At 72.5% G+C, this 99960-nt stretch carries 87 protein-coding genes and 1 riboswitch; of the genes, 70 read left to right on the forward strand and 17 right to left on the reverse strand.

Features of this window, described 5'->3' with window-relative positions; translation table 11 throughout:
* Nucleotides 1-85: 85 nt before the first annotated feature.
* From rsmD to mutM, 7 genes are all read left to right on the forward strand, one after another.
* Nucleotides 86-670, forward strand: coding sequence for a 16S rRNA (guanine(966)-N(2))-methyltransferase RsmD (gene rsmD / locus ACFYZY_RS04050; RefSeq protein WP_388689220.1), 585 nt, complete (start codon nucleotides 86-88; stop codon nucleotides 668-670).
* Between the two features lie 26 nt (nucleotides 671-696).
* Nucleotides 697-1176 (forward strand): pantetheine-phosphate adenylyltransferase, encoded by a 480-nt coding sequence (gene coaD / locus ACFYZY_RS04055; RefSeq protein WP_388689375.1) that lies wholly within the window; start codon nucleotides 697-699, stop codon nucleotides 1174-1176.
* 111 nt (nucleotides 1177-1287) lie between these two features.
* Entirely contained in the window at nucleotides 1288-2355 is a 1068-nt protein-coding gene (locus tag ACFYZY_RS04060) for an ATP synthase F0 subunit B (protein WP_388689222.1), read from the forward strand.
* Between the two features lie 137 nt (nucleotides 2356-2492).
* Nucleotides 2493-3146, forward strand: a complete 654-nt coding sequence (locus ACFYZY_RS04065; protein ID WP_388689377.1) for a YceD family protein — start codon at nucleotides 2493-2495, stop codon at nucleotides 3144-3146.
* A 2-nt stretch (nucleotides 3147-3148) separates the two neighbouring features.
* Entirely contained in the window at nucleotides 3149-3322 is a 174-nt protein-coding gene (gene rpmF, locus ACFYZY_RS04070; protein ID WP_015036448.1) for a 50S ribosomal protein L32, read from the forward strand.
* Nucleotides 3323-3342: 20 nt separating this feature from the next.
* Complete coding sequence (gene rnc, locus ACFYZY_RS04075; RefSeq protein ID WP_388689224.1) at nucleotides 3343-4149, forward strand: ribonuclease III; 807 nt, start codon at nucleotides 3343-3345, stop codon at nucleotides 4147-4149.
* A 150-nt stretch (nucleotides 4150-4299) separates the two neighbouring features.
* Nucleotides 4300-5187: a bifunctional DNA-formamidopyrimidine glycosylase/DNA-(apurinic or apyrimidinic site) lyase gene (gene mutM, locus ACFYZY_RS04080; protein WP_388689226.1), complete on the forward strand. Its 888-nt coding sequence runs from the start codon at nucleotides 4300-4302 to the stop codon at nucleotides 5185-5187.
* 77 nt (nucleotides 5188-5264) lie between these two features.
* Here mutM and ACFYZY_RS04085 read toward each other — a convergent pair whose 3' ends face one another.
* On the reverse strand, nucleotides 5265-5957 hold the full coding sequence (locus tag ACFYZY_RS04085; RefSeq protein ID WP_388689227.1) for an HAD family hydrolase: 693 nt from the start codon (nucleotides 5955-5957) through the stop codon (nucleotides 5265-5267).
* Nucleotides 5958-6214: 257 nt separating this feature from the next.
* A complete protein-coding gene (locus ACFYZY_RS04090) occupies nucleotides 6215-7213 on the reverse strand; it encodes a CAP domain-containing protein (protein WP_388689229.1) in 999 nt (332 codons plus the stop codon).
* A 169-nt stretch (nucleotides 7214-7382) separates the two neighbouring features.
* On the opposite strand from ACFYZY_RS04090, the gene ACFYZY_RS04095 reads away from it, so the two are divergent.
* From ACFYZY_RS04095 to ftsY, 5 genes are all read left to right on the forward strand, one after another.
* Nucleotides 7383-7664, forward strand: coding sequence for an acylphosphatase (locus ACFYZY_RS04095; RefSeq protein WP_388689231.1), 282 nt, complete (start codon nucleotides 7383-7385; stop codon nucleotides 7662-7664).
* A gap of 388 nt (nucleotides 7665-8052) precedes the next feature.
* A complete protein-coding gene (locus ACFYZY_RS04100) occupies nucleotides 8053-8271 on the forward strand; it encodes a hypothetical protein (RefSeq protein WP_388689233.1) in 219 nt (72 codons plus the stop codon).
* 225 nt (nucleotides 8272-8496) lie between these two features.
* The gene (gene smc / locus ACFYZY_RS04105; RefSeq protein ID WP_388689235.1) at nucleotides 8497-12072 is read left to right on the forward strand and encodes a chromosome segregation protein SMC; all 3576 of its coding nucleotides are present in this window, start codon (nucleotides 8497-8499) and stop codon (nucleotides 12070-12072) included.
* Between the two features lie 179 nt (nucleotides 12073-12251).
* Nucleotides 12252-13685: a sugar porter family MFS transporter gene (locus ACFYZY_RS04110; protein WP_388689237.1), complete on the forward strand. Its 1434-nt coding sequence runs from the start codon at nucleotides 12252-12254 to the stop codon at nucleotides 13683-13685.
* Between the two features lie 193 nt (nucleotides 13686-13878).
* Entirely contained in the window at nucleotides 13879-15105 is a 1227-nt protein-coding gene (gene ftsY / locus ACFYZY_RS04115) for a signal recognition particle-docking protein FtsY (protein WP_388689238.1), read from the forward strand.
* 78 nt (nucleotides 15106-15183) lie between these two features.
* Here the strand turns inward: ftsY and ACFYZY_RS04120 are convergent, their stop codons facing one another.
* Complete coding sequence (locus ACFYZY_RS04120) at nucleotides 15184-15837, reverse strand: bifunctional DNA primase/polymerase (protein WP_388689240.1); 654 nt, start codon at nucleotides 15835-15837, stop codon at nucleotides 15184-15186.
* 424 nt (nucleotides 15838-16261) lie between these two features.
* Here ACFYZY_RS04120 and ACFYZY_RS04125 point away from each other — a divergent pair, with 424 nt between their 5' ends.
* From ACFYZY_RS04125 to ftsH, 6 genes are all read left to right on the forward strand, one after another.
* Complete coding sequence (locus ACFYZY_RS04125) at nucleotides 16262-17731, forward strand: hypothetical protein (protein ID WP_388689242.1); 1470 nt, start codon at nucleotides 16262-16264, stop codon at nucleotides 17729-17731.
* 357 nt (nucleotides 17732-18088) lie between these two features.
* The gene (locus ACFYZY_RS04130; protein WP_388689244.1) at nucleotides 18089-19435 is read left to right on the forward strand and encodes an ammonium transporter; all 1347 of its coding nucleotides are present in this window, start codon (nucleotides 18089-18091) and stop codon (nucleotides 19433-19435) included.
* Nucleotides 19432-19770, forward strand: coding sequence for a P-II family nitrogen regulator (locus tag ACFYZY_RS04135; RefSeq protein WP_388689246.1), 339 nt, complete (start codon nucleotides 19432-19434; stop codon nucleotides 19768-19770). Before ACFYZY_RS04130 ends, ACFYZY_RS04135 begins: the two co-directional genes overlap by 4 nt.
* Before the next feature lie 21 nt (nucleotides 19771-19791).
* Entirely contained in the window at nucleotides 19792-22269 is a 2478-nt protein-coding gene (locus ACFYZY_RS04140; RefSeq protein ID WP_388689248.1) for a [protein-PII] uridylyltransferase, read from the forward strand.
* A gap of 147 nt (nucleotides 22270-22416) precedes the next feature.
* Entirely contained in the window at nucleotides 22417-23970 is a 1554-nt protein-coding gene (gene ffh / locus ACFYZY_RS04145; RefSeq protein ID WP_388689249.1) for a signal recognition particle protein, read from the forward strand.
* Nucleotides 23971-24139: 169 nt separating this feature from the next.
* Complete coding sequence (ftsH, locus tag ACFYZY_RS04150) at nucleotides 24140-26098, forward strand: ATP-dependent zinc metalloprotease FtsH (RefSeq protein ID WP_388689250.1); 1959 nt, start codon at nucleotides 24140-24142, stop codon at nucleotides 26096-26098.
* 97 nt (nucleotides 26099-26195) lie between these two features.
* Here ftsH and ACFYZY_RS04155 read toward each other — a convergent pair whose 3' ends face one another.
* A complete protein-coding gene (locus ACFYZY_RS04155) occupies nucleotides 26196-26921 on the reverse strand; it encodes a class I SAM-dependent methyltransferase (RefSeq protein WP_388689251.1) in 726 nt (241 codons plus the stop codon).
* Between the two features lie 371 nt (nucleotides 26922-27292).
* On the opposite strand from ACFYZY_RS04155, the gene ACFYZY_RS04160 reads away from it, so the two are divergent.
* From ACFYZY_RS04160 to ACFYZY_RS04240, 17 genes are all read left to right on the forward strand, one after another.
* Entirely contained in the window at nucleotides 27293-27886 is a 594-nt protein-coding gene (locus tag ACFYZY_RS04160; RefSeq protein WP_388689253.1) for a hypothetical protein, read from the forward strand.
* Nucleotides 27887-28040: 154 nt separating this feature from the next.
* Nucleotides 28041-28484 carry a 30S ribosomal protein S16 gene (rpsP, locus tag ACFYZY_RS04165; RefSeq protein ID WP_053644511.1) on the forward strand — a complete coding sequence of 148 codons (444 nt, stop codon included), beginning with the start codon at nucleotides 28041-28043 and terminating at the stop codon, nucleotides 28482-28484.
* 2 nt (nucleotides 28485-28486) lie between these two features.
* Nucleotides 28487-28726, forward strand: coding sequence for an RNA-binding protein (locus tag ACFYZY_RS04170; RefSeq protein WP_388689255.1), 240 nt, complete (start codon nucleotides 28487-28489; stop codon nucleotides 28724-28726).
* Nucleotides 28727-28834: 108 nt separating this feature from the next.
* Nucleotides 28835-29404 carry a ribosome maturation factor RimM gene (rimM, locus tag ACFYZY_RS04175; RefSeq protein WP_388689257.1) on the forward strand — a complete coding sequence of 190 codons (570 nt, stop codon included), beginning with the start codon at nucleotides 28835-28837 and terminating at the stop codon, nucleotides 29402-29404.
* The gene (trmD, locus tag ACFYZY_RS04180) at nucleotides 29401-30222 is read left to right on the forward strand and encodes a tRNA (guanosine(37)-N1)-methyltransferase TrmD (RefSeq protein ID WP_388689259.1); all 822 of its coding nucleotides are present in this window, start codon (nucleotides 29401-29403) and stop codon (nucleotides 30220-30222) included. Before rimM ends, trmD begins: the two co-directional genes overlap by 4 nt.
* A 129-nt stretch (nucleotides 30223-30351) precedes the next feature.
* Nucleotides 30352-30702 (forward strand): 50S ribosomal protein L19, encoded by a 351-nt coding sequence (gene rplS, locus ACFYZY_RS04185; RefSeq protein WP_043229374.1) that lies wholly within the window; start codon nucleotides 30352-30354, stop codon nucleotides 30700-30702.
* A gap of 69 nt (nucleotides 30703-30771) precedes the next feature.
* A complete protein-coding gene (gene lepB / locus ACFYZY_RS04190) occupies nucleotides 30772-31668 on the forward strand; it encodes a signal peptidase I (RefSeq protein ID WP_388689260.1) in 897 nt (298 codons plus the stop codon).
* Nucleotides 31661-32644, forward strand: coding sequence for a signal peptidase I (gene lepB, locus ACFYZY_RS04195; RefSeq protein WP_388689262.1), 984 nt, complete (start codon nucleotides 31661-31663; stop codon nucleotides 32642-32644). The genes lepB (ACFYZY_RS04190) and lepB (ACFYZY_RS04195) overlap by 8 nt, the downstream gene beginning before the upstream one ends.
* Complete coding sequence (gene lepB / locus ACFYZY_RS04200) at nucleotides 32613-33557, forward strand: signal peptidase I (protein ID WP_388689379.1); 945 nt, start codon at nucleotides 32613-32615, stop codon at nucleotides 33555-33557. Before lepB (ACFYZY_RS04195) ends, lepB (ACFYZY_RS04200) begins: the two co-directional genes overlap by 32 nt.
* 53 nt (nucleotides 33558-33610) lie before the next feature.
* The gene (gene lepB / locus ACFYZY_RS04205; RefSeq protein WP_388689264.1) at nucleotides 33611-34375 is read left to right on the forward strand and encodes a signal peptidase I; all 765 of its coding nucleotides are present in this window, start codon (nucleotides 33611-33613) and stop codon (nucleotides 34373-34375) included.
* A 149-nt stretch (nucleotides 34376-34524) separates the two neighbouring features.
* On the forward strand, nucleotides 34525-35025 hold the full coding sequence (locus tag ACFYZY_RS04210) for an NUDIX hydrolase (protein ID WP_388689265.1): 501 nt from the start codon (nucleotides 34525-34527) through the stop codon (nucleotides 35023-35025).
* Between the two features lie 29 nt (nucleotides 35026-35054).
* Nucleotides 35055-35363, forward strand: coding sequence for a DUF2469 domain-containing protein (locus tag ACFYZY_RS04215; RefSeq protein ID WP_005311352.1), 309 nt, complete (start codon nucleotides 35055-35057; stop codon nucleotides 35361-35363).
* A gap of 107 nt (nucleotides 35364-35470) precedes the next feature.
* On the forward strand, nucleotides 35471-35854 hold the full coding sequence (locus tag ACFYZY_RS04220) for a YraN family protein (RefSeq protein ID WP_388689267.1): 384 nt from the start codon (nucleotides 35471-35473) through the stop codon (nucleotides 35852-35854).
* Nucleotides 35854-37467, forward strand: a complete 1614-nt coding sequence (locus ACFYZY_RS04225) for a YifB family Mg chelatase-like AAA ATPase (RefSeq protein ID WP_388689269.1) — start codon at nucleotides 35854-35856, stop codon at nucleotides 37465-37467. Before ACFYZY_RS04220 ends, ACFYZY_RS04225 begins: the two co-directional genes overlap by 1 nt.
* Nucleotides 37464-38681, forward strand: a complete 1218-nt coding sequence (dprA, locus tag ACFYZY_RS04230; protein WP_388689270.1) for a DNA-processing protein DprA — start codon at nucleotides 37464-37466, stop codon at nucleotides 38679-38681. The genes ACFYZY_RS04225 and dprA overlap by 4 nt, the downstream gene beginning before the upstream one ends.
* Nucleotides 38682-38920: 239 nt before the next feature.
* Complete coding sequence (whiG, locus tag ACFYZY_RS04235) at nucleotides 38921-39757, forward strand: RNA polymerase sigma factor WhiG (RefSeq protein ID WP_388689272.1); 837 nt, start codon at nucleotides 38921-38923, stop codon at nucleotides 39755-39757.
* Nucleotides 39758-39809: 52 nt separating this feature from the next.
* The gene (locus ACFYZY_RS04240; RefSeq protein ID WP_388689381.1) at nucleotides 39810-40376 is read left to right on the forward strand and encodes a TetR/AcrR family transcriptional regulator; all 567 of its coding nucleotides are present in this window, start codon (nucleotides 39810-39812) and stop codon (nucleotides 40374-40376) included.
* Nucleotides 40377-40531: 155 nt separating this feature from the next.
* Here ACFYZY_RS04240 and ACFYZY_RS04245 read toward each other — a convergent pair whose 3' ends face one another.
* A complete protein-coding gene (locus ACFYZY_RS04245; protein WP_388689274.1) occupies nucleotides 40532-40975 on the reverse strand; it encodes a murein hydrolase activator EnvC family protein in 444 nt (147 codons plus the stop codon).
* A 255-nt stretch (nucleotides 40976-41230) separates the two neighbouring features.
* On the opposite strand from ACFYZY_RS04245, the gene rpsB reads away from it, so the two are divergent.
* The 10 genes from rpsB (at nucleotide 41231) to ACFYZY_RS04295 (ending at nucleotide 51803) form a co-directional block, all read left to right on the forward strand.
* On the forward strand, nucleotides 41231-42154 hold the full coding sequence (gene rpsB / locus ACFYZY_RS04250) for a 30S ribosomal protein S2 (RefSeq protein ID WP_388689275.1): 924 nt from the start codon (nucleotides 41231-41233) through the stop codon (nucleotides 42152-42154).
* Nucleotides 42155-42262: 108 nt separating this feature from the next.
* On the forward strand, nucleotides 42263-43099 hold the full coding sequence (tsf, locus tag ACFYZY_RS04255; protein ID WP_388689277.1) for a translation elongation factor Ts: 837 nt from the start codon (nucleotides 42263-42265) through the stop codon (nucleotides 43097-43099).
* A gap of 164 nt (nucleotides 43100-43263) precedes the next feature.
* Nucleotides 43264-44028 carry a UMP kinase gene (pyrH, locus tag ACFYZY_RS04260; protein ID WP_388689278.1) on the forward strand — a complete coding sequence of 255 codons (765 nt, stop codon included), beginning with the start codon at nucleotides 43264-43266 and terminating at the stop codon, nucleotides 44026-44028.
* 94 nt (nucleotides 44029-44122) lie between these two features.
* Nucleotides 44123-44680 carry a ribosome recycling factor gene (frr, locus tag ACFYZY_RS04265; protein ID WP_053646719.1) on the forward strand — a complete coding sequence of 186 codons (558 nt, stop codon included), beginning with the start codon at nucleotides 44123-44125 and terminating at the stop codon, nucleotides 44678-44680.
* Nucleotides 44680-45795, forward strand: a complete 1116-nt coding sequence (locus tag ACFYZY_RS04270) for a phosphatidate cytidylyltransferase (protein WP_388689280.1) — start codon at nucleotides 44680-44682, stop codon at nucleotides 45793-45795. Before frr ends, ACFYZY_RS04270 begins: the two co-directional genes overlap by 1 nt.
* Before the next feature lie 115 nt (nucleotides 45796-45910).
* Entirely contained in the window at nucleotides 45911-47017 is a 1107-nt protein-coding gene (gene rlmN, locus ACFYZY_RS04275) for a 23S rRNA (adenine(2503)-C(2))-methyltransferase RlmN (protein WP_015036491.1), read from the forward strand.
* A 49-nt stretch (nucleotides 47018-47066) separates the two neighbouring features.
* Nucleotides 47067-47176: riboswitch (TPP riboswitch) on the forward strand.
* 83 nt (nucleotides 47177-47259) lie between these two features.
* Nucleotides 47260-48351 (forward strand): thiamine ABC transporter substrate binding subunit, encoded by a 1092-nt coding sequence (locus ACFYZY_RS04280; protein ID WP_388689281.1) that lies wholly within the window; start codon nucleotides 47260-47262, stop codon nucleotides 48349-48351.
* A 56-nt stretch (nucleotides 48352-48407) separates the two neighbouring features.
* Nucleotides 48408-50021, forward strand: coding sequence for an ABC transporter permease (locus ACFYZY_RS04285; protein WP_388689383.1), 1614 nt, complete (start codon nucleotides 48408-48410; stop codon nucleotides 50019-50021).
* Complete coding sequence (locus ACFYZY_RS04290; RefSeq protein ID WP_388689283.1) at nucleotides 50021-51052, forward strand: ABC transporter ATP-binding protein; 1032 nt, start codon at nucleotides 50021-50023, stop codon at nucleotides 51050-51052. Before ACFYZY_RS04285 ends, ACFYZY_RS04290 begins: the two co-directional genes overlap by 1 nt.
* Nucleotides 51053-51155: 103 nt before the next feature.
* On the forward strand, nucleotides 51156-51803 hold the full coding sequence (locus ACFYZY_RS04295; protein WP_388689284.1) for a dihydrofolate reductase family protein: 648 nt from the start codon (nucleotides 51156-51158) through the stop codon (nucleotides 51801-51803).
* A 39-nt stretch (nucleotides 51804-51842) separates the two neighbouring features.
* Here ACFYZY_RS04295 and ACFYZY_RS04300 read toward each other — a convergent pair whose 3' ends face one another.
* The 4 genes from ACFYZY_RS04300 to ACFYZY_RS04315 form a co-directional block, all read right to left on the reverse strand.
* Complete coding sequence (locus tag ACFYZY_RS04300) at nucleotides 51843-52994, reverse strand: hypothetical protein (RefSeq protein WP_388689286.1); 1152 nt, start codon at nucleotides 52992-52994, stop codon at nucleotides 51843-51845.
* The gene (locus ACFYZY_RS04305) at nucleotides 52976-53704 is read right to left on the reverse strand and encodes an ABC transporter ATP-binding protein (RefSeq protein ID WP_388689287.1); all 729 of its coding nucleotides are present in this window, start codon (nucleotides 53702-53704) and stop codon (nucleotides 52976-52978) included. The genes ACFYZY_RS04300 and ACFYZY_RS04305 overlap by 19 nt, the downstream gene beginning before the upstream one ends.
* 232 nt (nucleotides 53705-53936) lie before the next feature.
* Nucleotides 53937-55316 carry an aspartate aminotransferase family protein gene (locus ACFYZY_RS04310; protein WP_388689288.1) on the reverse strand — a complete coding sequence of 460 codons (1380 nt, stop codon included), beginning with the start codon at nucleotides 55314-55316 and terminating at the stop codon, nucleotides 53937-53939.
* Nucleotides 55301-55792 (reverse strand): Lrp/AsnC family transcriptional regulator, encoded by a 492-nt coding sequence (locus tag ACFYZY_RS04315; protein ID WP_388689290.1) that lies wholly within the window; start codon nucleotides 55790-55792, stop codon nucleotides 55301-55303. Before ACFYZY_RS04315 ends, ACFYZY_RS04310 begins: the two co-directional genes overlap by 16 nt.
* A 206-nt stretch (nucleotides 55793-55998) precedes the next feature.
* Between ACFYZY_RS04315 and ACFYZY_RS04320 the strand changes: the two genes are divergently transcribed.
* Nucleotides 55999-57435 (forward strand): gamma-aminobutyraldehyde dehydrogenase, encoded by a 1437-nt coding sequence (locus ACFYZY_RS04320; RefSeq protein ID WP_388689291.1) that lies wholly within the window; start codon nucleotides 55999-56001, stop codon nucleotides 57433-57435.
* 117 nt (nucleotides 57436-57552) lie between these two features.
* On the forward strand, nucleotides 57553-58743 hold the full coding sequence (locus ACFYZY_RS04325; protein WP_388689292.1) for a spermidine/putrescine ABC transporter substrate-binding protein: 1191 nt from the start codon (nucleotides 57553-57555) through the stop codon (nucleotides 58741-58743).
* Nucleotides 58744-59229: 486 nt separating this feature from the next.
* On the opposite strand, the gene ACFYZY_RS04330 is transcribed toward ACFYZY_RS04325, so the two are convergent.
* Both ACFYZY_RS04330 and ACFYZY_RS04335 read right to left on the reverse strand, forming a co-directional pair.
* Nucleotides 59230-59709: an Imm1 family immunity protein gene (locus ACFYZY_RS04330; protein ID WP_388689385.1), complete on the reverse strand. Its 480-nt coding sequence runs from the start codon at nucleotides 59707-59709 to the stop codon at nucleotides 59230-59232.
* A gap of 2 nt (nucleotides 59710-59711) precedes the next feature.
* A complete protein-coding gene (locus tag ACFYZY_RS04335) occupies nucleotides 59712-63788 on the reverse strand; it encodes a DddA-like double-stranded DNA deaminase toxin (RefSeq protein ID WP_388689293.1) in 4077 nt (1358 codons plus the stop codon).
* Between the two features lie 560 nt (nucleotides 63789-64348).
* Here ACFYZY_RS04335 and ACFYZY_RS04340 point away from each other — a divergent pair.
* The 3 genes from ACFYZY_RS04340 to ACFYZY_RS04350 all read left to right on the forward strand — a co-directional run bounded on the left by ACFYZY_RS04340 (nucleotide 64349) and on the right by ACFYZY_RS04350 (nucleotide 67354).
* Nucleotides 64349-64855: a hypothetical protein gene (locus tag ACFYZY_RS04340; protein ID WP_388689294.1), complete on the forward strand. Its 507-nt coding sequence runs from the start codon at nucleotides 64349-64351 to the stop codon at nucleotides 64853-64855.
* A gap of 113 nt (nucleotides 64856-64968) precedes the next feature.
* Nucleotides 64969-66480: an FG-GAP-like repeat-containing protein gene (locus ACFYZY_RS04345; RefSeq protein WP_388689296.1), complete on the forward strand. Its 1512-nt coding sequence runs from the start codon at nucleotides 64969-64971 to the stop codon at nucleotides 66478-66480.
* Between the two features lie 328 nt (nucleotides 66481-66808).
* Complete coding sequence (locus ACFYZY_RS04350) at nucleotides 66809-67354, forward strand: hypothetical protein (RefSeq protein WP_388689297.1); 546 nt, start codon at nucleotides 66809-66811, stop codon at nucleotides 67352-67354.
* 339 nt (nucleotides 67355-67693) lie between these two features.
* On the opposite strand, the gene ACFYZY_RS04355 is transcribed toward ACFYZY_RS04350, so the two are convergent.
* The 3 genes from ACFYZY_RS04355 to ACFYZY_RS04365 all read right to left on the reverse strand — a co-directional run bounded on the left by ACFYZY_RS04355 (nucleotide 67694) and on the right by ACFYZY_RS04365 (nucleotide 70282).
* Nucleotides 67694-68479 (reverse strand): SAM-dependent methyltransferase, encoded by a 786-nt coding sequence (locus tag ACFYZY_RS04355; protein WP_388689387.1) that lies wholly within the window; start codon nucleotides 68477-68479, stop codon nucleotides 67694-67696.
* Nucleotides 68480-68499: 20 nt separating this feature from the next.
* Nucleotides 68500-69189 carry a glycerophosphodiester phosphodiesterase gene (locus tag ACFYZY_RS04360; protein ID WP_388689299.1) on the reverse strand — a complete coding sequence of 230 codons (690 nt, stop codon included), beginning with the start codon at nucleotides 69187-69189 and terminating at the stop codon, nucleotides 68500-68502.
* A 61-nt stretch (nucleotides 69190-69250) separates the two neighbouring features.
* The gene (locus ACFYZY_RS04365) at nucleotides 69251-70282 is read right to left on the reverse strand and encodes an adenosine deaminase (RefSeq protein ID WP_388689300.1); all 1032 of its coding nucleotides are present in this window, start codon (nucleotides 70280-70282) and stop codon (nucleotides 69251-69253) included.
* A 75-nt stretch (nucleotides 70283-70357) separates the two neighbouring features.
* Between ACFYZY_RS04365 and ACFYZY_RS04370 the strand changes: the two genes are divergently transcribed.
* A complete protein-coding gene (locus tag ACFYZY_RS04370) occupies nucleotides 70358-71071 on the forward strand; it encodes a DUF4190 domain-containing protein (protein ID WP_388689302.1) in 714 nt (237 codons plus the stop codon).
* A 116-nt stretch (nucleotides 71072-71187) separates the two neighbouring features.
* Here the strand turns inward: ACFYZY_RS04370 and ACFYZY_RS04375 are convergent, their stop codons facing one another.
* Nucleotides 71188-71736 carry an NADAR family protein gene (locus tag ACFYZY_RS04375; protein ID WP_388689303.1) on the reverse strand — a complete coding sequence of 183 codons (549 nt, stop codon included), beginning with the start codon at nucleotides 71734-71736 and terminating at the stop codon, nucleotides 71188-71190.
* A gap of 175 nt (nucleotides 71737-71911) precedes the next feature.
* Between ACFYZY_RS04375 and ACFYZY_RS04380 the strand changes: the two genes are divergently transcribed.
* From ACFYZY_RS04380 to ACFYZY_RS04415, 8 genes are all read left to right on the forward strand, one after another.
* Nucleotides 71912-73429 carry a gamma-aminobutyraldehyde dehydrogenase gene (locus tag ACFYZY_RS04380; protein WP_388689304.1) on the forward strand — a complete coding sequence of 506 codons (1518 nt, stop codon included), beginning with the start codon at nucleotides 71912-71914 and terminating at the stop codon, nucleotides 73427-73429.
* Nucleotides 73430-73502: 73 nt separating this feature from the next.
* Nucleotides 73503-74750, forward strand: coding sequence for a PotD/PotF family extracellular solute-binding protein (locus ACFYZY_RS04385; protein ID WP_388689306.1), 1248 nt, complete (start codon nucleotides 73503-73505; stop codon nucleotides 74748-74750).
* 42 nt (nucleotides 74751-74792) lie between these two features.
* Nucleotides 74793-75968 carry an ABC transporter ATP-binding protein gene (locus tag ACFYZY_RS04390; RefSeq protein WP_388689308.1) on the forward strand — a complete coding sequence of 392 codons (1176 nt, stop codon included), beginning with the start codon at nucleotides 74793-74795 and terminating at the stop codon, nucleotides 75966-75968.
* Complete coding sequence (locus ACFYZY_RS04395; protein WP_388689310.1) at nucleotides 75965-76897, forward strand: ABC transporter permease; 933 nt, start codon at nucleotides 75965-75967, stop codon at nucleotides 76895-76897. The genes ACFYZY_RS04390 and ACFYZY_RS04395 overlap by 4 nt, the downstream gene beginning before the upstream one ends.
* Entirely contained in the window at nucleotides 76897-77694 is a 798-nt protein-coding gene (locus ACFYZY_RS04400; RefSeq protein WP_388689312.1) for an ABC transporter permease, read from the forward strand. Before ACFYZY_RS04395 ends, ACFYZY_RS04400 begins: the two co-directional genes overlap by 1 nt.
* Before the next feature lie 36 nt (nucleotides 77695-77730).
* Complete coding sequence (locus tag ACFYZY_RS04405; protein WP_388689314.1) at nucleotides 77731-79149, forward strand: NAD(P)/FAD-dependent oxidoreductase; 1419 nt, start codon at nucleotides 77731-77733, stop codon at nucleotides 79147-79149.
* A gap of 115 nt (nucleotides 79150-79264) precedes the next feature.
* The gene (locus ACFYZY_RS04410) at nucleotides 79265-79774 is read left to right on the forward strand and encodes a hypothetical protein (RefSeq protein WP_388689316.1); all 510 of its coding nucleotides are present in this window, start codon (nucleotides 79265-79267) and stop codon (nucleotides 79772-79774) included.
* Nucleotides 79775-79867: 93 nt separating this feature from the next.
* Entirely contained in the window at nucleotides 79868-81643 is a 1776-nt protein-coding gene (locus ACFYZY_RS04415; protein WP_388689389.1) for a chitinase, read from the forward strand.
* Between the two features lie 37 nt (nucleotides 81644-81680).
* Here the strand turns inward: ACFYZY_RS04415 and ACFYZY_RS04420 are convergent, their stop codons facing one another.
* Both ACFYZY_RS04420 and gabT read right to left on the reverse strand, forming a co-directional pair.
* Nucleotides 81681-82214, reverse strand: a complete 534-nt coding sequence (locus tag ACFYZY_RS04420; RefSeq protein WP_388689318.1) for a phosphatase PAP2 family protein — start codon at nucleotides 82212-82214, stop codon at nucleotides 81681-81683.
* A 336-nt stretch (nucleotides 82215-82550) separates the two neighbouring features.
* Nucleotides 82551-83885, reverse strand: coding sequence for a 4-aminobutyrate--2-oxoglutarate transaminase (gabT, locus tag ACFYZY_RS04425; RefSeq protein WP_388689320.1), 1335 nt, complete (start codon nucleotides 83883-83885; stop codon nucleotides 82551-82553).
* Between the two features lie 528 nt (nucleotides 83886-84413).
* Between gabT and ACFYZY_RS04430 the strand changes: the two genes are divergently transcribed.
* The 11 genes from ACFYZY_RS04430 to ACFYZY_RS04480 all read left to right on the forward strand — a co-directional run bounded on the left by ACFYZY_RS04430 (nucleotide 84414) and on the right by ACFYZY_RS04480 (nucleotide 99802).
* Nucleotides 84414-86588 carry an ATP/GTP-binding protein gene (locus ACFYZY_RS04430; RefSeq protein ID WP_388689322.1) on the forward strand — a complete coding sequence of 725 codons (2175 nt, stop codon included), beginning with the start codon at nucleotides 84414-84416 and terminating at the stop codon, nucleotides 86586-86588.
* 83 nt (nucleotides 86589-86671) lie between these two features.
* Nucleotides 86672-88225: a PucR family transcriptional regulator gene (locus ACFYZY_RS04435; protein ID WP_388689324.1), complete on the forward strand. Its 1554-nt coding sequence runs from the start codon at nucleotides 86672-86674 to the stop codon at nucleotides 88223-88225.
* A 301-nt stretch (nucleotides 88226-88526) separates the two neighbouring features.
* The gene (locus tag ACFYZY_RS04440; protein WP_388689326.1) at nucleotides 88527-89486 is read left to right on the forward strand and encodes an EamA family transporter; all 960 of its coding nucleotides are present in this window, start codon (nucleotides 88527-88529) and stop codon (nucleotides 89484-89486) included.
* 172 nt (nucleotides 89487-89658) lie between these two features.
* On the forward strand, nucleotides 89659-91104 hold the full coding sequence (locus ACFYZY_RS04445; RefSeq protein ID WP_388689328.1) for an aldehyde dehydrogenase family protein: 1446 nt from the start codon (nucleotides 89659-89661) through the stop codon (nucleotides 91102-91104).
* 203 nt (nucleotides 91105-91307) lie between these two features.
* Nucleotides 91308-92543 (forward strand): 3-phosphoshikimate 1-carboxyvinyltransferase, encoded by a 1236-nt coding sequence (gene aroA / locus ACFYZY_RS04450; RefSeq protein ID WP_388689330.1) that lies wholly within the window; start codon nucleotides 91308-91310, stop codon nucleotides 92541-92543.
* Between the two features lie 34 nt (nucleotides 92544-92577).
* Nucleotides 92578-93828 (forward strand): 1-deoxy-D-xylulose-5-phosphate reductoisomerase, encoded by a 1251-nt coding sequence (dxr, locus tag ACFYZY_RS04455; protein ID WP_388689332.1) that lies wholly within the window; start codon nucleotides 92578-92580, stop codon nucleotides 93826-93828.
* Complete coding sequence (locus tag ACFYZY_RS04460) at nucleotides 93825-95135, forward strand: M50 family metallopeptidase (protein ID WP_388689334.1); 1311 nt, start codon at nucleotides 93825-93827, stop codon at nucleotides 95133-95135. Before dxr ends, ACFYZY_RS04460 begins: the two co-directional genes overlap by 4 nt.
* A 103-nt stretch (nucleotides 95136-95238) precedes the next feature.
* Nucleotides 95239-96396: a flavodoxin-dependent (E)-4-hydroxy-3-methylbut-2-enyl-diphosphate synthase gene (gene ispG, locus ACFYZY_RS04465; protein ID WP_388689336.1), complete on the forward strand. Its 1158-nt coding sequence runs from the start codon at nucleotides 95239-95241 to the stop codon at nucleotides 96394-96396.
* Nucleotides 96397-96546: 150 nt separating this feature from the next.
* On the forward strand, nucleotides 96547-97389 hold the full coding sequence (locus ACFYZY_RS04470) for a GNAT family N-acetyltransferase (protein WP_388689338.1): 843 nt from the start codon (nucleotides 96547-96549) through the stop codon (nucleotides 97387-97389).
* 55 nt (nucleotides 97390-97444) lie between these two features.
* Nucleotides 97445-97993, forward strand: a complete 549-nt coding sequence (locus ACFYZY_RS04475) for a GNAT family N-acetyltransferase (RefSeq protein ID WP_388689340.1) — start codon at nucleotides 97445-97447, stop codon at nucleotides 97991-97993.
* 108 nt (nucleotides 97994-98101) lie between these two features.
* Nucleotides 98102-99802, forward strand: coding sequence for a proline--tRNA ligase (locus ACFYZY_RS04480; RefSeq protein ID WP_388689342.1), 1701 nt, complete (start codon nucleotides 98102-98104; stop codon nucleotides 99800-99802).
* The last annotated feature ends 158 nt before the right edge of the window (nucleotides 99803-99960 follow it).

The following is a 99960-nucleotide window of genomic DNA, read 5'->3' on the forward strand; positions in this document are numbered from 1 at the left end:
GGCCCCCCCGCGCCCGTATATGTCGGTGGTGGGGGGGGGGCCCCCCCCCCCCCCCCACCACCAGCTAGGGACAGCAAGGACACCGATGACCCGCGTGATCGCCGGTACGGCCGGCGGGCGGCGCCTGGCCGTACCGCCCGGAAACGGCACCCGCCCCACCTCCGACCGGGCGCGCGAGGGCCTCTTCTCGACCTGGGAGGCGTTCCTCGGCACCCTCGGCGGGGCCAGGGTCGCCGACCTGTACGCGGGTTCCGGGGCCGTCGGCCTGGAGGCGCTCTCCCGGGGCGCCGCCCACGCCCTCCTCGTCGAGGCCGACCCCCGCGCCGCGAAGACGATCCGGGACAACATCCGCTCGATCGGCCTGGCCGGCGCCGAGCTCCGCACCGGCAGGGCCGAGCAGATCGTGACCGGACCCGCCCCCGCCGATCCGTACGACCTGGTCTTCCTCGACCCGCCGTACGCCGTCGAGGACGCCGCTCTCCGCGAGATCCTCCTCACACTGCGCTCGGGGGGCTGGTTGCGCGAAGATGCCCTCGTCACCGTGGAGCGCAGTACCAGGGGCGGGGAATTCGGCTGGCCGGCCGGTTTCGAGCCACTGCGGGCCCGTCGTTACGGCGAGGGAACGTTTTGGTACGGTCGCGCCGCCTCTACGTGCGAAGACGCACGATGACCGGACCGGAGAGCGAGGGACCCACGTTGCGCCGCGCCGTCTGTCCGGGGTCGTTCGACCCCATCACCAACGGACATCTCGACATCATCGCCCGTGCCTCCAAGCTGTACGACGTCGTACACGTGGCCGTGATGATCAACCAGTCGAAGAAAGGTCTCTTCACGGTCGACGAGCGGATCGAGCTGATCCGCGAGGTCACCGCCGACCTCGGCAACGTCGTGGTCGAGTCCTTCCGCGGCCTGCTCGTCGACTTCTGCAAGCAGCGCGACATCCCCGCCATCGTCAAGGGGCTGCGCGCGGTCAGCGACTTCGACTACGAGCTGCAGATGGCCCAGATGAACAACGGGCTCTCGGGCGTGGAGACCCTGTTCGTCCCCACCAACCCGACGTACAGCTTCCTCTCCTCCTCCCTGGTCAAGGAGGTCGCGGCCTGGGGCGGCGACGTCTCCCACCTGGTCCCGCCGCTGGTCCTCGGCCGGCTGACCGAGCGGCTGGGGGAGAAGTGACGCGCGGCCACCGCCGCTGACGCTCCGTCACCCGGTGTCGGACGGGCGCCGACTGGCCGTACAGTCGGACCCGTCCGTCTCCAACCGGCTGTAGAGAGTGGCGAGCACCAGGTGGACGTGCAGAAGAAGCTCGATGAGATCGTGGCGACCGTACGGAGCGCCCGCTCCATGCCCATGTCGGCGTCCTGCGTGGTCAACCGCGCCGAGCTGCTCGCCCTTCTCGAAGAGGTGCGGGAGGCCCTGCCCGGCTCCCTGGCCCAGGCCCGGGAGCTGATCGGCGACCGGGAGCAGATGGTCGAGCAGGCCCGCCGCGAGGCCGAGCGGATCATCGAGGCCGCCCACGCCGAACGCGGCTCGATCGTCTCCGACACCCAGGTCGCCCGGGAGTCGCAGGAGGAGGCCGACCGGATCCTCTCCGAGGCCCGCCGCGAGGCCGAGGAGATCCGGGCCGAGGCCGACGACTACGTCGACTCCAAGCTCGCCAACTTCGAGGTCGTCCTCAACAAGACCATCGGCTCCGTCGAGCGGGGCCGCGAGAAGCTCCTCGGCTGCGGCCCGGGGGCCGGCCCGGACGGGTACGCCGACCAGGACGCCCCCGAGTACGGCGCCGACCCGCGGACGCCGGACCGGCGGACGGCCGAGGCCGACGAGTTCATCACCGCCAAGCTGGGCGCCTTCGAGGCGGTCCTCGGCAAGACCCTGGAGGCCGTCGGGCGGGGCCGGCAGAAGCTGCACGGCCGGATCGCCACCGACGACCTCGGCGAGCACATGGCCGCCCAGGACGGGCTCTCCGGCGCGGTGCACACCAGCGACGCCGACTACCTGGCCGGGCTCGCGGAGCTCTCCGACCCCGTGCCGGCACAGCCCCCGGCGCAGCAGCAGCCGCAGCCCGACCCCTACGGGTACCCGCAGCAGCCGCAGCACCAGCCGGACGCCTACGCGGCCTACCAGCAGCCCCAGCAGCCCCCGCAGCCCGACCCGTACGCGTACCAGCAGCCGCAGCAGGCCGACCCGTACGGGTACCAGCAGCAGGACCCCTACGCGTACCAGCAGCCCGCCCCGCCGGCCCACGATCCCCAGCGGGACGCCTCCCTCGAAGAGACGAGCTTCTTCGACACGAGCATGATCGACCTGGAGCAGCTGCGCCGGTACGAGCAGCAGTACGAACAGGGCCGGTAAGGTCCGGACGGCCCGGATTGGGCCCTGGGCGAAGCGTCCAGTATCCTGGCTCTTCGGTCGCGCGTATCCCGCGATCCCCGCTGCCCACGGTCGGCAGCCTCCCCACGACGCAGAACGAATCGAAAGCAGGAAGAGCCCTGAGTACGCGCCTCGACCACCGCGACCCCCTCGTGTTCGACACGCACGAGCTGGGGCGGCGTCCTGGTGCCCTGCAGCGGATCTCGCGATCGGTCGAGGCCCCCGCGGCCCTGGGCGTCGAAGGAGTGATCGGAGTGCCCGAGGGCTCTCCGGTCGACATCGATCTCCGTCTTGAGTCGGTCATGGAAGGGGTGCTCGTCACAGGCACCGCCCGTGCATCGGCCGAGGGGGAGTGCGTAAGGTGTCTGGAGCCCGTCGAGCTGGAGCTCGACGTGGACTTCCAGGAGATGTTCTCGTACCCCGACTCCGACGACCGGGGCCGCTCCAAGGCGGCCGCGGACGACGAGGCCGAGGAAGACGAGGACGTGATCCCCCTCGAGGACGGCATGTTCGACCTCGAGCCCGTGCTGCGTGATGCGGTGGTGCTCGCACTGCCGATGCAGCCGGTGTGCCGGGAGGACTGTGCGGGTCTGTGTTCCGAGTGCGGGACCAACCTGAACGAGAACCCGGACCACCACCACGACGCCGTCGACATCCGTTGGGCGGCACTGCAGGGACTCGCCGGTTCGCTGGGAACCGATGAGAAGGACAACATGAGCGGCAAAGCCTCTGACGGGGACGTCCGAAGCGCCGCCGAGAAGCAGGAGAAGTAGCCGTGGCTGTTCCGAAGCGGAAGATGTCGCGCAGCAACACGCGCCACCGCCGGTCGCAGTGGAAGGCTGCGGTCCCCACCCTGGTTTCGTGTGAGCGTTGCCAGGAGCCGAAGCTGCAGCACATCGCGTGCCCGAGCTGCGGCACCTACAACAAGCGCCAGGTCCTCTCGGTCTGATTGGGCTGGTGAGAGGCGCAATGTCTGAGTCCCGCAAGACGGACGACACGACGGACCATGCCTCGTCCCACACGCTTCTGGAAGGGCGGCTCGGCTATCGGCTCGAGTCCGCCCTTCTGGTGCGTGCGCTGACCCACCGTTCGTACGCGTACGAGAACGGCGGTCTGCCCACCAACGAGCGGCTGGAGTTCCTCGGGGACTCCGTGCTCGGCCTGGTGGTCACCGACACGCTGTACCGCACCCACCCCGACCTGCCGGAAGGCCAGCTGGCCAAACTGCGGGCCGCGGTGGTCAACTCTCGTGCGCTGGCGGACGTGGGGCGCGGCCTCGAACTCGGCTCCTTCGTCCGGCTCGGCCGGGGCGAAGAGGGCACGGGCGGCCGGGACAAGGCGTCCATCCTCGCCGACACCCTCGAAGCGGTGATCGGCGCGGTCTATCTCGACCAGGGCCTCGAAGCGGCGTCCGAGCTGGTGCACCGGCTCTTCGACCCGCTGATCGAGAAGTCCTCGAACCTCGGTGCCGGACTGGACTGGAAGACCAGCCTCCAGGAGCTCACCGCGGCCGAGGGCCTGGGCGTCCCGGAGTACCTCGTCTCCGAGGAGGGCCCGGACCACGAGAAGACCTTCACCGCTGCCGCCCGCGTCGGTGGTGTCTCGTACGGCACCGGCACCGGCCGCAGCAAGAAGGAAGCGGAACAGCAGGCGGCGGAATCCGCGTGGCGCGCGATCCGCGCGGCCGCGGACGAGCGCGTGGCGGCGGCGAAGGCCGCGGCCGGGGCGGGAGCGGTCGCCGACTCCTCTCCTGCCGGGGACCGGGCTCCGGCCTGATCCCGTCGCACCCTTCGCTTCCCCGCTTTCCGGGAACCCCGCCCACGGGCGGGGTTCCCGTCTTTTCCCGTGCCGTCCGCACGGCAGTAGGGTTGACCCGGCCGTCGACGGAACAGCGAGGGAACGGCCGAGAAGCCCGGAGGAGCACCCGTGCCCGAACTGCCCGAGGTCGAGGTCGTACGGCGCGGTCTGGAGCGCTGGATCGCCGGACGGACCGTGGCCGGGGTCGAGGTCCTGCACCCCCGGGCCGTACGCCGCCACGTGGCGGGCGGCGAGGACTTCGCGGCCCGGCTCGAAGGGCAGCGGTTCGAGGGCGCGCGGCGGCGCGGCAAGTACCTCTGGCTGCCGCTGGCCGGCACCGGCACGGCCGTCCTCGGCCACCTGGGCATGAGCGGTCAGCTGCTCGTCCGGCCGCACGACGCCGCCGACGAGAAGCACCTGCGGATCCGCGTCCGCTTCGCGCCGTCGGACGGCGACTCCGTCTCCGGGACGACCGGCACCGAACTCCGCTTCGTCGACCAGCGCACCTTCGGCGGCCTCTCCCTCCACGACCAGAGCCCCGACGGGCTCCCCGACGTCATCGCGCACATCGCCCGCGACCCGCTGGACCCGGCGTTCGACGACGCCGCCTTCCAGAGCGCCCTGCGCCTGCGCCGTACGACGATCAAGCGGGCGCTCCTGGACCAGTCGCTGATCAGCGGCGTCGGCAACATCTACGCGGACGAGGCGCTCTGGCGCGCCCGGCTGCACTACGACCGGCCGACCGCCACCCTGACCCGGCCGCGCTCGGCCGAACTCCTCGGGCACGTCCGCGACGTGATGAACGCGGCGCTCGCCGTCGGCGGCACCAGTTTCGACAGCCTGTACGTCAACGTCAACGGCGAGTCCGGCTACTTCGACCGCTCGCTCGACGCCTACGGACGCGAGGACGAACCCTGCCGACGCTGCGGCACCCCGATGCGGCGACGGCCCTGGATGAACAGGTCCAGCTACTTCTGTCCGCGCTGCCAGCGCCCGCCGCGCGTGCTCACGGCCTGACCCGGGCGCTCCCCGCCGCGTGCTCGCGGCGGGGCCGTGACGGTGCCGCGTTCCGGGGCCGCGCCGCCGCCCGCCGGCTACTCCGCCGTCAGCGCGTCGGCGACGGTCCCCATGTCCGCCACGACGGTGTCGGCCCCCGCCTCGGTGAAGAGTTCCGCCTCGCGGGGCCCGTCGGCGTAGCCGATCGCCGTCGTGCCCGCCCGGTGGGCGGCCCGGACGGCGTCGGGCGAGCCGCCGATCAGGACGCAGTTGGTGACGTCCATGTGCGTCTCCTCGGCCGCGGTGATGAGCGGGAACGGGTTGGGCCGCATCAGGTGGGGCTTCCCGGCCGGGCGGCCGACGACCGCGGTGACGTACTCCTCCAGGCCGTGCGCCTCCAGGAAGCGCCGGACGCACTCGGCCGAGTTGTCGCTCACCACCGCGACCGCGCGGCCCGAGGAGTTCGCCGCCCGGAGGGCCGCCACCGCCCCCGGTTTCGGCGGTCCGGCCACCACGACGGCCTCGGTCTCCGCCGCCGTCAGGGCCGCCTCCACCTCCTGGCCCGGCCCGTCGTCCGTCTCGTACGCGATGCGCAGGACCTCGAACGGGTCGCCGGTCCCGGCGGCCCTCGCGCCCGCCTCCGCGTCCCCGGCCGCGACGAGCGCGGCGAGCCGTCCGGCGACCTCGGGGGAGGGGAGCCCGGCGAACACGTCGCACAGGGGCCCGTCGAAGTCGAGGAAGAGCACGCGCGCGTTGGCCAGGAGTTCGATGAGTCGGTCGTCGTGCGTCAAGGTCGCAGTCCTTTCGGGGTGTCTCCCGGGCGCCGTGTTCCGGCTCGGCCCGCCCCGGGCGACGGCTTTGTCGTGCCGGATCGGCTGCTACCCGCAGAACGCCGCCTTATGGGCGCCCGCGCCCGGCGCGCGGAACGCCGGAGGTGTCTCCGCACCGCCGCGGGCCGCGTCCCGGACGCGGCGCGGGCCGCCCCGGAGGCCGTTCACGGCCCGGGACGGCCCGCGCCGGGACCGGGGAGACCCGGTCCGCGGAACGCTCAGTAGCCGAAGTCCTCGGTCCACCAGGGGCCGCCGTCACCGAAGTGGACGCCGACGCCCATGGCCTTGAAGTCGCAGTTCAGGATGTTGGCGCGGTGACCGTCGCTGTTCATCCAGGACTCCATCACCGCCGCCGCGTCCACCTGGCCGCGGGCGATGTTCTCGCCGGCCAGGGTCGAGACACCCGCCTTCTGCGCCCGCGCCCACGGGGTGTCCCCGTCCGGGTCCGTGTGGTCGAAGAAGCCGCGGGCGGCCATGTCCGCGCTGAACGCGCCCGCCAGCGACGCGAGCCGCGCGTCCGCGCGCACCGGGACGCAGCCCACCCGGGCGCGCTCGGCGTTGACCAGACGCAGGACCTCCGCCTCGGCCGCGTCGGCCCGGCCGGCGGTGGAGGCCGTCCGCAGCGGTGACTCGGCGGTCGGGTCCGGCTTCGGCGCGGGTGCCTTCGTGGAGGGAGCGGCCTTCGGCGCGGGCTTCGCGCCCGCCGTCCGCGCGGGCTTCGGCTTCACGGGCTTCGGCTCTGCGGTCTTCGGCTTCGCGGTCGCGGTCTTCGGCGCGGGCGCCGGGGCCGAGGTCCTGGCCGGTTCGGGGGAGGTCGTGGCCGGAGCCGGTTTCCCGGACGGGGTGGCCGACGGGGTCGCGGGGGAGGCGGACGTACCGCTCGTGCCCGTTCCCGTCCGCGCGCCCGGACGCGCGGACGGGGATCCGTCCGTGCCGGCCGGGGTCTCGGTGGCCCCGCCCTGCGTCGTCAGCTGCGGGGCCTGCCGGGACCGCGCCTGGTGCTCGGCCGCCGTCCCGGGGCCGCCGACCGTGAACGTGTCCCCACCGGGCAGGAGGCCCGAGGCGACGGCGACGGCACCGACCGCGACCGCCGCGGAGGCGCCGAGCAGACCGGTGCGCACGGACCGCCCCCGGCGGGCACCCCGGTGCCGGCGGTCCGCACCGGCCGACAGGTCCTCCGCGGCGGGTGCGGCGCCGGAGCGACGGTGGCGTCCCATCTCCTCTGCCCTCCTGCTGGTCTTTGCTGATCTTTGCTGCCGGTACCGTGGTGGTCCGGCGCCCGAACGGCGCGCCCCCGAACGGGTGAGGCGCGTTCGTCGGGACTGTACGCGATGGGACGCCGGGGGCGATGTGCTGATCCGGTGCGCTCCCCGCTACCGTGCAGCCATGAGCGACGACGTACGGATGACCGCCTGGGTGCGCGGCCGGGTACAGGGAGTGGGCTTCCGCTGGTTCACCAGGGCAAACGCACTGGAGATCGGCGGCCTGGTGGGCTTCGCCCTCAACCTCGACGACGGCCGGGTCCAGATCGTGGCCGAGGGGCCGCGTGAGAATTGCCACCGTCTGCTCGACTGGCTCCACTCCGACGACACACCCGGGCGCGTGGACGGTGTCACCGAGATCTGGGACACCCCGCGCGGGGGTTACGACGGCTTCGCCATCCGCTGACGATCACTCTCCGGCACCGCCTCCCGTGACCGGGAGGAGCCTCGGACGGACGTGCGGTAACAGGTGCGCGAAGGGGAAAGGGCCTGGTGGTTGCCAAGGAGGGCCGACCGTGGAAGGCTGCCGGAAGAGAATGATCGCGACGCCCAGGGGCGCCGGGTCGAGAGGCACCGCCGCTCCCGCAGCGGCCGTGAACTCCCCGGTCGTCCCCCGGCAGGGGCGTGATCGTGTTGACCGTCAAACTTTTTGGTGAGACTCTGGAAGCCCCGCGCACCTTGGCTGTTCGGCAGTGGAACCGGCACGACACGCAGTACTGCCGTACACCGCGGGTGCGAATCCCTCACGACCCACACCGCTTCGGTCGGTCACTCATTGTGGAGGACCATCCATCATGGCAAAGGCGCTTCTCGGATACGTCGGCGGCTCCGACCCGCGACTCCTCGCCGAGATGCGACGGCTTCAGCAGCGCGTCCAGGACCTCGAGTCCGAGCTGGTACGAATCCAGTCGGAGAACGACGCGCTCGCCTCTGCCGCCGCTCAGCACCAGGGAGAGTCGCTGCTGGACAGCATCGACCTCGACGTACCCCAGGCGGAGCCTGCGCTCACCTGACGGCCCAGCCCCGAGGGGCCAGGTGGCAACCGCTCGGACCGGCACCACCGGCCACGACAGAGCCGGCCGCGAAGCACGACACGCGTCGGCCGGCCACACAAGGGACGCTCCGGCGTCCCTTCTTGTTTTCACCGGCCCCTTCCCCCGCGTCCGCCCCCACCTCACCCGGGGATCTGCCCCGCCCGTTCACGGGCGAAACGCGCGGGCCCCGGTAGAGTCCCCGACGTGCACCTCAAGGCCCTGACGCTCCGCGGATTCAAGTCCTTCGCCTCGGCCACCACACTGAGGTTCGAGCCAGGGATCACCTGCGTCGTGGGCCCCAACGGTTCCGGCAAGTCCAATGTCGTGGACGCCCTCTCCTGGGTGATGGGAGAGCAGGGCGCCAAGTCGCTGCGCGGCGGCAAGATGGAGGACGTCATCTTCGCCGGCACGACCGGGCGCCCCCCGCTGGGCCGCGCCGAGGTCTCGCTGACCATCGACAACTCCGACGGCGCCCTGCCCATCGACTACACCGAGGTCACCCTCGCCCGGATCATGTTCCGCGGCGGCAGCAGCGAGTACCGGATCAACGGCGACCCCTGCCGGCTGCTCGACTTCCAGGAGCTGCTCTCCGACTCCGGCATCGGGCGGGAGATGCACGTCATCGTCGGACAGGGGCAGCTCGACTCCGTGCTGCACGCCGACCCGATGGGGCGCCGCGCCTTCATCGAGGAGGCCGCGGGCGTCCTCAAGCACCGCAAGCGGAAAGAGAAGGCGCTGCGGAAGCTGGACGCGATGCAGGCCAACCTCGCGCGCGTGCAGGACCTCACCGACGAACTGCGCCGCCGGCTCAAGCCGCTCGGCCGGCAGGCCGCCGTCGCCCGCCGGGCCGCCGTCATCCAGGCCGACCTGCGCGACGCGCGCCTGCGCCTCCTCGCCGACGACCTCGTGCGGCTCCGGGCCGCCCTCGCCGCCGAGGTCGCCGACGAGACGGCACTGCTCGCGCGCAAGGAGGCCACCGAGAACGAACTGCGCGCCGCCCTCGCGGAGGAGGCAGGCCTGGAGGCGGAGGTCCGCGCCCTCGTGCCCCGCCTGGAGCGCGCCCAGCAGAGCCGGTACGACCTCTCCCGGCTCGCCGAACGCGTCCGCGGCACCGTCTCCCTCGCCGACGCGCGCGTGAAGAGCGCCACCGCGCCCGCCGAGGAACGGCGCGGCCGGGACCCCGAGGACCTGGAGCGCGAGGCGGCCCGCGTCCGCGAGGAGGAGGCCGGACTCGAAGCGGCCCTGGAGGAGGCCGAACACGCCCTGGAGGACGCCGTCGCCCGCCGCGCCGGCCTCGAACGGGAGCTGGCGGACGAGGAGCGCCGCCTCAAGGACGCGGCCCGCGCCCTCGCCGACCGGCGCGAGGGCCTCGCCCGGCTCCAGGGCCGGGTCGACGCGGCCCGCTCGCGCGCCGCCGCCGCACGGGCCGAGATCGACCGGCTCGCCGCCGCCCGGGACGAGGCCGCGGACCGGGCCGCCGCCGCCCGGGAGGAGTACGAAAAGCTCAGGACCGAGGTCGCCGGACTCGACGCGGAGGACACCGAGCACGCCGAGCGGTACGAGGCCGCCCGCCGCGAACTGGCCGACGCCGAGGCCGCGCTGGGGACCGCCCGGGAAGCCTCCGCCGCCGCCGAACACCGCCGCGCCGCGACCCGGGCCCGCCACGACACCCTCGCCCTCGGACTGCGCCGCAAGGACGGCACGGGCGCCCTCCTCGCCGCCGGAATCGCCGGAATCCTCGGCCCGGCGGCCGACCTCCTCACCGTCGCCCCGGGGTACGAGGTCCCCGTCGCCGCCGCCCTCGGCGCCGCCGCCGACGCGGTCGCCGCCGGGCCCGCCGCCGCCGCCGAAGCCCTCCGCCTGCTGCGCAAGCAGGACGCGGGCCGCGCCGCCCTGCTCCTGACCGGGGTACGGGACCCGGAACCCGGGCCGGACCCCGCGCCCGGAGGACGTCCGTACGCCGCCGACCTGGTCCGGGGGCCCGCCGACCTCATGGGCGCCGTCCGCCGGCTGCTCGCCGGGGTCGTCGTCGTGGGCGACCTGGACGAGGCCGCCGAACTGGTCAGGACCCGGCCCGGACTGACCGCCGTCACCGCCGAGGGGGACCTGCTCGGGGCGCACTTCGCGCACGGCGGCTCCGCCGGTGCCCCCAGCCTCCTCGAAGTACAGGCGTCGGTGGCCGAGGCCGCCGCCGAACTCGACGCGCTGGGCGCGCGGTGCGAGGAGCTGGCGGCCGCGCGGCGGGAGGCCGACGAACGGCGCCGGGCCGCCGCCGCGCTCGTCGAGGAGCTCGACGCCCGCCGCCGCACCGCCGAGCGCGAGAAGTCCGGCGTCGCCCAGCGGCTCGGACGGCTCGCCGGACAGGCCGGGGGAGCGGCGGAGGAGGCCGAACGGGCCGCGACGGCGGCCGCCCGCGCCCAGGAGGCGCTGGAGAAGGCCACCGCCGACGCCGAGGAGCTGGCCGAACGGCTGCTGGTGGCCGAGGAGACGGCCGGGGAGGACGGGGACGAGGAGCCGGACACCTCCGTGCGCGACCGGCTCGCGGTGGACGGTTCCCTCGCGCGCCAGGCCGAGATGGAGGCGCGGCTCCAGGTCCGCACCCACGAGGAGCGGGTCAGGGGGCTCGCCGGACGGGCCGACTCCCTCGACCGGGCCGCCCGCGCCGAACGGGAGGCACGCGCGCGTGCCGAGCGGCACCGCGCCCGGCTCCACCACGAGGCACGGGTCGCGGGCGCGGTCGCCGCCGGGGCCCGGACGCTCCTGGCCCACGTCGAGGTCTCGCTCGCCCGCGCCGAACGGGAACGGGAGGCCGCCGAAGCGGCCAGGGCCGACCGGGAACGGGGGCTCGCGGCGGCCCGCGCCCGGGGCCGGGAGCTCAAGGCCGACCTGGACCGGCTGACCGACTCCGTCCACCGGGGCGAGGTCCTCGGCGCCGAGAAGCGGCTGCGGATCGAGCAGCTCGAGGCCAGGGCCCTGGAGGAGTTCGGCGTGGAGGCGGCCGTCCTGGTCGCCGAGTACGGCCCCGACCAGCCCGTCCCGCCGTCGCCCGCCGCCGAGGGGGAGGAGGACGATCCGGCCGCCCGGCCGCGGCCGTTCGTCCGTTCGGAGCAGGAGAAGCGGCTGAAGGCGGCCGAACGGGCGTACCACCAGCTCGGCAAGGTGAATCCGCTGGCCCTGGAGGAGTTCGCGGCCCTGGAGGAGCGGCACGGGTTCCTCTCGGAGCAGCTGGAGGACCTGAGGAAGACCCGGACCGACCTGCTTCAGGTCGTGAAGGAGGTGGACCTGCGCGTCGAGCAGGTCTTCACCGAGGCGTACCGGGACACGGCCCGCGAGTTCGAGGGCGTCTTCTCGCGGCTCTTCCCGGGCGGCGAGGGCCGGCTGGTCCTCACGGACCCGGACTCCATGCTCACCACCGGCGTCGAGGTGGAGGCCCGCCCGCCGGGCAAGAGGGTCAAGCGGCTCTCGCTGCTCTCGGGCGGCGAGCGCTCCCTGACGGCCGTGGCGCTGCTCGTCTCCATCTTCAAGGCCCGGCCCAGTCCGTTCTACGTCATGGACGAGGTGGAGGCGGCGCTCGACGACACCAACCTCCAGCGGCTGATCGGGCTCATGCGGGAGCTCCAGGAGACCTCGCAGCTGATCGTGATCACCCATCAGAAGCGGACGATGGAGATCGCGGACGCGCTGTACGGCGTTTCCATGCAGGGCGACGGGGTATCCAAGGTCATCAGCCAGAGGCTGCGTCAGGGATCCACTCAGGGATCGCCTTCAAGACCTGAATAGAAGAGCCACTGCTTCGGCTCCTCGCTTCACGAGAGGGGATTTTTGACTTCAAAAGTTGAATGCATAGTCTCTGCAACATTGCTTCCCCCTTCCGGTGGTGGCCCCCGTGAAGCTGTGCCCCACTGGAAGGGCTTGTCCCCTCTGCCCCGACGACGCTGCCGGAGCCCCCAGGAGCCCATGTGACCAGCACCGATCCGGCGCACACGCCGCCGTCCTCCGAAGGCCGGGCCGCCCATCCGGACCACCTCGGACACGTCATCTTCATCACGGCCTCCGCCGCCATGGGCGGCTTCCTCTTCGGATACGACAGCTCCGTCATCAACGGCGCCGTCGAGGCGATCCGCCACCGCTACGACATCGGCTCCGGCACCCTGGCCCAGGTCATCGCCATCGCCCTCATCGGCTGCGCCATCGGCGCCGCCACCGCGGGCCGGATCGCGGACCGCATCGGCCGCATCCGCTGCATGCGGATCGCCGCCGCCCTCTTCACCGTCAGCGCCGTCGGCTCGGCACTGCCCTTCGCCCTCTGGGACCTGGCCTTCTGGCGGATCATCGGCGGCTTCGCCATCGGCATGGCCTCCGTCATCGGCCCCGCCTACATCGCGGAGGTCGCCCCCGCCGCCTACCGCGGCCGCCTCGGCTCCTTCCAGCAGGCCGCCATCGTCATCGGCATCGCCGTCTCCCAGCTGGTCAACTACGGCATCCTCCAGCTCGCCGACGGCGACCAGCGCGGCAAGATCGGCGGCCTGGAGGCGTGGCAGTGGATGCTCGGCGTGATGGTCGTCCCCGCGCTCCTCTACGGCCTGCTCTCCTTCGCGATTCCCGAGTCCCCCCGCTTCCTCATCTCCGTCGGCAGGACCGACAAGGCCAAGGAGGTCCTCTCCGAGGTCGAGGGCGAGGACGTGGACCTGGACCACCGCGTGGCCGAGATCCAGCAGGCCATGCGCCGCGAACACAAGTCCACCTTCTGGGACCTGTTCGTCCCCGGCAGCCGCTCCAGGCTGCTGCCCATCGTCTGGGTCGGCATCGGCCTCTCGGTCTTCCAGCAGCTCGTCGGCATCAACGTCGCGTTCTACTACTCCGCGACCCTCTGGCAGTCCGTCGGCATCGACCCGTCCAGCTCGTTCCTCTACTCGTTCACCACGTCGATCATCAACATCATCGGCACCGTGATCGCGATGGTCCTGGTCGACCGGGTCGGCCGCCGGCCCCTCGCCCTCGTCGGCTCCGCCGGCATGGCGATCGCCCTCGCCTTCGAGGCGTGGGCCTTCTCCGCCGACCTCGTCGACGGCAAGCTCCCCACCACCCAGGGCGTCGTGGCCCTCGTCGCCGCCCACGTCTTCGTGCTCTTCTTCGCCCTCTCGTGGGGCGTGGTGGTCTGGGTCTTCCTCGGCGAGATGTTCCCCAACCGCATCCGCGCCGCCGCTCTCGGCGTCGCCGCCTCCGCGCAGTGGATCGCCAACTGGGCCATCACCGCCAGCTTCCCGTCCCTCGCGGACTGGAACCTCTCCGGCACCTACATCATCTACGCCGTCTTCGCCGTGCTCTCGATCCCCTTCGTGCTCCGGTACGTCAAGGAGACCAAGGGCAAGGCGCTGGAGGAGATGGGCTGACCCCCGCCGCCCCGCTCCTCGCCCACGGAGACTGCCCCGGCCCCGGCAGCGTCCCCGCGCCCGGACCGGAGCGGTCGCCCGCCCCGGCGCCGGCCGGCCGCACCGCCGAACGGCGGACCGCCCCGGCACCCGGGAGCGCGCCCCGCCGGGAGGACGGGGGACGCGCACGCGGTGACGCCATACTGGACCCGTTATGGAACTCATCCTTGCTGTAGTCATCGCTCTGGTCGTCGCGGTCGCCGTGACGAGCGGGCTCGTGATCAGCGGCCGCAAGAAGAAGCAGCTGCCGCCCGCCGAGCCGCCGTCCACCCCGCCGACCATCACCGCTCCGCCCGCCGAGCCGCGCGTCGGCGAGGAGGCGGAGACGCCGCGGGAAGAACCACGCCGCACGGTCGAGGAGGTCCCCCTCCCCACGGCCGAGGAGGCCACCGGGACGCCGACCGCCGTCGAGGACCCCGTCGTCGCCGAACCCCCGGCCCCCGAGATCGAGGTCCCCGAACCCACCGCCGGCCGTCTCGTACGGCTCCGGGCCCGTCTCGCCCGCTCCCAGAACTCGCTGGGCAAGGGGCTGCTCACGCTCCTGTCCCGCGAGCACCTCGACGAGGACACCTGGGAGGAGATCGAGGAGACCCTCCTCACCGCCGACGTCGGCGTCGCCCCCACCCAGGAACTGGTCGAGCGGCTGCGCGAGCGGGTCCGGGTGCTCGGCACCCGCACCCCCGAGGAGCTGCGCGGCCTGCTCCGCGAGGAGCTGATCGCCCTCCTCGGCCCCGACCTCGACCGCGCGGTCAGGACCGAGAGCCCCACGGACGTCCCCGGCGTCGTGATGGTCGTCGGCGTCAACGGCACCGGCAAGACCACCACCACCGGCAAGCTGGCCCGCGTCCTCGTCGCCGACGGCAAGTCCGTCGTCCTCGGCGCGGCCGACACCTTCCGCGCCGCCGCCGCCGACCAGCTCCAGACCTGGGGCGAGCGCGTCGGCGCCCGCACCGTCCGGGGCCCGGAGGGCGGCGACCCGGCGTCGATCGCCTTCGACGCGGTCAAGGAGGGCATCGCGGAGAAGGCCGACGTCGTCCTCATCGACACCGCCGGCCGACTCCACACCAAGACCGGCCTCATGGACGAGCTGGGCAAGGTCAAGCGCGTCGTGGAGAAGCACGGCCCGCTGGACGAGGTCCTGCTCGTCCTCGACGCCACCACCGGCCAGAACGGCCTGATCCAGGCCCGCGTCTTCGCCGAGGTCGTCGACATCACCGGCATCGTCCTGACCAAGCTCGACGGCACCGCCAAGGGCGGCATCGTCGTCGCCGTCCAGCGCGAGCTGGGCGTCCCCGTGAAGCTGATCGGCCTGGGCGAGGGCCCGGACGACCTGGCCCCCTTCGAGCCGGGCGCCTTCGTGGACGCCCTGATCGGCGACTGAGACCACCGCCCGCGCACACGCGTGAAGGGCCCCCGCCACTCCCGTGGCCGGGGCCCTCCGCGTACGTACCGCCGGACGTCAGAAGCGCGTGCGGTGGCAGATGTACGCCAGGGTGCCGAGCAGCAGCCGCGCCTGCGGCGGCGCGTCCGCCGTGTCGAGCGTCGGGGGCCGCAGCCAGCGGACCGGTCCGAGGCCCCCCAGGTCGGACGGGGGAGCGGTGACGTGCGCACCGGGCCCCAGCCCGCGCAGGTCCAGGCCGGCGTCGTCCCAGCCCATCCGGTACAGCAGCCGCGGCAGTTCGGCCGCGGCCCCCGGCGCGACGAAGAACCGCGCCCGCCCCGTCGGCGTCACGCACACCGGGCCCAGCGGCAGCCCCATGCGCTCCAGCCGGACCAGGGCCCGCCGGCCCGCCGCCTCCGCCACCTCGATCACGTCGAAGGCGCGGCCCACCGGCAGCAGCAGCGCCGCGCCCGGGTACTCCGACCACGCCTTCACGGCGTCGTCCAGGGCGGCGCCCGCCGGAACCGGTTCCGCGAAGGAGAGGGGGTGCGCCCCGGGGGCCGCGCACGCCGGGTCCCCGCAGGAGCACCGGCCGGACACGGCCCGCGCGCCCGGGACCACGTCCCAGCCCCACAGCCCCGTGTACTCCGCCACCGCTGTGCACTCCGTGGTGCGTACGCGGCGGCGTGCGCCGGACCGCATCTCACGAATGCCGCCGATCGTGAAACCCATGTCCCCTCCAACGGGTCGAGCGCGCCGGTGGTTACGACCCGGAGTGCCCCCGTCACCGTTCGTCACGCCCGGCGCCGGGGTGGCGCGCTGCCGTACGAGGGGTGGTGCGGACCGGAACACGCGCCTCCGCGCGCATCCGTCCGGCGACTCGGGTCGTCGCACGTCAAGTGAAGCGCGTTCCACGGAAAGCGAGTTCATCCGAAGGGGTGGCGAATGGTGGCGTTTCTTGAATTCCCCTCGTAGAGGGGCGATCGTGGGGTTACTTTCGGTACTCGAAACCGCAGGGGCGCGGCGCACGCGTGAGTATGCCGGAGGCAACCCGGTTTTCCGTTCGAAGGAGGGCGAACGCCGGACGGGAGCCGTGGGAGACGGCATCCTGTCAGGGGTTCGCACGACAGACGATCAGGTGGATGGGGGCGTTCCAGTGGGCGGCAACGGCGCAGACGGTACGACTGCCGGGAAGCGCCCGAACGAGCGACTGGGCTCGTGGTTCGTGCGCAGCGGCTGGTCCAAGGGGGAGCTGGCGCGCCAGGTGAACCGCAGGGCGCGCCAGATGGGCGCGCACCACATCTCCACCGACACCTCGCGCGTGCGCCGCTGGCTCGACGGAGAGCAGCCCCGCGAACCCATCCCGCGCATCCTCTCCGAACTCTTCTCCGAGCGGTTCGGCTCCGTCGTCGCCGTCGAGGACCTCGGCCTGCGCACGGCCCACCAGGCGCCCTCCGTCGCCGGCGTCGACCTCCCCTGGGCGGGCCCCCAGACCGTCGCCCTGCTCAGCGAGTTCTCCCGCAGCGACCTCATGCTCGCCCGCCGGGGCTTCCTCGGCTCCTCGCTCTCCCTCGCCGCCGGACCCGCCCTCGTCGAGCCGATGCAGCGCTGGCTCGTCCCCACCCCCGCCGGCGAGCGGCCCGCCGCCCCCGCCGACGCCCACCGCCCCCACCGGCTCTCCGAGGTCGAGCTCAACCTCCTGGAGTCCACCACCTCGATGTTCCGCAAGTGGGACGCCCAGTGCGGCGGCGGACTGCGCCGCAAGGCCGTCGTCGGACAGCTCCACGAGGTCACCGACCTCCTCCAGGAGCACCACCCCGCCGCCGTCTCCAAGCGCCTCTTCACCTGCGCCGCCGAACTCGCCGAACTCGCGGGCTGGATGAGCTACGACGTCGGCCTCCAGCCCACCGCCCAGAAGTACTTCGTGCTCGCCCTGCACGCGGCCAAGGAGGCCGGGGACAAGCCCCTCGGCTCGTACATCCTCTCCTCCATGAGCCGCCAGATGATCCACCTCGGCCGGCCCGACGACGCCCTCGAACTCATCCACCTCGCCCAGTACGGCAGCCGGGACTGCGCCACCGCCCGCACCCAGGCCATGCTGTATGCGATGGAGGCCCGCGCCTACGCCAACATGGGCCAGCCCTCCAAGTGCAAGCGGGCCGTCCGGATGGCCGAGGACACCTTCGCCGACGCCGGTCTCGACGGCGAGCCCGAGCCCGACTGGATCCGCTTCTTCTCCGAGGCCGAGCTCAACGGCGAGAACTCCCACTCCTACCGGGACCTCGCCTATGTCGCCGGACGCTCGCCGACGTACGCCTCGCTCGCCGAACCCCTCATGGAGCGGGCCGTCGACCTCTTCGGGAAGGACGCCGACCACCAGCGGTCGTACGCCCTCAACCTGATCGGCCTGGCCACCGTCCACCTCCTCAAGCGCGAGCCCGAGCAGTCCGTCGTCCTCGCCGAGAAGGCCCTGGGCGTCGCCCGCAGCATCCGATCCGAGCGGGTCAACACCCGGCTCCGCAAGACCGTCGACCACGCCGCCCGCCACTACAGCGACATCGCCGAGGTCGTCCAGCTCACCGACCGGCTCACCCAGCTCCTGCCCGAGGCCGCCGAAGCGGTCTGACCCCTCCGCCGGGCCCCGCGGGGCCCGCACCGACCCCGGCCGCGCCGGGCGTCCCGTACCACCCGACTCGGCTCCCCCGCCGCAAGGTCACACGGACGCCCGACGCGGCCGGTCCGCGTCCCCGGGCCTTCCGGCCGCCCGTGTGCCGCCGCGCGCGGAGAGTACACCGTGCCCCGCCCGTGACCCGCGTGTTCACGTTCGCGTAACACGGCCCACGCCTTCGTCACCGCCCCGAAACACCGGGCGGCACCGGCGGAAACCGTGCCGGGGGAATCTCTGGCTCATCACCGGCCCCCCACGGAGCCGGCCACTCCCCGGCCCCGCCCCGCACAGGCCGCATCCGACGAGGAGACGCCGATGGCACCAGCCGTCACGACCCTGGCCGCAGACGCTCCCGAGCTGTCCGCCGCCAACACCGGGTTCATGCTCATCTGCTCCGCCCTGGTCATGCTGATGACCCCGGCACTCGCCTTCTTCTACGGAGGCATGGTCCGCGTCAAGTCCACCCTCAACATGCTGATGATGAGCTTCGTCAGCCTCGGGATCGTCACGATCCTGTGGGTGCTCTACGGCTTCAGCCTCGCCTTCGGCACCGACAAGGGCTCGATCGTCGGCTGGTCCTCCGACTACGCCGGCCTCAGCGGCATCGGCATCACCGAACTGTGGGACGGCTACACCATCCCCGTCTACGTCTTCGCCGTCTTCCAGCTCATGTTCGCGGTCATCACCCCCGCCCTCATCAGCGGCGCCCTCGCCGACCGCGTCAAGTTCACCGCCTGGATCCTCTTCGTCACCCTCTGGGCCACGGTCGTGTACTTCCCCGTCGCCCACTGGGTCTGGGGCTCCGGCGGCTGGCTCTTCGAGATGGGCGTCATCGACTTCGCCGGCGGCACCGCCGTCCACATCAACGCCGGCGCCGCCGCCCTCGGCGTCATCCTCGTCATCGGCAAGCGGGCCGGCTTCAAGAAGGACCCGATGCGCCCGCACAGCCTCCCGCTGGTCATGCTCGGCGCCGGACTCCTCTGGTTCGGCTGGTTCGGCTTCAACGCCGGCTCCTGGCTCGGCAACGACGACGGCGTCGGCGCCGTGATGTTCGTCAACACCCAGGTCGCCACCGCCGCCGCCATGCTCGCCTGGCTCGCGTACGAGAAGGTCCGCCACGGCTCCTTCACCACCCTCGGCGCCGCCTCCGGAGCCGTCGCCGGACTCGTCGCCATCACCCCCTCCGGCGGCGCCGTCAGCCCCCTCGGCGCGATCGCGGTCGGCGCCGTCGCCGGCCTGCTGTGCGCCATGGCCGTCGGCCTCAAGTACAGGTTCGGCTACGACGACTCCCTCGACGTCGTCGGCGTCCACCTCGTCGGCGGTGTCGTCGGCTCCCTCCTCGTCGGCCTCTTCGCCACCGGCGGCGTCCAGTCCGACGCCAAGGGCCTCTTCTACGGCGGCGGCCCCGAACAGCTGGGCAAGCAGGCGATCGGCGTCCTCGCGGTCCTCGCCTACTCCCTGATCGTCTCCGCGCTCCTCGCCCTGGCCATCGACAGGACCATGGGCATGCGGGTCGCCGAGGACGTCGAGGTCTCCGGCATCGATCAGGTCGAGCACGCCGAGACCGCCTACGACTTCAGCGGCGCCGGCGGCGGCACCTCCTCCCGCTCCGCCGCCCCGGCCGCCCCGACCGTCCCGCAGAACAAGAAGGTGGACGCATGAAGCTCATCACCGCGGTCGTGAAGCCGCACCGGCTCGACGAGATCAAGGAGGCCCTCCAGGCGTTCGGCGTCCACGGCCTCACCGTCACCGAAGCCAGCGGCTACGGCCGCCAGCGCGGCCACACCGAGGTCTACCGGGGCGCCGAGTACACCGTCGACCTCGTCCCCAAGATCCGCGTCGAGGTCCTGGTGGAGGACGAGGACGCCGAACAGCTCATCGAGGTCGTCGTCAAGGCCGCCCGGACCGGCAAGATCGGGGACGGCAAGGTGTGGAGCGTGCCGGTCGAGACCGCCGTACGGGTCCGCACCGGCGAACGCGGCCCGGACGCGCTGTAGGCACACATGAGGAGCCGCCGGATGACGAGCCCCGGAACCAGCGAACGGAACGAGAACCCGGCACCCGGCGGTCACGCGGCGGCCCGGCTGCTCCTCCTCCGGGAGGAGGGGCGGTCCGGGCCGCCGCGCCGCGCCGCCCTCGCCCGCCTCACCGACGACTGGCTCACCGGTCTCTTCGCCGCCGCCGCGCCGCCCCCCGGCACCGCCCTCGTCGCCGTCGGCGGCTACGGCCGCTCCGAACTCTCCCCCCGCAGCGACCTCGACCTCCTCCTGCTCCACGACGGCAGCGCCCGCGGCGCCGAGATCGCCGCCCTCGCCGACCGGATCTGGTACCCGGTGTGGGACGCCGGCCTCGCCCTCGACCACTCCGTCCGCACCCCCGCCGAAGCCCGCGCCACCGCCGCCGGGGACCTCAGGGTCCACCTCGGCCTCCTCGACGCCCGGCCCCTCGCCGGAGACGCCGGACTCGCCACCGCCCTGCGCGCCACCGCCCTCGCCGACTGGCGCCGCCGGGCACCCGAGCGCCTTCCCGGACTCGGCGCCCTCTGCCGCGAACGCGCCGAACGCGCGGGGGAGCTGCGGTTCCTCCTCGAACCCGACCTCAAGGAGGCCCGCGGCGGACTGCGCGACGCCCAGGCCCTCCGGGCCGTCGCCGCCTCCTGGATCGCCGACGCCCCCCGCGCGGGACTCGACCGCGCCCGCCGGTGCCTCCTCGACGTCCGCGACGCCCTCCACCTGACCACCGGCCGCGCCACCGACCGGCTCGCCCTCCAGGAACAGGACGCCGTCGCCGCCGCGCTCGGCCTCCCCGACGCCGACGCCCTGCTCCGCGAGGTGTACGAGGCCGCCCGGACCCTCTCGTACGCCGCCGACGTCACCTGGCGCGAGGTCGACCGCGTCCTCGGGGCCCGCTCGGCACGGCCCCGGCTCCGGTCCCTCCTGGGCGGCCGGCCGGTGACCGGACGGGCGGGCGGCGGGAAGCCGCCGATCGAACGCACCCCGCTCGCCGAGGGCGTCGTGGAGATGGACGGCGAGGTCGTCCTCGCCCATACCGCCAAACCCGAACGCGACCCCGTCCTCACCCTGCGCGCCGCCGCCGCGGCCGCCCAGTCCGGACTCCCGCTCTCCCCGCACGCCGTGCGCCGGCTCGCCGCCACCGCCAAGCCCCTCCCGGTGCCCTGGCCCGCCGAGGCACGCGAGGAGCTCGTCACCCTCCTCGGCGCCGGAGCGGCCACCGTCCCCGTCTGGGAGGCCCTGGAGGCCGAGGGGATCGTCACCCGGCTCCTCCCCGGCTGGGAACGCGTCCGCTGCCGGCCCCAGCGCAACCCCGTCCACACCTGGACCGTCGACCGCCACCTCGTGGAGACCGCCGTACGGGCCGCCGCGCTCACCCGCCGCGTCGGCCGCCCCGACCTCCTCCTCGTCGCCGCCCTCCTCCACGACATCGGCAAGGGCGGGCCCGGCGACCACTCCGTCGCCGGCGAGGCCGTCGCCCGCGACCTCGCCGCCCGCATCGGCTTCGACCGCACCGACACCGCCACCGTCGCCACCGCCGTCCGCCACCACCTGCTCCTCGTCGAGACCGCCACCCGGCGCGACCTCGACGACCCCGCCACCGTCCAGACCGTCGCCACCGCCGTCGGCACCCTCGGCACCCTGGAGCTCCTGCACGCCCTCACCGAGGCCGACGCCCTCGCCACCGGCCCCGCCGCCTGGTCCTCCTGGCGCGCCTCGCTCGTCGCCGACCTGGTCGAACGGGTCGCGGGCGTCCTCGCCGGGGAACCCCCGCCCGACCCCGGGACCGCCGCGCCCGACGCCGCGCAGGAACGCCTCGCCGTCGAGGCCCTGCGCACCGGCGGACCCGTCCTCACCCTCCGCACCCGGGCCGAGGGGCGGACGGAGGGCGACGCGGACGGCACGGCCCCCGAGCCCGTCGGCGTCGAACTCGCCATCGCCCTGCCCGACCGGCCCGGCGTCCTGCCCGCCGTCGCCGGCGTCCTCGCCCTGCACCGCCTCACCGTCCGTGCCGCCGACCTGCGGGCCGTGGACCTCCCCGCCGGGCTCGGCTCCGGCTCCGTCCTCCTCCTCGACTGGCGCGTCGCCGCCGAGTACGGCTCCCTGCCCGAGGCCGCCCGGCTCCGCGCCGACCTCGTCCGCGCCCTCGACGGCTCCCTCGACATCCCCGCCCGCCTCGCCGAACGCGAGGCGGCCCACCCCCGGCGCCGGGGCCTCACCGCCCCGCCGCCCCGCGTCACCGTCGCCGCCGCCGGCTCCCGCCTCGCCACCGTCATCGAGGTCCGCGCCCAGGACGCCCCCGGCCTCCTCCACCGCATCGGCCGCGCCCTGGAGGGAGCGGCGGTACGGGTCAGGAGCGCCCACGTCTCCACCCTGGGCGCCAACGCCGTCGACACCCTGTACGTGACCCGGCCGGACGGCTCCCCGCTGCCCCCGGGGGAGGCGGCGGACCTGGCGAGGACGCTGGAGGCGGCGCTGGGATGACCCGGGTGCGCACCGGCCGCCGGGCGCGGGGCGCTTCCCGCGCGTGCGGGGACCACGGACTCCCGGCGGGCGGGGAGGATTCCCCGGCCGGGCCGGATACCCTGGAGGGCGATTCCCCGCCCCCGACCTCAAGGACCGACGAGCGCCGTGTTCGATACTCTCTCCGACCGCCTGAGCGCGACCTTCAAAAACCTCCGGGGCAAGGGTCGCCTTTCCGAGCAGGACATCGACAGCGCGGCCCGGGAAATCCGTATCGCCCTCCTCGAGGCCGACGTCGCCCTGCCGGTCGTGCGCGAGTTCATCCGGAACGTCAAGGAGCGGTCCCTCGGGGCCGAGGTCTCCAAGGCGCTGAACCCGAGCCAGCAGGTCGTCAAGATCGTCAACGACGAGCTGGTCTCGATCCTCGGCGGCGAGACCCGCCGCCTCCGGTTCGCCAAGTCCGGCCCGACCGTGATCATGCTCGCCGGTCTCCAGGGCGCCGGCAAGACCACCCTCGCCGGAAAGCTCGGCCTCTGGCTCAAGGGCCAGGGCCACTCCCCGCTGCTCGTCGCCTGCGACCTCCAGCGCCCCAACGCCGTCAACCAGCTCTCCGTCGTCGCCGACCGCGCGGGCGTCGCCTTCTACGGCCCCCAGCCGGGCAACGGCGTCGGCGACCCGGTCCAGGTCGCCAAGGACTCGATCGAGCACGCGCGCACCAAGCTCTACGACGTCGTCATCGTCGACACCGCCGGCCGCCTCGGCATCGACCAGGAACTGATGCGGCAGGCCGCGGACATCAGGGACGCGGTCTCCCCCGACGAGATCCTCTTCGTCGTCGACGCCATGATCGGCCAGGACGCGGTCAACACCGCCGAGGCGTTCCGCGACGGCGTCGGCTTCGACGGCGTCGTGCTCTCCAAGCTCGACGGCGACGCCCGCGGTGGTGCCGCGCTCTCCATCGCGCACGTCACCGGCAAGCAGATCATGTTCGCCTCCAACGGCGAGAAGCTGGACGACTTCGACGCGTTCCACCCGGACCGCATGGCGTCCCGCATCCTCGGCATGGGCGACATGCTCTCCCTCATCGAGAAGGCCCAGCAGACCTTCGACGAGGAAGAGGCCGCCAAGATGGCCTCGAAGCTCGCGTCGAAGAAGGGCCAGGAGTTCACGCTCGACGACTTCCTGGCCCAGATGGAGCAGGTCCGCAAGATGGGCAGCATCAGCAAGCTGCTCGGGATGCTGCCCGGCATGGCCCAGATGAAGGAGCAGATCAACAACATCGACGAGAAGGACGTCGACCGCACGGCCGCCATCATCAAGTCGATGACCCCGGCCGAGCGCCAGGACCCGACCCTCATCAACGGCTCCCGCCGCGCCCGCATCGCCAAGGGCTCCGGCGTCGAGGTCAGCGCGGTCAAGGGCCTGGTCGAGCGGTTCTTCGAGGCCCGCAAGATGATGTCCCGCATGGCCCAGGGCGGCGGCCTGCCGGGCATGCCCGGCATCCCCGGCATGGGCGGCGGCCCCGGCCGCCAGAAGAAGCAGGTCAAGCAGGCCAAGGGCAAGCGCAAGAGCGGCAACCCGATGAAGCGGAAGGCCGAGGAGCAGGCCGCCGCCGAGCGCCGCGAGCAGGCCCAGCAGGGCGGCGCCTTCGGTCTGCCCGGGGCGGGCCAGAGCCCGAAGGACTTCGAGCTGCCGGACGAGTTCAAGAAGTTCATGGGCTGACGTCCCGCAGGGGCGGTACGGCTCGTAGGACTCGTACGGCTCGTACGAGGAGGGGCCCGGGGCGGTGCGACACCGCCCCGGGCCCCTCCTCATCCCTCTGGACCGCCCGCGATGCCCGGTTCCTCCCGCTCTCCCATACTGGGGCCACCGCCACCCGGAGGAGAGTCACGTGGCCGACCCCGCACCCCCGCGCGACCGGACCGACCAGCCCTGGCGCTCGGAGGGGGCCCCGCCGCCCCCGTCGCCGAAGAAGCGGATGCCGGGCGGCTGGGGCGGACTGATCCTCACCGCGCTCGTCGTGTACCTGCTGACCAACATCGTCCTGTCGTTCTTCAACGACGGCGACGGGCCGACGATCTCGTACACCGAGTTCGACAAGCAGGTCGCCGCCGGGAACGTCACCAAGATCTACTCCAAGGGCGACGCGATCCAGGGGCAGCTCAAGAACAAGCGGCCCGTCCCCGACGGCAAGGGCGACTACACCACGTTCACCACCCAGCGGCCCGCCTTCGCCGACGACGACCTGTGGGCGCAGCTGACCGGGCGGAACGTCGTCGTCACCGCCGAACCGGTCGTCCAGGAGCGCAGCTTCCTCGCCAACCTCCTCCTCTCGCTCGCCCCGATGCTGCTGCTCGTCCTGCTCTGGGTGTTCATCGCCCGCCGGATGAGCGCGGGCATGGGCGGCGCCGGCGGCATGCTGGGCCGCAAACAGCCGCCCAAGCCGGTGGAGCTGGAGACCGGCAAGCGCACCACCTTCGCCGACGTCGCCGGCATCGACGAGGTCGAGGGCGAGCTCAACGACGTCGTCGACTTCCTCAAGAACCCGGACGCCTACCGGGCCATGGGCGCCAAGATGCCCCGCGGCGTCCTCCTCGCCGGACCCCCCGGTACGGGCAAGACCCTCCTCGCGCGGGCCGTCGCGGGCGAGGCCGGGGTGCCGTTCTTCTCGGCCTCCGCCTCCGGTTTCATCGAGATGATCGTGGGCGTGGGCGCCTCCCGGGTGCGGGAGCTGTTCGCCGAGGCCCGCAAGGTCGCCCCGGCGATCGTCTTCATCGACGAGATCGACACCATCGGCCGGGCCCGGGGCGGCGGCTCCGGGATGGGCGGCCACGACGAGCGCGAGCAGACCCTCAACCAGATCCTCACGGAGATGGACGGCTTCACCGGATCCGAGGGGGTCGTCGTCCTCGCCGCCACCAACCGCGCCGACGTCCTGGACCCCGCCCTCACCCGGCCCGGCCGCTTCGACCGGATCGTCCACGTCAACCCGCCGGACCGGGGCGGCCGCGCGGCCATCCTCCGCATCCACACCCGGCAGATCCCGCTCGCCGGGGACGTCGATCTGGAGCAGGTGGCCCGTACGACCCCCGGCATGACCGGCGCCGAACTCGCCAACCTCGCCAACGAGGCCGCGCTCCTGGCCGTCAAGCGCGGCCAGAAGGCCGTCACGCGGTCCGACCTGTCCGACGCCCTGGAGAAGGTCCAGCTCGGCGCGGAGCGGCCCCTGGTGATGCCGGAGGAGGAGCGGCGGCGGACCGCGTACCACGAGAGCGGCCACGCGCTGCTCGGCATGCTCCAGCCCGGCGCCGACCCGGTCCGCAAGATCACCATCGTGCCGCGCGGCCGGGCGCTGGGCGTCACGCTGTCCACCCCCGACGCCGACAAGTACGCCTACACCGAGGAGTACCTGCGCGGCCGGATCATCGGCGCCCTCGGCGGGATGGCGGCCGAGCAGGTCGTCTTCGGGACGATCACCACCGGCGCCGAGAGCGACCTGGAGCAGGTCACCGGCATCGCCCGGGGCATGGCGGGCCGCTGGGGCATGAGCGAGCGGGTCGGCCGCCTCACCGCCGTCCCGGGCGACGCCCAGCAGCCGTACGGCCTGTCGGCGGCCCCCGCGACCCTCGACACCGTCGACCGGGAGATGCGCCGGATCGTCGACGAGTGCTACGAGGCCGCCCTGCGGCAGCTCGGCGACCACCGGGACAAGCTGGACGCCCTGGCCGAGGCCCTCCTGGCGAACGAGACCCTGGAGGAGGACGCGGCCTACCGCGCGGCGGGCATCGCCCGCCCGGCCCCGGGCCCCGAGCCGGGCGTGGGCCCGAACCCCGAGCCGCCGGGGACGTGACGGGGGAGCGCGGGCGGTACGGGTGCCGGCGGCCGGGAAGTGCCGAGGCCCCGCAGCGCGGGCGGCCGGGGGAGCGGGCGGCACGGGTGTCGACCGGTCAGGGAGTGCGGGCGACCACGTACCGGAAGACGTTCGGCATCCACACCGTCCCGTCCGGGCGGACGTACGGGGCGAGCGCCTCCTCGACCTCCTTCTCCACCTGCGGGAGGTCCGTCGCGCGGACCGCCTCGTCGAAGGCGCCCGTCGAAAGGAGTCCCCGCACCGCGCTGCCCTCGTCCGCGTACCCGAAGGGGCAGGCGACCCGGCCCGCACCCTCCCGCCGCAGCCCCGCCCCGGCCACCAGCGCGTCCAGGTCCGGCTCCGGCCCCGGGCGGCGGTCCGAGAGCCGGGCCGCGACCCGCAGCACCGGTTCCGTGGCGCACCGCTCCGGCGGCCCCCATCCGGCGACGACGACCGCCGTGCCGGAAGGGGCCGTACGGGTGAGCGCCGGCAGCTCCGGAAGAAGGGCGTCCGTCATGTGGAAGGCCGTGATCACGTCGTACGGGGCGTACTCCGGCGGTCCGTGCGTGACCGCGACGCCCTCCGGAAGCCGCTCCCGGGCCAGCTCCGCGCGCGCGTGGTCCCGGTCCGCGCCGGCCACCCGCGCGCCCCGCGCGGCCGCCATGAGGAGGGCCAGGCCCGAGCCGCAGCCGAGGCCGAGGACCCGGGTGTCCGGGCCCACGCCGAGACGGTCGTACACCGCCTCGTACAGCGGGACGAGCATCCGCTCCTGGATCTCGGCCCAGTCGCGCGCGGGGTGGTGCGGAACGAGCGTGGGTGTCATGAAAAGCGCCCCAATCCGTGGTCGGACGACGGCCCCCGTAGTCAGGGAACTCCCCTTCCGGGGCCGCGTCCAGTGGTCGGGCCGCACCGATTCGCCCGGGGGAGGGGCGGTGTGCGCCCGCGCGCGCGGACCCTGTAATGTCCCCGCAACACTCCACGGCCGCCCCGACCCCCGGCGGGTGCGCGCACCCGGTCCACGCGCCGGGGCGTATGCGCCGCTACGTACGGGCATGGGGCCGCCCGGGCGGCTTCTCCGCAGATCGGCGTACTGGCCCTCGTCCGGACGCATCGGAGCCAACTGACGGGTAAGTGCAAAATATTTGGGATGCCCCGGAATGGAACCCGGGAGCGCTCCGGCTCGTTGTACCCGACGTGAGCACGACACCACCTGTTCTCGCCGCAGAGCTGGCACAGGCGTGGGCCGACATTCAGCGGCACCACCCCGAGCTGCCCGACCTTGCCGCGCCCGAATCCCTCATCGGAGAGTCCTCGTCCGCCTGCGGCGCCGAACTCTCCTTCGAACGACTCCTCCACGAGGCGGTCCACGGCATCGCCGCGGCCCGGGGGGTCCGCGACACCTCCCGCGCCGGCCGGTACCACAACCGCCGCTTCCTCGCGATCGCCGAGGAGATGGGTCTCGACCACTCCGAGGAGCCGCACGCCAGCAGCGGCTTCTCCCTGGTCACGCTCAACGCGGAGGCCAGGCGGCGGTACCGCCCCACCATCGAACGGCTCCAGCGCGCCCTCAAGGCCCACACGGTCGCCACCGCCGCCGACACCAAGCGCTCCTTCCGCGGACCGGCCGCCCGGCACGGTTCCTCGGGCGGCGGCGTCCGGGTCAAGGCCGTCTGCGACTGCGGGCGCAACGTGCGCGTGGTCCCCTCGGTGCTCGCCCAGGCCCCGATCGTCTGCGGCGGCTGCGGCAAACCCTTCCGCATCCCGGAGACGGTGGGCGCCGCCAACTGAGGCCCCGGCGTGTGGCACAATGGCTAGCTGTACTCGACAGTCGCACAGGACCCCTCTCTCCTCCGGCTGACGCGTCCATCGGGCATCCGAGTACCGCAACCCCACGTGGCATCTCAAGTGCCCAACCACGTCAAGACCAGGAGACACCACTCCAGTGGCAGTCAAGATCAAGCTCAAGCGCCTCGGCAAGATCCGCCAGCCGCACTACCGCATCGTCGTCGCCGACTCCCGCACCCGTCGTGACGGTCGCGCGATCGAGGAGATCGGCCTCTACCACCCGACGTACAACCCGTCGCGTATCGAGGTCGACTCCGAGCGTGCGCAGTACTGGCTGTCCGTCGGCGCCCAGCCGACCGAGCCGGTCCTCGCCATCCTGAAGCTCACCGGCGACTGGCAGAAGCACAAGGGCCTCCCGGCCCCCGAGAAGGCCCTGCTCGTCCCGGCCACCAAGGAGGCGAAGCGCGCCTCGTTCGACGAGTTCGCGAAGACCCTCGAGAGCGGCGACGACAAGGGTGAGGCCATCACCCCCAAGGCCAAGAAGGCCGACAAGAAGGCTGACGAGGCCGAGGCCGCGTCCACCGAGTCGACCGAGGCCTGATCATGCTCGAGGAGGCTCTCGAGCACCTCGTGAAAGGCATCGTCGACAACCCCGACGAGGTGCAGGTCGCCTCGCGCGACCTGCGCCGGGGCCGCGTGCTGGAGGTCCGGGTCCACCCCGAGGACCTCGGCAAGGTGATCGGCCGCAACGGCCGCACCGCGCGTGCGCTGCGCACCGTCGTGGGCGCCATCGGCGGCCGCGGCATCCGCGTCGACCTCGTCGACGTGGACCAGGTCCGCTGAGCGGACCGACAGCATCGTCTTGAGCAGTGCCGGCACGGGCCGGGGAGGGCTTACGGGCCCGCCCCGGCCCGTTGTCGTACGAGCCGTGTGACAGGAGAGTGGCAAGCAGTGCAGTTGGTAGTCGGGCGGATCGGTCGCGCCCACGGCATCAAGGGCGAGGTCACCGTCGAGGTGCGGACGGACGAGCCCGAGCTCAGGCTCGGCCCCGGTGCCGTACTGCTCACCGACCCCGCCCCCACCGGACCGCTGACCATCGAGAGCGGCCGGGTCCACAGCGGCAGGCTGTTGCTGCGCTTCGAGGGCGTCCGCGACCGCAACGCCGCCGAGGCCCTGCGCAACACCCTCCTCATCGCCGAGGTCGACCCCGAGGAGGTGCCCGAGGAGGAGGACGAGTACTACGACCACCAGCTGATCGACCTCGACGTCGTCCTCACCGACGGCACCGAGATCGGCCGGATCACCGAGATCTCCCACCTGCCGTCCCAGGACCTCTTCATCGTCGAACGCCCCGACGGCACCGAGCTGATGATCCCCTTCGTCACCGAGATCGTCACCGAGATCGACCTGGAGGACCAGCGGGCCGTGATCGATCCGCCGCCCGGCCTGATCGACGACCGTGCCGAGATCGCCTCCGCCCGCGAGGAGTCGGACGACGAGTCCCGCGAGGAGGACGCGTGAGGCTCGACGTCGTCACGATCTTCCCCGAGTACCTCGAACCGCTGAACGTCTCCCTCGTCGGCAAGGCGCGCGCGCGCGGACAGCTCGACGTCCACGTCCACGACCTGCGCGACTGGACGTACGACCGGCACAACACCGTCGACGACACCCCGTACGGCGGCGGCCCCGGCATGGTCATGAAGACCGGCCCCTGGGGCGACGCGCTCGACCAGACGCTCGCCGACGGGTACGAGGGCGGCGCCCACGGGCCGGTCCTCGTCGTCCCCACCCCCAGCGGCCGGTCCTTCACCCAGGAACTCGCCGTCGAACTCTCCGAACGGCCCTGGCTGATCTTCACCCCGGCCCGCTACGAGGGCATCGACCGCCGCGTCGTGGACGAGTACGCGGCCCGGATGCCGGTCTACGAGGTCTCCATCGGCGACTACGTCCTCGCCGGCGGCGAGGCGGCGGTCCTCGTCGTCACCGAGGCCGTCGCCCGCCTCCTGCCCGGCGTCCTCGGCAACGCCGAGTCCCACCGGGACGACTCCTTCGCCCCCGGGGCCATGGCCAACCTCCTGGAGGGCCCCGTCTACACCAAGCCCCCCGAGTGGCGCGGCCGGGGCATCCCCGACGTCCTCCTCAGCGGCCACCACGGGAAGATCGCCCGCTGGCGGCGCGACGAGGCGTTCCGGCGCACCGCCGCCCACCGGCCCGACCTCATCGAGCGCTGCGATCCCGCCGCCTTCGACAAGAAGGACCGGGAGGTCCTCTCGATGATGGGATGGGCCCCCGGGCCCGACGGCCGATTTTGGCGCAGGGTCGAGGACGTGGAAGAATAGGCCGCTGCCGTCCGTCCGGCGCGCGCCCCTGCCACAGGGGGAACGACGCCGCCAGGAGCGAACGGCCTCTGCGACCACCTTCGAACGTACCGCTGATGACCTGTGGCATCAGCGAGGAAAGAGACCTCCATGGCCTCCCTGCTCGACCAGGTCAACGCGGCTTCCCTCCGCTCCGACCTCCCCGCCTTCCGTCCCGGCGACACGGTGAACGTCCACGTGCGCGTCATCGAGGGCAACCGCTCCCGCATCCAGCAGTTCAAGGGCGTCGTCATCCGCCGCCAGGGTTCGGGCGTCAGCGAGACCTTCACGGTCCGCAAGGTCTCGTTCTCCGTCGGCGTCGAGCGCACCTTCCCGGTCAACAGCCCGATCTTCGAGAAGATCGAGGTCGTGACCCGCGGTGACGTCCGTCGCGCCAAGCTCTACTACCTCCGCGAGCTGCGCGGCAAGGCCGCCAAGATCAAGGAGAAGCGCGACCGCTGAGCCCCGGCTCCCGGAACGCGCGACGCTTCCGGTTCCCCGCAGGAGCGGGCCGGATAGGCTTTGCCGGCGATGGACACCGAAGCACAGCACACGGAGCGCGACCCCTCCTCCCGCACGGAATCCCGTACGCACCCCCGTACGGACTCCGGCACGGAGGAGGAGTCGCGCTCCGTACGCGTTTCCGAGGACCCCCGGCCCGGACCGCCGCACCGGACCGCGCCCTCCTGGCGCCGCACCGTCCTCACGGGCGGCGCCTGCGTGCTCTTCCTGCTGCTCCTGAGCCACTTCGTGCTGCAGCCGTTCCTCATCCCCAGCCGCTCCATGGAGCCCACGCTCCGGGTCGGCGACCGGATCCTCGTGAACAAACTGGCCTACCGCTCCGGTGACGGGCCGCGCCGCGGCGACGTCGTCGTCTTCGACGGCACCGGCTCCTTCGTACGGGAGGAGCCCCGGAACAACCCCGTCACGGGCCTCCTGCACGACGCGGCGGCCGCCCTCGGCCTCGCGGAGCCCGACGGGACCGACTTCGTGAAGAGGGTCGTCGGCACCGGCGGCGACCGGGTGGTCTGCTGCGACGGGGACGGCCGGCTCACCGTCAACGGCGTCACCGTCACGGAGCGGTACCTGATGCCCGGCGACCGGCCCTCCGGCGTGCCCTTCGACATCGTGGTCCCCCCGGACAGGCTCTGGGTCATGGGCGACCACCGCAGCCAGTCCAGCGACTCCCGCGACCACCTGGGAGACCCCGGCGGCGGCATGGTCCCCGTCGACCGGGTCGTCGGCCGCGCCGGCTGGATCGTCTGGCCCTTCGGACGCTGGTCCGCCGTACCGGGCACCGACGCCTTCGCCGCCGTACCGGCCCCGCCGGCCGGCGGACACGGCACGGCGCCGGCCGGGCGCGAGGAGCGGTCCGGCGGGGAAACCGCCGACGAGCGGGCCGCCGGCGGGGCGGGGAGCCGTGGGTAGCCGGGGCCGGTCGTCCGGCGGACCCCGTCACGCCCCGGACCGGGGCGTGACGGGGCCCGGCCGGGCCGAACGGCGCAGACTCGCCCGCAAGGTCAAGCGGCGGCGGCAGCGCTCCGCGATCCGGGAGATCCCGATCCTGGTCGCGGTGGCCGTGCTCATCGCCCTCGTCCTCAAGACCTTCCTCGTCCAGGCGTTCGTCATCCCCTCCGGCTCCATGGAACAGACGATCCGCGTCCACGACCGGGTCCTCGTCGACAAGCTCACCCCCTGGTTCGGCTCCCGGCCCCGGCGCGGCGACGTCGTCGTCTTCAAGGACCCCGGCAACTGGCTCCGGCACGAGGACGCGCCGCCCGCCGACGACCCCGTCGGCGTCAAGCAGGTCAAGCAGGCCCTCACCTTCATCGGACTGCTGCCCTCCGCCGACGACCAGGACCTCATCAAGCGGGTCGTCGCCGTCGGCGGGGACACCGTCCGCTGCTGCGGCGAGGACGGGCGGCTCACCGTCAACGGCGTACCGCTGGACGAGCCGTACCTGCACCCCGGGAACCCGCCGTCCGCCATCCCCTTCGAGGTGAGGGTCCCCGAAGGGCGGATCTTCGTCCTCGGCGACCACCGCTCCGACTCGGCCGACTCCCGCTTCCACCTCGACGAGAAGGACCACGGCACCGTCGCGGAGGAACAGGTCGTCGGGCGTGCCGTGGTGATCGCCTGGCCCGTCGGCCACTGGCGGCGCCTGGAGGAGCGGAAGACCTTCGACGGCGTACCGGACGCCCGTGCGGAGGACGACAAGGCGTCCGGCCCGTCGCATAGTGTGTCCCAGCGGAATCTGAACGGATTGCCCGGGCTCCCGACCCCTGCGGAACTTCTGCTCGTTATGGGAGTGGTGGGCCCGTCCCTTTCCCGGGGCGGGCGTTCTCACGGACTGAGGAGTGGATGTGGGGGATTTGGCCCTCGGCGCACGATCCGGACACGATGAGCCCGAGAAGAGGGCCGAAGAGGCCAGGGGCGACGAGGTGACGGGTGACGACGTGACGGACGACGGGGTGTCGCACGGCGACGGGACGGCCGGTTCCGGCGACGGGGCGGACAGGTTCGAGGTCGGGGAGGCCCGGTCCGGCAAGGCTCCCAGGAAGCAGCGCTCCTTCTGGAAGGAGCTGCCCCTCCTCATCGGCGTCGCCCTGGTGCTCGCCCTGTTGATCAAGACCTTCCTGGTGCAGGCGTTCTCGATCCCCTCGGAATCGATGATGAACACCCTCAAGAAGGGCGACCGGGTCCTCGTCGACAAGCTGACCCCCTGGTTCGGCTCCGAGCCCGAGCGCGGCGAGGTCGTCGTCTTCCACGACCCGGGCGGCTGGCTGGAGACCGCGGAGACCCCCAAGCCGAACGTCGTGCAGAAGTTCCTCAGCTTCATCGGCCTCATGCCGTCCGCCGAGGAGAAGGACCTCATCAAGCGCGTCGTCGCCGTCGGCGGCGACACCGTCTCCTGCAAGGAGGGCGGCAAGGTCGTCCTCAACGGCGTGGCACTCGACGAGACCTCCTACCTCTACCCCGGCTCCGTGCCCTGCCAGGACTCCTTCGGCCCGATCAAGGTCCCCGAGGGCCGCATCTGGGTCATGGGCGACAACCGCCAGAACTCCCTGGACTCCCGCTTCCACCAGGAGCTCCCCGGCGGCGGCACCGTCGCCGCCGACCAGGTCGTGGGCCGCGCCGTCGTCGTCGCCTGGCCCGTCACCCGCTGGGCCACCCTCCCCGTGCCCGGCATCTTCGACCAGCCCGCCCTCAACAAGGCCATGGGCGCCGCCCCGCTCGGCGCGGCGAGCCTCGCCGGGGCGCTCCCGCTGGTCCTGTGGCGCCGGAAGAAGCAGCTCGAACGGCATACCGCCGAGTAGAACCCCGCGGGTAGTGTGCCGTCCCGGACCGTCGACAGACCTCTGGGGTGCACATGAGCGGGACCATACGGACCAAGGGCGGCCACGGCCGTCTCGGCAGCGCGCTGTCGGGACTGGCCGTGGCCGTCGGCTGTGTGCTCTTCCTCGGCGGGTTCGTCTGGGGCGCCCTGCTCTACCGGCCGTACACCGTCCCCACCGACTCCATGACCCCCACCCTCGACGTCGGCTCCAAGGTGCTCGCCGAACGCGTCGGCGGCGACGAGGTGAAGCGCGGTGACGTCATCGTCTTCACCGACCCCCTGTGGGGCTCCTCGCCCATGGTCAAGCGGGTCGTGGCCGTGGGCGGCGACACCGTCGCCTGCTGCGACGCGACCGGCCGCCTCACCGTCGACGGCAGGGGCGTCGACGAGCCGTACCTCAGGCCCGGACCCGGCGGCCGGACGGTCGCCTCCGGCCAGGAGTTCTCCGTGACCGTCCCCGCGGGCAACCTCTTCCTCCTCGGCGACGACCGGCACACCTCCCTCGACTCCCGCAGCCACCTCGAGGACGCCGGCCGGGGCACCGTGCCCCGCTCCGCGGTCACCGCCCGGGTCGACGCCGTCGTCTGGCCCGCCAAGGGCCTCCTGGAACCCCAGCCGGGCTTCGCCGCCCTCCCGGGCGGGGTCTCGCGGCCGGGCCCGTTCCACGCGCTCCTCACGGCGATCGCGGCCGGGGCCGTACTGGTCCTCGCGGGCGCGGCGTACGGACCGGTGGCACGGCTCCTGACGCGGGGCACGGGCGGGCAGCGGTCCGGGACGCGCGAGAGGGTGGGGGGATGACGGGAGACGCGCGGGGCGCGGGAGCGGGCCGGGACGGAACGGAGAGGAAGACGGGGGAGACGGGGGAGCGTGGGGCGGGGGTAGGGGCCGGGGCGCGGGGAGCGGAGACGGAAGCGCCGGGGACGGAAGCCGGGGCCGTACGCCGGAAGGTGGCCCGGGTCGTCCTGCTCGACGCCGACGACCGCGTCCTGCTCCTGCACGGACACGAGCCGGGGAACCCCGACGACTCCTGGTGGTTCACCCCCGGCGGCGGCCTGGAGGGCGACGAGACCCCGGAGGAGGCGGCACTGCGCGAACTCGCGGAGGAGACCGGCATCACCGAGGTCGATCTCGGACCCGCGATCTGGAGCCGGTACTGCTCCTTCCCCTTCGCCGGACGCCGCTGGGACCAGGACGAGACGTACTACCTCGCCCGCACCCGCCGGACCGGGGCCGCACCCGGACCGCGGTCCCTCACGGAGCTGGAGACCCGCAGCATCGCGGGCCTGAGATGGTGGACCTCCGCCGAACTGTCGGCGGCCCGTGAGACGGTGTACCCGACCAGGCTCGCCGAGCTGCTGCGCACGCTGCTCGACGAGGGACCTCCGCGTGCACCGGTCGCCCTCGCCCCGGACATCGTCCCGGGGACGCGTGCGGCTGACGCACAATAGGGGGACGCACGGCTGAAGGGGAACATGCCATGAGCGCCGAGGACCTCGAGAAGTACGAGACCGAGATGGAGCTGAAGCTCTACCGGGAGTACCGCGATGTCGTCGGGCTGTTCAAATACGTGATCGAGACCGAGCGGCGCTTCTACCTCACCAACGACTACGAGATGCAGGTGCACTCGGTGCAGGGCGAGGTCTTCTTCGAGGTCAGCATGGCCGACGCCTGGGTCTGGGACATGTACAGGCCGGCCAGGTTCGTCAAGCAGGTCCGTGTCCTCACCTTCAAGGACGTGAACATCGAGGAGCTCAACAAGAGCGACCTCGAACTCCCCGGCAGCTAGGAGAACCACCCTCGCGGGTGAGCGGGTTTTCCACAGCCCCACCGCCGTCCACAGCGCCGCACACGGAACGCCCCACCACGTCACAGTCGGTGACGGAGGTGGTCCGTATGAACACGACCGACAGGACCGGTGCCACCCGCGCACTCGGACGGTACGGAGAAGAACTGGCGACCCGCCGGCTCACCGCGACCGGCATGCACATCCTCGCCCGCAACTGGCGCTGCGGCCGGACCGGAGAGATCGACATCGTCGCCCGGGACGGCGACACCCTCGTCATCTGCGAGGTCAAGACCCGGCGCCACGGCGCCTACGAACACCCCATGGCAGCCGTCACGCCCCGCAAGGCCGAACGGCTCCGCCACCTCGCCGACTGCTGGCTCGACCGCAACGACACCCCGGCACCCGCCGGCGGCGTCCGCATCGACCTCGTCGGCATCGTCCTGCCCCGCCGCGGCGCACCCGTCCTCACCCACGCCCGGGGGGTGGCCTGATGGGCTTCGCCCGCACCTGCTCCGTGGCCCTCGTCGGCGTCGAAGGCGTCGTCGTCGAAGTACAGGCCGACCTCGAACCCGGCGTCGCCGCCTTCACCCTCGTCGGCCTCCCCGACAAGAGCCTCACCGAGAGCCGCGACCGCGTCCGCGCCGCCATCGTCAACTCCGGCGCCGAATGGCCCCAGAAGAAACTCACCGTCGGCCTCAGCCCGGCATCCGTCCCCAAGGGCGGCAGCGGATTCGACCTGGCCGTGGCGGCGGCCGTCCTCGGCGCCGCCGAGCGCATCGACCCGCGCGCCATCGCCGACCTCGTCCTCATCGGCGAACTCGGACTCGACGGGCGCGTCCGCCCCGTCCGCGGAGTCCTGCCCGCCGTCCTCGCCGCCGCCGAGGCCGGATACCGGCAGGTCGTCGTCCCCGAACGGACCGCGGGCGAAGCCTCCCTCGTCCCCGGCGTCTCCGTCCTCGGCGTCCGCAGCCTCCGCCAGCTGATCGCCGTCCTCACCGACGAACCCGTCCCCGACGAGGAACCCACCGAAGAGGGCCGGCCCGACGCCATGCTCTCCGGACTCCTCGTCCCCGGCGCCGGCATCGGCACCGGACTCGCCGCCGACCCCGCCGAAGGACCCGACCTCGCCGACGTCGCGGGCCAGCACCGCGCCCGCCGCGCCCTGGAGATCGCCGCCGCCGGCGGCCACCACATCCTGCTCTCCGGCCCGCCCGGCGCCGGGAAGACCATGCTGGCCGAACGCCTCCCCGGCATCCTCCCGCCCCTCACCCGGCAGGAATCCCTGGAGGTGACCGCCGTCCACTCCGTCGCCGGCATCCTCCCGCCCGGCGAACCCCTCGTCCGCCGCGCCCCCTACTGCGCACCCCACCACTCCGCCACCATGCAGTCCCTCGTCGGCGGCGGCAACGGCCACCCCAGGCCCGGCGCCGTCTCCCTCGCCCACCGCGGCATCCTCTTCCTCGACGAAGCCCCGGAATTCTCCGGAAAGGCCCTCGACGCGCTCCGTCAGCCCCTCGAATCCGGACACGTCGTCATCGCCCGCGCCGCCGGCGTCGTCCGCCTCCCCGCCCGCTTCCTCCTCGCCCTCGCCGCCAACCCCTGCCCCTGCGGCCGGCACACCCTGTACGGCGCCGGCTGCGAATGCCCGCCCTCCCTCGTCCGCCGCTACCAGGCGCGCCTCTCCGGACCCCTGCTCGATCGGGTCGACCTCCGCGTCGAGGCCGAACCCGTCACCCGTGCCGACCTCCTCGGCCGGGGCGACCGGGGGGAAGCCACCGCCGTCGTCGCCGCACGCGTCCGCGAAGCCCGCGCCCGTGCCGCCGCGCGCCTCGCCGACACCCCCTGGAGGGTGAACAGCGAGATCCCCGGCCACGAACTCCGCACCCGCCACCACGCGGCCCCCGGAGCCCTCGCCGAAGCCGAACGGGACATCGAGCGCGGCCTGCTCACCGCACGCGGTCTCGACCGCGTCCTGCGCGTCGCCTGGACCGTCGCCGACCTCGCCGGACACGACCGGCCCGACCACCAGGACATCGCCCTCGCCCTCGAAATGCGCACCGGCGTCGCCCGTGGCGTACCCGCCGGAACGGGGAACCGCACATGACCACCCGACCCGACCCGCCCGCCCCCACGGACGAACGGCTGGCCCGCGCCGCCCTCACCCGCACCGCCGAACCCGGCGACGAACACGCCGGCCGGTGGCTCCGCCACTACGGGGCCACCGGCTTCCTCCGAGAACTCCTCCACCCCGGCACCGCCCGACCCGCCCCCTCCGGTCCCGGCACCTCCCGCTCCGACGGCGACCCCTTCCCCGGCACCGGCCCCCGGCGCGTCGCCTCCTGGCGACTGCGCGCCGCCACCGCCGAACCCGCCCGCGACCTCGACACCGTCCACGCCCTCGGCGGCCGCTTCCTCATCCCCGGCGACACCGAATGGCCCAGCCAGCTCGACGACCTCGGAGACGCCCGCCCCCTCGGCCTCTGGGTCCGGGGCCCCGCCGACCTGCGCACCTGGGCCCTGCGCTCCGTCGCCCTCGTCGGCGCCCGCGCCTGCACCCCGTACGGCGCCCACACCGCCACCGGTCTCGCCACCGACCTGGCGAGAAAGGGCTGGGTCGTCGTCTCCGGAGCCGCCTACGGCATCGACGGCGCCGCCCACCGGGGAGCCCTCGCCGCCGACGGCGCCACCGTCGCCGTCCTCGCCTGCGGCGTCGACACCCCGTACCCCCGCGGCCACGACCGGCTCATCCGGCGCATCGCCGAACAAGGACTCGTCATCGGCGAACTGCCGCCGCGCAGCCACCCCACCCCCAGCCGCTTCATCCTCCGCAACCGCCTCATCGCCGCCCTCACCCGCGGCACCGTCGTCGTCGAGGCACAACACCGCAGCGGCTCCCTCGTCACCGCCCGCGCCGCCGCACGACTCGGCCGCCACACCATGGGCGTACCCGGCCCCGTCGCCAGCGCCCTCTCCGCCGGCGTCCACGAACTCCTGCGCGGCGACGCCACCCTCGTCACCGACGCCGACGAGATCGTCGAACTCGTCGGGGACATGGGCCAGCTCGCCCCGCCGCGCCGGGGGCCCGTCCTCCCCCGCGACCTCCTCGCCCCCGCCACGGCCCACGTCCTGGAAGCCGTACCCGCCCGCGGTCCCACCCCCACCACGGCCATCGCCCGCCGCGCCGGAACCACCCCCGACGCCACCCTCGCCAAGCTGTACGAACTCCACTCCCTCGGTTTCGTCGAACGCCACGGAGAGGGCTGGCGGTTGACGAACACGACCACCCGGGCGTCGAACGCGCGGCGAGGCGGTACTTGACCCGGAGCAATCGGGTGAAAAGGTGAAGCCGATGAACGACCGAGTCCTTCCGGCCACGACCGAGGGGCCGACACGCGCCACGGCCCCCGTTCGAAGACGTGGTCGACGGTGTCCCCCCGGAGCGGCGCGATGCGCCGATGTTCGCTCACCGCGACGGCGCACTCACGCTACGCTCACCGGGATTCCCCCTGCGACACCCGCACCGAGACACCCGACAGCAGAACGGCTCAAGGCGACGCATGCCCCAGCACACCTCCGGGTCTGACCGCGCCGCGGTGCCCCCAGCAGCCCGGGGCACCGTGCGTCCGTCCGCACCGACCTCCCTCGACGAACTGTGGCGTTCGTACAAGGACACGGGCGACGAGCGGCTGCGGGAACAGCTGATCCTGCACTACTCGCCCCTCGTCAAGTACGTCGCCGGACGGGTCAGCGTCGGGCTGCCGTCCAACGTGGAGCAGGCGGACTTCGTCTCCTCCGGCGTCTTCGGCCTCATCGACGCCATCGAGAAGTTCGACGTCGAGCGCGCCATCAAGTTCGAGACGTACGCCATCACCCGCATCCGCGGCGCCATGATCGACGAACTCCGCGCCCTCGACTGGATCCCGCGCTCCGTCCGCCAGAAGGCGCGCAACGTCGAACGCGCCTACGCCACCCTGGAGGCCCGGCTCCGCCGCACCCCCTCCGAGAGCGAGGTCGCCGCGGAGATGGAGATCACGCTGGAGGAACTGCACTCGGTCTTCAGTCAGTTGTCCCTGGCGAACGTGGTCGCCCTGGAGGAGCTGCTGCACGTCGGAGGCGAGGGCGGAGACCGCCTCTCCCTGATGGACACCCTCGAGGACACGGCCGCCGACAACCCCGTCGAGGTCGCCGAGGACCGTGAGCTGCGCCGGCTCCTCGCCCGCGCCATCAACACGCTCCCCGAACGCGAGAAGACGGTCGTCACCCTCTACTACTACGAGGGCCTCACCCTCGCCGAGATCGGTCACGTCCTCGGCGTCACCGAGAGCCGCGTCAGCCAGATCCACACCAAGTCCGTCCTCCAGCTCCGGGCGAAGCTGGCCGACGCCGGACGCTGAGCCCCGGGGCCGGTCGTACAGTGGAGCCGTGCCCAGGATTCGAGCGGCCTCGGTGGCCGAGCACCGGACGATGCAGCGCGGCGCCCTCCTGGACGCCGCGCGTTCCCTGCTGTCCGAGGGCGGGACGGAGGCGCTGACCTTCCCCGCACTCGCCGAACGCACGGGCCTCGCCCGCTCGTCGGTCTACGAGTACTTCCGGTCGCGCGCCGCCGTCGTCGAAGAGCTGTGCGCCGTCGACTTCCCCGTCTGGGCCGCCGAGGTCGAGACGGCCATGGCCGACGCCGGGACGCCCCGGGGCAAGGTCGAGGCGTACGTGCGCAAGCAGCTGGAACTCGTCGGGGACCGGCGCCACCGCGCGGTCGTCGCCATCTCCGCGAGCGAACTGGACGACGGCGCCCGCGAGAAGATCCGCGCGGCCCACGGCGGACTGGTCGCCATGATCGTCGAGGCGCTCGCCGCCCTGGGACAGCCCCGGCCCCGCCTGGGCGCCATGCTCCTCCAGGGCGTCGTCGACGCCGCCGTCCGCCGCATCGAGCTCGGCGCGGCCGAGGACCCGGCGGAGATCGCCGAAGCGGCGGTCACGATGGCCCTCCACGGCGTCGGCGGCTCTCCGGCCTGAGAGCCGGGGGAGCGCCTGGACGGCGTTCTCCGGGGCACTCGTCCGGGAGCGGTTCCCCGGCCCGGCCTGCACAGTGGCTTCCCCCTCCCCCCCGCCCCCTTCCCCCCCGCCCCCTCCCCCCACTCCCTCCCTCCTCCACCCCACCCCCGGTTCCCTCACCCTCCCCACGGCAGCAGGCGTGACGGTGCCCGTCCGATCAGGCGCAGGGGGTTCAGGTACCGGTCGCCCCGGAGGAGACCCCAGTGGAGGCAGTTTCGCGCGCAGTGGGTGCCGGGGGCGGCCCGGGCGATCGGTGCGCCCGCCCGGACCGGGATCCCGGCCGGGACCAGGGGGGTCACGGGGGAGAAGGTCGTGCGGAGCGGGGGAGTGCCCGTGCCGGGAAGGGTGAGGGTGAGGACGCCCCGGCCGCCGACCGGGCCGGCGAAGGCGACGGTGCCGGCCGCGGGGGCCAGGACCGGGGTGCCGGGCGGTGCGGCGAGGTCGACGCCGCGGTGGCCCGCGGCGTACGGGCCGGGCGGCGGCTGCCAGCCGCGGAGGAGCTCGGGCGGGTCCACCGGCCAGAGGAGGCCGAGGGCGAGGATCAGCGTCGTGAGGTGCATGGGGAAAGGTTCTCCGGGGCGCCCCGTTCGCAGGGGTCGCGGGCGGTTTCTGTGGACCGGGCGCCGGTTGTGGACAACGCCGTCACCCGCCGCCCCCGGGGTCCCGTACACTTCCTATGGCGACTCGGGACACCGGGTCGACTTCGCACGCCCCGCCACGGTCCTCACCGGCGGTGGCAGCGCCTTTCGGTCCCTCGCGGGCATGGCGCGCCGGGGCGTCAGGAACACAACCGAGAAACCCAAGGAGATACGGCCATGGCCGTCGTCACGATGCGGGAGCTGCTGGAGAGCGGCGTCCACTTCGGTCACCAGACCCGTCGCTGGAACCCGAAGATGAAGCGCTTCATCTTCACCGAGCGCAACGGCATCTACATCATCGACCTGCTCCAGTCGCTGTCGTACATCGACCGCGCCTACGAGTTCGTCAAGGAGACCGTCGCGCACGGCGGCTCCATCATGTTCGTCGGTACGAAGAAGCAGGCCCAGGAGGCCATCGCCGAGCAGGCGACGCGTGTCGGCATGCCGTACGTCAACCAGCGTTGGCTCGGTGGCATGCTCACCAACTTCTCCACCGTCTACAAGCGTCTGCAGCGCCTCAAGGAGCTCGAGCAGATCGACTTCGAGGACGTCGCCGCCTCGGGTCTCACCAAGAAGGAGCTCCTGGTCCTCTCCCGCGAGAAGGCCAAGCTGGAGAAGACCCTCGGTGGTATCCGCGAGATGCAGAAGGTGCCGAGCGCCGTCTGGATCGTCGACACCAAGAAGGAGCACATCGCCGTCGGTGAGGCGCGCAAGCTCCACATCCCGGTCGTCGCGATCCTCGACACCAACTGCGACCCCGACGAGGTCGACTACAAGATCCCGGGCAACGACGACGCGATCCGCTCCGTCACCCTGCTCACCCGCGTGATCGCCGACGCCGTCGCCGAGGGCCTCATCGCCCGTTCCGGTGCCGCGACCGGTGACTCGAAGCCGGGCGAGAAGGCCCAGGGCGAGCCGCTCGCCGAGTGGGAGCGCGACCTGCTCGAGGGCGAGAAGAAGGCCGACTCCGCCGAGGCCGAGGCTCCGGCCGCCGCCGAGGCCGAGACCGCCGAGGTCCAGACCTCCGCCGAGACCGAGAAGGTCGCGGACGCCGAGGCCGCCGACGCCCCGGCCGAGGCCGAGGCCGCCGAGCAGGCCTGACCCTCCAGGACCAGGACCTTCGGGTGACGACGGCGGGGGCCCGCGAAGCCCCCGCCGTCCACCCGTGGACCCGCCCGATCTTTCAGACTTCGAGAGAGAAACAGACTCATGGCGAACTACACCGCCGCTGACGTCAAGAAGCTCCGCGAGCTCACCGGCGCCGGCATGATGGACTGCAAGAAGGCCCTGGACGAGGCCGACGGCGATGTCGACAAGGCCGTCGAGGCCCTGCGCATCAAGGGCCAGAAGGGTGTCGCCAAGCGTGAGGGCCGCTCCGCCGAGAACGGCGCCGTGGTCTCCCTCATCGCCGACGACCACACCTCCGGCGTCCTCGTCGAGCTGAAGTGCGAGACGGACTTCGTCGCCAAGGGCGACAAGTTCCAGGCCGTCGCCGACCAGCTCGCCGCCCACGTCGCCGCCACCTCCCCGGCCGACCTGGAGGCGCTGCTCGCCTCCGAGATCGAGCCCGGCAAGACCGTGCAGGCGTTCGTGGACGAGGCCAACGCCAACCTCGGCGAGAAGATCGTCCTGGACCGCTTCGCGCAGTACGCCGACGGCTTCGTCTACGCGTACATGCACCGCACGATGCCGGACCTCCCGCCGCAGATCGGTGTCCTCGTCGAGTTCGACAAGGCCGACGCCGCCGTCGCCAAGGGCGTCGCGCAGCACATCGCCGCCTTCGCGCCGAAGTACCTCACCCGTGAGGACGTCCCGGCCGAGGTCGTCGAGTCCGAGCGTCGCATCGCCGAGGAGACCACCCGCGCCGAGGGCAAGCCCGAGGCCGCGATCGCCAAGATCGTCGAGGGTCGCGTGAACGGCTTCTTCAAGGACGCCACGCTGCTCGGCCAGCCGTACGCGCTGGACAACAAGAAGTCCGTCCAGCAGATCCTGGACGAGGCCGGTGTCACCCTGAAGCGCTTCACCCGCATCAAGGTCGGCATCTGAAGCCTGTCCGCGAAAGCGACGGACACCGGACCCCGGTAGGGTCTGAAGCAGTCGCCCGCCCCCGCGCAGGACGACCGCAGATCTGACGAGGAGGCCATTGCCGTACGGGAAACCGCGAGGACCCAAGGCAATGGCCTCCTTCGTATGTGCACGAGGAGATCTCCATGAACCAGGGCGCCGTACAGGGCGACGACAACAACGGCAAAAAGGCCGGCCGCTACATGCTGAAGCTGTCCGGAGAGGCTTTCTCCGGCGGTACCGGCCTGGGCGTCGACCCCGATGTCGTGCACGCCATCGCGCGTGAGATCGCGGCCGTCGTCCGCGACGGCGCGGAGATCGCGATCGTGATCGGCGGCGGAAACTTCTTCCGCGGCGCCGAACTCCAGCAGCGCGGCATGGACCGGGCCCGCTCCGACTACATGGGCATGCTCGGCACCGTGATGAACTGCCTCGCCCTCCAGGACTTCCTGGAGAAGGAGGGCATCGACTCCCGCGTCCAGACCGCCATCACCATGGGTCAGGTCGCCGAGCCGTACATCCCGCTGCGCGCCGTGCGCCACCTGGAGAAGGGCCGCGTCGTCATCTTCGGCGCGGGCATGGGCATGCCGTACTTCTCCACGGACACCACGGCGGCCCAGCGCGCCCTGGAGATCGACGCCGAGGCGCTGCTCATGGGCAAGAACGGCGTCGACGGGGTCTACGACTCCGACCCCAAGCGCAACCCCGACGCGGTCAAGTTCGACGCCCTCGAGTACGGCGAGGTGATCGCCCGCGACCTCAAGGTCGCCGACGCCACCGCCGTCACCCTGTGCCGTGACAACGACCTCCCGATCCTCGTCTTCGAACTGCTCACCGAGGGCAATATCGCGCGCGCGGTGAAGGGTGAGAAGATCGGCACGCTCGTGAGCGACCAGGGCACCCGGGCCTGACCCGAACCGGGAACCGCCCCGCGAGGGGCTGGACGACAGCCCTGCCGGTCGTACACCGTGCAGGACACAACGCGACGACACGCAGGAGCAAGTGGTGATCGAAGAGACCCTCCTCGAGGCCGAGGAGAAGATGGAGAAGGCCGTCGTGGTCGCCAAGGAGGACTTCGCCGCGATCCGCACCGGCCGTGCGCACCCGGCGATGTTCAACAAGATCGTGGCGGACTACTACGGCGCCATCACCCCCATCAACCAGCTGGCCTCCTTCTCCGTCCCGGAGCCGCGGATGGCCGTGGTGACCCCGTTCGACAAGAGCGCGCTGCGCAACATCGAGCAGGCGATCCGCGACTCGGACCTCGGCGTCAACCCGAGCAACGACGGCAACATCATCCGGGTGGTGTTCCCCGAGCTGACGGAGGAGCGCCGCCGCGAGTACATCAAGGTCGCCAAGGGCAAGGCCGAGGACTCGAAGATCTCGATCCGCTCGGTGCGCCGCAAGGCCAAGGAGTCCATCGACAAGCTCGTCAAGGACGGCGAGGTCGGCGAGGACGAGGGCCGCCGCGCGGAGAAGGAGCTCGACGACACCACCGCGAAGTACGTCACGCAGGTGGACGAGCTGCTCAAGCACAAGGAAGCCGAGCTGCTCGAGGTCTGATGAACGACTCTTCCTGGGGTGCCCCGGCCGGTCCTCCCGGCCGCGGGGGGCCCGACCAGGGGCCCGCCCCGGCGGGTCCCGCACACGAGGGGCATCCTGCGTCGCAGACTCGCCCCATGCCCCTCGTGCCCGACGTCCCCGCCGGCGGATTCCAGGACGGACACGGCCGGGGGGCCGCTCACCCGAGCGGCCCCCCGTTCCGTGACGGGACGCCGTACGAGCACCCGCACGAGCACCCGCAGGAGCCCATGTCCAGCCCCGCCCCGCCTCCGTCGTCCGCGCCCCCGCCGCGGCAGAAGAAGAGCGCGGGCCGGGACCTGGGCGCGGCCATAGGGGTCGGAGTCGGACTCGGCGCCGTCATCATCGCGTCGCTGTTCATCTGGAAGGCCGCGTTCGTCGGGGTCGTGGCGGTCGCCGTGGTGGTCGGGCTGTGGGAGCTGACCTCCCGCCTCCAGGAGCGCAAGCAGATCGGGGCACCGCTGGTGCCGCTCGCGGTCGGCGGCGCGGCGATGGTCGTCGCCGGGTACGCGCGCGGTCCCGAGGGCGCCTGGGTCGCGACGGCCCTGACGGCGCTCGCGGTCCTGGTGTGGCGGATGGCGAAGCCCCCCGAGGGCTATCTGAAGGACGTCACGGCGGGCGTGTTCGCCGCGTTCTACGTGCCGTTCCTGGCGACGTTCGTGTCCCTGCTGCTGACCGCGGACGACGGCCCGTGGCGGGTGCTGACCTTCCTGCTCCTGACGGTGGTCAGCGACACCGGGGCGTACGCGGTCGGCTGGCGCTTCGGCAAGCACAAGCTGGCGCCGCGCATCAGCCCCGGCAAGACCCGCGAGGGCCTGGCCGGCGCGGTGGCGTTCGCGATGGCCGCGGGCGCGCTGTGCATGCAGTTCATGATCGACGACGGGGTCTGGTGGCAGGGTCTGGTCCTCGGTCTCGCGGTGGCGGCGAGCGCGACGCTCGGCGACCTCGGCGAGTCGATGATCAAGCGCGACCTGGGCATCAAGGACATGGGCACGCTGCTGCCCGGTCACGGCGGCATCATGGACCGGCTCGACTCCCTGCTGCCGACGGCGCCGGTGGTGTGGCTGCTGCTCGCGCTGTTCGTCGGCACCGGCTGACCCGCTGGTCCCGCCGCGGGAAGAGCGGCCGTCCCCAAAGCGTTCCTCCGGGAGGGGTCCGCCGTCCACAAGGGCGGCGGGCCCTTCCTCGTATCTCTGCGACACTGGTAGGACCATGCCCAAGCCCGGAGAACTCACTTTCGTCGCCCCCCGCGGAGCCAAGAAGCCGCCGCGGCACCTCGCCGACCTCACGCCCGCCGAGCGGAAGGAGGCCGTCGCCGCGATCGGCGAGAAGCCCTTCCGCGCCAAGCAGCTGTCCACGCACTACTTCGCGCGGTACGCGCACGACCCCGCCGAGTGGACCGACATCCCCGCCGCCTCGCGGGAGAAGCTGGCCGGGGAGCTGCTGCCCGACCTGATGTCCGTGGTGCGGCACATCTCGTGCGACGACGACACCACCCGCAAGACCCTGTGGCGGCTGCACGACGGCACGCTCGTGGAGTCGGTGCTCATGCGCTACCCGGACCGGGTCACCATGTGCATCTCCTCGCAGGCCGGCTGCGGCATGAACTGCCCGTTCTGCGCGACCGGGCAGGCCGGGCTCGACCGGAACCTGTCGACCGCCGAGATCGTGCACCAGATCGTGGACGGCATGCGGGCCCTGCGCGACGGCGAGGTGCCCGGCGGACCGGCGCGGCTGTCCAACATCGTGTTCATGGGCATGGGCGAGCCGCTCGCCAACTACAAGCGGGTCGTCGGCGCCATCCGCCGGCTCACCGACCCCGAGCCCGACGGCCTGGGCCTGTCCCAGCGCGGCATCACCGTCTCCACCGTCGGGCTCGTGCCCGCGATGCTGCGCTTCGCCGACGAGGGCTTCAAGTGCCGGCTCGCGGTCTCCCTGCACGCCCCCGACGACGAGCTGCGCGACACCCTCGTGCCCGTCAACACGCGCTGGAAGGTGCGGGAGGTCCTCGACGCGGCCTGGGAGTACGCGGAGAAGTCCGGGCGCCGGATCTCCATCGAGTACGCCCTCATCCGGGACATCAACGACCAGGCGTGGCGCGGCGACCTGCTCGGCCGGCTCCTCAAGGGCAGGCGGGTGCACGTCAACCTGATCCCGCTGAACCCGACGCCCGGCTCGAAGTGGACCGCCTCCCGTCCCGAGGACGAGAAGGCGTTCGTCGAGGCCATCGCCCGTCACGGCGTGCCGGTGACCGTCCGCGACACCCGGGGCCAGGAGATCGACGGGGCCTGCGGGCAGCTCGCGGCCGCCGAACGCTGACCTTGTACCCTGAGGTCGAACACACATCTTCATAGTCACTCCGACAGATTCATTCCGACAGGGGAGCGCCACAGCGCTGAGAGTGCGGTGCCGTCAGACCGCAGACCCTCTGAACCTCGCCCAGGTCATTCTGGGTAGGGAGTTCGGTCGTTAACTCAAGCTGTTGCGCCCTGCCCGCGTCCGGTCCGCCGGCCGCGGGCAGGGCCGCGTCTCTTCCTGGTCCCACCCAGGAGGAAAACTCAGTGAGCATCAGGAAGCAGGCCGCCGCCGCGCTCCTCGCGGCGCTCGGCGTCACCGCCCTCGCCGCCTGCGGCACCGGCGGCGCCCACGAGGCCGCGGGCAGGACCGGCACGCCCGCGCCGAAGACCGTGACCCTCGTGAGCCACGACTCGTTCAACGCCTCCAAGGAGGTCCTGGCCGAGTTCACGAAGCGGACCGGTTTCACCGTCAAGGTCCTCAAGGCCGGCGACGCGGGCGAGGCCGTCAACAAGGAGATCCTGACCAAGGGCTCCCCGCAGGGCGACGTCTTCTTCGGCGTCGACAACACCCTGCTCTCCCGCGCCCTCGACAACGGCATCTTCGTGCCGTACGAGGCGAAGGGCCTGGACCGGGTCCCGGCGGAGTACCGGCTCGACAAGGAGAACCGGGTCACGCCGGTCGACTCCGGCGACATCTGCGTCAACTACGACAAGAAGTACTTCGCCGACAGGAAGCTGGCGCCGCCGGTGACCTTCGACGACCTGGCGAAGCCGGAGTACAGGGACCTGCTCGTGGTCGAGAACCCCGAGCGGTCCTCCCCGGGCCTCGGCTTCCTCCTCGGCACGGCCGCGAAGTACGGCGACGACGGCTGGCAGGGCTACTGGAAGAAGCTCAGGGCCAACGGCGTGAAGACCGTCGACAGCTGGGAGCTCGCCTACAACCAGGAGTTCTCCGGCTCGGCCGGCGGCAGGAAGGCCAAGGGCGACCGGCCGCTGGTCGTCTCGTACGCCTCCAGCCCGCCGGTCGAGGTGCTGTACGCCGAGCCCCGGCCGAAGGAGGCGCCCACCGGGGTCTCCACCGGCACCTGCTTCCGGCAGACCGAGTTCGCGGGCCTGCTGAACGGGGCGAAGAACCCCGAGGGCGGCAGGGCGCTGATCGACTTCCTGGTCTCGAAGACGTTCCAGGAGGACATGCCGCTCCAGATGTTCGTCAACCCCGTGGCGAAGGACGCGGCCCTGCCGGGGCTGTTCACCGAGCACGGCGTGGTCGTGGAGAAGCCGGAGACCATGGCGCCCGGGAAGATCGCCGAGAAGCGCGACGCGTGGATCCAGCAGTGGTCCTCGACCGTCCGGTAACCAGGCCCCCGGTGACCAGGAAGGACGTGCGCGGGAACGTGACGCGGCTCGGGCTCATGGCCCTGCCCGTCGCGTTCTTCGCGGTCTTCTTCGCGTGGCCCGTCGCGTCCATCGTGGACCGGGGGCTGCGGCCCGGCGGGACCTGGCGGTTCGGCCGGATCGGCGAGACGCTGACCCGGCCGGACGTCCTCGACGTCCTCGGCTTCACCGTCTGGCAGGCCCTCGCCTCCACCGGCCTCACCCTGCTCGTCGCCCTGCCCGGCGCGTACGTCTTCGCCCGCCTCGACTTCCCCGGCAAGAACGTCCTGCGGGCCGTGGTCACGGTGCCGTTCGTGCTGCCCACCGTCCTGGTCGGCACGGCGTTCCTGGCGCTGGCCGGCCGGAACGGGCTCACGGACGAACTGTGGGGGCTGCGGCTCGACACGAGCGTGTGGGCGATCCTCCTCGCCCACGTCTTCTTCAACTACGCGGTCGTCGTCCGGACCGTCGGCGGTCTCTGGGCCCAGCTCGACCCGCGCCAGGAGGAGGCCGCCCGGGTCCTCGGCGCCTCCCGCTCCACGGCCTGGCGGACGGTGACGCTGCCCGCGCTCGTCCCGGCCGTGTCGGCCGCCGCCCTGATGGTCTTCCTCTTCACCTTCACCTCCTTCGGCGTCGTGCAGATCCTCGGCGGGGACGCGTACACGACCCTGGAGGCGGAGATCTACCGGCAGACCGCCCGGCTGCTCGACCTGCCGACGGCCGCCGTCCTCACCCTCGTGCAGTTCGCGGCGGCCGGCGCGATCCTCGCCCTGCACGCCCGGACGGCCCGGCGGCGGGAGACCGCGCTGCGGCTCGTGCCGCCGGAGCGGACCGCGCGCAGGCCGCGCGGCGCCGGGCAGTGGGCGCTGCTCGGCGGCGTCCTCGTCTCGGTGGCCCTGCTGATCCTGCTGCCGCTCGGCGTCCTCGTGGAGCGGTCGTTCGCCGGCCCCGGAGGATACGGGCTCGGCTACTACCGGGCGCTCGGCTCGCTCGACGAGAGCGGGACCTTCCTGGTGCCGCCGCTGGAGGCGATCGGGAACTCGCTGCGGTACGCGGCGGCCGCCACCGCCATCGCCGTGGTGATCGGCGGCCTCGCGGCGGCGGCGCTCACCCGGCGGGCGGGCAGACTCGTCCGGGGCTTCGACGCGCTGCTCATGCTGCCGCTCGGGGTCTCCGCCGTCACCGTCGGCTTCGGCTTCCTCATCACCCTCGACGAGCCGCCGTTCGACCTGCGGGCGAGCTGGATCCTCGTGCCCCTCGCGCAGGCCCTCGTCGGCGTCCCCTTCGTCGTCCGGACGATGCTGCCGGTCCTGCGCGCGGTCGACGAACGGCTGCGGGAGGCGGCGGCCGTGCTCGGCGCCCCGCCGTGGCGGGCCTGGCGGGAGGTGGACCTGCCGCTGGTGCGCCGGGCGCTGCTCGTCGCGGCCGGGTTCGCGTTCGCGGTGTCCCTCGGCGAGTTCGGCGCGACCGTGTTCATCGCCCGGCCCGACAGCCCGACGCTGCCGGTCGCGGTGGCCCGGCTGCTCGGCCGGCCCGGCGAGCTCAACTACGGCCAGGCCATGGCCCTCTCGACGATCCTGATGGTGGTGTGCGCGGTGTCCCTGCTGCTGCTCGAACGGCTCCGTACCGACCGGACCTCCGGGGAGTTCTGATGCTGAGACTCGACGGGGCGACCGTACGGTTCGGGGCGCGGGCCGTCCTGGACGCCGTGGACCTGGAGGTCGCCGACCACGAGACCGTGTGCGTGCTCGGCCCCAGCGGCAGCGGCAAGTCCACCCTGCTGCGGGCCGTCGCGGGCCTCCAGCCGCTCGACGCCGGCCGGGTGCTCCTCGACGGCGCCGACCAGAGCGGGGTGCCCACGCACCGGCGGGGCGTCGGGCTCATGTTCCAGGACCACCAGCTCTTCCCGCAGCGGGACGTGGCCGGGAACGTCGCCTTCGGCCTCCGGATGCGCGGCGCGGGGAAGGCCGAGCGGGCCGAGCGGGTGGGGGAGCTGCTCGACCTCGTCGGCCTGCCGGACGCCGGACGGCGGTCCGTCGCCGCGCTCTCCGGCGGCGAACAGCAGCGGGTCGCGCTGGCCCGGGCCCTCGCGCCCCGGCCCCGGCTGCTCATGCTCGACGAACCCCTCGGCCAGCTCGACCGGGGCCTGCGGGAACGGCTCGTCGTGGAGCTGCGGCAGCTCTTCGGGCGGCTCGGGACGACGGTCCTCGCCGTCACCCACGACCAGGGCGAGGCGTTCGCGCTCGCCGACCGGGTCGTGGTCATGCGGGACGGACGGATCGCCCAGTCCGGGGTGCCCGTCGAGGTGTGGAGCCGCCCGGCCTCCGAGTTCGTCGCCCGTTTCCTCGGCTTCGACAACGTGGTGCCGGCCCGGGTGACCGGAACGGTCGCGGACACCGCCTGGGGGAGGATCCCCGTGCCGGACGGCTCCCCGCAGGGCGAACGGCGGCTCCTCGTCCGCCCCGGCGGGGTGCGGCTGGTCCCCGCCGGGGCGGCGCCGGACTGGACGGTGGAGTCCCGCACCTTCCGGGGCAGCCAGGTCGTCGTACGGCTCCGGCCGGCGGACGGCCCGGCCCTGGAGGCCGAGCTCCCGCTGCGGGACGCGCCGGAGGCGGGAACGGGGACCGGGGTCGCCTTCCGGCCGGAGGACGTGGTGGTGCTCGGCGACGACGCGCCGCGGTGAGCACCGCGAGCGCGACGAGTTCCACCCGCCGGCGGAGTCTCCCGTACGTACGACCGCGTACGGTCACGTACGGCGTCTCCGTCGCCCGCACGGGAGGAACCCCATGGCCCAGCTGCTCAGAGTCCAGAACTTCAACGTCTCGTCCGACGGGTACGGCGCCGGGGAGGGACAGAGCCTCGAACGGCCCTTCGGGCATGCCGATCCGGAGGCGATGTTCGCCTGGGCGGGTGCCACGGCGAGCTGGCCCCGGCGCACCGACCCCGGCGGCAGCCGGGGCCTCGACGACTACCTGACGCGGGACTACGGGCGGAACATCGGCGCCGAGATCATGGGCCGCAACAAGTTCGGCCCCCAGCGCGGGCCCTGGCGGGACCACGAGTGGCGCGGCTGGTGGGGCGACGAGCCGCCGTTCCGCACGCCGGTGTTCGTCCTGACCCACCACCCGCGCCCCTCGTTCGCGCTCGGCGACACCACGTTCCACTTCCTCGACGCCGATCCGGCCACCGCTCTCGCGACGGCGCGGGAGGCGGCGGACGGCAAGGACGTGCGGCTCGGCGGCGGGGCCGCCACCGTCCGCGAGTTCCTCGACGCCGGCCTCGTCGACACCCTGCACGTCGCGGTGTCGCCGGTGGAGCTCGGAGCCGGATCACGGCTCTGGGAGTCGCCCGACGAACTCCTCGACCGCTACCACCGCGATGTCGTGCCCAGCCCGGGCGGCACGGTCACGCACCACCTGTTCTGGCGGAAGTGAGCCGGATGCCCGCCCCGGGCTCCCGGCGGAGCCGTCGGGTCACCCCTTCAGGGGCAGGACCGCCAGCTCCGCCACCGCCCACGTCAGCGGGAGGAAGACGGCGAGCAGGGCGCCCGCGCGCAGGAGGGCCGTCGTGCGCAGGGCCCCGGGCGGGGCACCGGCGCGGAGGAGGGCCTCGGCGACGGGGGCGCGGTGCTGCCGGGACTCCAGGGCCGCCGTCAGGAGCGTGGCGAAGGTGCAGGCCAGGACCAGGGTGGCGCCCAGGCCCGTGAGCGGCCCGAAGGCGCCGGAACCCTCGTCCGGCCCGTACAGCGTGGCCGCCGCGAGCAGCCCGGAGAGCACCGCGCAGACCACGCCGAGCGGCCGGCCGACGCGGTGGGCCTCCTCCATGAGGACGCGCCCCGCGAGCAGCCGGACGGCGCCGGGCCGGACCGCCTGGAGGAGGCGGCCGCAGCAGTGGACGAGACCGGGGCCCGCCGTCGCGAGGCCGATCGCGGTGAGGACCCAGCCGGCCAGGACGCCCGCCGGGCCGCCGTCGAAGCGGCCCGGCAGGGGAAGGGCTTCCCCGCCGCCGCTCCGGCCCGCGTACGTCTCGACGGCGAGGCCGATCGCGACCAGGGCGACGCCCCACGGCAGTCCGGACGGAACCGGCCGTTCCGTGCCCTCCGGCCGCGCGGGCGCGGTCCGGGGGCGCAGGGCCAGGGCGGTGGCCGCGCCGGCGGCGACCGGGAGGACCGCGAGGAGGGTGAGGGCGGCGGCGAGCGGGACCGGCCGGTCGGCGGCGAGCAGGCCGGCGGCGGCCCCGTCGAGGGGCAGCCCCGTCAGGCCGCCGCGCAGGTGCAGATAGGCCAGGAGCGCGACGGCGGAGCCCAGTGCGCAGGCGAGGGCGGTCGAGACGGCGGCGAGCGCGGCGAGCCGGGCCGGTCCGAGGCCGATCGCCGAGAGGCCGGGACGCGGCCGGGTGGCGGGATCGGCGCGGGCCACGGCGACGGCGAACTGGACGGCGGCGGCGAGCGGCAGGGCGCACCACAGCAGCCGGACCGTCGAGGCCGGGGCCAGGTCCGGGTGGCCGACGGCGTGTCCGAGGGTGCAGAGCAGGAGGAGACCCACCCCGGCGGAGGCGGCGACGACGAGGAGCCGGCGGGCCAGGACGAAGGGGTGGGCCCCGCGGGCTAGACGGAGAGCGAGCACGTGGTGACGCCCTCCGCCCCTGATTCCGGGGGTACGGTGCCGGTCCTGCGCCCGTCGAGGAGCGCGACCGCGCGGTCCGCGAGCGCCGCGACCTCCTCGTCGTGGGTGGCGAGGAGCACGGTGATGCCGTGCGAGCGGGCGGCGGCCACCAGGGTGCGCAGGACCTGGGCGCCGTCGGCGCGGTGCAGGGCGGCGGTGGGCTCGTCGGCGAAGAGGACCGGGGGAGCGGCGGCGAGGGCGCGGGCGACCGCGATCCGCTGGCGCTGGGACCGGGTGAGGGCTCCCGGGCGCCTGCGGGCGCAGGCCCCGGCGTCGAGCCGGTCCAGCCATTCCAGCGCGGCGGTCTTCGCGGCCCGGCGGGGGGCGCCGCGCAGCAGCAGCGGCAGGGCGGCGTTCTCCCACCCGGTGAGTTCGGGGACGAGACCGGCCTCCGGGCCGATCCAGCCGAAGCTCTCGCGGCGGAGCCGTTCGCGCCGGGCGGGACTCAGGGTGTGCACGGGGCCGCCGTTGAACCAGACCTCGCCCCGCTGGGCGACGAGCCGGCCGGAGAGGCAGCGCAGGAGGGTGGTCTTGCCGCTGCCGCGTGGACCGGTCACGGCCAGGATCTCGCCCTCGCGGACACCGAGGGAGACGCCGCTGAGCACCTCGGTGCCGTCCAGGTCGCAGTGCAGGGAACGCGCCCAGAGCACGTCGTCGTCCGGTGGGGCCATCGCGTACACCTCGATGTCGAATCCGGTCTGTGTCCACCGTCCGGGGGAGGCTCCCCCGGACGGAGGAACGAAGGACGGGCCTGTCGGTCACTCGGCACCGTAATTATTTCCGACCGGTTCGTACGGACAGCACACGGCCCGGGTCGCCTCCATCCACTCGGATGGAGGCGACCCGGGCCGTGGTGTCACGCCGTGAGGGCGGCGTGAGGCTCCGCGGGGGGCGCCGGCTCGGTCAGAGCTTGGTCCACGCCTCGGTGAGCACCGAGCGCAGGATGCCCTCGATCTCGTCGAAGGTGCCCTGGTCGGCGATGAGCGGCGGGGCGAGCTGGATGACCGGGTCGCCGCGGTCGTCGGCACGGCAGTACAGGCCGTTGTCGAACAGCGCCTTGGAGAGGAAGCCGTACAGGACGCGCTCGGTCTCCTCGTCCGTGAAGGACTCCTTGGTGACCTTGTCCTTGACGAGCTCGATGCCGTAGAAGAAGCCGTTGCCGCGGACGTCGCCGACGATCGGCAGGTCGTGCAGCTTCTTCAGCGTCGAGAAGAAGGCGTCCTCGTTGTCCAGGACGTGCTGGTTGAGGCCCTCCTTGTCGAAGATGTCGAGGTTGGCGATGGCCACCGCCGACGACACCGGGTGGCCACCGAAGGTGTAGCCGTGGAGGAAGGTGTTGTCGCCCTTGTAGAACGGCTCCGCGATGCGGTCGGAGACGATGCAGGCGCCGATCGGGGAGTAGCCCGAGGTCATGCCCTTGGCGCAGGTGATCATGTCCGGGACGTAGCCGAACTTGTCACAGGCGAACATCGTGCCGAGGCGGCCGAAGGCGCAGATCGTCTCGTCGGAGACGAGCAGCACGTCGTACTGGTCGCAGATCTCGCGGACCCGCTGGAAGTACCCGGGCGGCGGCGGGAAGCAGCCGCCGGCGTTCTGCACCGGCTCCAGGAAGACGGCGGCGACGGTGTCGGGGCCCTCGAAGAGGATCTGCTGCTCGATCTGGTCGGCGGCCCAGCGGCCGAACGCCTCGGGGTCGTCGCCGTGGATCGGGGCGCGGTAGATGTTGGTGTTCGGCACCTTGTGCGCGCCGGGGACCAGCGGCTCGAAGGGGGCCTTCAGGGCCGGCAGGCCGGTGATGGACAGGGCGCCCTGCGGGGTGCCGTGGTAGGCGACCGCGCGCGAGATGACCTTGTACTTGGTGTGCTTGCCCTGCAGCTTGAAGTACTGCTTGGCGAGCTTCCAGGCGGTCTCGACGGCCTCTCCGCCACCGGTGGTGAAGAAGACCTTGTTCAGGTCGCCCGGGGCGTAGTCCGCGAGGCGCTCGGCCAGCTCGACGGCCTTGGGGTGCGCGTACGACCACACGGGGAAGAACGCGAGCTCCTGGGCCTGCTTGTACGCGACCTCGGCCAGCTCCTTGCGGCCGTGTCCGGCGTTGACCACGAAGAGGCCCGCGAGACCGTCGAGGTAGCGCTTGCCCTTGTCGTCGAAGATGTAGGTGCCCTCACCACGCACGATGGTGGGAACGGGCGAGTTCTCGTACGAGGACATGCGGGTGAAGTGCATCCACAGGTGGTCGTACGCGGTCTTGGAGAGGTCCTTGCTCACGGCTATCGGGTTCCCCACATATAGGTCTGCTTCTTGAGCTTGAGGTAGACGAAGCTCTCGGTGGAGCGCACGCCGGGGAGGGTGCGGATGCGCTTGTTGATCACATCCAGCAGGTGGTCGTCGTCCTCGCAGACGACCTCCACCATCAGGTCGAAGGAGCCCGCGGTCATCACCACGTACTCGCATTCGGCCATGGCCGTCAGCGCTTCCGCAACCGGATCGAGGTCACCCTCGACGTTGATGCCGACCATCGCCTGCCGTCGGAAACCCACGGTGAGCGGGTCGGTGACGGCGACGATCTGCATGACGCCCTGGTCGAGCAGCTTCTGGACGCGCTGTCGCACGGCGGCCTCGGAGAGGCCGACGGCCTTGCCGATCGCCGCGTAGGGACGGCGGCCGTCCTCCTGGAGCTGTTCGATGATCGCCAGGGAGACGGCGTCGATCGTCGGGGACGAACCGGTTCCGGTTCTGGAGTCTGCGCTTCGACTGGCCACACCTCACTGTGCACCGAGACTCGTCGGTCTCGCAACCCCAGAGCGATGTAATTCGTTGTCGGAGGGGTCCGATGGTGCTGAATCCGAAGTTGTGGGGGGTCGGCCCTGTTGAAAGCGTCAGTCGAACGATTAGGCTGGGGTGTCTCACCCATCGGGACGGCCGCACAGGGACGTGCGACGTCAGAACGTGACAGGAGGGGTGGCAAGTGACCACCGAGCTGCGCCGGCTGCGTAACTACATCAACGGGGAGTTCCGCGACGCGGCCGACGGCCGCACGATCGATGTGATCAACCCGGCCACCGGCGAGGTGTACGCCACCTCCCCGCTCTCCGGCCAGGCCGACGTCGACGCCGCCATGGAGGCCGCCGCGGCCGCCTTCCCCGCGTGGCGCGACAGCACCCCCGCCGAGCGCCAGAGGGTGCTCCTGAAGATCGCGGACGCCTTCGAGGAGCGCGCCGAGGACCTGATCGCCGCCGAGGTCGAGAACACCGGCAAGCCGGTCGCCCTCACCGCGAGCGAGGAGATCCCGCCGATGGTGGACCAGATCCGCTTCTTCGCGGGTGCCGCCCGCCTCCTGGAGGGCCGCTCGGCCGGCGAGTACATGGAGGGCCTGACCTCCATCGTCCGCCGCGAGCCCGTCGGCGTCTGCGCCCAGGTCGCGCCGTGGAACTACCCGATGATGATGGCCGTCTGGAAGTTCGCCCCGGCCCTCGCCGCGGGCAACACCGTCGTCCTCAAGCCCTCGGACACGACCCCCGCGTCGACCGTCCTGATGGCCGAGATCATCGGGCGGATCGTCCCCAAGGGCGTCTTCAACGTCGTCTGCGGCGACCGCGACACCGGCCGGGCGATGGTCGAGCACCCCACCCCCGCCATGGCCTCCATCACCGGCTCCGTGCGCGCCGGCATGCAGGTCGCCGAGTCGGCCGCCAAGGACGTCAAGCGCGTCCACCTGGAGCTGGGCGGCAAGGCCCCCGTCGTCGTCTTCGAGGACACCGACATCGAGAAGGCCGTCGAGGACATCTCCATGGCGGGCTTCTTCAACGCCGGCCAGGACTGCACGGCCGCCACCCGCGTCCTGGTCCACGAGTCGATCCACGACGAGTTCGTGGCCGCCCTCGCCAAGGCCGCGAGCGAGACGAAGACCGGGCAGCCGGACGACGAGGACGTGCTGTACGGCCCGCTGAACAACGCCAACCAGCTCCAGCAGGTCTCCGGCTTCGTCGACCGCCTCCCGGCCCACGCCAAGGTCGAGGCCGGCGGCCACCGCGTCGGCGACAAGGGCTACTTCTACGCCCCGACCGTCGTCTCCGGGCTCAAGCAGGACGACGAGATCATCCAGAACGAGGTCTTCGGCCCGGTCATCACCGTCCAGCCCTTCACGGACGAGGCGCAGGCCCTGGAGTACGCCAACGGCGTCGAGTACGCCCTCGCCTCCTCCGTCTGGACCAAGGACCACGCCCGCGCGATGCGCATGTCCAAGGCCCTCGACTTCGGCTGCGTGTGGATCAACACCCACATCCCGCTGGTCGCCGAGATGCCCCACGGCGGCTTCAAGAAGTCCGGCTACGGCAAGGACCTCTCCGCGTACGGCTTCGAGGACTACACGCGCGTCAAGCACGTCATGACCTCCCTGGGCTGATCCGGCCCCGGAGCCCGCGGCCCCGGCACCCCGCTCGACAGGGTGTCGGGGCCGCGCCGTGCCGTCCGGACGGTGCGTCCATTGCCGGGGGAGGCGACCGGCCGGGATGCTGCCCGGATGAGAGCGACAGCCAGGAAGAACACGTCCCGCCGGTCCCTGCTGCGCGGCGTCGGAGGCGCCGGGGCCGCCGCCCTGCTCGCCGGGTGCGGGGTGCCCGCCGCCTTCGTGGAGGAGGGCGACCGGGCCGCCGCCCGGGACCTCTCGGCCCGCGACCGGGTCCTCGACTTCGCCAACTGGCCGCTCTACATCGACACCGACGAGGACGACGCGTCGCGCCGTCCCACCCTGGACGCCTTCCGGGAGCGGACCGGGACGTCCGTGCGCTACACCGAGGAGATCAACGACAACGACGAGTTCTTCGGCCGGATCGGTCCCTCCCTGATGAACCACCAGGAGACCGGCCGCGACCTGATCGTCCTCAGCGACTGGATGGCCGCCCGCTTCGTCCGTCTCGGCTGGGTCCAGAAGATGGACCGCGCCGCCCAGCCGAACGTCACGGCCCACCTCGACCCGCAGCTGCGCTCGCCCGCCTTCGACCCCGGCCGGCTGCACACCGTCCCCTGGCAGTCCGGCATCACCGGCATCGCGTACAACCGCCGGAAGCTGGGCCGGGAGCTGCGCTCGGTGAAGGAGCTGTGGGCCGACGACCTGCGCGGGAAGGTCACCCTGCTGTCCGGGCTCGACGAGTCCTTCGCCCTGCTGATGATGGGCGAGGGCGTCGACGTGACCCGGTGGACCGGCGACGACTTCCACGCCCTGTGCGAGCGGGTCGAACGGCTCGTCCGCGCCAAGCACATCCGCCGCTTCACCGGCAACGACTACATCAAGGACCTCTCCTCCGGCGACGTCCTGGCCTGCCAGGCGTACTCCGGGGACACCGTCCAGCTCCGGGCCGACAACCCGGACATCGAGTTCGTCGTCCCGGAGGAGGGCGCCGAACTCTGGGCCGAGTCCCTCATGGTGCCCAACCTCGCCCGGCACAAGTCCAACGCGGAGAAGCTGGTCGACCACTACTACGAGCCCGAGGTCGCCGCCGCCCTCGCCGCCTGGGTCAACTACGTCTGCCCGGTTCCGGCCGCGCGGGACGTCCTCGCGGACTCCGACGACGAGGAACTCGCGGCGCTCGCCGAGGACCCGCTGATCTTCCCGGACGCCGCCATGCGCGGACGGCTCGCGATCGCCCGGGACGTCACGGCCGAGGAGCGCCTCACCTTCGCCAAGAAGTGGAACTCGATCGTGGGGCTGTGAGCGGAGAATCCCGCTGGTGAGCCGGAGGGCGCGGGAGCCGGCTGAGCCGTCAGGAACGGTCCATCCACCTGCGTGACGCGAAGGTCACTTCGCTGACCGCGTGGTTCCCGGCGCGGCAGGCCCCAGTGCGACACTGAGTGTCCCTGTACGGAGACCCGCAAGCACGCCCCTTCCTACGGGGCGGTGCTCATTTCGCGCCGCGCCCACAGTGCCTTCGGCCCGCGGATGGCGAGGCGATCTTCCCTAGGGTGGCCGCGGTGGCCATGGGGCGGGAGGCCAGGGCGCCGTCCTGGCCCGGCGCCCTCGGAAGCAAGCAGGCCGCCTTCGAGAACTCCTGCGTCGTGAGATCGCTGCGTTTGGCCCGACTGGACAAACCGCGAAGCGGATTGGAAAGCGAAGTGACCCCGTCAAAAAATATGGCGGGGTCACTTCTATGCCGCTGTGGCGCTCAGCCGCATAGATCACGCAGAACTTTTCAACGACTCATTAATCGAATCGTGTTCCGTTCTGATTTCCCGCGACCCAGTGAACTGAATTTGGCCGATTGCCACCCGTTCGAAAGAACTCTTCTATCACCTTTCGGAGGTGATCTAGAGGAATGAGTCCCCGAGGGTCAAAGTACGAGGGAGCGTAATGGTCGGAAAAGACAGTGGTATCCCCTTCGGGAACTCTATCGCCTTCGGAGACCCAGAAATGATCCCCTATGTCACTTTTGGTTTCCTTTCTGATTCGCTCGGATTCGGCATCTCCGGTAAACCAGACTGCTCCCCCGAGGCTGATATTTAGGTTTGCACTGACGTCCAGGAAGCTGACTGGAGCAGCGTCCCCCTCTTGAGCGAGGGCAAGCCAGGCAGCTTTCACATGGTTCTCGTTGCCTGTTTTAAGGCTGAACACTTCGTCAAGAGAAGACGAAAATTCTCCGAAGCTGCGAAGGTGCCGAGTTTTTCCGTCGAGACTTAGGGTCACAATCAAGGTCTTGTCCTTTTGCCGTAGAGCGTTACCGGACTACCGGCGCCCGGATAGTGTACCTTGAGCGTCGAGCCGCTCGGAAGGATCGCCTCCACTGCATTTGAGCAGTTCAGGACGTTCTTGCAGACGCCATTATTGTTATTAATTACAACCGTGGCGTGCTGAATGTTATTGTCCTTCATGAAGGCGGCATACTTCGTCTCCACGTGAGAAGCGACGCTGTACGAACCCTTGCCCTTGTAGGGGTACAAAGGATGACCCGATGACTTCAAGAGTTCATCTGCCCGTCCGAAGAGGCTGTCGTGCTCGCCGCTCATTATTCTGCGGAGTTCATCCGTATTGGCGGCAGGGATTTCCTTCCCGTCCGACGCGCGGATTTTTCCGTAAGTCTTGTCTCCGAGATTTTTATATCCTGGGAGGTCTTCGAAGATCTTCGACACCCACACCGGGCATGCTTCGTCGGTATTGTGGACGAGGACATTGGTGGTGCCGGTGGAGACGTAATAGGTGTGGAGGTCGTCGACGGTGAGATCGTAGGCGTCCTGAAGACCCTGCCAGTCTCGTGTTCCGGTGATGGACGCCGTGTTGTTCTGAGGCGTGCGCAGGGTGTCGCCGGCTTTGAGGTCGCCGGCGTTCTTCCAGGTCCGGTCGTTCTCGGACCAGTAGGGGTGGTGGTCGGTGGAGGTGAGGGTCGAACCGTCGGTGAGGGTGACGTCGGTGAAATTCCGGTCACCGGGGGTGCGGATGGTGCGGGTGACGGTTCGGGGGCCGGTTTCACCGGTGACCGGGTCGGTGGCGGTGACGTGGTCACCGGTGCGGATCTGTTCGATGCGGCGGCTGGTGCCGTCGGCCATCAGGACCCGGGTGCCGGCGGGGAAACTGTGGCCCGTGGCGTCCGCGAGCGCGGTCAGGCATCCGACGCTGCGGCGGGCTCCCCGCAGGCCCTTGAAGCCGTCGATCGCGTCGTCGATCTTCCCGATGAGCTTGAGCTTGCCCCACGGGGTGACGCCGGCCACGGCCATCACGCATCCGAGGGCGGTCGGGTTCTTGATGCAGGCTTCGACATCGGCGAGGCCCGTGAGCTCCCAGATGATGGCCCGGAAAACGGGGTCATCGGCGTACCCGGGCATGCTCTGGATCACGGAGTCGCCGGGCGACGCCGCGCAGGGCATGATGTAGGCCATGGTTTCGCGCGTGGGGTGCGGAACACAGACCCGCCGACCGTCGCGTGAGGCCCTCTCCGCCTCTTCCCGCTTCCGCTCTTCGGCGGCTTGGCGAAGAGCTTCCGCGATTTCCTTTTCGGCGAGTTCGCGTGCGGTGGTCCAGGCGGCCTTGGCATCGGCTTCGGCCTGTTCGGCACTCTTGCCGGCGGCGAGTGCGGAGGCACGGGCCTGGTCGGCGGACTGGTCAGCCCTGCGCGCGGAGTCGCGGGCGTACGCGGCGGAGAACTCGGCTTCGGCGGCGGAGTTTTCAGCGGCGGTGGCATCCTGGGCGGCCTGATCGGCGGCGTTCCGGGCGGTGTTAGCCGATGCGGCGGCGTCGGCGGCGCTCTGTTCGGCGGCCGTGGCGGACGCCTCCGCGTCAGCCGCGTACTTCTCCGCGTCGGCCGCGGATGCCTCGGCGTCGGCCTTGGCCTTCTGCGCTTCAGCGCTTGCGCCCTTGGCGAGGGCTGCGGCCTCGGCGGCGCATGCGGCGTTCTCCTGGGCCTTGGCGGCGATGCGGGAGCCCTTGTGGAGAAGGACCTGCATCTGGTGGACGTGGTTGGCGGCCAGGTTGTCCTTGCGCTTGGCCATGTGCTGGCCGGTGGTGACGAACTCGTGGACGAGTTCGGGCGGACCGGCGAGAGCGATCTTCGCGGCTGCCTGGACCTCGGGTCCGCCGGTGGTGGCCAAGCGGGCGGTGACGACCTTCTCGTCGGTCAGCCGTTCGCCGTACTGGCCGATCTGCAGGAAAGTGGCCAGCGCCTTGCTGGAGCCGTCGGCGAGGGCGGCCTTGGCGCCGGTCTGGACGCTGACGCCGCCGGTGGTGGCCAGGCGGGCGACCTCGACGCGCATGTCGTCGCGGCCGGCATCGTACTGGCCGGTCTCGTGGAAGGCGGTGATTTGCTCCGGAGTGCCCTTGAGCGCCTCGGTGGCCGCGGTGCGGACGGAGGCGTAGGGGCTCTGGGCGCTCAGGTCGACGACGCGCTGGCGGACGTCGTTGAAGTCGGCTTCTTTCCAACGGGTGCGCAGGTAGTCCAGGACGTCCTGGTCGGTGCCGGAAAGCGCGCGGGCGGCGGCTTCCTGGTGCCATGGACCGAGGAGTTTCATGGCTTGCATGGCCAGCTGGCGCCCCTTGGCCGCAGTGGCCTGGATGTCGACGTCCGGGCGGGCGGCCTCCTCGGCCAGCGTGGCGGCGGTGCCGCTCAGGGAAAGGGCCTCGACCTGTGTGGCGGCGGAGCCGGAGATCGCGGCGTCGGACATGTTCTTCGTCGAACGGGCCCGTTCGACGGCCGCGTCCGTGCGGGTGAGGAGGTCGGCGTTCTCGGTCTCCCGCGCCAGGGTGAAGATCTCCTGGGCCTTGGTCACGGCGGCCTTCGCCGTGGTGGCGGCCAGTTTGGCGGCGGCGGCGTTCTTCGCGGCCTGGACCGCGTAGGTACCGGCATTGCCGGCCTGGGTGGCGGCTTCGTCCGCGTAGTCGGCGGCCTTGTTGGCGTGGGCGGCGGCGGAATTGGCCGCGTCGCGGGCCGCGTAGGCGGCGGTGGCCGCGCGGTTGGCCAGGGACTCGGAGCGGTCGGCTGCCGCGTCGGCGGCTGCCGCGTGACGGCGCGCCTCGGCGGCCGCGATACGGGCCTCGTCCGAATGTACGCCCGCAGCCGCCGCGTAGGTGTTGGCCTGTTCCGCGGCTGCTGCGGCGGCGTTGGCATTGGCCGAAGCGTTCTTGGCGGACTTGGAGGCGATGGCGGCGGCAGCCGATGCCTTGCCCGCGTTTTCCGCTGCGACCGCAGAGGTGGAAGCCGCCGTGGCGGCCGCACGGGCCTCACCGGCCGCCTTGCGAGCGGTCTCCGCCTTCGAGGCATCACCGGCCGCGGCGATGGCCGCGTTGTATGCCTTGTTCGCCGAATCAGCCGCGGCGGCCGCCGCGGCCGCGGTCTGCGCGGCGGCGAGCGCGGCCCGGCGGGCGGCCCGGTTCGCGGCGTCGGCGGAACCGATCGCCTCCTGGGCGGCCTCCGCCGCGAGCCGTGCCGCGTCGGCCGCCTGCTTGGCCTTGACTGCGGCGGTCTTGGAGTTGTCCTTGGCCGCGTTGGTCTCCTCGGCAGCCTTCAGAGCGGCTTCCTTGGCGAGCTGGGAAGCGTCGATCGCCTTCACGGAGGCTTCCTCGGCCGCCGTTGTAGCGCTCGCGGCCTGCTTGCCCGCGGCCTCCGCCTGCTTGACCAGGTCGGCGATGGAAGCATGCTCCTGGTCCCGGTTGCGGGCGGTGAACTGTCCGACCTCCAAGAACTCGACGATGTCCTCGGGAGTCCCGCGCAGCGCGACCTTCGCCGCGGCCCGCACGTTCGGGCCGCCGGTCATCGCCAGCCGCGCGACATCGACACGGTTGTCGTCCTGGCGGGCTGCGTACTGGCCCTTGTTCAGGAAGAGTTCCCGATCGTCGGGAGTGCCCTGCAGGGCCTTCTTCCCGGCCTCCCGTACACCGGGCCGCTCCAGCATCACCATGCGGGCGATGTCGACCTTGCGGTCCTCGTCCAGCGGCGCCTCGAAGCCGTCGAGGAGGAACGCCTCCAACTCGGCCGGCGTCTTCACTATCGCCGCCTTGGCGTCCCGGCGGACACCGGGGCCGCCCAGCATCGCCAGACGTGCGACCTCGACACGGTTGTCGTCGAACTGGATCGACGGGGCCTCGGCGACGAACTCCCGAATCGCTTCGTCACCGCCGAGCAGAGCTTGTTCGGCAGCGAGCTTCAGGCCCGCTCCGCCGGTCTTCCAGTACTCGACGACGGCCTCTCGCAGGTTGACGGGAGGCTCCTCCGCCGCCTGCGCCACCGTGAGAACGGGTGAGGCACCCAGCAGCCCCGACAGCAACCCTGCCGACAGCACGAGCCGCAACGTCCTGCGGCGTCTGGAGAATCTCTCCAACTCTCCCGACCCGCGGGGCCGGAAGGATATACGCCGTTTCACCGGCGACCACCTCATAAATAAGAACTGACCAGCCCGCCGACAGCTCGGAACATGAAGAAGAGCCGGTTAACCCGATGCTTTACCTCACCAACAGGTCCCAGAGAGTCTGCTTGTGACGTCGGGACACATGGCTGGGGCACCCGGATCCTACAGCCCGGCATGACGCCCGAACGCGGGGGTGAGGGAGGGAGGGCTTTGGAAACAGCAGGTCAGGCATGCAAGTTTCGCCCTCCTCGACTCCATGGGAAGGGTGAATCACGGCGTCACCATGCAAAACGCGCATAGCGATGCAATCTGCGGAACCCGGCCTTTTGGAATGCAGACGCAGAAGCGGGGTGCACACCGACGCGCGAATCACTGAAGGGTTGTATGAGATATGAATCACTCAACTCTGTTACTGAGACCCTTTTTGGCCGTGATTCACTTTCCGTGACCTGATGGACTCCTCTCATCCATCGCCTGTTTTTGAAAGGCCCACCATGGCAATTCCCCATGTGCGCAAGGCACTTCTGGTCGCTCTGGGTACGGCGCTCGCGGTGTCCGCGACGACCTTCGGCGTAGCCCAGGCCGTCACCGGCGGCGTGACGGCAGCTGCGGCTGCCGAGGACATGCCCTCCGCAGTCGAGGACTTCGGTTACCCGAACGCCGCGCAGATCCAGGCGGACACCGGCGGCCTTCTCAAGCGAGGCGACGGCAACATCCTCCTGAAGGCCTGTGACGGCAGCCAGGACCTCACCGTCTACACCCGGGCCGGGCAGAAGGACTTCTGCTTCGACGTCAAGGCCAAGCCCGCCTACCTGTCGCTCGAGCTTCCCCAGGCGTACGGCATCTGGACTTCGTCCGACCCGGTGAAGACCACCCTCAAGGAAGCGGACGGCTCGACCGTGGTCATCAACGCGCCGGCCAACGACTTCACCGGCTACGGGGAGTCGGGAAGCGCTGAGGGCGAGGCCACCGTTCTCGTCGAACTCCGCATCGCCGGCTGAGACACAGGGAACCTGCCTCCGCGCCTTCCCGACAGCTCCACGCCCGGACCCGCTCGACCGCGCACCGTGCCGTGGAGCGAATGGCGCTCCTTCTCCACCATCAAGGAACACTCATGACCACAAAGCGTTCGCGCTTCGTGTGGGCCGCTGGCGTCGCCACCGTCCTCGCCACCGCCGCCACCGTCCTCCCCGCCAACGCCCTCAACGGCGCCGACGCCCCGGTGGGGCTGAACTTCACCGCGAAGATCAACGTCGGGGAAAAGGCCGCCTGCACCGGCACCCTCGTCTCGCCCCGGTGGGTCCTGACCGCGAAGAGCTGCTTCACGGCCGCTGGCATCCCCGCCTCGGGCAAGCCCGCCGTCGTCACCACCGTCACCGTCGGCCGCACCGATCTGTCCCAGACCGGGGTCGGGACCACTCGGGCCGCCGCGGAACTCGTTCCGCACTCCAGCCGGGACCTGGTTCTGGTCAAGCTCGCGACCGGCGTGGCCAGCGTGAAGCCGGTCGTCCTGGCCTCCACCCCGGTGACCGCCGACCAGGCCGTCACCACTGCCGGGTTCGGCCGCACGAAGACCGAGTGGGTTCCCAGCAAGCTGCACACCGGCGCGTTCACCGCAGTCGGTGACAGTTCGGCGGACGTGGCACTGACCGCCACCGGTGACGCCGTGATCTGCCAGGGTGACGCCGGCGGGCCCGTCCTGCGCGCCAACGGCACCACCCAGGAACTGGTCGCCGTCGCCAGTCGGTCGTGGCAGGGCGGCTGCCTGGGCACCGACCCCACCGAGACCCGCACCGGGGCCGTCGCCACCCGCGTCGACGACGTGCGCACCTGGATCACCGGCATCGCGAACCTCGTCTCCGGTGACATGAGCGGTGACAACAAGCCCGACCTCGTCGCGATCGACGACGACAACAAGCTGTGGCTGTACCCCGGCACCGGCACGGGCGCGCTCGGCTCGCGGATCCAGATCGGCTCCGGCGGCTGGGGCGGCGCCTCGGTGGTCCACCGCGGCGACTGGACCGGCGACGGCATGGAGGACATCGTCGCCCTCATCGGCGGCGAACTGCGTGTCTACCCCAACCGCGGCGACGGCACGCTCGCGGCTCCGGTCAAGATGGGCACCCTGCCCACCGACGCCCGCCTCGTCGGCATCGGTGACACCACTCTTGACGGAAAGCCCGACCTCCTCGCCACCTACGACAACAAGCTGTACCGGTACGCGGGCAACACAGGATCCACCCCGTCCATCGGTGCGGCCCTGCTCATCGGCAACGGCGGCTGGGACGTCATGACCCTGAGCGGTCTCGGCGACGCCAACAAGGACGGCCGCGTGGACCTTCTCGCCCGGGACACCCGTGACGGCATCGTGTACTGCTACCTCGGCCAGCCCAACGGCACTTTCAGCGATCTCAACGAATTCGGTCGCGGCTACACCACCTCCTTCCGGCCCCTGATCGCCGGTGCCGCCGACGCCGACCGCAACGGAATCGCCGACATCTGGGCCACTGCGAACGACGGCTCCCTGAAGTTCTACAAGGGTGGCGCCGACGTCCACGGCCCCATCGACGGCTCGAGCGTCGAGATCGGCAGCGGCGGCTGGCAGGCCATCAAGTCCATCAGTTGATTTTGAAACCCGTCGCCCCGTGAACCAGCGCGGGCTGCAATGACCGGGAGCCGAGGCCGAGCCCGTCGAACACGACGCTTGCCCTCGGCTCCCGGCCGTTCGGAGGGCCGGGCCCGGGAACGACGCCGTACCGCCTCGCGCGACCGGGTCGCCGGCGCCGTGCCCGGCGAGGCATGCCGTAGACCGGTCGGTTCCGGTTCGTGTACGGGACGCGGTGGCGTGGTTCGTGCTCGTGGCGGAGGCGACGGCATGCCTGCATTTTCAAGCGTGTCCCCCCGAGCGACCTCATAGTTTCTGAACACGTTCAAGATGGGCGTACGCTGCCCCCATGAGCGACACGAACGGGCCGAGAGCCCTTCTCACGCATATCCGCGTCTGGCTGGTCGTCTTCGTCGTCTGTTTGGTCCTGAGCGGCCTCACCGCCTTTCCGCTCGTCACCGAACTCCGGCTCCTCGACTCCGCGTTGTCCGGCCGGGCCGCGCCCCTGGCCGACGCCCTCCCCGGGCTCGCCGAGTGGATCCACCGGGTCGGGGAAGGGCTGGAGGCCGCCGATTGGGACGCCCCCTACCTCCTCTACGGCAACGACTGGCTCGCCTTCGCGCACCTTGTCATCGCGGTCGCCTTCCACGGCCCGTACCGCGACCCCGTCCGCAACGTCTGGGTCGTCGAGTTCGGCATGATCGCCTGCGTCGGCGTCGTCCCGCTGGCCCTGATCTGCGGGCCGATCCGGGACATCCCCTTCGGGTGGTCGGTCGTCGACATGTCCTTCGGCGTCATCGGCATCCTGCCGCTGCTCCACGTGCGCCGGCTGATCAAGCGCCTGGAGGCCGCCACGGCGGAGGTGGCGGCCCCCGGGGCCGTACCCGCCGCCTGACGGCGCGTACGGCCCCGGGCGGGCACCGGGGACGGTCCGGCAGGCCGTGCGCCGCCGGGGCGCCGCACTCCGGGTCGTGGACGCCCGAACTCCCGTGCCGGGAAACCCCCGTGACCCGGCCCGGACGAGCGCGGTCGTCGCGTCGGCGCGGGGGAGGCCGCGATCACCGCCGGCATGGCCTTCGCCGGACCGGCGCCCGGCGCGTGCCGCGCGGTCGCGGCCGGAGCCGAGGCCACGGCCGGGGCGAGCGCGATCCCGGCGTCCACCGCCCACGGGGTCGCCGCGCCCCGGGTCCGCGCCCGCTCCCACCCGCCGCGCACGTCCCCCCCCGCATGCCCATTACGGCTTGCGGCCCACCGCGCCGAACTGCGCCACCACGTGCGTCTCCCGCGAGGAGGGCCGCCAGCGCGAGCAGGAGACGACGCCCGGCTCCAGCAGGTCGAGGCCCTCGAAGAACGAGGTGAACTCCTCCCGGGTGCGGGCGGTGATCGGCGGGGTCGCGTTCTCGTTCCAGAAGGCCATCGCGGCCTCGTTCCCCTCGCCGCCCAGCTCCGGCTCCAGGGTGGGGTGGGTGAGCACCAGGAAGCTGCCGGAGGGGACGGCGGCCATCAGGGTCCGCACGATCGACCGGGCCTCGTCGGTGTCCAGGACGAAGTTGAGGATGCCGAGCATCATCACCGCGACCGGACGGGAGAGGTCCAGGGTGGCCGACGCCGCCTCCAGGATGCCCGCCGGGTCGTGCGCGTCGGCGTCGACGTACTCGGTGACGCCCTCCGGCGCGCTGGTCAGGAGCGCGCGGGCGTGGGTGAGGACGATCGGGTCGTTGTCGACGTAGACGATCCGGGCGTCCGGGGCGGCCCGCTGCGCCACCTCGTGGGTGTTGTCGGCGGTCGGCAGGCCGGTGCCGATGTCCAGGAACTGGCGGACGCCCTCCCCGGCCGCCAGGTGGGTCACCACCCGGCCGAGGAACGCCCGGTCCGCGCGCGCCACTTCGCCGATGCTCGGGTAGAAGCCGGTGACCTGCGCGCCGACCGCGCGGTCCACCGGGTAGTTGTCCTTGCCGCCCAGCCAGTAGTTCCACACCCGGGCGTTGTGGGCGATGTCGGTGCGGATGCGGTCGTTCACGCTGTGGTGTGCGCGGTCGTTCACGCGGGGGCCTTTCGCAGGACGGAGGCGAGGGCGTCGACGCGGTTCGTGGTGATCGCGTCCACCCCGTTCTTGATCAGCTTACGCATGGTGCGCCTCGTGTCCGCCGTCCAGGCGGAGACGAGCAGGCCGTCCCGGTGCACCCGCTCGCTCAGCTCCCGACTCACCAGGCCGAAACGGTAGTTCAGCCAGCGCGGGCGCACGGCGTCGAGGAGCACGGGGCGGGGCGGGGCGAGCGAGGTCCAGGTCAGGGCGATCTCGGCGGCCGGATCGGCCGCCCGCACCTGGAGCATGGCGACGGTGCCCGCGCAGTAGTAGACCCGCTCCCCGGCGCCGCACTCGTGGACCGTGCCGACGATCTTCCGGACCGATTCCTCGTTCCCGCCCGGCAGGTCCAGCATCAGCCGGTGGTCCCCGGCGGCGAGCAGCGCCTCCCGCAGGGGCGGCACCCCGCCCGCCGTCGCCTCCTCCACCTGCGCGTACGAGAGCGCGGAGAGCGGCCGGTCCAGGCCCCAGAGGCGCTTCAGGGTGTCGTCGTGGAGGAGGACGGGCACCCCGTCCCGCGTCAGCCGGACGTCGACCTCGACCGCGTCCGCCCCCCGTTCGATCGCCGAGACGATCGAACGCAGCGTGTTCTCACGGGCGCGGTACGGGTCGCCGCGGTGGCCTACGACAGTGACGGATCGCATGGGGCCATTGTGGGCGCCGCCCGGCGCCGGTGCCGACGGCGGGGCCGCCGTACGGACGCCGTCAGCGCGCCGTCCACTCCTCGGTGTACGCGTCGATCTCGGCGAGGAGCCGGGCCTTGCCTGCCGCGTCGAGGAAGGACGCCTCCACCGCGTTCCGGGCGAGGGCGGCGAGACCGCGCTCGTCGAGGTCCAGGAGCCGGGCGGCGACCGCGTACTCGTTGTTCAGGTCGGTGCCGAACATCGGCGGGTCGTCGCTGTTGACCGTGACGAGCACGCCGGCGTCCACCATCCGCCGGACCGGGTGCTCCTCCAGGGTCGCCACGGCCCGGGTGGCGATGTTGGAGGTCGGGCAGACCTCCAGGGCGATGCGGTGCTCGGCCAGGTACGCCAGGAGCTCCGGGTCCCGGACCGAGCTGGTGCCGTGGCCGATGCGCTCGGCGCCCAGGAACCGGATCGCGTCCCAGACGGTCTCCGGGCCGGTCGTCTCGCCCGCGTGCGGGACGGACCGCAGGCCGGCCGCCCGCGCCCGGTCGAAGTACGGCTGGAACTGGGGGCGCGGCACCCCGATCTCCGGGCCGCCGAGGCCGAAGGAGACCAGGCCCTCCGGGCGCAGCCCGTCGGCGGTGGCCAGCCGCGCGGTCTCCTCGGCGGCTTCGAGGCCGGCCTCGCCCGGGATGTCGAAGCACCAGCGCAGGACCGTGCCGAACTCGGCCTCGGCCGCCTTGCGGGCGTCCTCGATCGCCTCCATGAAGGCGCCCTCGTCGATGCCGCGACGGGTGGAGGAGTAGGGGGTGACGGTCAGTTCGGCGTAACGGATGTTCTGGCGGGCCATGTCGCGGGCGACCTCGAAGGTCAGCAGCCGGACGTCCTCGGGCGTGCGGACCAGGTCGACCACCGACAGGTAGACGTCGATGAAGTGCGCGAAGTCCGTGAACGTGAAGTAGTCGGCCAGCGCCTCCGGGTCCGTGGGGACCTTGGAGTCCGGGTGACGGGCCGCGAGTTCCGCGACGATCCGGGGCGAGGCGGACCCCACGTGGTGGACGTGCAGCTCGGCCTTGGGGAGGCCCGCGATGAAGGGGTGCAGATCGGTCATCGGGTCATCGTAGGCCGGGTGGTTCCCCCACAGGGGTGAGGCTTTAGCATGACGTGACCACGACGGGGGAGGCACATGTCCGACGATCGAGAACAGCCGAGGGACGGTCACGGCCCGGCGGACCCGTGGGCTCCGCCCCCTCGCGACGGGGTGGAGCTGAGCAAGTCGCCGACTCCGCCGACCCCGCCCGCGCACGACCGGCCGACGGCCCCGCCGGCGCACGACCAGCCGACGGTCGCGTCCATGCCCGGGGTGCCGGCGCCCGGCGGTGACGTGCCGCCGCCGCCGATCGCGCCCGGCGGCGCGGTCCCCGGCGCGTACGGCCATCCGGCCGCTCCCGGGGGTTACGGTCACCCGGCGGCCCCCGGCGGCTACGGTTACCCGACGGCGCCCGTGCCGCCCGCCGGGTACGGCCACCCCGGCTACCCGGGCTATCCGGCGTACGGCCCCCTCCGGCAGCAGTCGCAGAACAACGGCATGGGCACGGCGGCCATGGTGCTCGGCATCCTCGCCGTGGTGCTCTCGGTCTGCTCCTACGGCATCATGGGCCTGATCCTGGGCGGGATCGCGCTGCCCCTCGGCATCGTCGCCCGCAAGAAGAGCCTGCGGGGCGAGGCGGACAACCGGGGACAGGCCGTGGCCGGCATCGCGCTCGGCTCCGTCGGCATCGTCCTCGGCATCGCGGGCATCGTCCTCATCGCCTTCCTCGTCACGCACGCGGACGAGTGGGACGACAGCCCGGACGACCCCTGGTCGACGAGCCGGGTCTCCGTCGGCGCCCTTCGCTGAACGGAGGGGCGGACGGGACCGCCCCGCACCGGTCCGGCACCGGCGCGGGCCCCGGCCGCCCGTCCGGGGCCGCCCGGAGCCGTTCCTTCCCGGCCCGCCTCCGGGCCGTCCCGGGGTCAGGCCGCCCGGAGGCGTTCCCGTGCCTCCATGAGGGCGAAGCCCAGGAGGTTGAGGCCGCGCCAGCGGGCCGGATCGAGGGCGCCGGGGTCGGTCGCGGCGAGCCCGATGCCCCAGACGCGGTCCACCGGGCTGGCCTCCACCAGGACGCGGTTCCCGGTGCCGAGCAGGTAGGCGCGCAGGCCCTCGTCCGAGGAGAACTTGTGGACGCTCCCGTCGACCACGATCCCGAAGCGCTCCCGCCCCCACACCGCGTCGTCGAAGCCCCGCACCAGCCGGCCCGCCTTCTTGGCCTCCGCCGGGGTGCGGGCGGCCAGTGCGGCGCGCTCGGCGTCCGCGTCCCCGAAGAGGCGCGCCTTGGCGGCCATCATCCAGTGCTCGGCGGTCGCGTACGCCACCCCGCCGACCGTGAAGGGGGACGGCCACCACTGGCTGAGACAGCTCGCCGAGAGGTGTCCGCCCGGGTGCGGACGGTGTCCCCAGAAGTGCAGCCACCTGACCCGGTCGCCCCTGCTGACCTGCCGTGTCAGCTCCTCGATCGCGCTCATGCACGCGAGTCTGGCATCCGCCACGGACACTCCGTACGGAGATTTTTCGGCGACCTCGACAGATGGTCGACCGAATCCGTCGCGTAATCAAAAGGCAACAACGGAATCACTTGTTGGGTGTTCTCCCCTCTGTCAGGATCGGCACTCAATTCGAGCTGGGACAACGGAGAGCGTCATGGGCAACCGCTTCCAGGCGACGGACCGCTTCGCGGACGGCGCGCAGTACATCGGCGGACGGCTCCGCCCCGGGACGTCCGGACGGGAACACAGCGTGACCGACCCGGCGACCGGCGGGAGCGTGTACACCTACGCCCTCGCCTCCACCGCGGACGTGGACGAGGCGGTCGCCGCCGCCGGGGCCGCCTTCCCGGTCTGGGCGGGCGCCACCCCGGGCGAGCGCTCCGACGCGCTGCACCGCCTCGCCGGGGTCCTCACGGAGTGGGCGGAGGACCTCGCCGCGGCCGAGTCCCTCCAGTGCGGCAAGCCGCTCAGGCTCACCACCGGGTTCGACGTGCCCGGCACGATCGACAACACGGTCTTCTTCGCGGGGGCCGCCCGCCACCTCCAGGGCCAGTCGGCCGCCGAGTACAGCGCCGACCACACCTCGTACGTCCGGCGCGAGCCCATCGGCGTCGTCGGGTCCATCGCCCCCTGGAACTACCCGCTCCAGATGGCCGCCTGGAAGATCCTCCCCGCGATCGCCGCCGGCAACACGATCGTCCTGAAGCCGTCCGAGCTGACCCCGCTGACCTCCCTGATGTTCGCGCAGGCGGCGAAGGAGGCCGGCATCCCCGACGGCGTGATCAACATCGTCAACGGCACCGGGCGGACCGCCGGCGAACACCTCGTCGGCCACCCCGGCGTCGCCATGACCTCCTTCACCGGGTCCACCCCCGTCGGCAGGCGGGTCGCCGAGATCGCCACCGCCACCGTGAAGCGGCTCCACCTCGAACTCGGCGGCAAGGCCCCGTTCCTCGTCTTCGACGACGCCGACCTGGAGGCCGCCGCCCGGGGCGCCGTCGCCGCCTCCCTCATCAACAGCGGCCAGGACTGCACCGCCGCCACGCGCGCGTACGTCCAGCGCCCGCTCTTCGACGCCTTCGTCGCCCGGGTCGCCGCCCTCATGGAGACCGTCCGCGTCGGCGACCCCTTCGCGCCGGACACCGACCTCGGCCCGCTCGTCAGCCACCGCCACCGGGACGCCGTCGCCGGCTTCGTCGAGCGCGCCCGTGCCTCCGCCACCGTCGTCACCGGCGGCGAAGCACCTGGTGGCGAGCTCGAGAACGGCGCATACTACCGTCCCACCCTGATCACCGGCGCGGCGCAGGACAGCGAGGTCGTGCAGTCGGAGATCTTCGGCCCGGTCCTGGTGGCCCTGCCCTTCGACACCGACGACGAGGGCATCCGGCTCGCCAACGACACCCCCTACGGCCTCGCCGCCTCCGCGTGGAGCCGTGACGTCTACCGGGCCAACCGCGCCACGCGGGAGATCCAGGCGGGATGCGTGTGGATCAACGACCACATCCCGATCATCAGCGAGATGCCCCACGGCGGCGCCAAGGCATCCGGCTACGGAAAGGACATGTCGGCCTACTCCTTCGAGGAGTACACCCAGGTCAAGCACGTGATGTTCGACAACACCGCGGTGGCGGCCAAGGACTGGCACCGCACGATCTTCGGGGACCGTCCGTAACCGACACGCGGCCACCGCCGTGTGGAGCCCGCCGCCCGACCAGCGGCTCATCCCTCCCGAAAGGGCACAGCGCATGGAGCAGTACGAGCCCGACAGCCTGTCCGCCGCGCAGCGCGCGGCGATGCGGCGCAGCCTGACGAACGGCAGGGGCGCCCTCAGCCGCCGTTCGGTGCTGCGCGCGGGCGGCGTCGGCGCGCTCACCGCCGGCGGCCTCGCCGGCCTGAGCGCCTGTGGCATCCCGCCCGCCAAGCGGGAGGGCGGCGCCACCGCCTCCACCGACGACTCGGCCAGGGAGAAGACCGTCGCCTTCTCCAACTGGACCGAGTACATGGACGTCGGTGAGGACGAGAAGTCCCGCCCCACCCTGGAGGCGTTCACCCGGCGCACCGGGATACAGGTCAAGTACACCGAGGACATCAACGACAACGTCGAGTTCTTCGGCAAGGTCAAGCCGCAGCTCGCGGCCGGCCAGGACACCGGCCGCGACCTCATCTGCGTCACCGACTGGCTCGCCGCCCGGATGATCCGGCTCGGCTGGGCGCAGAGGCTCGACCCCGCGAACCTCCCCCACGCGTACACGAACCTCTCCGCCCAGTTCCGCAACCCCGACTGGGACCCGGGCCGCGCCCACTCGTACCCCTGGACGGGCATCTCCACCGTCATCGCGTACAACGTGAAGGCGACCGGCGGGAAGAAGGTCGACTCCGTCACCCAGCTCCTGGACGACCCCTCCCTCAAGGGCCGGGTCGGCTTCCTCACCGAGATGCGCGACTCCGTCGGCATGACGCTGCTCGACCTCGGCAAGGACCCGGGCCGCTTCACGGACGCCGACTACGACGCGGCGATCGGACGCCTCCAGAAGGGCGTCGACAAGAAGCAGATACGCCGCTTCACCGGCAACGACTACACGTCCGACCTCGACAAGGGCGACATCGCCGCCTGCCTCGCCTGGGCCGGCGACATCATCCAGCTCCAGGCGGACAACCCCGACATCCGCTACTCCGTACCGGCGGCCGGCTACATCACCTCCACCGACAACCTGCTCGTCCCCGCGCAGTCCCGGCACAAGACCAACGCCGAGAAGCTCATCGACCACTACTACGACCCCCCGGTCGCCGCGCAGCTCGCCGCGTACATCAACTACGTCTGCCCCGTCGACGGGGTGAAGGACGAACTCGCCAGGATCGACCCCGAGCTCGCCGGCAACACGCTGATCCTCCCCGACCGGGCCATGGCCCGGAAGTCGCACGCCTTCCGCTCGCTCACCGGCGCGGAGGAGACGGCGTACGAGGAGAAGTTCGCCAAGCTCATCGGCGCCTGAGTCCGGCCGCGTCCACCCCTCTCACCCCCGGGACCACACCCCATGACCGACAAGACTGCTCACACCGGAAAGAGCACCGGCGGCGACGTCCGTCTCACCGGGATCAGCAAGACGTACGGCTCCTTCACCGCCGTCCACCCGCTCGACCTGACCGTCCCGCGCGGCTCCTTCTTCGCCCTCCTCGGCGCCTCCGGCTGCGGCAAGACCACCACCCTGCGCATGATCGCCGGCCTGGAGGACCCCACCACCGGCACCGTCTTCCTCGGCGACACCGACGTCACCGACCTCCCGCCCTACAAGCGACCGGTCAACACCGTCTTCCAGTCCTACGCGCTCTTCCCGCACATGGACATCTCCGAGAACATCGCCTTCGGCCTGCGCCGCCGCGGCGTCAAGGAGGTGAAGAAGCAGGTCGACGAGATGCTGGAACTCGTCCAGCTCGGCGACAAGGCCCGGCACAAGCCGCACCAGCTCTCCGGCGGCCAGCAGCAGCGCGTCGCCGTGGCCCGCGCCCTCATCAACCATCCGCAGGTGCTCCTCCTCGACGAGCCGCTCGGCGCCCTCGACCTCAAGCTGCGCCGCCAGATGCAGCTCGAACTCAAGCGCATCCAGACCGAGGTCGGCATCACCTTCGTGCACGTCACCCACGACCAGGAGGAGGCCATGACCATGGCCGACCAGGTCGCGGTGATGAACGGCGGCCGGGTCGAGCAGCTCGGCGCCCCCGCCGACCTCTACGAGAACCCCCGGACCACCTTCGTCGCCAACTTCCTCGGCACCTCCAACCTCATCGAGGCCGAGGTCCTGGAAGCGGGCTCCGCCGGAACGGACGTGCTCGTCTCGGCGGGCGGCGGCAGGCTCAGGATCCCCGCCGACCGCTGTACCGCCGCCGTCCGCGCGGGCGGCAAGGTGCTCGTGGGCGTCCGCCCCGAGAAGATCTCCCTCACGCACGCGGACGACGCCGGTGCGATGGCCGGCGGCCGCAACCGCGTCACCGGCCGGATCGCCGACTCCTCCTTCATCGGCGTCTCCACCCAGTACGTGGTGGACAGCCCGGCGGGGGCCGCGCTCCAGGTCTACGAGCAGAACATCGAGCGCGACACGCGCCTGGTCCCGGGCGCCGAGGTGGTCCTGCACTGGAACCCGGCCCACACCTTCGGGCTCGACGCCGACCAGGCCATCGACGCGGGCGTGGAGAGCGTGGAGGACGCCGGATGAGCGCTCCCACCCTCACGAAGGAGGCGCCGGAGACGGCCGGGGAACCGGCCCCGCGCAGGCCCTCCGCCCGCAAGCGGCTCGTCCCGTACTGGCTGCTGCTGCCCGGCATCGTCTGGCTGCTCGTCTTCTTCGCGCTGCCGCTGGTCTACCAGGCGTCCACCTCGGTCCAGACCGGCTCCCTCGAAGCCGGCTTCCGGGTCACCTGGCACTTCCCGACCTACTGGGAGGCGCTCCAGGAGTACTGGCCGCAGTTCGTCCGCTCCCTGCTCTACGCCGGGACCGCGACCCTGTTCTGCCTGCTGCTCGGCTATCCGCTCGCGTACCTGATCGCCTTCCGGGCCGGCCGCCTGCGCAACCTGCTCCTCGTCCTCGTCATCGCGCCCTTCTTCACCAGCTTCCTCATCCGGACCCTGGCGTGGAAGACGATCCTGGCGGACGACAGCCCCGTGGTCGGCGTGCTGAACGCGCTGCACGTCCTCGACGTGACGAGCTGGCTCGGCTGGACCGAGGGCGACCGCGTGCTCGCCACCCCGATGGCGGTGGTCTGCGGTCTGACGTACAACTTCCTGCCCTTCATGATCCTGCCCCTCTACACCTCCCTGGAGCGGATCGACGGGCGGCTCCACGAGGCCGCGCGGGACCTGTACGCCTCCCCGGCCACCACCTTCCGCAAGGTGACCTTCCCGCTCTCGATGCCCGGCGTCGTCTCCGGCACCCTGCTCACCTTCATCCCGGCGAGCGGCGACTACGTCAACGCCGAACTGCTCGGCTCGACCGACACCAAGATGGTCGGCAACGTCATCCAGTCCCAGTTCCTGCGGGTCCTCGACTACCCGACGGCCGCCGCGCTCTCCTTCATCCTCATGGCGGTCGTCCTCGTCATGGTCACCGTCTACATCCGCCGTGCCGGAACGGAGGACCTGGTCTGATGCGCTGGATACGACGCAACCTCGTCGTCGTCGCGGGCCTGCTGACGCTCGCGTACATGATCCTGCCGAACCTCGTCGTCATGGCGTTCTCGTTCAACAAGCCGAACGGGCGCTTCAACTACTCCTGGCAGCGGTTCTCCCTGGACGCCTGGAAGGACCCCTGCGGCGTCGCCGACATGTGCCAGTCGCTGTCGCTCTCGCTCCAGCTCGCCGCCTGGGCCACCCTCGGCGCCGTCGCCCTCGGCACCGCGATCGCCTTCGCGCTCGTCCGCTACCGCTTCCGGGCGCGCGGTGCGATCAACTCGCTGATCTTCCTGCCGATGGCGATGCCCGAGGTCGTCATGGCCGCCTCCCTGCTCACCCTCTTCCTCAACATGGGGATCGAGCTGGGTTTCTGGACGGTCCTGATCGCCCACGTCACGTTCTGCCTGTCGTTCGTCGTGACGGCGGTCAAGGCCCGGGTCATGTCCATGGACCCGCGCCTGGAGGAGGCCGCGCGCGACCTCTACGCGGGGCCCGCGCAGACCTTCCTGCGGGTCACCCTGCCGATCGCCGCGCCCGGCATCGCCGCCGGCGGACTGCTCGCCTTCGCCCTCTCGTTCGACGACTTCATCATCACCAACTTCAACGCGGGTCCCTCCACCGTCACCTTCCCCATGTTCGTCTGGGGCTCGGCGCAGCGCGGCACCCCCGTTCAGATCAACGTCATCGGTACCGCGATGTTCGTCCTCGCGGTCCTGGTGGTCATGGCCGGGCAGATCATTGCGAACCGGCGCAAGAAAACAGCGACGGCCTGAGCGGATACCGCCCAGGCACCGAAGGAGTTGGAAACCATGGCCCCAGCCGCCATGCGTCTCGCCGCCCACTCTCTCTCCGACGCCCAGCCCGTCCCCTTCTGGCTGGAGGACCCCGGCAAGCCCGGAGCCCTGCCCGCCCTCACCGGCACCGAGAAGTGCGACCTCCTCGTGGTCGGCGGCGGCTACAGCGGACTGTGGACCGCGCTCCTCGCCAAGGAGCGCGACCCCTCCCGGGACGTCGTCCTGATCGAGGGCCGCGAGGTGGGCTGGGCCGCCTCGGGCCGCAACGGGGGCTTCTGCGCGGCCTCCCTCACCCACGGCTTCGGCAACGGGCTCGCCCGCTGGCCGGGCGAGCTGCCGAAGCTGGAGGAGCTGGGCGGGCGGAACCTCGACGCCATCGAGGAGGCCGTCACCCGCTACTCCCTGGACTGCGACTTCGAACGCACCGGCGAGATCGACGTGGCCACCGAACCCCACCAGCTCGGGGAGCTGGCCGAGACGTACGGGGAGGTCGAGCGGCTCGGCCTCGCGGACGGCCTCGAACTCCTCGACCGGGACGCCGTGCGCGCCGAGGTCGACTCCCCGACCTTCCTCGGCGGCCTCTGGGACCGCCGCGGCGTCGCCATGCTGCACCCCGCCAAGCTGGCCTGGGGCCTCAAGCGGGCCTGTCTCGGCCTGGGCGTCCGGATCTTCGAGAACACCCCGGGTCTCGACCTGGCCCCCTTCGGCGCCGGCATGGGCGTGCGCACCCCGTACGGCAGGGTCGTCGCCCGCCGGGTCGCCCTCGGCACCAACGTCTTCCCGTCCCTGGTCCGGCGCGTCCGGGCCTACACCGTCCCGGTCTACGACTACGCCCTGACGACCGAGCCGCTCACCCCCGGGCAGCTCGCCTCCGTCGGCTGGCACAACCGGCAGGGGCTCGGCGACTCCGCCAACCGGTTCCACTACTTCCGGATCACCGCCGACCACCGCATCCTCTGGGGCGGCTACGACGCGATCTACCCCTTCGGGGGAAAGGTCAGTGCCGAGCGCGACCACCGCCCCGAGACCTACCTGAAACTCGCCGAGCACTTCTTCCGGTGCTTCCCGCAGCTGGAGGGGCTCCGCTTCAGCCACGCCTGGGGCGGGGCGATCGACACCTGCTCCCGCTTCTCGGCCTTCTTCGGCACGGCCCACAAGGGGAAGGTCGCGTACGCCGCCGGATTCACCGGGCTGGGCGTCGGTGCCACCCGCTTCGGCGCCGACGTGATGCTCGACCTGCTGGCGGGGGAGCGCACCGAGCGCACCGAGCTGGAGATGGTCCGCTCCAAGCCGCTGCCGTTCCCGCCCGAGCCGGTCGCCTGGGCCGGCATCGGCCTCACCAAGTGGTCGCTCGCCCGCGCCGACGAGAACGGGGGCCGGCGCAACCTGTGGCTGAAGGCCATGGACCGCCTGGGCCTCGGTTTCGACAGCTGAGACGCCTGTGTGACGCAGGTCACACGTGAGGGGTGGTCGAAGCCGCGTAAGAGGAGCGGCCGTCCCGGCTCTCTTCCGTGGGGACACCGTGTCCCCGCGGAAGGAGAACGTCGCGATGACTGGTACGGAGGCCGCGAGCGCCAGGAACGCGGTGGAGTGGCTGGCCTCGGTCGCGCCCGACCCCGACGCCTGCCGGTGGGAGTGGGAGCGCAACCCGTACGGGGTCGCGCTGCTGCCCGCCGGCGTGCGGTGGGACGTGCTGATCCTGCCGGCCGGGCTGGGTCACCCCACGCTCGACGTGCTGACCCGCCTGGTGGACCGGCCCGGTCCCATCCTGGCCGGCTTCGGCGACGCCCGGACGGGCTTCTTCGTCCCGCCGGGCACCGCCGCCCGCTGGCTCGGCACCGGCGTCCGGGGCGCGGGCGCCGGCACCTGGATCGTCGCCCCGTACCCCGGCCGCGTGACCGGCGGGGTGCGCTGGCTGGTGGTGCCGGACGGCACCGGCACGCTCACCGACCCCGCCCTCCTGGAGCTGGCGATGCACGAGGCGGCGGGGCGGCTGGCCGGGAGGAAGGGGGGAGACCGGGAGGGGTCGAGGGGGACACCGCGCGGACGGAGGTCTTGACCGCTCGATTGGTCTGGACCATGCTGTGGCGCGCTCCACCCGATCCCCCCACCTCCGGAGGCAGTCGTGGACCGCTCCAGACCCCTCACCCTGATGCTGGCGGGCGCCCTCGCCGCCGGCGGACTCCTCGCGCTCACCCCCGCCGCCCAGGCCGCCGACACCGAACTCGCCCGCAACGGCGGCTTCGAGGCCGGCCTCGACGGCTGGACCTGCACGGCGGGCAGCGGCACCGTCGTCCCGTCGCCCGTGCACGGCGGGACGAAGGCCCTCCAGGCCACCCCGGCCGGCAGCGACAACGCCCGCTGCTCCCAGACCGTCGCCGTGAAGCCCAACTCCACGTACGCGCTGAGCGGCTGGGTGCGCGGCAGCTACGTGTACCTGGGCGCCACCGGCACCGGCACCACCGACGTCTCCACCTGGACGGGCTCGGCCCCCGACTGGCAGAAGCTCGGCACCGGCTTCACCACGGGCCCCTCCACCACCTCGGTCACGATCTACACCCACGGCTGGTACGGCGCCCCCGCCTACCAGGCCGACGACCTCTCCCTGTACGGCCCCGGCGGCGACCCGGTCCAGCTCCCGGCCGCCCCCACCGGGCTCGCGGCCGGCTCCCCGACCTCCACCACCGTGCCGCTGACCTGGAGCGCGGTCCCCGGCGCCACCTCGTACCACGTCTACCGGGGCACCACGAGGATCCAGACGGTGACCGGCACCTCCGCCACCGCGACCGGCCTCACGCCCTCCACCGCGTACACCTTCCAGGTCAGCGCCGTGAACGCCGCGGGCGAGTCCCCGAAGTCCGCCGCCGTCACCGCGACCACCACCGGCGGCGTGGGCGGCGGTGATCAGGGCCTGCCCGCCCACGCCCTCGTCGGCTACCTCCATGCCGGCTTCGCCAACGGCTCCGGTTACGTCCGCATGGCCGACGTCCCCGACTCCTGGGACGTCATCAACCTGGCCTTCGGCGAGCCGATCTCGGTGACCTCGGGCGACATCCGCTTCACGCTCTGCCCGGCCACCGAATGCCCCAACGTCGAATCGGGGGCCGAGTTCAAGGCGGCGATCAAGGCCAAGCAGGCCGCCGGCAAGAAGGTCCTCATCTCCATCGGCGGCCAGAACGGCCAGGTCCAGCTCTCGACCACGGCCGCCCGCGACGCCTTCGTCGCCTCCGTCTCGAAGATCATCGACGAGTACGGGCTCGACGGCCTGGACATCGACTTCGAGGGCCACTCCCTCTCGCTCCGGACCGGCGACACCGACTTCCGCAACCCGACCAGCCCGGTCGTCGTCCACCTGATCCAGGCGGTCAAGACCCTCAAGGCCAAGTACGGCGCGAAGTTCGTCCTGACGATGGCCCCGGAGACCTTCTTCGTCCAGCTCGGTCACCAGTACTACGGCTCCGGCCCCTGGGGCGGCCAGGACCCGCGCGCCGGCGCCTACCTGCCGGTCATTCACGCCCTGCGCGACGACCTCACCCTGCTGCACGTCCAGGACTACAACTCGGGTTCCATCATGGGCCTGGACAACCAGTACCACTCCATGGGCGGCGCGGACTTCCACATCGCCATGACCGACATGCTCCTCACCGGCTTCCCGGTCGCCGGCAACGCGGACCACTTCTTCCCGGCCCTCCGCCCCGAGCAGGTCGCGATCGGCCTTCCCGCCTCCACCCAGGCGGGCAACGGCCACACGAGCCCGGCCGAGGTCGACAAGGCCCTGGACTGCCTGACGAAGAAGCAGAACTGCGGCACCTACCAGACCCACGGCACCTGGCCCGCCCTGCGCGGCCTGATGACCTGGTCGATCAACTGGGACCGTTACAACCAGTGGGAGTTCTCGAAGAACTTCGACGCGTACGGCTGGAGCTGACCGTCACCCCGCCGCCCCGGCGAACACCCGGGCCGGCTCACTCCCGGGGATCCGCCCGGACGCCGGGGCCGTACCGCGCCACCAGGACCGGCCAGCGCAGCAGCGGGAGGCAGAGGGCCACCGAGGCCACCACGTCCAGCGGCCAGTGGTAGCCCCGCAGGACCAGTCCGGTCCCCGTCGCCGCCGTCAGCGCGGCGGCGACGGGGACCAGGCGGTTCGAGACGAGGAAGGCCGCTCCGAAGTAGGCCACCATCGCGGTGGCCGTGTGGCCCGAGGGGTAGTAGCCGTGCGCCCACGGTTCGAGGGGGCCCGGACGGCCGGTCCACTCCTTCAGCGGAACCACGAGCAGGGGCACGGCGGCCATGGCGAGAACCGCGTACAGCGCGGCCCGCCACCGCCCTCGCCCCACCGCGTACGCCGCCGCGCAGGCGAGGACCGGGAGGGCGACGGACATGTTGCCGAGGTCGGCGCCGAGTTCGGAGAGGGGCCGGGGGACCGTGTCCACCAGGGCCCGGGACACCCGCTCGTCGAGCCTGGCCAAGGGGCCGTGGACGAGCACCTGCCAGGTCACGACGGCGAGGGCGACGAGCGCCGAGAGGAGAGCCGGCCGTCCTGGAACAGGGGGGGTTGCTCCAGGACGGCCGAGGGGATCCGGCTGCCGCGCGCCCCGGGGGGTGTGGGGCGGGCGGCCGTCCGATCCGTGAGGAGTGCCGGGGCACGAGGCACCGGCGGCGTGCGCGAGGGCACGGTGTGGGCGGTGCTGGGGAGGCTCCGCCCGGGGTGTTTCTCTCATCCGTGGAAACCGTACGTCAGGGAACGGGGGGCCGACAGCGGGAAACGCGTCCCGCCATCGGCCCCCCACAGAGTCTTCACACCACGGCCCTCGGGCCGGTGTGCCGGACCCGCGTCAGATGCCGGCGAAGGCGTTCTCGATGATGTCGAGGCCCTCGTTCAGCAGGTCCTCGCCGATGACCAGCGGCGGCAGGAAGCGGAGCACGTTGCCGTAGGTGCCGCAGGTCAGGACGAGCAGGCCCTCCGCGTGGCACGCCTTCGCCAGGGCGCCGGCGGCCTCCGCGTACGGCTCCTTGGTGACCGGGTCCTTCACCAGCTCGATGGCGATCATGGCGCCGCGGCCGCGGATGTCGCCGATGACCGGGAACTTCTCCTGCATGGTGGCGAGGCGGGCCTTCATGACCTCCTCGATGCGCCGGGCCTTCCCGTTGAGGTCCAGCTCCTTCATCGTCTCGATGGCGCCGAGCGCACCGGCGCAGGCCACCGGGTTGCCGCCGTAGGTGCCGCCCAGGCCGCCGCCGTGGACGGAGTCCATGATCTCGGCGCGGCCGGTGACGGCGGCGAGCGGCAGACCGCCCGCGATGCCCTTGGCGGTGGTGATGAGGTCGGGGACGATGCCCTCGTCCTCGCAGGCGAACCACTGGCCGGTGCGGCAGAAGCCGGCCTGGATCTCGTCGGCGACGAAGACGATGCCGTTGTCGTTGGCGAACTTCACGATCGCCGGCAGGAAGCCCTTGGCCGGCTCGATGAAGCCGCCCTCGCCGAGGACCGGCTCGATGACGATCGCGGCGACGTTGTCGGCGCCGATCTGCTTGCTGATCTGGTCGATCGCCTGGGCGGCGGCCTCGGGGCCGCAGTTCTCGGCACCGGTGGGCCAGCGGTAGCCGTAGGCCACCGGCACGCGGTAGACCTCGGGCGCGAACGGGCCGAAGCCCTGCTTGTACGGCACGTTCTTCGCCGTCATGCCCATGGTGAGGTTGGTGCGGCCGTGGTAGCCGTGGTCGAAGACGACGACGGCCTGGCGCTTGGTGTACGAACGGGCGATCTTGACCGCGTTCTCGACGGCCTCGGCGCCCGAGTTGAAGAGGGCCGACTTCTTGGCGTGGTCGCCCGGGGTCAGCTCGGCGAGCGCCTCGCAGACCTCCACGTACCCCTCGTACGGCGTCACCATGAAACAGGTGTGGGTGAAGTCCTGGAGCTGCGCGGAGGCGCGGCGCACGACGGCCTCGGCGGAGGCGCCGACCGAGGTCACGGCGATGCCGGAGCCGAAGTCGATCAGACGGTTGCCGTCGACGTCCTCGATGATGCCGCCGCCGGCCCGCTTGGTGAAGACGGGCAGCGTGGAGCCCACGCCACCGGCGACCGCGTCGAGGCGGCGGGCCTGAAGCTCCTGCGACTTCGGACCGGGGATGGCGGTGACGACGCGCCGCTCCTGCGGGACAGCGTTCATGCGGGGCTCCTGGGGGTGATCTGGACGCACTTGCGGGTTTCCTCCGCAGGCTAGGCGCGGGGGAGGGGGAGAGGCATGCGCCGATCGGGAGTGGTGGGGGGTGTGTCGTTGTCCGGGATGGACAGGGGAGGGGGTGGGGCTCCCACGGGGAACGTCCTGTCGGCGCCCGGCCGCACGGGCCGGGCGAAATCCCTCCGGGGCCTCCCGGTCCCACTAGATTGGCGATGACACAGAGACGGCGATCCGGCTGGTCGGGGGCAGGGGTTCATGGAGACGGACGGCACGCACGAGTCGCGCGACACCCGGAGGGCGGTCCCGAAGCCGGCACCGCCGACCGGTTCGGTGCCCGGTGGACCGTCGTCGGCGGCCCCCTCGGCGAGGCTCCTCCCGCCCGTCCCCGCACACGCTCCGGGGCTTCCGCCGCACCCGGCCCACGCGCCCGGGGCGCGCACCGCTCCCGCCGAGTGGCTGGACGCTCCGCGCCCCCGGGCCGGACTCGGCATCTGGCGGTTCCGCCATGTTCCGCCGGTGCCGAAAGCGACCGCCCGGCTGGCCCCGGCCACCGTCGCCGGGATGCTGATCCCCGTGGCCGTGGGGCTGGTCATCTGGTCGGCCTACCGGCGCGGGACGCTCCCGTACATGTACGTCGTGCTCCGGGCCTTCACCCCCACCGACTGGTGGTACAACGCCAGCAGTGCTCCACGGGACTGGCACGGAGCCGCGGCGTACGAGGTCCTCGGCGGCGTCGTCTTCGTCGGGCTCGTGTGCGCGGTCGCCGTCCTCGGCTCCTGGGGCAGGATCACCCGCCATTACCTCGACCGGTTCCGTGCGCCGTCCCGCGCCGCGCTTGCGGGCGCCGGCGCCCTGACCGCCCTGGCGTTCGTCTGGCCGGAGGCATTCGGGAGCGGCTGGCAACCCCTGCCCGTGGCCCCGTCCGTGCTCCACCTCGTGGCCCTGCTCACGGGCGGCTACGGGGTCTTCGCCTCGTCCTTCGTCGTGTACCCCCTGTACGCGGTGATCACCGCGGCCGTCGTCTGGCCGTTCGCCCGTGTCGGCGAGTGGGCGGCCCTCGTCCGGTCGTGGCGCACCCGCTCCGCGTCCCCCGCCGCCTCCGCCGCGCCCGCGGGCCCCGAAACCCCCCGCTCCCACTGGCCGGACCTGCGGGCCGCCGGCGAGCACCGCGCCGCCGACCTGCTCACCGCCGAGGTCGCCGCCGGACGCATGAACGACGTCGACATCACGCGCGTGCGCCGCGCCTGGCAGGACACGGACCGGGACCCCGTCCGCCGCGCCGCCCTCGTCGAGGCCCTGCTCCGGCAGGGCGCCGCCGCGTACGCGCATCCCTCCGGCGACCGGGACCTGCCGAGCCGCCGGGCCACCCACGACCTGCTCGTCGGCCAGGTCCGCGTCGGCCGGTACACGGCCGCGGAGGGCACTCCGCAGCCGTACCACGGCGCCGGGACCGGACTGGATCCCGGGATCCTCGGCACGTCCCTCCTCGCGGTGGGCCCTTCCGGCGCGGGCAAGACCCGCTCGCTCGTCGCGCCCGTCGTGGAGTCGCTCACCCTCCAGGCGCTCACCGGCGCCTGCGCCGTCGTCGCCGTCGGCGCGGCCGGGGCCCCGCTCGGCCCCGACGAGGCGTACGACGTCGTGATCCGCCTCGGCGACCCGGCGTCCCCCCACGACCTGGACCTGTACGCGGGGGCCACCGATCCCGACGAGGCCGCTGCCTTCCTGGCCGAGGGGCTCGTCGGGGACATGGAGGGCGTGGAGCCCCGGCGCGCCGCCACCGCGCTCGCGCAGCTCATCGGCCCCTACCGGACCGCGTACGGGCGCTTCCCGACCGTTCCGGTCCTGCGGGAGCTGCTCGAAGCCCGTCCCGAGCCCCTCAGGGAGCTGCTCGACCTGCTGCCGGAGGACGGCGCCCCGACCATGCGCCGCGAGCTGGACTCCAGGCTCCGCCAGGTCGGCACCGCGACGGACGTGGGCCCCGTGCTCGCCGACCGGCTCGCCGTCCTCGACCGGCCGGCCTTCGCCGAGTTCTTCGGCGGCGGCCGCGAGGCGCGCCCCTTCTCCCTGCGGGCCGTCGCCCAGCACCCGGTGCGGGTACGGGTCACCCTGCCGCAAGGCGGGCACGAGGAGGCCGCGCGGCTCCTCAACCGGCTGCTGCTCGCCCAGTTCCAGCACGTCACCCGGGACCGTGCCGGACACGGACACTTCGTCTGCATGGTGTTCGACGAAGCGGCGGGAGCGCTCACGGCCGGGACGGTACGGGGGCTCCAGCGGCTGCGCCCGCAGAACGCGGCCGTCGTACTGGCCCTCCGTACCCTCACGGAGGTGCCCGAGGCCCTGCACGGGCCGCTGCTCGCGGCCGTCGGCTGCCGGATGGCCCTCGCCGGTCTGTCGACCTGGGACGGCAGGGCCTTCGCCGAGGCGTGGGGCACCGAACGCGTGGAGACGACCGAAGTGGCCCACCACACCGTCTTCGCCGACCAGCCGATGACCCGGGCCTTCCACGCCCTGCGCAAGCTGGTGACCGGCAAGGCCGTGACCACGGAGGCCGTCACCGTCCGGGAGGTGGAGCGGCAGCGCTGGTCCGCCTCCGACCTCGCCCACGCCGTCCCGCCGGGGCACGCCGTCCTCTCCCTCACCCACGTGCGCGGCGAGCACATGCCGCCCCTCCTCGTCGACCTCCGCGGCTGAGCGCCCGCCCCCGGCCCCTGGCAGAATCGGGAGCGCCGCTCGGCTGAGCGGCGCCCCCTCGCCCAAAGGTCCGACGGTCCCCAATGCCGCCCACCCTCGCCTCGCTCGTGCAGCACTCCGCCCTCAAGCTCGTCGTCCGCGCGGGTGAGGACCGTCTCGACGCCCCCGTCCGCTGGGCCCACGTCAGCGAACTCGCCGATCCCGTCCCCTACATGGAGGGCGGTGAGCTGCTCCTCACCACGGCGCTCACCCTCGACGCGGAGGACCTGGAGGCCATGCGCCGCTATGTGCGGCGGCTGCTCGACGCGGGGGTCGTCGGGCTCGGGTTCGCCGTGGGCGTGAACCACGAGGAGATCCCGGCCGCGCTGCTCGAAGCGGCCCGCGAGGAGCACCTGCCGCTCCTGGAGGTGCCGCGCCGCACCCCGTTCCTGGCCATCAGCAAGGCGGTGTCGGCCGCCATCTCCGCCGACCAGTACCGCGCCGTCACGGCCGGTTTCGAGGCGCAGCGCGAGCTGACCCGGGCCGCGCTCGCCGAGGGGCCCGAGGCCGTCGTCGCCCGGCTCGCCGCCCACGTCGACGGCTGGGCCGCCCTCTACGACGCGTCCGGCCGGCCCGTCGCCGTCTCGCCCGAGTGGGCGGCGCGCCGGGCCGCCCGCCTCACCCCCGACGTGGAGCGGCTGCGGGAACGCTCCGCCCCCGCGAGCGCGGTGGTCGGCGGTGCGGACGACCGCGTCGAACTCCAGTCGCTCGGCACCGGGCGGCGGGTCCGGGGCGCCCTCGCGGTCGGCACCGGCGCGCCCCTCGGCACGGCCGAGCGGTACGCGGTGCACTCCGCGATCGCCCTGCTCACCCTGACCACGGAACGCTCCCGCTCGCTCCAGGCGGCCGAACAGCGGGTCGGCACGGCCGTCCTGCGGATGATGCTCGCCGGCCAGCCCGACCACGCGCGCGCGGTGGCCGGCGACGTGTACGGCGGCCTCCTCGACGCCCCGTTCCGGCTGCTCGTCGCCGAGCAGGCCGGCGGCGAACCGGCCGGTGAGCCGCCCCTCCCGGCGCTCGCCGAAACCCTGGAGGCCGCCGCCGCCCGCGCCGGGGAGACGGTGCTCGCCGTGTCCGAGGGCGAGCGGCGGCTCGTCGTCCTCGCCGGGGACGGCGGCGCGGTCGCCGCCGCCTGCGCCGGGTACGCGGAGCGGGAGGCGGAGGAGGCCGGCGTCGTCATCGGCCTCTCGGCCCCGGCGGGCCCCGTCGGCGCCGCGCCCGCGTACAAGCAGGCCGAGCAGGCGCTCTCGGTGGCCCGGCGCCGGGGCCGGGCGCTCGTCGAGCACGAGGACCTGGCGGCGGGCTCGGTCCTGCCGCTCCTCGCCGACGACGCCGTCCGCGCCTTCGCCGACGGGATGCTGCGGGCCCTCCGCGACCACGACGCCACGGGCCGCGGCGACCTGGTGGTCTCCCTGCGGGCCTGGCTCTCCCGGCACGGCCAGTGGGACGCGGCGGCGACGGACCTGGGCGTCCACCGGCACACCCTGCGCTACCGGATGCGCCGGGTGGAGGAGATCCTGGGCCGCTCCCTGGACGATCCGGACGTGCGGATGGAACTGTGGCTGGCCCTGAAGGCGACGGGGGAGGGGACGGGGTAGCCCCTCTGAGGGGATGGGGTAGTCCCCGAGTGGGTGTGGGGTAGCCCCGAGCGGATGGACAGTCCCGAGCGGCGGGGCAGCCCCGAGTGGCGGGGCAGTCCCCTACCGGCGGAGCGACCCCAGGGCGCCGCGGGCTTCCCGGCTCCCGGCCGTCCGAACCGCCGCCGCCCCCTTCGGGCCGCCGCCCTCCGGGCCGCCGTTCCCGCACCTCCGTCGCCCGGCCCTCCGGACCCCCGAACCCCTGCCCGGAAGCGGGCAAATTTCTGGCAGTTCCCGCCTTCCGCTCCCTATTCTCCTGTTCATGACAGAACCTGCCGTCGACCCGGCTCCCGGCACCCGTACCGCCCTCCCCGTCACACCCCCGGCGCCCGCCCGCCGGATCACCGGCGCCGTCTGGGCCGCTCTCGGCATCGTGTACGTCGTGTGGGGGTCCACCTACCTCGGCATCCGGGTCGTCGTCGAGACCCTGCCCCCGTTCCTCTCCGGCGGCGCCCGCTTCGTCACCGCGGGCCTGCTGCTCGCCGGGATCGTCGCCTGGCGCCAGGGCCCCGCCGCCCTCCGGGTCACCCGCCGGCAGCTCGGCTCGGCCCTCCTCGTCGGCCTGCTCCTCATCCTCGGCGGCAACGGGCTCGTCGTCCTCGCGGAGACCTCCATCCCCTCAGGTCTCGCCGCGCTCCTCGTCGCCGCCGTCCCCGTCTGGGTGGTCGTCCTGCGCGTCACCACCGGCGAGCGCCCCGGCCCCGGCGCGGTCGGCGGCGTCCTCCTCGGCCTCGCCGGGCTCGGCGTCCTCACCCTGCCGGGCCTGACCGGCGAGGTGCGGATCGGCGGTGTCCTCCTCGTGGTCGCCGCCGCCCTCAGCTGGTCCGTGGGCTCCTTCGTCTCCTCGCGCCTTCCGATGCCCGCCAACCCCTTCGCCACCAGCGCGTACGAGATGGTCGCGGGCGGTCTCGCCGGCGTCGCCGTCGGCGTGTCCCGCGGCGAGCACCACGGCCTCGACCTCGCCGAGGTCTCCACCCGTTCCTGGGCCGCCCTCGCCTACCTGGTCGTCTTCGGTTCGCTGATCGCCTTCACCGCGTACGCCTGGCTCCTGCGGGCGGCGCCGCTCTCCCTCGTCGCGACCTACGCGTACGTCAACCCCGTCGTCGCCGTCGCCCTCGGCGCCCTCGTCCTGAACGAGGCCCTGACCTGGCCCCTCGTCCTGGGCGGCGCGATCGTCGTGGCCGGGGTCTGCCTGATCGTGACGACCGAACGGCGCGGCTGACCACCTCCCGGGGCCGCCTCACCGGGACCGCCGCCGGCCCCTGTTCGGCCAATTCGGACAGGGCCCCGGCCCCATCACTACAGACCGGACAAACCCACGTGGCCCGCCCCGGCCCTAACGTGTCACGAGAGCAATCGCTCGCACCCCCCGATACGGAAAGGGCCGGGACGCAATGACGACCACCCACGCCTTCTGGCTCGCCGGCCGCGAGGCCACCGGCGAGGCCACCTTCGACGTCACGAACTCCTTCGACGGGCGTCTGGTGGGCAAGGTCAGCGTGCCCACCGAGGCCCAGGTCGAGGAGGCCGTCGCCGCCGCGCACGCCGTCGTCGACGAGTTCGCCGCCACCCCGGCCCACGTCCGCGCCGCCGCCCTCGACCACGTGTCGAAGCGCCTCGCCGAGCGCACCGAGGAGATCGCCCAGATCATCTCGGCCGAGAACGGCAAGCCCGTCAAGTGGGCCCGCGGGGAGGTCGGCCGCGCCGTCTCCGTCTTCCGTTTCGCCGCCGAGGAGGCCCGCCGCTGGAACGCCGGCGAGGCCCAGCGCCTGGACACCGAGGCCGGCGGCGCGGGCCGCCTCGCCCTCACCCGCCGCATCCCCAAGGGCGTCGTCCTCGGCATCGCGCCGTTCAACTTCCCGCTGAACCTCAGCGCCCACAAGGTCGCCCCGGCCATCGCCGTCGGCGCCCCGATCATCCTCAAGCCGGCCCCCTCGACCCCGATCTCCTCCCTGATCCTGGGCGAGATCCTGGCCGAGACCGACCTGCCGGCCGGCTCCTGGTCGATCCTGACCGTGCCGAACGACCGGATGCCCGCCCTCGTCCAGGACGAGCGCCTCCCGGTCATCTCCTTCACCGGCTCCGACAAGGTCGGCTACGCCATCCAGGAGTCCGTGCCGCACAAGCACTGCACCCTGGAGCTCGGCGGCAACGCCGCGGCCGTCGTCCTGCCCGACTGGTCCTCGGAGGAGGACCTGGACTGGGCCGCCGGCCGCATCGCCACCTTCTCCAACTACCAGGGCGGCCAGTCCTGCATCTCCGTCCAGCGCGTGATCGTGGACTCCTCCGTCCACGACCGCCTGCTGCCGAAGATCGTCGCCGCCGTCGAGGCCCAGGTCACCGGCGACCCGGCGGACGACGCCACCGACGTCGGCCCGCTCGTGGACGAGGCCGCCGCGAAGCGCGTCGAGTCCTGGGTGGACGAGGCCGTCGCGGCCGGTGCCACGCTCCTGACCGGCGGCAAGCGCGAGGGCGCCACCTACGCCCCGACCGTCCTCACCGACCTCCCGGCCGACGTCACCCTGGCCCGCGCCGAGGTCTTCGGCCCGGTCCTGACGATCGCGAGGACCGACGGCGAGGCCGAGGCGTTCGCCGCGGTCAACGACTCCGACTTCGGCCTCCAGGCCGGTGTCTTCACCCACGACCTGCAGGCCGCCTTCCGTGCCCACCGCGCCCTGGAGGTCGGCGGCGTGATCGTCGGCGACGTCCCCTCGTACCGCGCCGACCAGATGCCGTACGGCGGCGCCAAGCGCTCCGGCGTCGGCCGCGAGGGCGTCAAGTACGCGATGGACGACTACACCTACGAGCGCGTCCTCGTCCTCACGGGCCTCGCCCTGTAGGCCCCCCCGGGGGCACCTGCCCCACCCGGACCGGGCGGTCCGGCTCCACTGTGCGGGGAGCCGGACCGCCTTCGCCCTTCCCGGCGGCCTCGTGGCGGTACGGGCCCCGCCCCCGTACCCCCGTCCCCGTGCCCCGGCATCCGTACGTCCCGGTATCCGGAACACCGGTCCGTCCGCCCGGCCGGCACGGCAGGATGGCGCCCGTGACCGTCATCGACATACCGGGCTCCAAGTCCGTCACCGCCCGCGCGCTCTTCCTCGCCGCCGCCGCCGAGGGCACCACCACCCTCCTGCGGCCCCTCGTCTCCGACGACACCGAGGGCTTCGCCGAAGGGCTCGCCGCCCTCGGGTACGCCGTGCGCCGCGAACCCGGCGCCTGGCACGTCGAGGGCCGTCCCGCCGGCCCCGGCGCGGACACCGCCGACGTCTACTGCCGCGACGGCGCCACCACCGCCCGCTTCCTCCCCGCCCTCGCCGCCACCGGTCGCGGCACGTACCGCTTCGACGCCTCCGCCCAGATGCGGCGGCGACCCCTCGGCCCGCTCACCGCCGCCCTGCGGACCCTCGGCGTCGACCTGCGGCACGGCGGCGAGGAGGGCCACCACCCGCTCGCCGTCCACGCCCGCGGGGTCAGGGGCGGCGCGCTCACCCTGGACGCCGGTCAGTCCTCCCAGTACCTCACCGCCCTGCTCATGCTCGGCCCGCTCACCGCCGAGGGCCTCGACATCACCGTCACGGACCTGGTCTCGGAGCCGTACGTCGAGATCACCCTCGCCATGATGCGGAGCTTCGGCGCGGACGTGCGGCGGGAGGGGCGCACCTACCGCGTCGCCCCCACCGGCTACCGGGCCAGGACGTACGCCGTCGAGCCCGACGCCTCCACCGCGAGCTACTTCTTCGCCGCCGCCGCCCTCGAACCCGGCCGCTCGGTCACCGTCCCCGGCCTCGGCACCGGCGCCCTCCAGGGCGACCTCGCCTTCGTCGACGTCCTGCGCCGCATGGGCGCCGACGTCGAGATCGGCCGGGACGCCACCACCGTCCGCTCCACCGGCACCCTGCGCGGACTCACCGTCAACATGCGGGACATCTCCGACACCATGCCGACGCTCGCCGCGATGGCGCCGTTCGCCGACGGCCCGGTCCGCATCGAGGACGTCGCCAACACCCGGGTCAAGGAGTGCGACCGGCTCGACGCCTGCGCCGAGAACCTGCGCCGTCTCGGGATCACCGTCCGCACCGGCCCCGACTGGATCGAGATCCACCCGGGCACGCCCGCCGGACCCGTCGGGATCACCACCCGCGGCGACCACCGGATCGTCATGTCCTTCGCGGTCACCGCCCTGCGCACCCCCGGCATCACCTTCGACGACCCCGGCTGCGTGAAGAAGACGTTCCCCGACTTCCACCGCGCCTTCGACGCGTTCGCCCGCACCCCGTGAAGACCGGGCCGGGTTTGCGGCAAGAATGGGGGGCATGACCGACCGTCCCTCACCCCTCGCCGACCCGCACACCGCCTTCGACGCGTCCGAAGGCCGCCGGGACATCGTCGTCCTCGGCTCGACCGGGTCCATCGGCACCCAGGCCGTCGACCTGGTGCTGCGCAACCCCGACCGCTTCCGGGTCACCGCCCTGGCCGCCTCCGGCGGCCGGACCGGGCTGCTCGCCGAGCAGGCGCACCGGCTGGGGGTCGCCGCGGTCGCGGTCGCCCGCGAAGAGGCGCTGCCCCAGCTGCGCGAGGCCCTGGAGGCGCGCTACGGCTCCGAGCCCCTGCCGGAACTCCTGGCGGGGCCGGACGCCGCCGCGCACCTGGCCGCCTCCCCGTGCCACACCGTCCTCAACGGCATCACCGGCTCCATCGGCCTCGCGCCGACCCTCGCCGCCCTGGAGGCCGGCCGCACCCTCGCCCTCGCCAACAAGGAGTCGCTGATCGTCGGCGGCCCCCTGGTGAAGGCGCTCGCGAAGCCGGGCCAGATCATCCCGGTCGACTCCGAGCACGCGGCCCTCTTCCAGGCGCTCGCCGCCGGCACCCGCGCCGACGTCCGCAAACTGGTCGTCACCGCCTCCGGCGGCCCCTTCCGCGGCCGTACGAGGGACGAGCTGGCCCACGTCACCCGCGAGGACGCGCTCGCCCACCCCACCTGGGCCATGGGCCCGGTGATCACGGTGAACAGCGCGACCCTGGTGAACAAGGGGCTGGAGGTCATCGAGGCCCACCTCCTCTACGACATCCCCTTCGACCGCATCGAGGTCGTCGTCCACCCGCAGTCCTACGTTCACTCGATGGTGGAGTTCACGGACGGCTCCACGCTCGCCCAGGCCACCCCGCCCGACATGCGCGGCCCGATCGCCATCGGCATCGGCTGGCCCCAGCGGGTCCCCGACGCGGCCCCCGCCTTCGACTGGAGCAAGGCGTCCACCTGGGAGTTCTTCCCGCTCGACACCGAGGCGTTCCCGTCCGTCGGCCTGGCCCGGCACGTGGGCGAGCTGGGCGGCACCGCCCCCGCCGTCTTCAACGCCGCCAACGAGGAGTGCGTCGAGGCGTTCCTGGCGGGCCGGCTGCCGTTCAACGGCATCATGGACACGGTCACGACGGTCGTCACGGAGCACGGCGTTCCCGCCGCGGGAACCTCCCTCACCGTGCCGGACGTCCTGGAAGCGGAGACCTGGGCACGGGCCCGGGCCCGAGAACTCGCAGCGAAGGCGACAGCGGAGGCCCGCGCATGAACGAAACGCTCCTGTACGCCCTGGGCATCGCGCTGTTCGTGCTGGGGCTGCTCGTCTCCATCGCCTGGCACGAACTCGGCCACCTCTCCACGGCCAAGCTCTTCGGCATCCGGGTCCCGCAGTACATGGTCGGCTTCGGCCCCACGATCTGGTCGAGGAAGCGCGGCGAGACCGAGTACGGCATCAAGGCCATCCCGGCCGGCGGCTACATCCGCATGATCGGCATGTTCCCGCCGGGCGCGGACGGGCGCATCGAGGCCCGCTCCACCTCGCCCTGGCGCTCCATGATCGAGGACGCCCGCGAGGCGTCGTACGAGGAGCTGCAGGAGGGCGACGAGACCCGGCTGTTCTACACGCGCAAGCCGTGGAAGCGCGTCGTCGTCATGTTCGCCGGACCGTTCATGAACCTGGTCCTGGCGGCGGCGCTGTTCTTCGGGTCGATGATGACGCTCGGCGTCGAGGGCCCGACGACCCGGGTCGCCGGTGTCCAGAAGTGCGTCATCGAGCTCAGCGAGAAGCGCCAGAAGTGCGAGCAGGGCGACCCCGTCTCCCCGGCGTACGCGGCCGGCCTGAAGGACGGGGACAGGATCCTCGCCCTGAACGGGCGGGCGGTGAACGACTGGAACACCCTCTCCGACCGCATCCGCACCGCCGCCATCGGCCCCGCCACGCTCACCGTCGAGCGGGACGGACAGCGGCTCGACCTGCACCCCACCCTCGTCTCCAACAAGGTCGAGAAGAAGGACGCCGACGGCAACGTCGTCCGGCCGGTCCAGTACGTCGACGCCGGATACCTCGGCTTCCAGCCGAAGTCCGAGGTCGCCGCCCTCACCTTCGGCGAGACCACCAGCCGCATGACCGACCTCCTGGAGACCGGCGTCCACTCGGTCGTCGCCCTCCCGGGCAAGATCCCCGGCCTCTGGAACGCCACCTTCGGCGACGGCGAGCGCGCCGAGGACTCCCCGGTCGGCGTCCTCGGCGCCGCCCGCATCACCGGCGAGCTGATGACCGTGGACGCGCCGCCGGAACGCATCCTCGTGATGTTCATGAACCTGCTCGTCATGTTCAACGTCTCGCTGTTCCTGTTCAACATGCTCCCGCTGCTGCCGCTCGACGGCGGCCACATCGCGGGCGCCCTGTGGGAGTCCGTGCGCCGCCACGCGGCCCGGATCTTCAAGCGCCCCGACCCCGGCCCGTTCGACGTGGCCCGGCTGATGCCCGCCGCGTACGTGGTGGCCGGCGTCTTCGTCTGCTTCACCCTGCTCGTCCTCGCCGCCGACATCGTCAACCCGGTGAAGCTGACGTGATCCCCCGGAGGGCCGGACCCGGTGGTGTCCGGCCCCCCGCCACCGGGGCGGTAACCTCGGAGACCCGAGCCCGCCGACGCACAACCCTGAGGTTGCACATCAGATGACCGCGATTTCTCTCGGTATCCCGACCGTCCCGACCCGGCTCGCCGAGCGGCGCAAGAGCCGTCAGATCCAGGTCGGCAGCGTGGCCGTCGGCGGTGACGCTCCCGTCTCCGTGCAGTCGATGACCACCACCCGCACGTCCGACATCGGTGCCACGCTCCAGCAGATCGCCGAGCTGACGGCCTCCGGCTGCCAGATCGTGCGCGTGGCCTGCCCCACCCAGGACGACGCCGACGCCCTCGCCACGATCGCGAAGAAGTCGCAGATCCCCGTCATCGCCGACATCCACTTCCAGCCGAAGTACGTGTTCGCCGCCATCGACGCGGGCTGCGCCGCCGTCCGCGTCAACCCGGGCAACATCAAGCAGTTCGACGACAAGGTCAAGGAGATCGCCAAGGCGGCCTCCGACGCCGGCACCCCGATCCGCATCGGCGTCAACGCCGGCTCGCTCGACGCCCGGCTCCTCAGGAAGTACGGCAAGGCCACCCCCGAGGCGCTGGTCGAGTCCGCCCTGTGGGAGGCGTCCCTCTTCGAGGAGCACGGCTTCCGCGACATCAAGATCTCGGTCAAGCACAACGACCCGGTCGTCATGGTCGAGGCGTACCGCCAGCTCGCCGCCCAGTGCGACTACCCGCTGCACCTCGGCGTCACCGAGGCGGGCCCCGCCTTCCAGGGCACCATCAAGTCGGCCGTCGCCTTCGGCGCGCTGCTCTCCCAGGGCATCGGCGACACCATCCGCGTCTCGCTCTCCGCCCCGCCGGCCGAGGAGATCAAGGTCGGCATCCAGATCCTGGAGTCGCTGAACCTGCGCCAGCGGCGCCTGGAGATCGTCTCCTGCCCCTCCTGCGGCCGCGCCCAGGTCGACGTCTACAAGCTGGCCGAGGAGGTCACCGCCGGCCTCGACGGCATGACCGTCCCGCTGCGCGTCGCCGTCATGGGCTGCGTCGTCAACGGTCCCGGCGAGGCCCGCGAGGCCGACCTCGGCGTCGCCTCCGGCAACGGCAAGGGCCAGATCTTCGTCAAGGGCGAGGTCATCAAGACCGTCCCCGAGTCGAAGATCGTCGAGACCCTCATCGAGGAGGCGCTGAAGATCGCCGAGCAGATGGAGAAGGACGGCGTCGCGAGCGGCGAGCCGACGATCGCCGTCGCGGGCTGACCCGCCCGCGACCGGGCGCCGCGCCCGCGAAGCCCCCGCCGAAGCCCCGCTCCCCGCCCCGGGGGCGGGGCTTCGGCCGCCGGAGGCGCGCCCCGCGACCCTCCGGGTAAAGTGCGGTGAACCAGCGGAACCGCACGGTGAGGCCCCCTCGTGTTGACAGAGACCACCCGGGTCCTCGAACCCGCCGACCTCGGCGCCGCACTCGCCGTCCTGGAGAGCGCTCCCGTCGAGAACGCCTTCGTGACCGCCCGCGTCCAGGCCGCCGGGCTGGACCCCTGGCGCCTCGGCGGCGAGATGTGGGGCTGGTACACCGAGGGACGGCTGCGCTCGCTCTGCTACTCCGGCGCCAACCTGGTCCCGATCTGCGCCACCCCCGGGGCCGTCCGCGCCTTCGCCGACCGGGCCCGCAGGACCGGCCGCCGCTGCTCCTCCATCGTCGGCCCCGCCGGACCCACCACGGAACTGTGGCGGCTCCTGGAACCGAGCTGGGGCCCCGCCAGGGACGTCCGGGCCAACCAGCCCCTCATGGTCGCCGAGGAACCCTCCGCCACCGTCGAGCCCGACCCGCTGGTGCGCCGCGTCCGCAAGGACGAGATGGAGGTGATCATGCCCGCCTGCGTGGCCATGTTCACCGAGGAGGTCGGCGTCTCCCCGCTCGCCAACGACGGCGGCCTGCTCTACCAGGCCCGGGTCGCCGAACTCGTCGGCGCGGGCCGCTCCTTCGCCCGGATCGAGGACGGCAAGGTCGTCTTCAAGGCCGAGATCGGCGCCGCCACCCGCCGGGCCTGCCAGATCCAGGGCGTCTGGGTCGCCCCCGAGCACCGGGGCAGGGGCCTCTCCGAGACGGGCATGGCCGCCGTCCTCCGGTACGCCCTGGCCGACGTCGCCCCCGTCGTGAGCCTGTACGTCAACGACTACAACCTCCCCGCCAGGGCCGCGTACCGCCGCGTCGGCTTCCGCGAGACCGGCGCCTTCACGAGCGTGCTGTTCTGAGCGCCCTCCCCGCGCGTGCTGTGCCGGAAGGGGAGCCGCTTGTAGGGTGCGCCGCATGGAAGACGACGCAGAGATCGCGATCGGACCGGTCGACCTGGCCGCCCGGGTGGACGAGGCCCTGGCCGTGCAGGCGGTCGCCTTCGGCCTGGACGCCGACGAGGTCGCCGTGCGCCGCCACATCGTGCTGCGCCACCTCCTCGTGCCCGGCGCCCGCGCCTACGGCGCCACCACCCCCGACGGACGGCTCGTCGGCTTCGCGTACGGCATGCCCAACGACCGCACCCACTGGTGGTCCACCGTCGTGGAGCCGTACCTGCGCGCCACCGGCACCGCCGACTGGCTCGACGCCTCCTTCGCCGTCACCGAACTCCACGTCCACCCCGGCTTCCAGGGCCGGGGCGCGGGCCGCGCGCTGATCACCACCCTCACCGACACCGCCGCCGAGTCCCGCTCGATCCTCTCCGCCATCGACACCGAGAGCCCGGCGCGGGGCCTCTACCGGTCCCTCGGCTACCAGGACCTCGCCCGGCGGGTGCACTTCCCGAGCGCCCCCCGGCCCTACGCGGTGATGGGCGCCCCGCTGCCGCTGGCGCGCCGGAACTGATTTCTCGTCCCCGGGGCCGCCCGGCTAACCTCGGGGCCATCACCTCCCCCGAGCTCTCGGCCCCGTTCGAGCAGGGGGGACCCCCAGCCCGGCAGGAGTACGAGAACCATGGCCAACGCACCGGTCCAGCGCATGTCGAAGTTGATGGCGAAGACGCTGCGCGACGACCCGGCGGACGCCGAGGTCCTCAGCCACAAGCTCCTCGTCCGCGCGGGGTACGTGCGCCGCACCGCCGCCGGCATCTGGAGCTGGCTGCCCCTCGGCAAGAAGGTCCTCGCCAACGTCGAGCGGATCGTCCGCGAGGAGATGGACGCCATCGGCGCGCAGGAGGTCTCCCTGCCGGCCCTGCTGCCCCGCGAGCCCTACGACGCGACCGGCCGCTGGGACGAGTACGGCGCCGAGCTGTTCCGCCTCCAGGACCGCAAGGGCGGCGACTACCTCCTCGGCCCGACCCACGAGGAGATCTTCACCCTCCTGGTGAAGGACCAGGCGTCCTCCTACAAGGACCTGCCGGTCATCCTCTACCAGATCCAGAACAAGTTCCGCGACGAGGCCCGCCCCCGCGCCGGCATCCTGCGCGGCCGCGAGTTCCTGATGAAGGACTCGTACTCCTTCGACACGGAGGACGAGGGCCTCGCCCAGGCGTACGCCCTGCACCGCCAGGCGTACCGGCGGGTCTTCGAGCGCCTCGGCCTCGACTACCGCATCTGCGCCGCCACGGCGGGCGCGATGGGCGGCTCGAAGTCCGAGGAGTTCCTCGCCCCGGCCGAGGCCGGCGAGGACACCTTCGCGGACTGCCCGAACTGCGACTTCGCCGCCAACACCGAGGCGGTCTCCTTCGCGCTGAAGGCCGTGGACGGCTCCGCCGTGCCCGCCGCCGAGGAGATCCCCACCCCGGACACCCCGACCATCGAGACCCTCGCGGCCTCCCTCGGCGTCCCCGCCTCCGCCACCCTCAAGAACCTCCTGGTGAAGGTCGACGGCGAGATCGTCGCCGTGGGCGTCCCCGGCGACCGCGAGGTCGACCTCGGCAAGGTCGAGGCGCACTTCGCGCCGGCCACCGTCGAGATGGTCACCGAGACCGACTTCGCCGGCCGCCCCGACCTCGTGCGCGGCTACGTCGGCCCGCAGGGCCTCGACAAGGTCACGTACGTCGCCGACCCGCGCGTGGCGCCGGGCACGTCCTGGATCACGGGCGCCAACAAGGAGCACACCCACGCGAAGAACGTGGTCGCCGGGCGCGACTTCGAGGTCACCGAGTACGTCGACGTGGTCGTCGTCGAGGAGGGCGACCCCTGCCCGAAGTGCGGCACCGGCCTCAAGCTGGACCGCGCCATCGAGATCGGCCACATCTTCCAGCTGGGCCGCAAGTACGCCGACGCCCTCAAGCTCGACGTCCTCGGCCAGAACGGCAAGCCGGTCCGCGTGACCATGGGCTCGTACGGCATCGGCGTCTCGCGCGCCGTGGCCGCCCTCGCCGAGCAGACCGCCGACGACAAGGGCCTGTGCTGGCCGGCCGAGGTCGCCCCGGCCGACGTCCACGTGGTCGCCGCGGGCAAGGCCCTCCAGACCGAACTGGCCCTGGAGGTCTCCGACAAGCTGTCCGCCGCGGGGCTGCGCGTCCTGGTCGACGACCGCGCGGGCGTCTCCCCGGGCGTCAAGTTCACCGACGCGGAGCTGATCGGCGTCCCGAAGATCCTGGTCGCGGGCCGCCGTTCGGGCGAGGGCGTCGTGGAGCTGAAGGACCGCCGCACGGGGGAGCGCGAGGAGCTGACGGTGGACGAGGCGGTCGCCCGCCTCACCGCGTAACCGCCGGACGGGGGAGGGGCGGGGCCCCCCGGGGCCCGCCCCCCCCCCGCCCCGGCCCCCCGCCCCCCCCCCGCGGGGGCCCCGGTCCCCCCCCCGGCCCCGCCCGGGCGCGCGGGGGGGCAACCGCCGCCCCCCGCCCCCCCCGCGCCCCCCCGCGC

It is taken from the genome of Streptomyces sp. NPDC001744 (genome assembly GCF_042892575.1).
Taxonomy (GTDB): Bacteria; Actinomycetota; Actinomycetes; order Streptomycetales; family Streptomycetaceae; genus Streptomyces.

Excerpts from the sequence above, each read along its gene's own strand:
- rsmD (WP_388689220.1), top strand. The coding sequence starts at position 86 with ATGACCCGCGTGATCGCCGGTACGGCCGGCGGGCGGCGCCTGGCCGTA.
- rnc (WP_388689224.1), top strand. The coding sequence starts at position 3,343 with ATGTCTGAGTCCCGCAAGACGGACGACACGACGGACCATGCCTCGTCC.
- ACFYZY_RS04090 (WP_388689229.1), bottom strand. The coding sequence starts at position 7,213 with ATGGGACGCCACCGTCGCTCCGGCGCCGCACCCGCCGCGGAGGACCTG.
- ACFYZY_RS04095 (WP_388689231.1), top strand. The coding sequence starts at position 7,383 with ATGAGCGACGACGTACGGATGACCGCCTGGGTGCGCGGCCGGGTACAG.
- ACFYZY_RS04100 (WP_388689233.1), top strand. The coding sequence starts at position 8,053 with ATGGCAAAGGCGCTTCTCGGATACGTCGGCGGCTCCGACCCGCGACTC.
- ftsY (WP_388689238.1), top strand. The coding sequence starts at position 13,879 with ATGGAACTCATCCTTGCTGTAGTCATCGCTCTGGTCGTCGCGGTCGCC.
- ACFYZY_RS04120 (WP_388689240.1), bottom strand. The coding sequence starts at position 15,837 with ATGGGTTTCACGATCGGCGGCATTCGTGAGATGCGGTCCGGCGCACGC.
- ACFYZY_RS04130 (WP_388689244.1), top strand. The coding sequence starts at position 18,089 with ATGGCACCAGCCGTCACGACCCTGGCCGCAGACGCTCCCGAGCTGTCC.
- ACFYZY_RS04135 (WP_388689246.1), top strand. The coding sequence starts at position 19,432 with ATGAAGCTCATCACCGCGGTCGTGAAGCCGCACCGGCTCGACGAGATC.
- ACFYZY_RS04140 (WP_388689248.1), top strand. The coding sequence starts at position 19,792 with ATGACGAGCCCCGGAACCAGCGAACGGAACGAGAACCCGGCACCCGGC.
- ACFYZY_RS04155 (WP_388689251.1), bottom strand. The coding sequence starts at position 26,921 with ATGACACCCACGCTCGTTCCGCACCACCCCGCGCGCGACTGGGCCGAG.
- ACFYZY_RS04170 (WP_388689255.1), top strand. The coding sequence starts at position 28,487 with ATGCTCGAGGAGGCTCTCGAGCACCTCGTGAAAGGCATCGTCGACAAC.
- rplS (WP_043229374.1), top strand. The coding sequence starts at position 30,352 with ATGGCCTCCCTGCTCGACCAGGTCAACGCGGCTTCCCTCCGCTCCGAC.
- lepB (WP_388689260.1), top strand. The coding sequence starts at position 30,772 with ATGGACACCGAAGCACAGCACACGGAGCGCGACCCCTCCTCCCGCACG.
- lepB (WP_388689264.1), top strand. The coding sequence starts at position 33,611 with ATGAGCGGGACCATACGGACCAAGGGCGGCCACGGCCGTCTCGGCAGC.
- ACFYZY_RS04215 (WP_005311352.1), top strand. The coding sequence starts at position 35,055 with ATGAGCGCCGAGGACCTCGAGAAGTACGAGACCGAGATGGAGCTGAAG.
- ACFYZY_RS04220 (WP_388689267.1), top strand. The coding sequence starts at position 35,471 with ATGAACACGACCGACAGGACCGGTGCCACCCGCGCACTCGGACGGTAC.
- ACFYZY_RS04225 (WP_388689269.1), top strand. The coding sequence starts at position 35,854 with ATGGGCTTCGCCCGCACCTGCTCCGTGGCCCTCGTCGGCGTCGAAGGC.
- dprA (WP_388689270.1), top strand. The coding sequence starts at position 37,464 with ATGACCACCCGACCCGACCCGCCCGCCCCCACGGACGAACGGCTGGCC.
- whiG (WP_388689272.1), top strand. The coding sequence starts at position 38,921 with ATGCCCCAGCACACCTCCGGGTCTGACCGCGCCGCGGTGCCCCCAGCA.
- ACFYZY_RS04245 (WP_388689274.1), bottom strand. The coding sequence starts at position 40,975 with ATGCACCTCACGACGCTGATCCTCGCCCTCGGCCTCCTCTGGCCGGTG.
- rpsB (WP_388689275.1), top strand. The coding sequence starts at position 41,231 with ATGGCCGTCGTCACGATGCGGGAGCTGCTGGAGAGCGGCGTCCACTTC.
- tsf (WP_388689277.1), top strand. The coding sequence starts at position 42,263 with ATGGCGAACTACACCGCCGCTGACGTCAAGAAGCTCCGCGAGCTCACC.
- pyrH (WP_388689278.1), top strand. The coding sequence starts at position 43,264 with ATGAACCAGGGCGCCGTACAGGGCGACGACAACAACGGCAAAAAGGCC.
- ACFYZY_RS04270 (WP_388689280.1), top strand. The coding sequence starts at position 44,680 with ATGAACGACTCTTCCTGGGGTGCCCCGGCCGGTCCTCCCGGCCGCGGG.
- rlmN (WP_015036491.1), top strand. The coding sequence starts at position 45,911 with ATGCCCAAGCCCGGAGAACTCACTTTCGTCGCCCCCCGCGGAGCCAAG.
- ACFYZY_RS04285 (WP_388689383.1), top strand. The coding sequence starts at position 48,408 with ATGGCCCTGCCCGTCGCGTTCTTCGCGGTCTTCTTCGCGTGGCCCGTC.
- ACFYZY_RS04290 (WP_388689283.1), top strand. The coding sequence starts at position 50,021 with ATGCTGAGACTCGACGGGGCGACCGTACGGTTCGGGGCGCGGGCCGTC.
- ACFYZY_RS04295 (WP_388689284.1), top strand. The coding sequence starts at position 51,156 with ATGGCCCAGCTGCTCAGAGTCCAGAACTTCAACGTCTCGTCCGACGGG.
- ACFYZY_RS04305 (WP_388689287.1), bottom strand. The coding sequence starts at position 53,704 with ATGGCCCCACCGGACGACGACGTGCTCTGGGCGCGTTCCCTGCACTGC.
- ACFYZY_RS04325 (WP_388689292.1), top strand. The coding sequence starts at position 57,553 with ATGAGAGCGACAGCCAGGAAGAACACGTCCCGCCGGTCCCTGCTGCGC.
- ACFYZY_RS04340 (WP_388689294.1), top strand. The coding sequence starts at position 64,349 with ATGGCAATTCCCCATGTGCGCAAGGCACTTCTGGTCGCTCTGGGTACG.
- ACFYZY_RS04345 (WP_388689296.1), top strand. The coding sequence starts at position 64,969 with ATGACCACAAAGCGTTCGCGCTTCGTGTGGGCCGCTGGCGTCGCCACC.
- ACFYZY_RS04350 (WP_388689297.1), top strand. The coding sequence starts at position 66,809 with ATGAGCGACACGAACGGGCCGAGAGCCCTTCTCACGCATATCCGCGTC.
- ACFYZY_RS04360 (WP_388689299.1), bottom strand. The coding sequence starts at position 69,189 with ATGCGATCCGTCACTGTCGTAGGCCACCGCGGCGACCCGTACCGCGCC.
- ACFYZY_RS04365 (WP_388689300.1), bottom strand. The coding sequence starts at position 70,282 with ATGACCGATCTGCACCCCTTCATCGCGGGCCTCCCCAAGGCCGAGCTG.
- ACFYZY_RS04370 (WP_388689302.1), top strand. The coding sequence starts at position 70,358 with ATGTCCGACGATCGAGAACAGCCGAGGGACGGTCACGGCCCGGCGGAC.
- ACFYZY_RS04375 (WP_388689303.1), bottom strand. The coding sequence starts at position 71,736 with ATGAGCGCGATCGAGGAGCTGACACGGCAGGTCAGCAGGGGCGACCGG.
- ACFYZY_RS04380 (WP_388689304.1), top strand. The coding sequence starts at position 71,912 with ATGGGCAACCGCTTCCAGGCGACGGACCGCTTCGCGGACGGCGCGCAG.
- ACFYZY_RS04385 (WP_388689306.1), top strand. The coding sequence starts at position 73,503 with ATGGAGCAGTACGAGCCCGACAGCCTGTCCGCCGCGCAGCGCGCGGCG.
- ACFYZY_RS04390 (WP_388689308.1), top strand. The coding sequence starts at position 74,793 with ATGACCGACAAGACTGCTCACACCGGAAAGAGCACCGGCGGCGACGTC.
- ACFYZY_RS04395 (WP_388689310.1), top strand. The coding sequence starts at position 75,965 with ATGAGCGCTCCCACCCTCACGAAGGAGGCGCCGGAGACGGCCGGGGAA.
- ACFYZY_RS04400 (WP_388689312.1), top strand. The coding sequence starts at position 76,897 with ATGCGCTGGATACGACGCAACCTCGTCGTCGTCGCGGGCCTGCTGACG.
- ACFYZY_RS04405 (WP_388689314.1), top strand. The coding sequence starts at position 77,731 with ATGGCCCCAGCCGCCATGCGTCTCGCCGCCCACTCTCTCTCCGACGCC.
- ACFYZY_RS04410 (WP_388689316.1), top strand. The coding sequence starts at position 79,265 with ATGACTGGTACGGAGGCCGCGAGCGCCAGGAACGCGGTGGAGTGGCTG.
- ACFYZY_RS04415 (WP_388689389.1), top strand. The coding sequence starts at position 79,868 with ATGCTGGCGGGCGCCCTCGCCGCCGGCGGACTCCTCGCGCTCACCCCC.
- gabT (WP_388689320.1), bottom strand. The coding sequence starts at position 83,885 with ATGAACGCTGTCCCGCAGGAGCGGCGCGTCGTCACCGCCATCCCCGGT.
- ACFYZY_RS04435 (WP_388689324.1), top strand. The coding sequence starts at position 86,672 with ATGCCGCCCACCCTCGCCTCGCTCGTGCAGCACTCCGCCCTCAAGCTC.
- ACFYZY_RS04440 (WP_388689326.1), top strand. The coding sequence starts at position 88,527 with ATGACAGAACCTGCCGTCGACCCGGCTCCCGGCACCCGTACCGCCCTC.
- ACFYZY_RS04445 (WP_388689328.1), top strand. The coding sequence starts at position 89,659 with ATGACGACCACCCACGCCTTCTGGCTCGCCGGCCGCGAGGCCACCGGC.
- dxr (WP_388689332.1), top strand. The coding sequence starts at position 92,578 with ATGACCGACCGTCCCTCACCCCTCGCCGACCCGCACACCGCCTTCGAC.
- ACFYZY_RS04460 (WP_388689334.1), top strand. The coding sequence starts at position 93,825 with ATGAACGAAACGCTCCTGTACGCCCTGGGCATCGCGCTGTTCGTGCTG.
- ispG (WP_388689336.1), top strand. The coding sequence starts at position 95,239 with ATGACCGCGATTTCTCTCGGTATCCCGACCGTCCCGACCCGGCTCGCC.
- ACFYZY_RS04475 (WP_388689340.1), top strand. The coding sequence starts at position 97,445 with ATGGAAGACGACGCAGAGATCGCGATCGGACCGGTCGACCTGGCCGCC.
- ACFYZY_RS04480 (WP_388689342.1), top strand. The coding sequence starts at position 98,102 with ATGGCCAACGCACCGGTCCAGCGCATGTCGAAGTTGATGGCGAAGACG.